We start from the raw sequence: 111,743 nt of genomic DNA on the forward strand, positions 1-111,743 counted from the left end.
ACAGATATGTCTCGCCATCGGCTCCTCGAGCCGATCGATCGTAATCGAAAAAGTCCGCGAAACGCCGTGAACGGCGTCGTAACACCACTCGAGGTCGGCGTCAGTTGTGGATTCGGTCTGGCCCGTGGTCATCTACTCGAGTTAGTTTGGTTAGCATCCGGGAAAAACGCCGCGGTCGCGGCGTGATCTTCCGATCGGTGTCGAACGGGGGCCGCAGACGGATCGCGTGACCCCCGTTCGTCCCGTCGATAGCCGACGAAATTCGTATGGGATCGGGGGTCGAAGCCGCGCCCGTGACTCGAACCGTACTCGTCGCCGGGGCAAACGGACAGGTCGGACGACACGTGACGGAATCGCTCGCCGAGCGTGGCGACACCGCCCGAGCGATGATCCGCGAGGCGTCGCAGGCCGACGAGATGGAACGACTGGGCGGGGAGCCGGTCGTGGCGGACCTGACCGAAACGGTCGATCACGCGGTCGAGGGCTGTGACGCGGTTGTCTTCGCGGCCGGTTCCGGCGGCGAGGACGTCTACGGCGTCGACCGCGACGGAGCCATCCGCCTGATCGACGCGGCGACCGAAGCGGGCGTCGACCGGTTCGTCATGCTCAGTTCGATGGGTGCCGATGACCCCGACGCCGGCCCCGAACCGCTTCGAGACTACCTGATCGCGAAAGCCGAGGCCGACGAATACCTCCGAAACAGCGACCCGGTCTCGACGATCGTTCGCCCGGGCGAGTTGACCACCGAACCCGGAACCGGCGAGATTCGGGCGGGGACCGGGCTCGAGCTCGGCTCCGGCGACATCCCACGCGAAGACGTCGCCGAGACGCTCGTGACCGCTATCGACGTCGAATCCCTCCACGGGGAGACGTTCGAAATTCTGTCCGGAGACGAGTCGATCGAGGCGGCCCTCGAGACGGTCGGCTCGCAGTGAATCGATTGCGAAGCGGTCGTGGCGTACGGCTCCGTGCCGTCCGGCGGAACGCCCGACTCGGCTCGCACGGAGCGGTCGGATAACCGACCGCTGTCGTGACTACCACGGTCGCTCTGAAAACGGCCGGGAGACACCTGTCAGGTATGCTGTCACTCTGGGTTTCACCCCCTCGAGAGTCTGGGATGACGATGTCTCTACGGAGCCAGCAGCATATGTATGGAAAGAATAATACAGTCTTTGTGCCACAGTATGAGACGAGATGCCAGCAGGTACAGACCAGACACTTCGGCCGTTTTTGTGGCGAGCGAGCAAGCTGTATTCCGACACGGAGATCGTCTCTCGGAATCACGACGGGATGCAGCGATACACCTACAGCGAGTACGAGGATCGAACGAGCCAGCTCGCGAACGCCCTCGACGAGTACGGGATCGAGGAGGGTGACCGGGTCGGAACGTTCTGTTGGAACCACTCCCGCCACTTCGAGACGTATTTCGCCGTGCCGTCGATCGGCGCGCAACTGCACACGATCAATCCGCTCCTCCCCGACGCGCACATTCAGTTCATCGTCGACAACGCCGACGACGAACTGATCTTCGTCGACCAGTCGCTCGCACCGAAGCTCGCGGGCGCCGTCGCCGACGCCGACGACGAGTTCGACGACGTCGACTTCGTCGTCATGGGCAGCCAGCCGGCCGACGACCTCGAGGCGACCCCCTACGAGTCCTTCATCGAGGGCCACGAGCCGGAGTACGACTGGCCCGACGTCGACGAGGAGCAGCCCGCGGGGATGTGTTACACCTCGGGGACGACCGGCAACCCGAAGGGCGTCGAGTACACCCAGCAGATGCTCTGGAGTCACACGATGGCGACCCAGACGCCACAGGGGATCCCGATGGCCGACGACGACGTGGTCATGCCCGTCGTGCCGATGTTCCACGTCAACGCCTGGGGGATGCCGTTTACGGCGACCGCAGGGGGCGCCAAGCAGGTCTTCCCCGGCCCCTCTCCCGAGCCCGAGGACCTCGCGAACCTCATCGAAAACGAGGGCGTGACGATCAGCGCGGGCGTCCCCACCGTCTGGCTGGGCCTGATGGAGTACTGCTCGGAGAACGAGGTCGACCTCTCGACGCTCGACACCGTGATCGTCGGCGGCTCGGCCGCGCCGAAGTCGATGATCGAGTGGTTCGACACGCAGGGCGTCGAGGTGCTCCACGCCTGGGGGATGACCGAGATGTCCCCGATCGGTTCGGTGTCCCACCTCAAATCCGACCTCGAGGACGCCGACTACGACACGCAAGTCGAAAAACGAGGCAAGCAGGGACTCGTCGTTCCCGGCCTCGAGTTCAAGGTCATCGACGAAGACGGCGAGGAGATCGCCTGGGACGGCACGGAGTTCGGCGAACTGTGGATCCGCGGCCCGTGGGTGACCAAGGAGTACTTCAAGCGGCCCGAAGCGAACGAGGAGGACTTCGAGGACGGCTGGCTCAAGACCGGCGACGTCGTCACCGTCGACGAGGACGGCTACCTCAAGATCGTCGACCGGGAGAAGGACGTGATCAAATCGGGCGGCGAGTGGATCTCGTCGGTCGAACTCGAGAACGCGATCATGGCCCACGACGACGTCGCAGAGGCGGCCGTCGTCGGCGTGCCCCACGAGCGCTGGCAGGAACGACCGGTCGCGTTCGTCGTTCCGGCCGAGGGTGCGGACCGCGAGACGCTCGTCACCGAGATCAACGAGATGCTCGCCGACGAGTATCCCAAGTGGTGGCTGCCGGACGAGATCGAGTTCATCAAGGAGGTGCCCAAGACGGCGACGGGCAAGTTCTCGAAGAAGGACATCCGCGAGGAGTACGCCGACCAGTCCCTCGTCGAGGGGCAGGTTCCGGAAGACGCCGCGCCGGACGGTAACTGAGGCCGTCGGCTGCGATTTTTTGTGACGCGGCGTTCGTACCGGGAGAGATAGCGGTTCGTCATCGGTACACCAGAGGAGTTCGCGACGCTCCCGTAGCGTGGTACTGAGGAGCACGATCGAGGAAAGAGAGAACAGTAAAGGGTCACGATTCCTAATTCCGTGATATGGACTTCGCACTCTCGGCCGAGCAACAGCAGATTCGCGACATGGTCTCGGAGTTCGTCGACGAGGAGGTCGTCCCCGTCGCCGACGAGATCGACCACGACGACGAGTTCCCCGCCGACCTCGTGAGCGAAATGGCCGACCTTGGGCTGATGGGGATGCCGTTCCCCGAGGAGTACGGCGGCGCAGGGCTGGACTATCACTCGTACGCGATCGGCCTCGAGGAGATCGCCCGCGGCTCGGGCGGGCTGGGAACGATCGTCGCCGCCCACACGTCGCTCGCGGGGAACATGCTCTACGAGTTCGGCGACGAGTCCCAGAAAGAGGAGTTCCTGACGCCGGTGGCCGCCGGCGAGGATATCGGGGCGTTCGCGCTCTCGGAGGCCGGCGCGGGCAGCGACGTGCCGGCGATGGAGACGACCGCCGAAAAGGAGGGCGACGAGTACGTCATCGACGGCGGCAAGCTCTGGATTTCGAACGGCTCGGTGGCCGACACGGTCACTCTCTTCGCGAAGACCGATCCCGACGCGGGCAACAAGGGGATCTCCTCCTTCATCGTCCGCCCGGAGGAAGACGACGGCTTCATCGTCGAGGGCACGGAGGACAAGCTCGGCGACAAGGGCTGTCCGACCGCCGAACTCCGGTTCGACGACCTCCGGATTCCCGAGGACCGGCTGCTCGGCGAGGAGGGCGACGGCTTCGTCCACGCGCTGAAGACCCTCAACGGCGGGCGCATCACCATCGCCGCTCGCGGCGTCGGCATCGCCCGCGCGGCCTTCGAAGAGGCACGGGACTACGCCAACGAGCGCGAGCAGTTCGGCCAGCCGATCGGGGAGTTCCAGTCGATCAAACACAAGCTCGCGGACATGGACACCAAAATCCAGGCCGCGACGATGCTCATGCACAAGGCGGCCGACAAGAAGATCCGCGGCGAGGACTACATCAAGGACGCCTCGCAGGCCAAGCTCTACGCCTCGGAAGTGAGCCGTGAGGTGGCGAACGAGGGCATTCAGATCCACGGCGGCTACGGCTACACCAAGGACTTCGCCGCCCAGCGGTTCTACCGAGACGCCAAGCTCAACGAGATCTACGAGGGCACCAGCGAAGTGCTCCGGAACACGATCGGCGACCAGTTGCTCGACCAATAAGCTGTCGGCCGTCGGACTCGTTCGTTCCGTCGCCCGGCTCGGTTTCGGGTACCCACATATTGATTCGGTTGCAGCGCTACCCTTCTCACCAGGGATGTCAGAGCAGGTTCGCCTCGAGGATCGCGTCTACGAACGGATCGAATCGAAACGACGGAGCGACGAGTCGGTCAGCGAGGCCGTCGAGCGGCTCATCAGCGGCCCGACGCTCGGCGAGCTTCGGGCCGTGCTGGACGACGAACAAGTCGAGGATATTCGCGACGCGATCGACGACGTCGACCGCGCCGATCTCGAGGAGGTCCGCGAGGTGAGCGAGTGGTTCGAATGATCGCTGGGCCGGGTTACGGCGACTCGGCGTCCGTCTCGAGACAGTCCCCGACCCACTCGTAGTGCTCTCGAACTCGTCGTTCACCGCCGTCGGTCAGCGCGTACACGTCGTGAAGACCCTCGGTCCGTTTCTCGACGAAACCGGCGTCGACCAGCGCCGACAGCGAACCGTAGAACGATTTGGGATCGAGCCGGTCGTCGTAGTGTGACTCGAGGCTGGACTTGAGCTGTTGGCCGCGCGCTTCGCCGTCCTCCGCGGCCGCGAGCAGGAAACAGATGTCCCGCCGCCGGCCGCTGCGGAGAAACTTGCTCATACGTCGCGGTCGACGTACACGCGCTCGAGCGTTACGGTTCCTCGCGACCGCGGCTGACTCGTCGGCGAACGGCCGTCACGAGCGTCCAGACGAGGCCGCCGAGGGTAGCCAGGCCGAGGAGGGCGCCGTCACCGATCTCGAGGAGCGCGCTGCCGCCGGGCTGGCGGTCGTGACGGAAGAGCAGCCAGCCTTGGTCGGGATCGCCGAGTACGACGTCGCCGGAGCCGAAAGCCAGCGAAAGGAATACAGCGAGGAGCGCGTACGCCGCCACCGCGGCGAGGGTTCCGACGCTCCCGGTCACGAATCGCGACAGGAGTCTCATGCCCGGGCGTCGGCTGACCGGGCGGTCGCTCGAGCCGTAGAGTCCGAATCCCCGGACGCCGCCGGGCGGGTCACCCACGCGCACGTCGGCGGGGTACTGACACAGGACGGCGGCCATCCAGAGGTCGCCGATCGAACCGGCCGCGTTCGCCGCGAGCGGGACGAGCAACAGGGGCGTCGGGACGACGACCATCGCGGCGAGTCCGACGGCAGTGATCACCACGAACGGGGCGAGCAGCGCGACGAGGAGCTGGTTTCGGGTGTAGCTCGCGCCGCTGGTCTCGGCGTAGGCGTACGGCAACACGAAGTAGGAGACGCCGATCCCGTAGCTCGGCGACTCGCCGTACCGGGCCATGAACACGCCGTGGAGCAGCTCGTGGGGGACGACGACGCAGACGAGCAGTCCCAGGGAGACGGCGACCCAGCCGAGCACCGTCGGCGGGGAGGACGGCGCGATGACGATCGGTTCGAGCGGAACGCCTCGAATCCACGCGAGGACGTGCCCGAAGCAGTAGACGAATCCGAAGAACCCCACGGCGGAGACGACGAGCCACTGCAGCGCGACTGATCGCGTCAGTCGAAACGTCGCAAGCGGGCGACTGGCCGTGACGGGTTCCGAACGGCTCACTGCACGAACCCTCGAAGGCGACCGAAAAATCGGTGTCGATGTTCGTCCCGGACGTCTCGACCGGAACCGACAGGTTCCCGGTGATCGATTCCCGAGTGCCGACTATGACCGACGATCGGACGGCCGAAGCCAACGGGATCAGGGCGACCTACGACGAAACCGAGACGGAACGAGTCCTCGCGTTCGAACGCGACCCCGGCGAGTACGGCGCGGGCGGGACGGCCGCGATCGCACAGAACATCGAGGGGTACGCGATGCTGAAAGTGCGACCGTCCGCCGACGGCGACGAACTCGAGCGCTACTACGGGTTCGACATGGCGCTGGATCACGCCGGAGAGTTGCTGGGCGTCTCCCCGCACGAGCTCCCGGTGCCGGACGCCGCCGAAGACATGGGTATGTGACCCTCAGACGACGAACGCGGCGGTGATCAGCAGTCCGAAGTAGAGCGCGACGAGGGTGCCGAGCGCGTACAGCCGAAACCGCCGCAGTTCCGCCCGTTCCGAGCGAGCGGCCCGCTCGAAGACGGCGCGTTCGCGGTCGGAGAGGCGGTCCGGATGCTCCCGGCCGCGGTGGAGGGACTCGTACCGATCGCGCCGAAACGGTCGATCGCAGTAGGGGCACCGAACGGGGGACTGGTCGTCGCGGGCGTCGAACTCGACACCACCGGTGGCGGGGATGGCTTCGGTCGGATCTCCGACTGCGGGCGATCGGGCGCGCGGTTCGCCGGGCACGGGAACGGCTACCACGGGAGACCGGATCGTTCTTTGGTCTGTGCTCGGACACTGTCCCCATGGCTGACACTACTCGCGATTGCGATGGTCAGAGCGGTGGGAAAAAGCGGGACCCCTAAATACGCGGAGTCGAAGACTGTAGACGAGAATAGCCGTGGTAACAGAGTCGTTTCCCCGTCCGATCGGTACGCGCCGTCGCTTCTCCGCACTGCTCGCAGCGACCGCGCTGGGCGTCTACCTGCTCTTGATCGTCGGCGCGACGACGTCGCTGACGAACGCGGCCGCGTCGTGTTCGACGTGGCCGACCTGTCACACGCCGGTCGACCCGCTGAACCAGACCGAACTCGCGATCGCGTGGGGACACCGGATCGCCGCCGTCGTCGTCGGCCTGCTCGTCGCGATGACGGCCGTCGCCGCGACCCTCGGTGACGTATCGCGTCGCGTCCGAGCGACGCTCGTCGTCGCCGCCGTGCTCTACGCCGTGCAGGTCGGGGTCGGTGCCATTACTGCGACGATGGGCCCCGACGCAATCCTTCCCGGTCTCCACCTCGCGCTCGGGCTCGTGATCTTCACGGGGGTCGTTGCCGCGCTCGCGTGGGACCTCGAGATCGCCACCGGAACCGAAGACGATGCCATCGACTCACCGGAACCGATCGAGGAACTCGAGGACGGCCCGGCCGCACCCGAACGGACGCTTCCGACGAGCCGCCTCGCTCGCGCCCGACTCACCGCCTTCGCGTACTTCCAGATGATGAAACCGCGGCTGATGTGGCTGCTCTGTCTCGTCGCCGCCGCGGGCATGGCGCTGGCCGCCGGCGACGGACTCGAGATCTACACCATCGTCGCGACCCTCGGCGGCGGCGTCCTCGCGATCGGTGCGAGCGGCACGTTCAACCACGTCCTCGAGCGCGACGTCGACCAGAAGATGTCGCGCACTGCGGATCGGCCGCTGGCGGTCGATCTGATTCCCGTTCGAAACGCCCTGCTGTTCGGCGCCGCACTGACCGCGGCGTCGCTGGCCGCCTTCCTGACGATCAACCGGCTCGCGGCGGCGCTCGGGCTGGCCGCGATCGTGTTCTACAGCGTCGTCTACACGCTCCTCCTCAAGCCGAACACCGTGCAGAACACGGTCATCGGCGGCGCTGCGGGTGCCTTACCGGCGCTCATCGGCTGGGCCGCCGTCACGAACGAGATCGGCTGGCCGGGCCTCGCGCTCGCGGGCGTCATCTTCCTCTGGACGCCGGCGCACTTCTACAACCTCGCGCTGGCCTACAAGGACGACTACGCCCGCGGCGGGTTCCCGATGATGCCGGTCGTCCGCGGCGAGACCGTCACCCGGAAGCACATCCTCTACTACATCGCGGCCACGCTCGTGAGCTCGATCGCGCTGGCCCTGCTCACCGACCTCGGCGTGTTGTACGCCGGCACCGTCGTGGTCTTCGGCGGCGTCTTCCTCTGGGCCGCGGTTCGGCTCCACTTCGAACAGACGGAGGCCGCCGCCTTCCGGTCGTTCCACGCCTCGAACGCGTTCCTCGGTGCCGTACTCGTTGCGATCCTGATCGACGCGCTCGCGTTCTGAGGGCGGTCGCCGTACTTCGGAACCATTGCGAGACCAGGAATCCAACGTGGGCCACTGTTCCCGATTTCCGCGAATCTCACCGCGGAGCGTTCGAGAATATCCGGTTTTGCTCGGCATATAAGAAAGCGGTTCGAGCGACGCAGTCACTGCACCCGATTCCGTCTCTCGATATCACGAACGCCACTCACTAAGAGACAGGAATTATATAAGTTGCCGGCTATTACACTTAATTATAATAATAAAAATAGCTAAATATATATCTGAGGGTCGTTTATGATATGGACTGGGGGGCGAAAGTAGCGATCATCGGAGTCGTACTGATACTGATTGCGGGAGCGGCGTTCGTCGGAGCGATGGGTCTCAATATGTCTCAAGGCGACGGATCCGAGGGACAGGCGACGACCACACAGTCACAACCGACGAACTCCGAGACGTCGGACGGAAACGGGTCCGACGATGCGACCAGCGGCGAGGGTGACGACCCGGAATCGGAGGGCCAGACCGACGATACTTCGACGGATAACGGGTCTACCGATACCACTGAGGAGGACGACGATACTCCCACCGATATCAGCGGTGGGAATGGTGGTACCACAACCGGTGGCAGCGGCGGGAGCAACGGCGACGATAGTTCAGACACCGGTAGTGGTAGCGGAAATGATAGCACGAGCGGCGACGAAGACGATATCACCCTCTCCTCGGCCGAGGTCGACTCCGGAGAGCGTACGACTCTCCCGCTCGTCCTCGAGTCGGCATCCGAGGGAATGGCCGGATTCCAGAGTACGGTTACGGCCGACACCGGCCTTGTCACCATCGAGAACGCCACGATCGCCGACGACTTCGAGAATCTCTCGAGCGTCAGTGTGGCCGACGACGGGTCGTCAGTGACGGTCAAGGCCCTGGACGTGAACGAAACCGCTGAGCCCGGGGCGACGGACGTTCAGCTCGCGACCCTGACGATCGAGGGCGTCGAGTCGGGGACGACCGCGCTCCGGCTGACGAGCGATCGGTTCGAGGACGACGACGGCGATCCGCGTCCCGTCTCGACGACGGACGGCGAGGTGACCGTGACCTCCTAGCGGTCATTCGGTCGTCGGTATCGAACACATCGGGAAGCGCCGAGACTGACCGCGTCCGTGGATCGGCGACCGGGTTCGATATCGAAAGGGCGACAGTCGCGATAGCGGACACTGCAAAACCGACCCGGACGGAACTTACAGCGTGTAGTCGTACTCGCCGTCTTCCGTCGCCAGGAACGCCTCGAGCAGGTCGATCGTCGCCGCGATATCGTCGACGTGGGCGGTCTCGGTGACGGTGTGGAGGTATCGCGTGGGGATCGAGATCGCACCGACCGGCTTCGCGCCGGCGGTGTGCTGGAAGCCGGCGGTGTCGGTGCCGCCCGCGGGGAGGATTTCGAGCTGGTAGTCGATTTCCTCGTCCTCGGCGATCGACTGGAGTCGCCCGTGGAGTTTCGGGTTGGTGATGACGCTCGAGTCCTTGAGCTTGATCGCGGTGCCGTTACCGAGTTCGGTGACGCGCTCGCCGTCGTCGAAGCCGGGGATGTCGTTGGCGACGGTGACGTCCAGCGCGAGCGCGAGGTCGGGGTCGATGTCGACGCCGAGGGCGCGGGCACCGCGGAGCCCGACTTCCTCCTGCACGGTCGCACAGAAGTGAATCGTCACGTCGGGGGTCGTCAGTCGCCGGGCGGCCTCGAGCATGGCGAACAGGCAGACCCGATCGTCCAGGGCCTTGCCGGTGATCGTCTCGCCGACGCGTTCGGTCGTCTGCGACATCGTCACGAGGTCGCCGGGCGAGACGCGTTCCGCGAGTTCCTCGTAAGGGAGGCCGGGATCGACGACGACGTCCTCGACGTCCGGGGTCTTCTCCCGTTCCGTTTCGTCCAGCGTATGCGGCGGCGGCGAGCCGATAACGGCGGGGATGTCCTCGTCTGCGGCGTGGATCGTCACGCGCTGAGCCTTGAGTACGCGCGCGTCCCAGCCGCCGAGGGCGTCCAGTTCGACGAAGCCGTAGCCGTCCTCGTCGCCCCGGACGTGACGCACCATGAAGCCGATCTCGTCCATGTGTGCCGCCACGGCCACCGAATACTCGCTCTCCCCCTCGAGCGTCCCGACGACGTTGCCCATCGCATCGGTGCGAACGCTATCGACGGCCTCCTCGAGTTCTCGAACGACGAGGTCGCGAACGCGGTCCTCGTACCCGGGGACGCCGCTCGTCTCCGTCAGTTCGGTCAGGAGAGCCGAATCGAATGGAACGGTTGGCATGCATTGCCGTGTAACGTGATATCATATAAGCGCGTGGAAACGATCCGAGCGCTGCCGCGAACCGTGTCGCCAGTAGTTGTCTCGCGGTCGGATAAGTTCAGTTAGCCGACGCTCCGCGTCGTAACCGCGGAGTATTAACCGGCCGACCTCCTACACGGACAGACATGAAAGACGTACGTGTCGCAGGCACGGGGCTGACCTCGTTCGGGAACACTCCCGAGCGAACCAGCCGTGATCTCTTTGCCGAAGCGAGCATCGCGGCCTTCGAGGACAGCGGCGTTCCGCGGGACGATGTCGAGGCCGTTCTGTATGGGAACTTCATGGGCGAACTCGCCGAACATCAGGGGCACCAGGGACCGCTGATGGCCGAAGCGGCGGGCGTACAGGCCCCCGCGACCCGCTACGAGTCCGCCTGCGCCTCGAGTGGCACCGCGGTCCGCGAAGCCGTCAAGCGACTCCGCAACGGTGAGAACGACGTCTTGCTCGTCGGCGGCGCAGAGCGGATGACCAACCTCGGGACCGCGGGCGCGACCGAGGCGCTCGCGATCGCCGCCGACGACCTCTGGGAGGTGCGAGCCGGCGTGACCTTCCCCGGCGCGTACGCGCTGATGGCACAGGCCTACTTCGACGAGTTCGGCGGCGAGCGCGAGGATCTGGCCCACATCGCGGTCAAGAACCACGCGAACGCCCTGACCAACGAGAAGGCCCAGTACCAGAGCGCGATCGAGGTCTCGGACGTCCTCGAGGCCCCGCCGGTCTCCGAACCGCTCGGCCTCTACGACGCCTGCCCGATCTCCGACGGCGCGTCCGCGCTGGTTCTGACGAGCGATTCCTACGCCGACGAGCACGACCTCGAGGCCCCGGTCGCGATCACCGGTACCGGACAGGGCGGCGACCGAATGGCGCTGCACGACCGCGAGCACCTCGCCCGTTCGCCCGCTGCACGCGAGGCCGGCGAGGAAGCCTACGCCGACGCCGGCGTCGACGCCGGCGACGTGGACGTCGCGGAGGTCCACGACTGCTTTACGATCGCGGAAGTGCTCGCGCTCGAGGCGCTCGATCTCGAGCCGATCGGTGAAGGGATCTCGGCGGCCCGCGACGGCCGGACGACGGCGGACGGCGAGACGCCGATCAACCTCTCGGGCGGACTGAAGGCGAAGGGCCACCCGGTCGGCGCGACCGGCGCGTCCCAGATCGCCGAAGTCACCGATCTGCTGGCCGGCGAACACCCCAACAGCGACCACGTCGAGGGCGCGACGACCGGCGTCGCCCACAACGCGGGTGGCACGGTCGCGAGTGCGACCGTTCACGTGCTGGAGGTGGACCGATGAGCGACTCCGAGCGCGTCCCCGACGCGGGCTTCGACGAGTGGCTCGACGCCGCCGAAGACGGCAAGGGCTACTACCTCGAGTGTGCGAACGGTCACGGCTCCCTGCCGCCCCGTCGGGTCTGCCCCGACTGCGGGTCGACCGATCTCGAGGAGGTCGACCTGCCCGAGACGGGCGAAATCCAGACGTACACCGTCACGCACGTCCCGACGCCGGCGTTCGAGGAGGACGCTCCCTACGCGACGGCCGTCGTCGACTTCGGTCCCGTTCGGCTCACCGGACAGGTCGTCGGAACGGATCCGGACGACGTCGAGACCGGGCTGACGGTCGCTCTCGAGATCACGGTCTCAGAGACGACGGACGAGCGCGTGATCGGGCTTCGGCCGGCCTGAATCGGCGGGATCGTCCCTCTTTTCGGCGCGGTCGGACGACCGTGTCGCTCCCTCGCCGGTGGATATTTTTATCCGTGCGGGCAGAACGGCGGTATGAACGTCTCGGCCGCCATCAAGAGCAGCTTCATCGCGGGATTGATCCTCGTCGCTCCGCTCGTAGTCACGCTGTACGTCCTGCGATTCCTCGTCAACTGGACCGTCCGATTCGTCGATCCGGTCGTCGACGCCGCGGGACTGACGCGGTATACGGCCAATGTCGAAATCGTCGCGCAGTTGCTGGCCGTCGCGGTCATCCTGGCGGCGATCGTCGCGCTCGGCTTCCTCGCCCAGCGGAGCGTCGGTCGGCACCTGTTCGGAAACGTCGGTCGACTCGTCAACGTCGTCCCCCTCGTCAGCACGATCTACTCGAGCGTGCGACAGGTCGCCGACGCTCTGGTCGAGCGGCGGACGGCCTACGAGAGCGTCGTGCTGGTGGAATACCCCCGCGAGGACGTATACATGATCGGACTGGTGACGGGAGAGAGCCCGGAAGCGGTCGCCGACTTCGCGGGAGGGGACGTCTACAACGTTTTTCTGCCGAACAGCCCGAACCCGACCGGCGGGAAACTGGTGTTGCTCTCCGAGGATCAGGTCCACGAGATCGACATGAGCGTCCGCCGCGGAATGCGCCTGATCGTCACGACCGGGATGGGCGAGGAACGGGAGTCAGCGACGCTACCGACGCTCGACTCCCCCGCGGCGGAATCTCCCGAGACGGCCGACTAGTCGCCGGTACCGAGATCGGCTCGCGGGAGTTCGGCGCGCAGGTACTCGACGAACTTGTCGGGGTGTTCGGCGTGGGGCAACTGGGTCGCGTAGTCGATGACGACCAGGTCGAGATCGGCGGCCTCGGCGAGGTCCCGGCCGTCCCGGAGCGGGACGAGTTCGGCGTCGCGGCCCCAGACGAGCGTGGTCGGCGTCTCGAGGGCGGCCAGCTCCGTTGCGAGGTCGAAGTCGGCGTTGAGGGAGCCGGCGGCGAAGGACGCGGGGGCGTAGCGCGCGCCGGGCTGGTGGGCGCTGTCCCAGGCGTAGGCGACTTCGTCCGGATCGATCCGGTCGGAGTCGTAGTAGCCGTCGCGATCGTAGAAGTACCGGATCGAGGGTTTGCTCGCGAGCAGGTTGTACAGCGTCGTGCCGACGATGGGCGTCCGCAGGAGCGTTCGGACCCACGGCCGTTCGTCGGTCGTCTCGCCGGTCGGACAGATCAACACGAGGCGTTCGAATGCGGTCTCGTCGGCGGCGTCGACCGCGAACGCGCCGGTGAGCGACGATGCGAGGACGATCGGCTCGTCGGTCACGTCGGCGGCGAAGTCGCGGAGGAATTCGGCGTACAGCGTCGCGGAGTAGACCAGCGGCGGCCGCTCCGAGCGGCCGAATCCCGGGAGATCGACCGCGTACACGTGGTAGTCCTCGGCCAATCGCTCGACGATCGGCTCGAACTCGTGACTGCTCGCCCCCGTGTAGATCCCGTGGAGGAGGAGCATGTCCGGATCGTTCGGATCGCCGGCGACGGTGTAGGTCGTCTCGATCCCGCGCCAGCGATACGTCCGTTCGATACCGGGAAGGGGGCTCTCGAGATCGCTTGCACGCTGCTTGAGCAGGCGATTGCCGAGGACCGCACCGCCGACGGTTCCGAGGGCCGCACCGAGGACTGTTCGGGCTTTCATACGGGGAGATAAGTCGTCGATGCTCTTAGGTTTCGGGTTCGGTTCGGATCTCGTGCGAATCGGTCGGCGTAGCGAGGGGAACCCAACGCCCAGCGATCGAGAACCGACCCCCGGCGGCCACTCCCCAATCCCGGAGATTCGACCTACTCAGTGCCCGAGTCCGCATCGGCGTCGGTCTCGAGGTTCTCGACGCAGGCCGCGACGGGCGCGAGCACGTCGCCGGCGATCGAGTAGGGGTCGGTCTCGCCCCGGCGGACGGCGTCGGCGAGGTCGTCGATCCCGCCGCTCGCGGCGAGTTCGTCCTCGAGCATGGCGTGGACGTCCTCGCGAAGCAGGGTGCGGATCTCTTCGGCGTAGCGCTGACGGGCCTTCTCGGCGCGGGTGCCGGAGTCCACGAGGTACGTGCGGTGATTCGCGAGTTCGTCGATGAAGGTCTCGACGCCGGTCCCCTTCGTGGCGACCGTTTCGACGATGGGTGGCGTCCAGCCGTCTTCCGAATCGTCTCCCTCGCCGACCTCGTCCCGGCCGTTCCCGCCGCCCATCGCGCCGGCACCGTGGTGGCCGCCACCGCCGAGTCCGCCCTCCTCGCCGAGGTGGACCATCTCCCGCAGTTCCTGCACCGTTCTGTCCGCCCCGTCGCGGTCGGCCTTGTTGACGACGAAGACGTCGGCGATCTCGAGGATGCCCGCTTTCAGCGTCTGGATGTCGTCGCCGGAGCCGGGCGGGACGAGGACGGCGACGGTGTCGGCGGTGCGGACGATGTCGATCTCGTTTTGCCCGGCACCGACGGTCTCGATGATGACCTTGTCCTTGCCGAAGGCGTCCATCGCCTTGACCGCGTCCGCGGTCGCCGTCGAGAGGCCGCCGAGCGTCCCGCGAGCGCTCATCGAGCGCACGAAGACGTCCATGTCGCCGACGGTCGAGGCCATCCGGATCCGGTCCCCGAGGACCGCACCGCCGGTGAACGGCGAGGAGGGGTCGATCGCGATAACGCCGACCGTCTCGCCGCGGTCGCGGTACTCCTCGGCGAGTTTGTCGACCAGCGTCGACTTGCCCGCGCCGGGGCTGCCCGTGATTCCGATCACGTCGGCGTTGCCCGTGTGCGCGTACAGTTCCGAGACGAGATCGCGGTAGCCCGGCGACCGGTTCTCGATCTTCGAGATGACCCGAGCGAGCGCGCGGTGTTCACCCGCCAGTAGCGCCTCGAGGAGCGCTTCGTCGTCGGGATCCATGCTCATCGCTGCGGCGCGTTCTCGCGAACGAACTCGATGGTCTCCTCGATCGAGGTCCCGGGGCCGAAGATGGCCGCGACGCCGGCGTCTTTGAGCCCCTCGCGGTCCTCCTCCGGGATGACGCCGCCGGCGAGGACCAGCGTGTCGTCTTTGGCGCCGTACTCCTCGAGGCCGTCCATGATCTTCGGGACGAGCGTGTCGTGAGCGCCCGAGAGAATAGAGATGCCGAGCACGTCGACGTCCTCCTGGACGGCGGCCTGAACGATTTCCTCCGGCGCTTTGTGCAGTCCGGAGTAGATGACCTCGAAGCCGGCGTCCCGGAACGCCCGCGCGATGACGTGGGCACCGCGATCGTGACCGTCGAGCCCGACTTTGGCGACGAGACACCGAATCGACTCCGCTTCCTGTTCGCTGCTCATACGGGCACGTACCCGAGCCGACTGTTTGACTTTAACGGAAAATGGTTGTGTTATTCGGTGTCGTGGACTTCCCTCGGGAGCGGTCGGAGTAACGTCGGTTCGGGTAGTGGCGACCCCCGCCTCGTCGGTCAGATACTGTGTATTGTTATCGAACCACAACTATTTTGCCCGGACGGCGTAACCACGTGCCATGGATCGGGATGCTAAACGAACAATTGGGGAACAGTTTACCCCTCGAGAACGGACGCGTCGCGGCGTTCTCGCTGCCGTTCTCGGAGGCGGTATGGTGGGTGCGACCGCCACGCCACTGCGGGGCTATCTCGATCGCTTCGCTCCGTTTAGTGGGTCGGTCTGGGATACCGTCGGAGACGACCTCCCGGAGCAGGTGGAGAGTCCCTACGGATCCGCGACACTCAGATACGACGGCGACGGCGTCCCACACGTCCAGGCCGACTCGGAAGAAGCGCTCTACTTCGCCGCCGGCTACGCTCAGGGGGCCGACCGCCTGTTCCAGATGGACCTCCAGCGGCGGCAGATGCGCGGCCGGCTCTCGGCCATCGTCGGTGACCGTGCGCTCCCCTCCGACCGATTCCACGTGAAGATGGATTTTGCCGGCGCGGCGGCTGCCAGCTGGGATCTCGTCCGGGACACCGAATCCGGCCGGCTCACAGCGGCGTTCGCTGCGGGCGTCAACCGACACCTCGATCGGCCGCTGCCACAGGAGTTCGACCTGCTGGAGTACCGGCCCGAACCCTGGCAACCGGTCGATACGTTACTCGCATCGATTCAGATCGCCTGGGGACTGACCGGCAGCTTTCGGACCCTGCGCAAGGAGACGATCGCGGCCGAAATGGGGACGGAGACCGCCGAGACGCTGTTGCCCGACCGACTCGACCACGACGCGACTATTCTGGACCACAGCGGTGACACGGCCGAGAACGCGGGGACGACCCCATCGACCGGCCGGCGACGGATCGATCCCGAGTTGACACGATGGGTGTCGACGTTCGAGTCCCCGCCCGACGTCGGCTCGAACTCGTGGGTCGTCTCGGGCGATCACACGCGTTCGGGCTCGCCGATCGTGGCGAACGACCCGCACCTGACGCTGATGGCGCCGCCGGTCTGGTACGAGATGCACCTCGAGGGGCCCGAAACGCACACCAGAGGGGTCACCTTCCCCGGCATCCCCTTCGTCGTCATCGGCGAGAACGAATCGGGCGCGTGGGGACTCACCAACGCCGGTGCCGATACCATCGACTTCTACGAGTACGAGACGGAGGACGGCCGCTACCGCTACGGGGACGAGTTCCGGGAGTTCGATGAGGAGGACCGGATGATCGAAGTCGCCGACGGGCGCGACCGTGAGATTACCGTACGGAAGACCGTCCACGGTCCCGTCCTCGGAACCGAAAGCGACGGCGACGAGCTCAGAAGTCAGGTCGCGGTCTCCTGGGTCGGGTTGACTGCCACCCGGACGAGCGAAGCGATCCTCGAGCTCGGGCGGAGCGACGGGATTGCCGACGTACGGGACGCGCTCCGACGATTCGACCTTCCGACCCAGAATTTCGTGTACGCCGACCGCGACGGCAATACGCTCTATCGCGTCACGGGGAAGGTACCGGTCCGGCAGACGGACGGCGATCCCGTCCCCGGAAACCGGGTGTTCGACGGCTCCAGTCGGGAGGGCGAGTGGCCGGGCTTCGTCCCGTACGGCGAGTCCACCTGGGACGGGTTCGTTCCCTACGAGGAGATGCCCCACGTCGTCGATCCCGACTACATCGGAACGGCGAATCAACGGATCATCGACGACGCCGACTACCCGTACTACTTCGCGGAAGCCTATTCCACGCCGTTCCGAGGAATCCGGCTCTGGAACCGACTCGACGGGCGCGTCGAAAGCGATCGACCGGTCACCCGGGAGTTCATGCGCGATCTCCAGCGCGATACCCACGACGAGCGGGCGGCGATGTTCGTCCCGACGATGATAGACGAAGGAGCGGATGCCGTCGACGGCGCGACAGCGGACCTACTCGAAGATCTCGAGGGATGGGAGTATCGGATGGATCGGCGCTCGCGGGCCGCACTCGTCTTCGCACGGTTTCTCCCTCACTATCGCGACGTCGTCTTCCGATCACGACTGGCGGAGGGACTGGACAGTCGACGCGACCCCGAGGAGTACTACGGCAACGACTGGGTCCTCATCACGCTCCCGCCGGACTCGCCGTGGTTCCCCGACGGTCGGAGCGCTGCGATCGCCGAAGCGCTCGACCGCACCGCCGCGGAACTCGAGGAGAACGGGTGGGAGACCTTCGGTGATTACAACACGACGGCGATCGACCATCCCTTCGACCGGGAGTGGCTGAACTATCCGCGCTATGCGACGGACGGCTCTGCGGCGTCGCTCAACAATTTCCGCACGGAGAGCGACGTCGGGAGTAGCTGGCGACAGCTCTGTCCGATGGACAAGTCACGCGGCCCATCGCGGGGCGCGTTCCCGGGTGGCAACGACGGCTCTCCGTTCTCCGACCACTATGCCGACCAGCTACAGCAGTGGGCCGACGGGGAGTACAAACCGATCCCGCTCGCGACACCGGATACCACTGCCGTCCGGTTCACGGAGGGCGACGAATGAGTTCGATCGGGGCGTGGCTCGACGAGACTCGAGCTGACGATCGCCGCCGGCGGCTACTGGTCGCCGGTGGGGTCGTCTTCGGACTCGCGTTCGCGTGGGTCCACTGGCTCGGGTTCGTCGCCGGTGGAGCGGTCGTGGCGCTGCCACAGCCGTCGATTCGCCGCGGCGTCCTCGCCGGACTCGGATTCGGCCTGTTGTCCGCACTCGCCTTCGGCGGGTGGATCGCAACGGCTGGCGTCCTCGATACGTATCTCACGATGGAGCAGGTACTCGTCGTTAGCGTCGTGATTCCGCCGGCGTGTGCACTGTTCGGATCGCTCGTTCGCGGACTCCGATGATACCACCAGAACGCGCGAACGAGCCGTTAGTCGTCGGAATGTCATACTATCAGTACGATTCCCTCTCAGCGAAACCGTACCGAACCAAAGGCTAAAGAACGAAACGACCGAACATTCCGTTAATGACTATCGTTCGTCTATTGCGGAGGGATCTATCGTGGGCGTTGAAATAAAAGAAACCCGAGTGAGCGACGCCGAGTTCGAGGAGATGAAAGGGTTCGTCTTCGAGTATCTCGCGGCCAGCGTCGAGAAGGAAGAGGAAGGCGGCCGCATGCGGTGGTATCCCTGGCACTCCGCGGAGTACCGGCACAACCACATCCTCAACGTCGTCGACATCGCGACCGATATCGCCGAGGAGGAAGGCGCGGACATTGACGTCACCCGCGTCGCCGCCCTCTTCCACGACGTCGCCAAACTCGAGACCGATCAGGAACTCCACGCCGAAGCCGGCGCTCGCGTCGCCCGCGAGTACCTCGAGTCCCGCGCCGACTACCCCGAGTCGTTCATTCAGCAGGTGTGTCGCGCCATCGAACACCACTCCTATCAGGGCGATCTGACCGACCTCGCGCTCGAGACACAGTGTCTCATCGAGGCCGATCTGCTCGACAAGGTCGGCGCGAACGGCACCGCGCTGATGCTGTTGCGGATGGGCTATGAGGCCCGTACGCACATGGACTGCGACGAGATGGTCGAGCGCGTCCTCGAACGCGGCTACGACGCCGCCTCGCGCGTGCAGAGCGACACCGCCGAGAGCATCGCCCACCAGCGCCTGAAACGCGTCAAGTGGTTCAGCGAGTGGCTCGAGGACGAGATCGCCGCGCTGGGCGAGTGAGCACCGACGGCCGGACGATCCGACTGCGGCCCCCCGGACGGAAGTAATTCCGAGCGGCCGCTCCGAGAGGGGCCGGCCGATTCGATCGAACTGCTGTCACCGATTCTGCCGGTCGCGCGCCATCCGTCCTCCCGATAGCCGTCATCGCGATCGGACCGGCCAGTGCGTTCATATCGATCTGGACTCGAGGAGGCGTATGGGTGCCTCCCGTCCGCCGATCGCCATCGCAGTCGCGATGCTGTGCTGTATCGCTCTCCTCGCCGTCGCGCCGGCCGCGACGATCGCCCAGCAGTCCGCACCCAGCGTTCAGACCGCTGGCGATTCGAACGGCCAGCCCGTATCGACGTGTCTCACGGGGACGGGAACGTCGTTCACCGTCGGATCGTCGAACAGCACCAACATCTGGATCCGACTGCACGCCTCGATACTGACCGGCTCCGGCGGCTCAGTCGGCGCTGAGCTCGTCGGGTCGACCAACGGGACCTCGATCGTCGAGGTCGCTGCCGGCGTACAGTACGGTGCTGACGGGATCTTCGACTTCCTCACGAACCCCATCGGATCGTTCGACACGGTCAGCGGATTCTCCCTCCGGCTCCCCATGCTCGAGGACGTGAGGACGGGACTCGGTGCCGAAGAACCGCCCCGGTCCGACGATCGGTCGGCCGAGGACGACGGCGATACCGCGGGCTCCGAGGACAGCCCCTTCGAGATGCTCAGGTGTTAGCCGATTTCGATTCGAGGGGCCGCGAGGAAACGACCGGCGGAACGGACGCCAGTCGACCGGGCCCAGTCAGGTGAGCCGAAGCGTGCCCAGGACGAGAAAGAGCGCGCCGAACCCGACGAGGACGACGGCGCTCAGCGCGGCGACCGCGGGGGCGAACGCGTCCACGCGCCGCCCCGCTGCGACCAGCGCCGCCGGATAGGCCACGATCCAGACGGCGATCCCTCCGAAGAAACCCAGCAACAACGCCGGAGAGCCGGTCTGGACGATCAGGGTTCCCGCGAGCGCCTCCCCGATCGCCGGCGCGTAGGCGAGCACGTCGAGGGTCCCCGGCTCGAGCAGGCCGACGCCGACGGTGAGCCAGAAGCCGATCTGGTAGGGGTTGGTCAGGGAGAGGACGAGCGTCTTCCGAAATCCCGTCGCAGCGGTACGGCCGGTCTCGGTAAACGACGTGGCGGCCCTGGCCTCTCGAACCGCACCGAGGGCGAAGTACAGCATCAGACACCCGCCGGCGAGATAGAGCACGGGACGGACGATCGGGGCGCGGTCGAGTACGGCGACGATACCGGCGAGCGTGAGGACGAAGAAGATCGCGTCCGCGAGCATCGCACCGAGTCCGGCCCGGAATCCGGCCGTCCACCCGCTGACGACGCTCTCCTCGGCGATAATCGCGTTCATCGGTCCCGGGGGAGCCGCGAGCGCGAGCCCGAAGATCACGCCGGCCAGTGCTGTAATCGGAAGGGAAGCCATGAATTCTGATCCGAAAGAGGCGCGCTGCCGTGAAAAAGACGGTGAGTTCGGCCGAATCGTACTCGTTCAGTACCGGTCTGCCCACCCGGCCTCCGGGTGTGGGACCGATCGGCCGACCGGATCCGACCGATCGACGCGTCTCACCGCCTAGTCACGGGTTCCTTCGACCGGATACGACTGCGTGCCACCGCTCGAGCGCCGCGCGACGAGCGTCGCGACTGCGACAGCGCCGTCCCCAGTCTCGTCGCCCCCACTGCCGCCGACCGGCCGCCGTCGCTCCTCGTAGGAGAGGATCGTCAGATCCAGACACGCCCGGAGCAGATCGTTCGACCGGTAGCGGTAGCGATCCGTCGAGGGACCGGCGACAGGATCGCTCGAGCGGAGGTGGTGTTCGGAGACGAGCACGCCGCCGGGGGCGAGCGCCTCCTTGAGGTCCGGCAGGTGCTCGAGGGCGGCGAAGAAGCTCACGGTGATCACGTCGTAGCGCTCACGGCCGGGGTCGAACTCGGCCAGATCGGCGCGGATCCAGTCGACGTCGACGCCCCGGTCGGCGGCCCGATCGCGGGCGCGTTCGAGTCCGGCCTCGGAGATATCCACTGCGTCCACGTCGTACCCCTGTTCGGCCAGAAACAGCGCGTTGCGGCCGGTTCCGGTCGCGACGTCGAGCGCGCGACCATCGGGAAGCGTCGCGATGCGGCGCTCGAGTTCGGGTATCGGATCGTCCGCGGGGTCGAACGCGTCCCGTCTGTATCGTTCGTTCCATCGGTCGCGGTCGTCGCTCACGGGGGTGACGACGAGCGGAAGCGGCTTAACTCGTGTCCCTCGCGGCGTCGCGAGCGGATCCCCATCAGGTGCAGGCCGACCGCACAACCGCGTTCGTCACCTACCCGCTACGACCCGTTCCCGAGCAGACGCGGAATTCTAACTGGGAGTGAGAGTATGAGACGACAGGCGATCGCTGCAAGTAGAGGTGACGAGAGGGACGGATGACCGGGCGATACCCCGAGACGACGCGTCGAAACGTGCTCGCCGCCCTCGGCACTGCAGGCGGTGTGGCGCTCGCGGGCTGTTCGTCGACGCTCGGGTCGGATTCCGGGGCGACGTTCCGCGTCGGAACGCTCCGCCCGCCGGTCACGCTCGACCCGATCGTCGCGGCATCGATCGGCTCCGAACAGGCGATCGGGCGGCTCTTCGACGGGCTCTACGCGTACGGCGACGGGACCGACACCGTGCCCAAGATCGCGACCGGTGAGCCCCGATACGGGGACGACCGCCGGACGGCCATCGTCGAACTCGAGGAGCGAGCGCGGTTCCACAACGGCAGGGACGTGGTCGCCGAGGACGTCGTCTACTCGTTTACCGCACCCCTCGAGGAGGACGCGCCGACGGCGTGGCGAGTCAGTCCGATCGAGTCGGTCGAAGCCGTCGACGAATACACCGTCCGATTCGCGCTCGAGGAACCGTATCCGGCCTTCGACCACGTCCTCACGCACCCGATCGTTCCCAGGCAGGAGCGGGAAGACGATCGGGAGGCGTTCGCTACGGAACCGATCGGGGCCGGTCCGTTCGAAGTGGCGTCGTTCAGCCCGGAAACGAAAGCCACGCTCCGTCGGTGGGACGACTACTGGGGTGAGCCGGCCCCCGCGATCGATCGGTTCACCATGGCCTACGTCGAGTTCCCGATGACGCAGCTGACGAGCCTCCGAACCGACCGCAACGACGCGATCGAGCCGGTTTCTCCGATGATCGTCGATCACGTCAGCGACGTCTCGAACGCGTCGGTGAAGCGACGGCAGGGGTACACGTCATTCTATTTCGGCTTCAACCTGAACCAGGGGCCGACAACGGATCCCCGCGTCCGGGAAGCGATCAGTTACTGCATCGATCTCGAGACGGCCGTCACCGAGTTCATCGAACCGATGGGACGACGCCAGTACAGCCCGCTACCGCCGCAGGTCGCTTCCGAGTGGGACATGCCGACCGACGAGTGGGCCGAGCTCGCGAACGAGAAGAACGCCGAGCGGGCCCGTCAGCTGTTCCGAGAGGCCGACGCGGGTCGCGGCCAGATCCGGATCCTCACCTCGACGGATCCGAAGCACAAGGAGCTCGGCGAGGCGCTGGGCGGCGGACTCAGAGACGCCGGCCACGGCGCGCTCGTCGTCTCGAAACCGGAATCGGCGTTCCTCGAGCGGTCCGTCACCGGCTCCGAGCGCGACTACTCGGTGTTCGTCGGCGAGATCACCGGGACCCCCGATCCGGACTCGCACCTCTATCCGACGTTCCACGAGAACATGGCGGGGGTAACGAACGGCACCTTCTACCGCGAGGACGCCGTCATGGAGCGGCTCGCGGCGGCTCGCGAGACCGAGGACCGCGAGCGGCGACGCCGGCTCTACGAGACCGCGATCGCGCGGCTGCTCGAGGACCGCGTGTGTCTGCCGATCTGCTCGTTCGAAAACAGCTTCGCCGTGGATGCGGACGTGCAGAACTTCCGCGTGCATCCGATCGCGGAGGTCAATCCGCGGCTCGCAGCGGGTGCCGACGTCGTCACGATGGGGTCGGAATCATGAGCGGAAGCGGAAAGGGTGCGGGAGCGAACGGAACCGGTGGACACGGGAACGGAAGCGGAGATAACGGGGGCGGAGACGACGGCGGGTTCGGTGTCGGAACCGCGGTCGCCCTCGGTGTCGGCGGGATCGTCGGCGGCGGCATCTACGCGGCGATCGGCATCGTCGTGGCCGCCGCGGGAATCCTGACGTGGTTCGCCTACAGTCTCGCGACCGTCGTCGTCCTCTGCTGTGCCTACTCGTACGTCAAGCTCAACGACGCGACCGACAGCGACGGCGGCTCGGTCACGTACATCGAGGAACTCACGGGGAGATCGACGGCCGCCGGCGTCGTCGGCTGGACCCTGATCGTCGGTTACATCGGGACGATGGCGATGTACGCCTACGCGTTCGGCATGTACGGCCAGATGCTGCTCGGCTTCGAGTACGTCTGGGGGCTGCCGATCCGGCAGTTCCTCTCGGTCGGCGTGCTCGCGATCTTCATCGGGTTGAACCTCCTCGGTGCGAGTTCGTCGGCCGCGGTCGAGCGGTATCTCGTGTTCGTCCAGGCCGGGATCATCGCCGTCTTCGGCCTGATCGGCCTGTGGTACGGCGCGGCGAACTACCAGCTACGGCTCGGCTTCGCGGAACTCGGGCTCAACCCGATAATCGCCGCGTCGGTCGGATTCGTCTCCTTCGAGGGGTGGCAGCTGCTGTTCTACGATCAGGAGCAGTTCGACGACCCCGACGAGACGCTCGCGAAGGGCGTGTTCATTTCGATCCCGATCGCGGCGGCCGTCTACGTCCTCGTCGGGTTCGTGATCACGACGCTGTTGCCCGAAGAGGTGGTCGCCGCCCAGCCCGAACCGGCGCTGCTCTACGGCGCGCTACTCATCTCGAAGTGGCTCGCGCTGGCCGTCGGGCTCGCCGGACTCATCTCGACGGCCAGCGCGATCAACTCGACGCTGTTCAGCGAGGCCATCTTCGCCAAGAACCTGATCAGCGACGATATCTTACCCCACGAGATGGGCGATCCCGACGCCGACGCCGCCCCGAAACGGACCGTGATCGTCATCGGCGTGCTGACGGCCGCCTTCACCGTCCTCGGGAGCCTCGAGGCCGTCGTGGAGTTCGCCTCGCTGGCCTTTATCGTCGTCTTCGGCGCGATGAGCGCGCTCGCGTTGGGAGTGCGCGATGCCGACGGAGTCGACGTCAACCCGGTCCCGCCGCTGCTCGGCGCGATCGGGTCGGCCGCCTTCTTCGTCATGCTGACGTGGTATCTCTACTCGCAGCTTCCGGCCGTCTTCTGGCTCGTCGTCGTCATCGCGGCCGCCGTCTTCGCGATCGAAGCGCTGTACTTCAAGCGCCAGACGCTCTCGGAGGGGATTCGGCAGGTCGAAAAACGAGTCTGAGCCTACGCCTTCGCCTGCCAGCTCCGGATCCGATCCGCGCTGACGCCCTCGACGTCCGACGCGATCGCGTCCGGATCGGCCTCGGTCAGGTCGTCGAGATCTTCGATCCCCGCGTCGGCGAGCTTCTCGACGGTCTTCGCACCGACGCCCTCGAGCGCCTCGAGATCGGAGCCCGTCTCGCTCTCGCGGGCCTGGAACTCCTGATAGTTACAGATCGGGCAGCCCAGTTCCCAGGGTTCGTCGCCGCTGTGGACGACGATCTCGGGGAGCTCGTGTTCCTCGCAGTGCTCGTCGGTGACCTCGATATCGCCCCGTCGGGGCAGGGGCAGCGAGTACTCGCAGTCCGGGTAGCGCGTACAGCCGACGAGTCGCGACCCGCTCTGGAGGGTCTTGACGGCCAGTTCGCCGCCGTGCTCGTCTCCACAGTCCGGACACTCGCCCAGCACCGGCCCCTCGCCGGCGTCTTCGGCCTTACAGAGCGGGCAGCCGTGGACGAACGTCTGCCGACCCGCGAGCATCTTGACCTCGTTGAGGCCGTGGTCCTCGCACTCCTCCTCGAGGATGAGCGGCTTGCCGGTCGAGGGCAGCGGCAGGGTGTTCTCGCAGTCGGGGTAGCCGTCACAGCCGATGAAGTACGAGCCGTGGCGGCTCCGGCGCACGAGCAGGTCCTCGCCGCACTCGGGACAGGGGCCGAGTCGCTTGTCGTCCTTGAGCGACTTGCGGAGGTGATCGCCGATCTCGTCCCGGGAGTCGCCGAGGTTCGCGAAGATATCCTCGAGCATCTCGCGGGAGTCGTCGGTCACGTCGTCCAGCGTCGCCTCGCCGCTCGCGATGGCGTCCATGTCGGCCTCGAGCTGGGCCGTCATCTCCTCGCTGACGATCCGATCGGCGTAGTCCTCGGCGGCCTCGACGACGGCCATGGCCAGCCGCGTCGGACGCGGGGGATCGCTCTCGACGTAGCCCCGATCGTAGAGCTTCTCGAGGATGTCGTGGCGGGTCGACTTCGTCCCGATCCCCAGGTCCTCCATGGTCTCGATGAGCCGCGACTGGCCGTACCGGCGGGGCGGCTGTGTCTCCTTGGCCTCGAGTTCGACGTCGGAGAGGGCGAGTTCCTCGCCCTCGTCGACGTCCGGCACGTAGTTCTCCGTCGTGGAGAAGTAGGGGTAGACGTCGTGGTAGCCGGCCTCGACGAGGCGCTTGCCGTTGGATTTGAGCCGGTAGTCGTCGACCTCGGCGACGACCTTGAGGTGTTCCCAGACCGCGGCGTCGGCGACCGTCGCGTAGAACCGGCGCACGACGAGTTCGTAGATCTCCCACTCGTCGTCGCTGATATCGCCGCGGGAGGGGATCTCGCCCGTCGGGTGAATCGGCGGGTGGTCGGTCGTCTCCTCGTCGCCCTCCGTCGGGACGATCTCGTCGGCCTCGAGCAGCGACTCGGCGGAGTCGCCCAGCGTCGGATGGTCGACGAACTCGCCGAGGAGTTCCTCGGGGTCGAGGTCGTCGGGGTAGACGGTGTTGTCCGTCCGCGGGTAGGTCATGTAGCCGGCGGTGTAGAGGTCCTCGGCGATCGACATCGCCCGCTTGGCCGAGTAGCCGATCGCGCTCGCCGCGCGGATGAACTGGGTCGTGTTGAACGGCGTCGGGGGCGAGTCGGTGCGGGTTCGCCGGTTGACGTCCACGACGGTCGCGGCGTCGCGATCCGCGAGGGTCTCGTAGACCTCGTCGGCGGTGGCTTCGTCCCAGACGCGTTCGGCCTCGTTGTCGTCCTCGTCGCGGTAGAAGTACTGGGCCTCGAAGCTCGTCTCGTCTTTTTGCAGATTCGCAAAGAGTTCCCAGTAGTCCTCCGGATCGAACGCCTCGATCTCGCGTTCTCGGTCGACGATCAGCTTCAGCGTCGGCGACTGCACCCGGCCGACGGAGATGAAATCGTTGCCCAGCTGGCCGGCCGACAGCGAGAGGAATCGCGTGAGCGCGGCCCCCCAGATGAGGTCGATGATCTGGCGCGCCTCGCCGGCGGCGGCCAGATCGAAGTCGAGCTCGTCTGGTTCGTCGAAGGCGCTCTGGACCTCGTTTTCCGTGATCGAGGAGAACCGAACGCGACGGATCGGCACGTCCTCGTCGACGTTCCGGACGATGTCGTACGCTTCCTTCCCGATCAGTTCCCCCTCGCGGTCGTAGTCCGTCGCGATCGTCACGCGCTGGGCGCGCCGGGACAGCAAACGCAGCGTCGCGACGATGTTCTCCTTCGTCGCCGTCTTCTCGACGCTCGCGTCGATCAACTCGACCGGTTCGACGTCCCGCCAGTCGGAGTACTCCGAGGGGAAGTCCACGCCCACGACGTGGCCCGACAGCCCCACGCAGCGCTTGCCGCCCCACTCGTAGACGTTGACTCCGTTTTCGCGACTCGAGTCGTAGGTCCCGCCGCTCAGGATGTCGGCGATCCGGCGGGCCGCGTTGTCCTTCTCCGTGATTATCAGCTCCACCGCGGCTCACCCCCTCGAGCGAGTGCTGCCGGTGGCAGCGGACGAGTGTCGGTCATCGTGGCTCGTTACGATTGAGCGTTTGATAACGCTTTCGCCAAAACCGACCGACAGCGCGGGTGTGCGTGCGGTCGCGGGCTCGCGCAGGCGACGCGCGTGTTCGTCCGTGAGTGCTACGACTGCCGCAGCGTCTCGAGCGCCCGCGGCCAGTACTCGGCGTCGGCCTCCGCGTACCCTGCCGGCGTTCCGCCCATCACGTACTGCTCTGATTCCGCCCGATTGGCGGTCGGGACGTAGGGGTAGTGAATCGCGTGGCCCGCATCTTCGAAGATCAGATGGTCGTACTCGTGTTCGAAATCGCGTGCCTCGAGGCGATCGATCGCTAGTGACGACAGTTCGGCGGCGTTCCACAGCCTGTCGTCTCCCCCGGAAACGAGCAACACGGGGGCGTCGGTTTTCTCGACGGGAATCGTCGCCTCGTCGATTCGATCCTCGGATGCGGCTTCGAGCGATGCCGCGAACCCGGGTTCGTGTTCGTAAGGGCGCTGTTGATCCCAGACGGACGGATCGTCGACTTGCGGGACGTACGAAACTGGCTCCCCGTCGAGCGTCCAGGTGGATCTGGGGGCGGAGTCCGTCTCCGAATACCCTTGCCAGGCGACGCCGCTCGCGCTGATGCCGACGACGGCGCCGATCGAATCGAACTGGCTCCCCGCCAGCAACGCGAGTTCCCCGCCTCTCGACGAGCCGATGAGACCGACACGCGAGCCGGTGACTCGATCGCGCTCGAGGAGCCACGTCGCCGCCTCGTCGACGATTTCGGCCGGGACCTCGACGAGTTCCTCCGGCACTCCCTCGGTGCCGAAATACTGGAGCGCGAGGGCGACGAACCCGTTCGCCGCGAGCAACTGTGCCATCCCGAGCCAGGGTTCGCCGCCGGATCCGTGCAACACGACGACGGCGGGTGTGGGGTCCGTCCCCGTCGGTTTGAAGACTCGTCCGGCGAGTCGGCCGTCGTCGACGACGCTCGAGCTAACGTAGGGGCTACTGAAGGGACGCGTGATCGTGGTCGAACCGACGACGTCCCCGTCGGCGATCACCTCCACCGAGAGCTGTTCTTCCGATGGAGAAACGTATATGCTGGAACCGCCGTTTGCTGGTTCCATGCGCTGGATCAACCGCATGGTATCGGCCACGTCGTAATCGCCCGCAGTCGGGGCGTCGGCGTCGAGGTCGATCGTCCCATCGGTTACCTCGTAGGTCACACTCGCAGACCAGGATACACTGCGGCGGTCCTCAGCTGTCGCAGCGATTTCGACGGTCCCCGTCGGGAGTCCCTCGATCTCGAGAGTGAACGACTCGTCGATCGGGACGCTATCGGGATGGTGGAACGTCAGCTCGGGATCGTCGGTCTGCACGGTCTCCATGCAGCCGCCGACCGATGCTGTAATGCCGGTCCCGAGCGCCTCGAGAGCGCGTCTCCGGGATATTTTCGCCCCCGCATAGTTTCTGTTTGACATTTTTCACAGAATCTATTATGAAGTATACAGGCCATAATATTTGTGCATTGATCTTCGTAACATGGCTGAAATACGTATTATTACACCTATTACGGGGTGAAGTCGACGGATAATCGCTTCAGGCATGCAGCTCGATATTTCCATCGAGACCCGTGATCACGAGCCGGCAACCCGCGCCCGTGAGCCGAGGCCTTTTACCACGCCCCGGCGAGGCTCCGATGAGAGCCTTTCGTGACAACGACGGATCAGGATCGCTCGCGCGTCGACATGACGACGGGGGCGATTTCCCCCAAGCTCCTCCACCTCGCGTGGCCGCTCGTTCTGGGGAACCTCCTCCAGACCGTCTACAACCTCGCCGATATGTTCTGGGTCGGCCGCGTGAGCAGCGACGCCGTCGCCGCCGTCTCGCTGATGTTCCCGCTCTCGTGGCTGTTCGTTTCGACCGCGATGGGAATCACCGCCGCCACCATCGCGCTGGTCTCCCAGTACGTCGGCGCGGGCGACGATCGAACCGCCGATCGCGTCGTCGCCCAGACGATCCTGCTGACGCTGTCCGTCTCGAGCGTCCTCGCCGTCCTCGGCTACGCCGCCCGGCGACCGCTGCTCACCCTGATCGGTGCTCGCGGACAAGTGTTCGTCGAGGCGCTCGCCTACATCGAGGTCATCTTCCTCGCCTTGCCCTTTACCTTCCTCTTCTTCGCCTTTCGGGCCTCGCTGCAGGGCGCGGGCGACACGAAGACGGCGATGTGGCTCGTGTTCGTTTCGGCGGGACTGAACGTCGTATTCGATCCGTTCCTCGTCCTCGGCTGGGGGCCGTTTCCCGCGATGGGGACGCGAGGAGCGGCCATCGCGACGTTTTTCTCCCGCGGGCTCGCGACCGCCGCGGGGATCGCCATCCTGTTAGACGGCGGGTTCGGCGTTCGGCTCCGACCCGGTGATCTCAAGCCGGACCTCGAGCTCCTGAAGCGACTGGTCGACGTCGGGTATCCGGCCACGTTCGACGGCTGGGCCCGGAGCTTCGCGGCAGTAGCGATGGCCGGATTCGTCGCCCGCTTCGGGGCCGCACCCACCGCGGCGTACGGGATCGGCATCCGGCTCATGTCGGTAACCTGGGCCGTCGCGGGGGCCGTCGGGCAGGCGACCGCGACCGGCGTCGGGCAGAACCTCGGCGCAAAGACGCCCGAGCGGGCCGCCGCGGTCGCGCGAACCGCCACCGCGGCAACGATGGTGTTCATCTTCGCCGTCGCGGCCGTCCTGTTCGCGTTCCCCGCAGGGGCCATGCGGATATTCGTCACTGATCCCGCCGTCGTTACCGAGGGCATCGTCTTCCTCCGGATTACTGCCCCCTTCTGGGCGCTGTTCGCCGGCGTGATGGTCATTCAGGGAGCGTTCCGCGGAGCCGGAAACACCCGCGAGGCGATGGTCCTCTCCATCCTCTCGCGGTGGGTCTTCCGGATCCCGCTCGTCGTCGTCCTCGCCTTCTCGTGGTCCGTGACGATTCCCGGTACCGGCGTGACGGTCGCCGCCCTCGAGTGGGGCATCGAGGGAATCTGGTGGGCCTTCGCGGTCGGCATGATCGCGGCCTTCGTCGTCGCCGTCAGCTGGTTCCGCCTCGGAACCTGGACGGAGGGCGTCATCGACGAGGGGAGAGGGGAGACTCCCGGCGACGGTGACGGTGCGCGAGCAGGGCCGGCGTCCGGCACCGAGAGCGAGACGGATTTCGTCGACGACTGAGGCCTCGAGTCGGGCGCCGGACGGCGACACCTCGAGTCACCGACGACGGCCCGTCGTTTCTCTTTTCAAACCTATTTCTCCGCGAGAACCCAATGAAAGTTGATTACATCTCCGATATCGGCGACGATAGACTTAACACTACTCAGTAATACCACCTAGTTGTATGAGCGAATTCGAGCAGTTCAGTCAGGTCGGCGAAGCGGACGTGACCCGTGCGATCGGACAGGAGTGGACCGAGGAGTTCATGGACTTCTCGGACTCGGACGTCATCATCGTAGGCGGTGGGCCCTCGGGACTGACGGCCGCGAAGGAACTCTCCGAGCGCGGTGTGAAAGTGATGGTCGTCGAGAAGAACAACTACCTCGGGGGCGGCTTCTGGCTCGGTGGCTTCCTGATGAACAAGGTCACGGTTCGCGACCCCGCCCAGCAGGTCCTCGACGAACTCGAGGTGGACTACAAACAGTCCCAGGACAGCGAGGGACTCTACGTCGCGAACGGGCCCGAGGCCTGTTCAGGCCTCATCAAGGCCGCCTGCGACGCGGGCGCGAAGATGCAGAACATGACCGAGTTCACGGACATCGTCATCCGCGAGGACCACCGCGTCGGCGGCATCGTCATGAACTGGACGCCGGTCCACGCGCTGCCCCGCGAGATCACCTGCGTCGACCCGATCGCCGTCGAGGCGGATCTGGTCATCGACGCGACCGGCCACGACGCGATGGCGGTCAAGAAGCTCGACGAGCGCGGCGTCCTCGACGCACCGGGTATTGCCGACGCCGAGGAGAACGCGACCGGTATGGACCAGACCGATGCCGATACGTACGGCGCACCCGGCCACGACTCGCCCGGCCACGACTCCATGTGGGTCGGCAAGAGCGAGGACGCCGTCGTCGAACACACCGGTCTCGTCCACGACGGCCTCATCGCGACCGGGATGGCGACCGCCACCACCTACGGCCTGCCGCGCATGGGCCCCACCTTCGGTGCCATGCTCGTCTCCGGCAAGCGCGCCGCTCAGGTCGCCCTCGACGAACTCGAGGTCGACGCCGAGCCCGTCGAGTTGACCTCGCGGGCCGCGCCGGCCGACGACTGATCGGCCATCGGTCCGTCGACTCGCCGAAACCCATAGCGTTTTCGCGCCCCGGTGGCACCGCTCGGGTATGAATCTCGTCGTCACCGGTGCGACCGGCGGTGCGGGGAGCTGGGTGGTCGATCACTTCGCCAGCGAGGGCCACGACGTGCTGGGCCTCGACCTCGAGCGCCCGGCGGGCGAGCGCGACAATGCCACCTTTCTCGCGACCGACCTGACCGAACAGGGGCGGGCCTGGGAAGCGATCACCGACCACGATCCGGACGCGGTGATCCACTTCGCCGGGATCCCGAAGCTGGGCATCGCGACCGGGACCGAAACGTTTCTGACGAACGTCACGACCGCCTACAACGTCTTCGAGGCCGCCGGGCGAGCGGGCGCGGACGTCGTCTGGGCCTCGAGCGAGAGCCTCTATGGAATGCCCTTCGCCGCGGAGCCGTTCCTTCCCGATTACCTGCCGATCGACGAGACCCACCCGATGCGGCCGGAAGACGGCTACGGCACCTCCAAGCTCGTCGGCGAAGAGATCGCCGCGAAGACGGTCCGGCAGCACGGTATCTCGGTCGCCTCGATTCGCCCTTCGTGGATCCAGTACCCGGGCGCGTACCCCGTCGCGGACGAACGAGCGTCGTTCGACCCTGAGACGGCAGCCCGGAGCGGTAACTTCTGGTCGTACGTCGACGTCCGCGATGTCGTATCGATCGTCGACGCCGCGCTCGAGGCCGACATCGACGGCCACGAGCCGTACCTAGCGGTGGCCGAGGAGAACTATCTCGACCGTCCGACTACCGAGGTCATCGAGGCCGTCTTCGGCGACCTGCCCGACGAGTGCGACCTCGAGGGGGACGAGTCGGCGTTCTCGACGGCGAAAGCCCGCGCGGAACTTGGGTGGGAGCCCGCACACTCCTGGCACGAGGCCGAGGACGAAGCGCTCGCGGGGCCCGCCTTTTTGTCGAAGTAACCGCCGGCCGCCCGGATTTCGTTAATTGAGGATCGGCTCGAGGGATCCGGTGGGGACCGAGAAACGTCACAACAGCCACCTCGGCTGGCAACTCGCCCGCCGTAAGGCGGGCGAGTAGCACAGCCTCGCTGCGGACAACGGCGAAAATTGGCAGCAGTTACGTGAGAAACTGCGGGAAGAGGACGTAAGACATCTGATCAAGCATCGTGAGTTCCGTCCTATCGATCACGCAGATAATGCGCGGATCGATGAGACATTCTACGGCCAGAGAGCGTTGTCTGAGACAGTTGTCTCGGGGTGCTAGTGGTCGGAACTCCTAGTCTTATCCTGGCCCCAAGCAATCACCATGTGCTATACTTTCTCGAATTACCACAACACAATATGTAGAGAATTAGAAATTATTTTGGATATTAATTTAAAACCAATCTATAATATACAAATAGGAATACTGGAAAATTTGCATGTAGAATATTGTTAATGAGATTGCAATACCTGCTTCTGCTAGTGAATAAATTAGATTCGGTTCATAAACTGAAATAAATATATCTACAATTGTCATGACTGCATAAGCAACAGCACCTCCTGTAATTCCCCCTGTTGCAATGAATAGAAAAGCCCCTATAGCACTCTCGCTCGATTCTTCCTTTCCGTTAGTGTCCTCTTCCCCCATATTAATACACTAGTATATAAGTGGAAATATATTTCGAGAACTATAAAAATATACTAGATGGTGCCAATGAGTGTAGTTATAAAATCAGAGGAGAATAGATTTGTAAGCATTATAGAATATAGACATATAAAACGTGATCATAAATATTACTATAACTGCCTCTATCACTGAGGAGTGGACGTTAAACAATTCTGTAATTGCATATGTAACAGCACTTCCAGTAAGCCCTGCCGTTCCCATAAATAAAAAAGCTATTATTGCACTTTCGTTCGATTCGTTCTTTTCATTAGTGCTCATCTCTCTCATAATAATTTACCATGGTCTATATATAAATATCTTCTGGATATAATTAAACATTATATTATATTTCTGTGACTTAAAATGGGTTCGGTATGTTTATGTCGAGGTCACCAGCATTGTCAACGAACCATTCGACGAGTTCTCGGGAGGTGTTGATCGGAGCTCCTGGTAACGCTGCCTCCCCAACTGCTGTCATAATCGTATCTTGGTCTCTCATGTGGCCAGGGTGGTAGCTGAATGACCCGATGTCCTCCGATTCATCAAGGTAGTGCCCATTGCCGAAGCTTCGCATAGCGGGCGCACAGGTTTCGAACCTCCAAGCACCTGCACAAACATCAGTGTCTTGGAGACCAAATGTGAGATACTTCGAATCTTTTGCATGGTCCCACATCACGCCTGCTACGGCTCCAATAACTGCACGGCCGCCAGACCTACCGCAGCTGCTACACCTGCGCCTGGTCCCGTAATTGATGCTGCTGCGGCACTCAAGCCTGCGCCGAGTAGACTACCTAGGGCTGCGGTGAACGCAGCATTTGAAATTAAGTCATCCATAAGATCTGTCCATTCGACACCGATCCCAAACTGCCAATGAGTCGGAGCTTCCCAGAAATCAGCCTCACAATCTTCCTCTAGGTCGTTCATATACCATTCGGCACGCACGATGTAATCTTCGGCCTCAGTAGGAAGGTTATGAATCACTCCTTCCCATCCGCCATGATCCAGAGTGTCAACACCATCTTCATTGAGTTTCCGAATCACCTCTTTCACCTTTTCTGGATCACTTCTCTTCAGGAGCGAAGCATCGTCTGCTTCTGCGGTTTGGGCCCCAACAGTTGGCTCTGCCGCCGGAGTCAACTCTCCTTTGAGTTTGCCTTGCGTCGATTGGACTCCTGCCTCTGAAGTTTCGATCTCGGAAACAAACGCTGCTTCCTCTCCAGTATCAGTGTCTTCACAAACAGAAAGGACAGCGGTCTTCCCATCGAGTTCAACAGTTTCGACTGTCAGATCAAGATTGCCTTCATCTTGATCGTAATAGTTTGCCTCTGTTTCGTCTCCATTAGCACCATCAGCAAGTGCTGTGCCTGGGATAGTCAGAGATGCAGTTCCAATGCCGATACCACGAATCCATTTCCGTCTGCTATGGTTATCAACCATTGCGATTGTTTATTTCACCTTAACAAAAAAGAATATTTTGATTTGATTGATAAACAATAATTAAATGTATAAGCCCAATAGAAACCCCGAAACCCATATAATAGTTAAGGGGACGCCCAATTTTTAAATTTACTTGGATTTTGAGACAGTATTTTTCAGTTTCATTCTCAAGACCGAACCATCGCGATCAAAAAACTCTGACTCGTCGTGCCGATCCTTACTGTCGACGACGCTGTCAACGCCTACCTCGGAGAAGTCAATCACGGGCCGAATCAGTAGTTGCCGACAGAAAGCGACTAAATCCAACCGATAGTGTAATTTCTGTCCAATATATATCCGGTTGTAATGACGACACACCGAACGGACCGGACGCGCCGTCGGCCGTCGGGACTGGGGGGAGACGAAAACGAATGATTCCGAATACCGTCGAGATCGACCGGATGGTACCGGCAGCGGGAGCGATCAAACACTCGCTCGAGTCCTACGCGACGGAGGCGGTCGGACCGGACGCGGAGCTCACGAGGCTCCACCGCGTTCTCTACCCTGTGTTCCGGGTCGAATACCGGTACGAAGAGGAGAGTCGGCTCCCGTGGGGAGACGAGACGGCCCGCGGCGTGACGCTGCTCGACGGGCTCTGGGCCGACAATCACGCCGCGCTACAGCAGTACCGATCGGGAACCGACTCGCTCGAGCCCGTATCGCTGGACGCGTACGATCTGGGGCGGGATCGGCCGGGACTGGGCCGGACCGTGCTGCTCGATTTTCAGGTTCCGACGCAGCGAGCGCGCCGGTTGCTCCCGGAGCGGCTCGCGGACGTGGTCGAATCCCACCGGTTCGACGACCCGGCGTCGATCACGTCGTCGTACGCCGAGGAACTGGTCGACACGTTCGGGCTGCCGTCGGATCTCGATCCCGCGGCGTTCGAGGGCATCGCGGACGTGATGCGGCTCTATCTGCCGTTCTGGGTCGGTGAAGTGTATCGGCCCGACGACCGAGATCTCATCGGTGTCGTGCGAGATCCGGAAGACACGCGCGACGACGGCGGCTCGTCCCACGAGTGGCTCTCCGCGTTTTTCCGCGCGGACAAGGGACGTCTCGCCCGGTACGCGCACACGTCGATTCGGCAGCCGACCGCTCCGTCGGTGACCGGCGATTCCGGGTCCGACTCTAGCGATAGCACCGTTTCGGACGGACACACCGGCGAGGCCGCGGACGGACACGACGGAGACACCGCGGGCGGACGCGCCGACGACGGGTCCGATGCAGCAGAGACGGCGGACGACCGGACGACCGCCACCGATGGAACCGATGATCACGGCGAACCGCACTCCGAACCAGTCCAGCCCGAGACCGCGGAGCTCGACGCCGAGACGCTGGTGGACCCGACACCGGACCGATGTTTCGCCGACATCGGCGGCATGGCCGACCTCAAGGAGACAGTACGACGGACCGTCATCGGTCCGGTCGAACGGCCCGACCAGTTCCGGGAGTACGGGCTCGACCCCGTCTCCGGCGTCTTGCTCCACGGACCGCCCGGCTGTGGCAAGACCTACGTGGCCGGTGCGCTGGCCGGCGAGCTCGACTATTCGTTCCTCGAGGTGACCCCTGCCGACCTCTCGAGCAAGTACATGGGGAAACCCGCCGAAAACGTCCAGGACGTCTTCGCCATCGCCGAGGCGAACCGGCCGTGCGTGCTCTTTCTGGACGAGATCGACGCCATCGCGAGCGCCCGGGAGGACCAGTCGAGCACGAGCGAACGGGGAATGGTCAACCAGCTCCTGACCGAGCTCGAGGCCGTTTCGGACGGCGTATTGGTGCTCGCGGCGACGAACCTGCTCGAGGACGTCGACGACGCGATTCTGCGGACGGGGCGGTTCGACGAGCGGATCGAGGTGCCGCCGCCGGACGCGGCCGCTCGCGAGGAGATCCTCGAGATTCATCTCGAGGAACGACCGGTCGTCGACGGTCTCGCGCTCGAGTCGGTCGTCGACCGCACCGCGGGATACGCGGCGAGCGACCTCGAGTACATCGCGACGGACGCGGCGCGCCGGGCCCTTCGGGACGACGAGCGCATCGATTCCGAACACCTGCTCGCCGCCGTCGAGGCCGTCGACTCGAGCGTGCCGGACTGGGCCGGCGGGGCGCTGGAGGAGGGGAAGACGATCACCCAGCCCGACGGCGTCGATCTGAGCGCCCGATCGCTGGTCACCCCGACGGTCGACCGCGGGTTCGACGACGTCGGCGGAATGGACGACCTGAAAGAGCGGTTGCACGAGACGGTGATCGATCCCCTCGAGAACGCGGATCGGTACGCCGAGTACGGACTGGGCGTGACGAGCGGGGTCCTGCTACACGGCCCGCCGGGCTGCGGGAAGACGCACGTCGCCGGTGCGTTCGCCGGCGAACTGGACTACTCCTTCCTCGAAGTGACCCCGGCGGACCTGACGAGCAAGTGGATGGGCAAACCCGCGCGGAACGTCGCCGATCTCTTCGAGATCGCGCGCCAGAACGCGCCCTGCGTGGTCTTTCTCGACGAGATCGACGGCATCGCCGGTGCGCGAACCGGCGGCGGGAACGCCAGTCAGCGCCAGCTGGTCAATCAGTTGCTCACCGAACTCGAGTCACTCGGGGACGAAGCGGTCGTGGTCGTCGCAGCCACGAACCGCATCAGCGATATCGACGACGCCGTCTCGCGGTCCGGCCGCTTCGACGAGCGGATCGAGGTGCCGCCGCCGGACGCGACCGCGCGCAGGGAAATCCTTCGGGTTCACCTCGCGGATCGGCCGGTCGCCACCGATATCACCTGGGAAACCGTCGTCGAATACACCGACGGATACGCGGCCAGCGATCTGGCCCTGCTGGCCGACAACGGGGCCCGGCGGGCGATGCGGGCGGGCGATCGCGTCCGCGAGCGACACCTCCTCGCGGCTGTCTCGGAGACGGACTCGAGCCTCGGCTCGGACAGCGCCGAGACGGCCGGCGACATCGACACAGATAGTCGGCGGGCCGACGACACTGGAGGTCGGCGGGACGACGATACCTGGTATCACCAGTGATCCCGTACCGCGGTCGGTTCTCCGGTGACGGCCCAGCCGACCATCGAGACGGTGAACGGGGAGCAAGTATCGAGACGGTGAACGGGGAGCAAGTATCGAGACGACGTAACGGTCGATTCGTCCTAGGTCGGATCCGCAGCCGTCGTTTCGGGGCTGACGCGTTCCGCGTACTCTGCGCCCGAAATCTCGAAGCGTGCACCGCCGTCGCGTCCCTCCGTCGCCGCGATCGACCAGCCGTGCGCCGTGGCGATCGATCTGACGATGGCGAGGCCGAAGCCGGTCCCCTCCTCCCTCGTCGTTCGACCGTATTCGAAGACCGTTTCGCGTTCGTCCACGGGGATCCCCGGGCCGTCGTCCTCGACGAAGAACCCGTCCTCGAGCGAGCCGACGCGAACCGTCTCGCCGCCGTGCTCGGCCGCGTTTCGAAAGAGGTTCTCGAGCAGCGTCCGGAGTCTGGACGCGTCTGCTCGGACGCGCGTTCCGTCGCCGATCTCGACTTTCAGCGCCGCGGTTTTCGTCTCACTGGTCGTCCACGCCTCTTCGACGACCGATCGAAGGGGGACGGGCTCCGGGTCGTCGATTGCTTCGCCCTCTCGGGAGAGCATCAGGAGGTCCTCGATGGTCTCGTCGATCCGCTCCAGTGCGCCGATCGCCTTCTGCAGGTGCTCGGACTCCCGGTTCTCCTGCTCGAGTTCGGCGTACCCGAGCGCGACCGAGACCGGGTTCCGGAGATCGTGCGAGAGGACGCCCGCGAACCGCTCGAGTTGTTCGGTCTTGCGCTCGAGGTCGGCCGCGTAGGCCTCGAGCTCCGTGACGTCGCGAACGATCAGTCCGTACCCGCGCGGTTCGCCCCCGCTAGCGACCTCGAAGACCGTAATCCGAAGGGTTCGATCGCCGTCCGACGATCGGACGGTCTCGGCGAATCCCGTTTCCGCGGACGCCTCGATCGTCTCGAAGTCGGCCTCGGACACGGCAGTCCCCCCGTCCGTTACGAGCGTCTCCTCTCGAGGAACGAAGGCGGGATAGGCGTGATCCAGCGATTCGCCGACGTTCTCGTCGATGGTGGGCAAATACTCGCGAGCCGTATCGTTGTAATCAGCGATGGCCAGTTCGGCGTCGACGACGAGGATTCCCTCGTCGAACGAGTCGAAGAGCGCGTCTCGTGCGAGCGGTGCGACCCCGAACAGTTTCGTGCGGAACAGTCCGATCGCGACGATGACGCCGAACACGCCCGACCCGTACAGCCCGAACGGAATGCCGGCCCCGTACACGCCGGTTGGACCGTACGGAGAGGGAATGAAGCCGTTCGCGCCGAGAATCGCGGGGACGAAGATCGACGCCATCCCGGCGAGGAGCGCGCCGATCTGCAGTCGCGCGGTCCGCCAGGAGAACAGGAACTGCCGAAAGAACAGCCCGAACGCGAGGACGATGGGGACGAGGGTCACGAGCAGGAGGACCTCGTTCGCGGCGGTAGTCGTCGCTGCAAGTCGTCGGAACGGCTCCGCTTCGAGTCTCCAGCTGAGGATCAGGACATCGGTAACGGGGCTCGTGAGAATCAAGCCGGCCGGAATCGCGGCGGCCGCGATCACCAGCCCCCAGGTCACCTTCGTCAGCCAGTACTCTCGTCCGGTGTAATAGATCGCGAGGAGGAGCCACACCGGATTGACGGCGTGCAGGAGGGCGTACCACAGGAGCGACCAGCCGGTCTTCCACGCGAGGCTCGAGCTCAGGATCTGTCCCGCGACGGCGGTGGCCATGACGGCGTGAACGAGCAGAATGACGATCATCACGGTCCCCGCACGGTCCCGCGTCTGTCGTCGAACCCAGCGCGCGACGAGCACGGAAACGACGGCGACGAAAAAGAGCCCGACGAGGAGGGCGAACCGAATCATACCGGTCGTTTCGTTCCAGCCCTCAAACGGGTTGTGGCCGATCGGAGTATGCTATCGAGATGTCCGCGATCGGTCGAACCGCAGAACCGCAACCCGTTTCAACTACCGGGTAGTACAACCGGGATATGGCCGCGGCTTCCACCGACGAACCGTCGATCCGCGCCGCTCGACGGACCGATCGACCGTTCGAATCGTCCACACTGGGTGCGAACCATGGTCGATAGCGTCGTCCTCTATCGAGCACCGACGACGGTCTGCGACGTCGATGCGATCGCTGACTGGCTCGCGGATCGGATCGACGCCGACGTGACCGTCCGCGATCGGTTCCTCGCGGTCCACCGCACCGAAAACCTCCCCGAACGCTTCGCCGAGGCGCGGGTCCCATCGCCGTACGAGCGCGACACCGGCAACACGATGCTCGGGACGATCCGCTACGAGGAGCGCGCGCTCGAGCACCCCGAGCGCGAGGACGGCGTCCTCTACGACGGGGTCGGGATCCAGCGTGCACTCAATTCCGCGCTTCCCGCCGAGGAACGGGGGCTCGAGACGCTTCACGTTCCGATCCTCGACCGGGCCGTCGGGACCTGGGGCGACCACGACGGCCGCTGGCACAAGCGCGTGACCGTCCTCGGACAGCCCGGACTCGCCTCGGTGCCGGGCCTCTACGAAGCGCCCGCTAAACCCGAGGCGTACTACAAGGAGAAACAGCGCCACGCACTGCTTTCCGGCGACGCGCCGCCGCGGGAGGTCCTCGAGAATCAGGTCGAGGGCGACTTCCTCGTCCAGGACGACCCGCGAACGACGGACGCGCTTCGGGGGTACGTCCTGCAGGCGTACCACTTCCTCGAGACCGGTGAGGCATTCTGCGATCGGGAGGCATGTCGGTTGTTCGACGCACACTACCACGAGGACCTGATCGACGCCCAGCTTCGCGAGCCCGCGTTCTGTAGCGAACACGCGCGGCTGTACGAGTGACGATCGAGCATCCCGGTGAAGTACGCGATAGTCTCCCTCGGGTTCCGCTCCCGAACCGATATGCCGTGGCGCGCGCTGTCGGCTGTCTGAGCGCTAGCGAAGGCAGCCGATGATATTGCGCGAGGGATGAGTGAGCGAAGCGAGGGTGAACGGAGTGAACCCCTCGCAAGGGAACGAATCGGCTGGGGAGGGCGTGGCCATTCTCTGCCGCCACGATAGCAGGGACACTCTTTTCGAACAGGACTGCCCCTCGCTCACCGATGCCGTTCACGGGTTCGCCCGATATCGTCCCCAGAAATCTTACGCGATACCCGTCTCTCCGGCCGCTTTCCTTCCCTGAAGCAGGAGCCGCGAATACCCAAATCGGTGCGTACTTTTGTCTCAATCCGCTCGAGAAACGTACAATGAGTGCTGAGTTCACAGTCGACATCTCGGTTCGCTATCGCGACCTCGATCCGCTCGACCACGTCAACCACGCCGTCTACGCCAGCTACCTCGAGATCGCCCGCACCAGCTACCTCCGGGAGATCGCGGCACTGCCCTCCGAGGAAATCTCCTTCGTCATGGCGAACCTCGAGATCTCCTACGACCGCCCGATCAGGATGGGCGACGACCCCACGATCGCGCTCTCGGTGTCACGGCTCGGCGACTCGAGTTGCACCATGACCTACGAGATCCGGGCCGACGATGCCGTCGCGGCGACCGCCGAAACGACGATCGTCCACGTCGATCCCGAGACGGAGCGGCCGAGCTCGATCCCCGACGGGATGGCGCGACGGATTCGGGAGTACGAGGGCCTCGAGGCGACGGCATAATCGGGTCGGAACGGCGCGGATATCTCTTCCCTCACTCGAGCCGCCCGCCCGTAAGCCGAACTACGCCGAAAACGTGCGTCTCGTCCGCGACGGCGATAGCGCGCTCGCGGAGGCGGGCGTGTGCGGCGTCGATCTTCTCGTCGAGCCGTCGGTGTGGATCGTCCTCGTACCGAAGCTTGGTCGTCGGCGGCGTCGAGAGGACGACGATCGCCCGGAAGACCGCGTTGACCGGCGGGGCGTACCATTCCTGACTTCGAGCGGCGTTTGCGAGAACGACGGTGCCGTCGGGACCGACGAGGTCGCACCAGTCGTCGACCGCGTCCGCCGGGTCCTCGAGCATTCCGGCGACGAACGTCGCGAGGACGGCGTCGATCTCACCGGCGTCTCCTTCCGAACCCTCGCTGCCGACCGGCGGCCGCGTCGCGTCCCCTCGCAGGACGTGGACGTTGTCGTACGCCGCGGTGGCCGCACGCGCCCGCTCGAGCACCGGTCCCGTGAAATCGAGTCCGATCACGGTTCCCTCGGGACCGACTCGCTCGCGGAGATACGGGAGGTTCGCGCCGGTGCCACACCCCATTTCGACGACGGTGTCGCCGGGATCGAGTCGACAGGCGGCGGCCGCCCGGTCCCGGAGCCGTGCGATACCCGGCGTTCGGCGTGCGATCAGATCGTAGAGGCGCGCCCAGCGGCCGTAGAACTCCTGTGCTGATTCGGTCATGGCCTGCGCTCGCTATCGTCCATCGGCGGCTCAGATGATCGACCGGATCGCGTCCGCGACGGACTCGGCGTCGGGACCGAGGACGTAGATCAGCGGCTCGATGCCCATGCCGCCGGTCTGGTACAGCACCGTCGCCGCCGGCTCGTCTTCGATCGCCGCGCCGACGCTCGAGGCGACGTCGCCCGATTCGTCGAACTCGGCGGCGACGTGGCCTCGTTCGGTCAGGTCGTCGATGAGTCCCGGCTCGTACGTGACGTTGATCCCCGCCGAAACGTCCGCGCCGTGACGGCGCGCGGCGAGTAACACGCGAGCGACGTGCTCGGAGACGCCGAACTCGGGATCCGCGGGGACGGTGGTTCGCCCTTTCACGTCGAAAATCCGCCCGGGGACGCCCGCGACGTCGTCGACGTCGTCGGCGTCCGGCGTACAGGCGACCAGGTTCGAGCCGACCGCGGGGATCAGGTTCGTGAACCCGCTGGCGGTCTCGAGCATGCCCAGCCCGCGCCGGAGCGACGAGAGGACGCGCTCGCTCGTCCGGAGATCGCTCTCGGGGTCGTGAACTCGGAACCCGGAGCCGTGATCGGCGAGTTCCGGCACGGCCTCCTCGTGGAGCTGCGCGAGGAGGTCGCCACCGGACTCGAGGTCGCGGATCAGGACCTCGATCTCGATCAGGGCCTGCACGGGCGAGATGTCGCCGGCCGCCAGCCCGGTGCCGAGTTCGTCGACGAGCGTCCGGACCCGCTGATCCTCGGCGATACGGTCGTTGATCGTGACGTCGCCGTGAGCGTACTTCGAGACGGCGCTCTGGCTGATGCCGAGCACTGCGGCGACGTCGCTCTGCGTGAACCCGCGGTCCCGGAGATCGCCGGCGAGCAGCGACCTGATAGTGGGGAGGAACTCGTCTACGACGATTTCTTCGACGAATTGCATTCGTTGCTCGGGCATAGGAACGGCCAGCGGGATAACTTGTCGGTACCGAGGGTGCGCCGGGCTCGGGGAAGACTCGGAAGGGACGAAACGGAATCGAACCGCTAGAAGACGATCGGGCCGATCATCGACGCGAACTCGTAGCTGAAAGCGTGGTTGAGCAGGACGTACGTGACGACGCCGAGGAAGAGACTCAGGATCCACGAGCCCGCGGCGATCCGACCGACTCGAGCGTGGGACGTGGTCCGGAGTTCGGCGGGCGTGTGGGTCACTCCGAGTACCAGCGCGTAGAGGACGACCGGAACCGAGACGATCGAGAGGATGATGTGGATCGCCAGCATCACGAGATAGGCGTAGTAGACCGGGTCGGGGCCGACGAACTCCTTCGTCCCGCCGCCGCCGACCTTGAGCAGGTAGACGACCAGGAATCCGAGGATCAACACGAACCCGCTACTCATCGCCGCCCGGTGTTTCTCGACCTCGCCGGCGCGGATCCAGTACCACCCGAGCACCAACACGATCGTCGCGGTGGTGTTGATGACCGCGATCACGTGGGAGAGCAGGTTGACCTGCGCGTTCGTCAAGTCCGGATAGAGCGGGATATCCAGGAGGAACGTCCCGAGCACCAGCGCGTACCCGACGATCGTCAGGACGATCGTTGCACCGATCGGCTGCTCGCGGAGCCGGCGTCTCGCGTCAGCGGTTGCCATTATCCGACGTTAGGAGCACCGCCGTATCACCCTTGCTGTTCCAGCACGCTCGCACGGGGAATTAATCGCGATCCGCATTCGGGATCCGAGTCGATCGGCGACCCGACTCACCGGGAGTCGAACCGATACGGGTCAGTCCCGATCGAACGGGAACCGGTCGAGTCGCTCGCGAACGAGCGGTTTCAGGTCGAAGATGTACCGTTCGGTGTCCGCGAAGCCGCCGTCGTCGGACTCCTCGTGCGGAACGTGTTGCGTGTAAATCACCTGTTCGACGTCGACGTCGCCCGGGATTTCCTGGGCGACGACGACCCCGTCCACTGCTCGCCCCGGTTCGAGTTCGACGTCCGTCCCGACCCATCGCTCGGGGAAGTCGGTGGCGTGGGCGGCGACGATACTCGAGCCCTCGTAGAGGAACCCGTCGTCGCCGATGAAACTCGTGTTCGTCTTCCCCTGCCAGGAGAGAGATCGGGCGCTCATATTGTGGATGCGGAAGAACGCGACCGTCCGCTCGGTCGCGGCAGTAACGGGGCCGTCGACCAGCGCCGCGAGGTCGACGTCGTGAACCAGTCCGGCGAGCGTCACCGTGAGGTATTCGCCGCTGACCGTCAGTTCGTGGGTTCGATCGCGGTCGTCGGTATCGTCGCGCTCGTCCGGATCGTAGGTTGGCCGCTGGCGGCGGTGTGACCCCGGGTGTCCCCGGGTAATCGCACCCCCGTCCGTCTCGCGTTCGCCCGGCACCCGCTCGCCGAGGATCGCTTCGTACGCCTCTTTGATTCGTATGAACTGTTCTCGAGAGCCACCCTGGTCCGGATGGTGTTCCTTCAGTAAGGACCTATAGGCCCGCCGAACTGCCCGTTCGTCGGCATCGACGGATAGTCCGAGGACCTCGTAGTGGCTCTCCATCGTGGCGGTAATCGATCCTTCGTCGAAAAGAGTCTTTCCGTGTTCGGTCTCAACTGGTCCGTCGGGTGCCCGAATTCACGGTCCGATACGCCGTCAATTGCCCCGTTCGTTCCGTCCCTCGAGCGACACCGATCCGTCCCGCTCGACGGTGACGTCGTAGCCACAGAAGGGGAAGGAGACGGTCCCCGCCGGGTCTGCTCGTCCCGTTAGACCGATCCGCGAAAACCGCATCGAGCGCCGTCGGGTCGACGACGGCGTGGAGCGACTCGTACTCCGGCGGCGAGACCGTCGTCGGTGGAACGCCTTCCGCTTCGGCGACCGCTTCGATCACCGCCCGGCTCGCCGGCGTTCCTGTCGGGCCGTCGGCGCTATCCCCACCCCTCTCCATGTACTCGGTCTTTTCAAAGTCGATCGAATAAAGCTGTTCTTCCGGTCTCGGTCGCACTCGCGGTCGATCACGGTCGCGGACGAAGACGGCCACCGCGGTCGGATCGAAGGACGCCCGGACGGACGGTCACCTGATGTGAATCGCGGGTTTGCCGGGCCGGGCTCGAGCCGCGTGCTCGTCGTCCGTGCTCGCCCGTCGGACGACGACGTCCGCTCCGAACTCGTCGGTGACGAGCCAGGACGCGCGGTCGAGGATCGCCGACTCGCGATCCCCGGTGAGCGTCTGTCCGCTTTCATCGCCGTCGTGGCCGGCCAGTTCACCGACGAAGGCCGCGACGGTCTCACGGTCGGCATCGATTACGTCGTCCTCGAGCACGCGGTCGACCACCGACCCGACGTCGTCGATCCCGTCGGCCTCTGCACTCGCACTCCGGTTCGTCAGATGGGCGGCACGGTACTTCCACTCCGGAGCGACGACCAGTTCGATCCGTTCCGGTTCGTCGATCGCGGCGACGTCGACGATGTCTCGCACGTCCCCGAGCGTTCGCTCGACCAGCTGCCGCTCGAGCCGGTAGGACGAGGCGTCGTGAGTCGGTTCGGGCCAGTCGGCCTCGACGGCGAGTCCCTCCCCGCGGAGTTTGTTCCAGAGTTCTTCGCCGAGGTGGGGCGCCATGGGCGCGATCAGCGCGGCGAGCGTACGCATTCCGCGTCGGTAGACGTCGCCGTGCGGGCCGTCGTACTCGCGGTATCGTCGGAGTAAGCGTGCCAGCTCTCGGATCTCGGTCGCGGCACGGTGGAACCGGAACCGGTCGTACTCCTCGGTGACCGCCGCGGTCGTTCGATCGATCTCCCGTGCCACGTAGTCGTCGTGTTCGCGCCGCTCGACGCGGGGCGTGCCCTCGTCGACGAACTCGGTCGCCATCCGATAGAGCGTTTGCTGCAGGTCGTACGCTCCGCGGACGTTGTTGGCGGTCCACTCGAAGTCCTGTTCGGGGTGAGCCGCCGAGAGCACGAACAGCCGGGTCGTCTCCGCACCGTACTCCTCGGGGGTGACGACGTTCCCCTTCGAACTGGACATCTTCTCGCCGTCGTACAGCACCGTCCCCTGGCTCATGAGCTCCCGAATCGGTTCTCGCCGCTCGAGAAGCCCGATATCGGCCAGCGCCTTCGTAAAGAAGCGGGTGTACAGCAGGTGGAGGATGGCGTGTTCGTCGCCGCCGACGTAGACGTCGATCGGCAGCCAGTCGTCGGCGAGCTCCGCGTCGAACGGCGCATCCGCGAGGTCCGGCGAGAGGAAGCGCAGGTAGTACCACGAGGAGTCGACGAACGTGTCCATCGTGTCCGTTTCGCGGCGGGCGGGCCCGCCGCAGTCGGGGCAGGTCGTCTCGCGGAACGACTCGTGGGCCTCGAGCGGGTTGCCCGTGGTCCGAACGAACTCGGGGAGTTCGACGGGCAGCTCCTCGTCCGGCACGAGGACGTGGCCGCAGTCGTCGCAGTGGACGACCGGGATCGGCGTCCCCCAGTAGCGCTGCCGGGAGATCAGCCAGTCCCGCAGCCGGTAGGTGACGTCTTCAGCGAGCGCGTCGTGGTCCGCCACGAGCCGTTCGCTGGCGATCTCGCTCGCGAGCCCGTCGTACTCGCCGCTGTTCTCGAGGATCCCCTCGCCGGTGTAGGCCGGCGTTTCGTCGGTTTCGTCGTCGCTACTGTCGACTGTCCGATCATCTCCGCCCTCGGGAACGATCACGCGCTCGACCGGGAGATCGTGTTCGCGTGCGAAGGAGCGATCGCGCTCGTTGTGGCCGGGAACGCCCATGACGGCCCCGGTGCCGACGTCCTCGAGAACGTAGCCGGCGACGTAGACGGGGAGTTCCTCGCCGGTGAGCGGGTGGATCGCCGTCGCGTCCGTTTCGACGCCCGAAAAGCCGACTTCGTCGGGGTCCTGTTCGCGGACGGTCTCGACGTACTCCGCGACGTCGTCGTTGTCGTCGGCCAGTGTCCGAGCCAGTTCGTGCCCCGGCGACACCGCGAGGTAGGTCGCGCCGTAGACCGTCTCCGGGCGCGTGGTGAACACGTCGACGGGACCGCTCTCTTCGGTATCGTCACCGTACCCGGTCACGTCGAACGTGATCCGCGCGCCTTCCTGCCGGCCGATCCAGTTGCGCTGGATCTCGCGAACGCCCTCCGGCCACCCCTCGAGTTCGTCGAGTCCCTCGTGGAGCTCCTCGGCGTAGTCGGTGATCGTGAAGAACCACTGGTCGAGTTCGCGCCGTCCGACGGGGGTCTCGCAGCGCCAGCAGACGCGGTCGCCGTCGCTGCTCGCAGCCTCATCGCTCCCCTGATCCGAAGGCCCGTTGCGCTCGTCCTCGCGCTCGGCGACCTGGGCGTCGGCCAGCACCGTCTCGCAGTCGGGACACCAGTTGACCGTCGCCGCCTCGTACTCGACGAGCCCAGCCTCGTAGAGCCGTTTGAACAGCCACTGGTTCCACCGGTAATACTCCGGTTCGCAGGTGGTAATCTCCCGAGACCAGTCGTAGCCGAAGCCCATGGTCTCGAGTTCCTCGCGCATCCGCCGGATACACGCCTCGGTCCAGGATCGCGGGTCCGTCTTCCGCTCGAAGGCGGCGTTTTCGGCGGGAAGACCGAACGCGTCCCACCCCATGGGGTGGAGGACGTCGTCGCCCCGCATGCGGCGATAGCGCGAGTACGCGTCCGTAATCGCGTAGTTTCGGACGTGCCCCATGTGGAGCGTGCCCGACGTGTAGGGGAACATGCCGAGCACGTAGGTCGGATCGTCGGCGTCGGCATCGAGCGCGTAGACGTCCTCGCGCTCCCAGACGTACTGCCAGAACTCCTGTACCTGCGCGTGATCGTAATGACTCGTCATTGTCGGCGAGGTCCGTTATCATCCACTGAGTGGGCCGGCTATATCATTGTTCGGCCGTTCGGTGATGCCATCCGGCGTCGCGACCGGAATCGTCCGGCTCGACTCGAGCATTGGGGGCCGCATACCGGTCCCGTCGCAGCCGCCGGGTGCCGCCCGCGCCCACTGTGGGCCGAGATTAACAAAGCGCGTCGATCGCCTCCGATCGACTGGTACCATGTCCCGCATTCGAGACGACCTCCCGTCGGCGTTCGCGATGCTGCTCACCATCGCGGCCGTTGCCCTCGCGTTCGGCGCCCTCACGGTCGTTTTCGCCCCGGATATGACGGCCGAGGAAACGGATTCGCCCACCACCGCCGTGGAGGGCGACGGCGTCTCGGCCGCTGAATCCACCGAGGCGAGCGACGAAGACGAGACGGCCGAGACGACTGCCACCGATACCGATAGCTCGCTCTCCGACGGTGACGAGAGCGACTCGAGCGGATCGGCGTCCGAATCCGATCCACCGAGCGACGGCGAGTCGTCTATCGACGACGATCCCGAGGAGTCGCCCGAACCGCCAGCCGAGTCACCCGACGACCCCGAAGAACCGTCCGAATCAACGGTTGACTCCGACGATGACGATGCCGAACCAGCTGAATCTTCCGACGATGACGACGATGACGACGACACGCCAGACGAATCCGAAGAACCAACATCTGACGATGGCGCTGACGACTCCGGTATCGACGAACTCGAGGAGGTACTCGAGGACGTCGGACTGACGGACGACGCAGACGAGGAGGAATCTGCGGAGGACGACCGAAGTTCACCGGGTGACGACGAGCGGGGACCACCGGAAGACGCTGGCCCGCCAGGGGACGATCGCGGCCCGCCCGACGACGTCGATCCGTTCGGAGACGACGGCTGACTGCGAGCGACCCTCGCTGAAACCCCTGTGTGGACACGTCCCGTCGAAATCGATCGACATCTACAGGACGGAACGGGAACGAAAACGGACCGCGATCGGGGGAGTCAGGTTCCCGCGGCCGTTCCCCGCGGGACTTCGCGGCCGGCGGTGTACGCGACGTACGCCGACACCGCCGCAGCGATGAGTCCCGACACGACGTTACTCCAGGCGAGGCCCTCGCCGGCGACCTCGAGGCCGCTCATCGCGATGTCGCCGCCGACCGCGAAATGGGAGACGGCCGTCCACAGCGCCAGCAGGGCGACCAGTGACATCACGCCGGTACTCGTCGAGTGACCGTCGCTGATCCGGTAGTAGTTGTAGCCTGCCAGCAGGAAGATCGCGGCTCCGATCAGCACGTTGTTCCACAGCATCGACGCGGCTTGGTCGTAGAAAACCGGGGAAACGGCGATCCAGAGCCCGATCAGCGAGACGATACCACTGAGCCATTTCTGGCCCTCCGGTTCACCCTGATCGTGGGTGTGCGATTCACCGGTCGTCGGGTCGTTGGTCGTGGACTCGCTCATAGTTCCCCCCAATCGGTGCTACCGCTAGAGCACCCAAAAAGAGGGACGACTGTTCCGCTCACTCGCCCGAAAACCCGCTTCGGAACGGGCTATCCGGCGATCCGTCAACGAGATGGGAGGAGATCCAAAACAGTAGTTACGCGATCGCAATGGGTGACTGGTACCGTCCCCGTGGACCGAGAAATACGGTATTACTACGGCGACGATCGCTTCGGAAGGCAAGTCAGTGCGAAAATTGAAGATAGATGCCGAATGTACGACGGCCCTGATCCAACCGAACTAGTTGCGCGAGAGCCACAGCCGTTCGCCGTCGGCTTCTTGCGTCGGTGACTCGATCGGAACGGACCGCCGTCTTATCGGCCGCGATCCGGGCCGCCTTCCCGGCCCGAATTCCCACCGGCGTCACGCCCCGGAGCGTCGTTCGAGTTCCCTTCGACGACCTCGAACATGCGCATCATGGCGTGTTCCTCGTGCTCGAGGATGTGGCAGTGGAAGGGGTACTTGCCGGCGAAGTCGCCGAACTTCGCGGCGATCCTGACGGTTTCGCCGGGGTTGACCCGCACGACGTCCTTGCCGCCCCGTTCGTTCGGAAGCGGGGGCTGTGGACCGTGATCAGTGTTGTGGCGCTCGCGTTCGAGGACCTCGAATTCGACCAGGTGAAGGTGGATGGGATGGGTGTGCATGTCGTCGTTGACGAGCTCCCAGATCTCGGTCGTCCCGAGCTGAGGTTTGTGCTGAATCTCGTCGCCCCAGGTTCGGCCGTTCAGCTTGTGGATCATGAGCCCGTGCTCGTCCGTCCCCATGCCCATCGTCATCTCCCGCGTCGTCTTGGCGGCGGCCGGGTTCGGTCCGTTACGGTTCGGGAGTCGCAGATCGGACGGATGCGTGCTGGTGTCCGGTTCGGTGGTCTCCTCGGTCACGCGAATCTGCATTACCTCGTCGATCTCGGGATGCTCCATGTCTCCGTGGCCCATCCCACCATCGCCACCCATGTCCATGCCATCCATGCCGTCGCCGTGATCCATCCCTCCGTCACCGTGATCCATGCCGCCTTCGTAGGGGAACTCGGCATCGTTCGTAACGGTAAACGTCTCGCCGGCGTGATCCGAGAAGTCAACGACGATCTCGGCCCGCTCGAACGGTGCCACTATCAGCGACTCCATGTCGCCGCCGTGGCCGATCGAGACGACCTCTTCCAGGAACCCGTGGTCGGGCGCGATCTGGAACATGGTCGGAACGGCGTCGTGGTCCTCGTCCTCGTTCTCGAGGCTGAGGTCGTACGTTCGGCCGTTGGAGACGTTCGCGATCCGGAATCGGTACTTGCGCGGCTCGACCTCGAGATACGGCCACGCTTTGCCGTTGACGGTGGCGGTGTCGCCGGCGAAGTTCGCGACGAACTTCTCGGGGTAGTGCAGCGACCCGTCGTCCTCGAACGAGCGGTCCGCCAGTACCAGCGGGATGTCGTACTCGTCCTCCGGCAGGTCGAGTTGCTCCTCCCTCTGACTCCGGATGATGTAGGGACCGACCAGGCCGGCGTAATTGTTTAGCCGACTGATCCCGCGGGCGTGATCGTGGTACACCGTCGACATTCGGGACTGCCGATTGGGCATCTCTTGGACGTCCCGCTGGAATCGGGGGCCAGTCACCCCGTCCGGGGACGTCCACATATCGGCCTGCCCGTCGCTTTCCGTGGCAGTGTTGAGTCCGTGGAAGTGCGTCACCGTCCGCACGTCCGGGACCGGACCGTCGTAATCGACGTAGTTCTCCGACGTGGTTCCCTCGATTCGGTCGTCGATCTCGAACAGGTGCTCGTCCGGCAGTTGGCTGTTGTCGAACTCGATCGCCAGTTCCTCGTTCCGGTCGCCCGCGAGGAGCGGACCCGGAAACTGCCCGCCGAATCCCCAGATCGTCGTGTCCTCGAGGTCCGGGTGGAAGCTGTGCGTGGTCTCTTTCACCTCGATCTCGTGGTAGTCGGCACCGTTTCGCGTGCCGTCCGGCGGTCGTTCCTCCGGGATCGGTAGTTCCCGTTTGTATTTCTCGAGATGCGGTGAGACACCCGCGTCGGACGAGTGACCCCCGTCCCCGTCCCCGTCCGAGTGATCACCGTCGTGCTCGTCCTCCGCCGCCAGGACACCGCTCGGGACGGATCCTGCGACACCAAGCGTCGCACTCGCCCGAAGCAACAGCCGCCGCGAAAGGTCCCGCATTAGCGACACCCCCGTTCCGATTCACTCCGACTCGATAGCGCTGACTCCCCTTCCACTGGTACCGCCCTCCCCTCTCTGAATACCATCGGTATTCTGTTCGGAAACTATTATATATAAAATCTTTGGCCTATAATATACCCTCATTTAGTGGCTGGTCCGCCGTGATGAAGCGAAAGTGATTCTTCACACTATATGAATATAGTTTTATAATAATGGGGCGGATGTGGGCTCGATTTGCAATAACTGCTCGATAAGAGGCCGTACATCAATACACTCGCCAGATGTAATGGCCAAATCAGTGAGTAATCATATCCGCGAGTCGCTGGAGGGATCAGTATCCGGGCGGGGTTGTTATGATGGTAACGTACTATCGGCCGTGTAGAGTCCTCATTCGTGGGGCCCTCTCCCCGAAAAGGTAAAATTTCTGTCATAGTCCCGGGCGGATTCGAACCGCCGTCATGGGCTGTCTTCCGTGACGGATCAAACCGGGCACGTCCAAAGGCCCATATGATTGGCCACTACACCACGGGACTTCTCACTTCGGTCGAAGTCCAGTGTCGTTCGCAAACCCGTCGGATTTGCTCACTACCACGGAACTTCCTACCGCTGGATAACGGACGCCGCCACAATAGTGTTACTTTTCGCGGTCAGGAGAAACAGCTATCTGTCCCTCCTCGGCACGTCGATGACAGCTCCGGCAGAGCGTAATTACGTTCTCCATTCGATGCGCATCCTCGGGTCTGTCGAACGACCGAACGGGTCGCAAGTGATGGACGTCCGGATTCCGACCGAGCTTCGGCTTCCCCGCGCCACAGTGCTGACACGTGTAATCGTTCCGCTCGAGTGCCTGTCGTCGAATCCGCCACCACGTTCGACCGTACTCGATTGGGCCGCCTTCCCACTGATGATGATCCGGTCCGACGACGTTCTCCGAGAGCCAGTCGCCGTAACAGTCGAGGGTGCAAAAGAAGCCCCGTTCTTGCTCTTCGAGCCGCGCTGGACGGATCTCGATATCGGAATCGCACGAGCGGCAGGACACCGTCACCCTGTCACCTTTCGTCGACGGATTGTCCGGAAGCAATCCGTCAGCGGCTTCGACACACTCCGAACAGTAGATACCCTTCTTCGAAGACGGATAGAACGTGATCGTCGATCCACAGCACTTGCAGACCGACGTTTCCGTCGCGTCCGTCCAGTTACCGTTGTGCTCGCCAGCGTTCGGATTGCAGTCGTCGCAGTATTCACGCCGTGCTTTCGGATCGTAGAAATTCGTTTCGCAGCCGCGACACGTACGATTCGGAAGCGGGTCTCCGTGGACCTTCGTATGGTGTTGTCGCATGCCCTGCTCCGTCCGCAGCGTTTTTCCACACGTCGGGCAGTCCATGCGGCCGTTGGCCGCGGCATCGTATATAAACTCGAGGCGTCTCGTTCCGGAAGCTCATCCCGAGTCCGAATACCGCTACTCGAGACGAACCCAGTGCTGACCGCGACGCGAAATCGACGGAAAACAGTCGCAGTCGGCGGAAAGACGATCGCGAGCCGCGAAAGCCGGCTTACAGGTAGCCTTCTTCGGCCAGTCGCTCGATCCCCTCCTCGAGGCGCTCCTCGCTCGCTGCGTACGAGATCCGCGCGTAGCCGGGCGTGCCGAACGCGCTCCCGGGGACGGTCGCGACGTGAGCGTCTTCGATCGCGCCCTCGCACCACGCCTGATCGTCGTCATCGACCGGAAGCATCATGTAGAACGCGCCTTCCGGTACGGCGACGTCGACGCCGTGGTCGTCGAGCAGGTCGACGACCAGATCGCGGCGCTCTTCGAAGGCGTCGACCATCTCGGTGACGGCGTCCTCGGTCTCGAGCGCCTCGAGTCCGGCGTGCTGGACGAAGTTCACCGCCGACGAAACGGAGTGGCTGTGGAGCTTGCCGGCCTGATCGATCAGTTCCTCGGGGCCGGCGAAGTAGCCGAGCCGCCAGCCGGTCATCGAGTAGGCCTTCGAGAAGCCGTTGACCGTAACGGTCCGGTCGGCCATCCCCTCGAGCGTGCCCAGACTGGTGGGTTCGACGCCGTAGGTGATCTCCTTGTAGATCTCGTCGCTGATGACGGTGACGTCGTGTTCGACGGCGAGATCGCGGACGCCCTCCAGTGCCGCGTCGGAGTAGACGGCACCGGTGGGGTTCGACGGCGAGTTGACGATCAGCAGTTCGGTCTCGTCGGAGACGGCGGCGTCGAGGTCGTCGAGCGCGGGCTCGAGCTGGAAGTCGGTCTCGGAAAGGTCGACGCGGGTGAGGTCGCCGCCGGCCATCTTCACCATGGCCTCGTAGGAGACCCACGCGGGGTCGAGCAGTGCGACCTCGTCGCCGTCCTGGACGAGCGCTTGGACGATCTCGTAGAGGGCCTGTTTCGCGCCGGGCGTGACGATGATCTCGTCCGACGTGTGATCGAGCCCGTCGTCGGCCAGCTTGTCGGCGATCGCCTCGCGCAGGTCGAGGATGCCGGCGGAGGTCGTGTAGCCGGTGTGGCCGGCGTCCATCGCGTCCTTGCCGGCCTCGACGATGTTCTCGGGCGTGGGAAAGTCGGGCTCGCCGACGCTCAGATCGACGACGTCTGCGCCCTCGGCCTCGAGTTCGGTGGCGAGTGCTGAGATGGCGAGCGTTGCGGACGGTTCGACTCGGGATACGCGGTCGGTGAATTCCATCGTCATTGGTGGGAACCTGCAGCTGAACTGGGGTCGGGTAGTTCGTCGACGAGACTGAGCGCCCCGTCGACGGCTTTCGCCGCGTTCTCGACGCGTTCGCGCGCTTCGGCGGCCGACATGCCGGGCCCGGTCACGCCGAGGGTCACGGGCGTGTCGCGGTCGAGACTCACGTCGGAGAGCCGCTGAGCGGTGGCGTCGGTGATCACCTGGTCGTGGTCCGTGTCACCGGTGATGACGGTTCCGATGACTGCGACGGCGTCGACGGCGTCGAGGCGCGCGAGTCGGTCCGCGGCCAGCGGGGCGTCGTACACTCCCGGGACGCGGACCGTCTCGTACACCTCGGCACCCGCGGCTGTGGCCGCCTCGAGTGCCTCCTGCTCCATCTGCTCGGTGATCGGTCGGTTGAATTCCGCGACCACCAGTCCGAGCGTGGTCATAGGCGTGGGGTGGGGAGGGCAGGTAAAAGAGGTACCGTTCTCGGGCGAACCGACCGGAACCAGACGAGTCCCACGCCGCCGATCGGGGAGTCACCGTCTCGGGAATCCCACGCCCCACCCGGTCGGTTCGCCGTCTTACGCCTCGTCTTCGTTTCGAAAGGTTACGCCGCCGTTAGTCGTCTCGACGCGGATACTGCGCGTCCCCTGGCCGAGCGTCATCTCGAGCGAGCCGTCGCCCGGGGCGGGTGCGCCGTCGAACCCCTCGACGGAGATCGCACCGTTCGCCGTCGAGACGCTGACGGTCGCGTCGAGCGAGGGCGGTGCGAGAACGGTAACGTCGCCGTTCGTGCTTTCGGCGATCAGATCTCCCTCCCCGGCGCCCGCGAGCGTGACGTCGATCCCGCCGTCGGTCGTCTCCGCGCGAACGGCACCGCCGACGTCGGCCACCCGAACCGATCCGTTGGTGTTCTCGGCGACCAGTCCCCCGTCGACGCCCCGGACGTCGATATTCCCGTTGGTCGTCTCCGCGTCCAACTCGCCGGTCACGTCGCGGGCGTCGATGTCCCCGTTTACCGTCGCTGCACGCGCGACTCGCGTTCCGTCGGGGACCGTCGCCTCGAAGTCCAGTTTCGGATCGGGGCCGAACAGGAACGGCGGCTCCTCGCCCCGTCGTGCGTCGACGGCGAGGCGGCCGTCGTCGCGACTGGTCGCCATCGTCATCGATTCCAGGGACTCCTCGGTCGGCGCGGCCTTGTGGCCGTGAACCTCGATCGCGTCACTTCCTGTTCCCGCGACGGCGACCGACCCGTGTTCGGTCGTGAGCGAAACCGCGTCGACGTCGTCGGCGTCGTACGTTTCCGTTACGGTCTCCGATTCCCCCCGGCCGGTCGCGAGGCAACCGGCGAGCGATCCGAGCAGGCACACACCGCTCCCGGCGAGCGCCCGACGCCGCGATATGCTCGATCTCATGTTCGTGTCTATACGTTGCCACCTATGCATATAATAGCGCCCAGTTTCCGGCGCGATTTCTCTGCACAACGAATTTATACGAGAACGCTCGCCGCCTGGGTTCGGCGGTTCGATCCAGAGACAGAGAACCGATCAATCGAGACGTGACGGCGCGTTCGCCTCGAGCGGGCCGTTTGGGAATTCTTAACCGCGGGCGACGCGAACCGCCGCGTAATGACGACGTTACGGACGCCGGGACCGACGATCGGCGTAGTCGGCGGGGGACAGCTCGGACGGATGCTGGCCGAGGCGGCCGCGCCGCTGGGCGTCGAGGTAGTCGTGCTCGATCCGACGCCTGACTGCCCCGCGGCGCTCGTGGCCCGCGACCAGATCGTCGCCGGATTCGACGACGAAGCGGGGATCCGCGAACTCGCAGCCCGCGCCGACGTCCTCACGTTCGAAATCGAACTGGCGGATCAGGAGGTGATGAAGCGCGTGAGCGAGGACACTGGAACACCCGTCCACCCGAAGCCGTCGACGCTCGAGACGATTCACGACAAACTCGTCCAGAAGCGAGAGCTCGAGGACGCCGGGGTTCCGGTGCCGCCGTTCCGTGCGGTCGAGGACGCGGACGACGTCCGCGACGCGATCGACGACTACGGCGCGCCGGTGATGCTCAAAGCCCGAACCGGCGGCTACGACGGCCGGGGCAACGTCCCCGTCGAGTCGAAAGCCGACGCGGAGGACGCCCTCGAGTCGGTCGCCGGCCCCGCGATGGTCGAGTCGTTCGTGGACTTCGAGCGCGAGGTGTCGGTCATCGCCGTCAAGGGGGATGACGAAGTCGCGACCTTCCCGATCGGGGAGAACATTCACGAGGAGGAGATCCTCCGGGAGACCGTCGTTCCCGCACGCTCGAGCGACGCCGTTACCGAGCGGGCTCACGCGGTAGCGCGCGACGTCCTCGAGGTGATGGACGGCCGCGGGGTGTACGGCATCGAGCTCTTCGAAACGAGCGGGGCGCGCAGCGCCCCGGATGACTCGAGCGGGCGAAGCCCGCGAGAGAGCGAGGGAGAAATCCTGCTCAACGAAATCGCGCCGCGCCCGCACAACTCCGGCCACTGGACGATCGAAGGGGCCCGGAGTTCCCAGTTCGAACAGCACGCCCGCGCCGTCCTCGGCTGGCCGCTGGGCTCGACGGAGTTGCGCTCGCCGACCGCGATGACGAACCTGCTCGGCGACGTCGACGAGGAACAGTCTGCACAGCTGGAGGATATCGACGAAATCCTCGAGACCCCCGGCGCGGCCCTCCACTGGTACGGCAAGCGGCAAGCGCGGCCGCTGCGGAAGATGGGCCACGTGACGCTCACGGCGGGCGAGGAGAACGAGTCGGTCGAGGAGCTGCTCGAGCGTGCGCGCGAACTCGAGGACGCCGTGACGTTCCGACCGTAACCGCCGTGACCTTCCCAACGTAGCGTCGGCCGCGCGGTCACCCGTCGTCCGTCTCGTTTGCTATCGTTTCAAGTCGATCGCCCGACCACCACCACACATGAGCGACAGCGTCACCGAACTGATCGACCGCCTACGGGACGAAGCGACGCAGGATCGTCCCGCCGAGGAAACGCCCGACGTCGGGATCGTCATGGGGAGCGACTCCGACCTCGAGACGATGATGACCGGCGGGAAGCGCCGCGGGGCTTACGACGCCTTCGTCGACGAACTCGGCTTCGCCGAGCAGACCGACTACGAGAACCCGCCGGACGAGCAGTTCACGTTCGAGACCTACGTGACCTCGGCCCATCGAACGCCGGATCTGATGACCGTGTACGCCGAGACCGCGGAGGAGCGGGGTCTCGAGGTGATCATCGCCGGTGCGGGAGGGAAGTCCGCGGACCTGCCGAACATGACCGCGTCGATCGCGTATCCACTGCCGGTCATCGGCGTCCCGGTTCAGGAGAAATCGGTCGATAGCGTCATCGGCATGCCGACCGGCGCGCCGCTGGTCGCGGTCGATGCCGGGAAATCGTTCAACGCGGCGCTGTCGGCCGCGCAGATTCTCGCCCGCCAGCACGACGAGGTCCGCGAGCGGCTGGTCGCCTACCACGAGGACCTCCGCGAGGGCGTCGGCGCGGTCTCGCGAGAGCTGCACGACGGCGGGACACCGGCGTTTCAGGACCGCGATCGCTAACCGGAACGCCAGCGAATGGGGCCACTCTCGACGAGAACCCGTTCGATCGATCGTCTCCGTTGGGTCGCAGAGGGTATCGTCTCCAGCCCCTCACCGTCTGATTTCGATCGCGAGTAATACCGTATTACCGATTCGGTCACCCCCTATACGGCTACGTATAGTTTAACGTGATTATTCACGAGAGATTCATCCCGCAGAACCCCGTCTCGGCCCGTGTTTCCCCGAATAAGGAAGAATCAACCCTTATGTGCGTGCGGTCTGAAGCCTCGAACGTTACCGAGATGAATGATTGGATCGCCATCGGGGCGCTGGCGCTCGTGGGAGTGCTGATACCGTTCGGGATGATGACGGTGTCGTACCTCCTGCGGCCCACCGTGCCCGAAACGAGCAAACGAGCCACCTACGAGAGTGGCGAGATTCCGACCGGCGGAACGCGCATCCGGTTCAATATCCAGTACTACATGGTTGCGCTGCTGTTCGTCGTCTTCGATATCGAGACCGTCCTGTTGTTCCCGTGGGCGGTCGCCTATCAGGATGCGCTCGCCGCGCCGGAGATCTCGCTGGTCCGCGCGCTCGGGCCGATGCTGCTGTTCGTCGCCATCCTGCTCGTCGGACTCGCGTGGGCGTGGCGCACGGGCGCAGTACAGTGGGCACAGACACCGCGCCAGCTGGAAACTGACAGACAATGAGTAGCGAACAACCGCGCACGCAGATCTACGACAGCACCGCACCGTCGACCGACACCCGGGATTCGCGAATCGGTGAGGGTGCCGACGACCGCTTCAACTCCAAGCTCCGGGAGGCGTTCGGGTCGACCCCGTTCATCCTCACGAAGTTCGACAAGTTCATGAACTGGGTGCGGGGCAACTCCATGTTCATGCTCCAGTTCGGGATCGCGTGTTGCAGCATCGAGATGATGCACACGTACGCGATCAAACACGACCTCGACCGCTTCGGGGCCGGCGTTCCGCGCGCCTCGCCCCGGCAGGCCGACGTGATGATCGTCCCCGGGACGATCGTCTCGAAGTTCGGCCCCCGCATGAAGCGGGTCTACGACCAGATGCCCGAACCCAAGTTCGTCGTCGGCATGGGCTCGTGTACGATCTCCGGCGGCCCCTTCCAGGAGGGCTACAACGTCGTCAAGGGTGCCGAGGAGATCATCCCGATCGACATCCACGTCCCCGGCTGCCCGCCGCGACCGGAAGCGCTCGTCTACGGCATCGCCAAACTGCAAGAGCGGATCCGCAACGGCGAGTCCACGCCCGTCGTGGTCAAACCGTACGAGCTCGAGGAGTTCGGCGACCTGCCACAGGACGAACTCGTCCAGAAGCTCGCGGACGACATCGACGAGGAGGACCTCGTCATGCGATACAACTGGGCTGATTCGCCATGAGCACGGGACTCGAGCGAGGACAGCAGCCACCGGTCGACGTGACCGAAGACGAACTCGCGGCGCTGATCGGTGATCGCGCGCTCGCACGCGACGATCACCTGAACGCGCCCGGGTTCGTCATCCGGCCGGACGACGTCCAGGACGTCCTCACGGACCTGCGCGACGAGGCGGGGTTCGATCACCTCGCAAATCTCACCGCACAGGAGTACGCCGACCGGTACGAGTCGATCTACCACCTCCGGAAGTACGCCGATCCGACGCAGGAGGTGTCGGTCGTCGTTCCGACGACCACCGACGAGCCGGTCAGTCAGACCGCCGAGCCGGTCTTCCGAACCGCGGACTGGCACGAGCGGGAGGCGTTCGACCTCGTGGGCATCGACTACGAGGGCCACCCCGATCCGCGACGGATCCTCCTGCCCGAGACCTGGCAGGGACACCCGCTCTCGCGGGGCTACGATCAGGAAAAGCCCCAGCTCGTGACCCTGACCGAACACGCCAACCCGGTCCAGCCGGACCACCACGACGACGAGTCGGACACGATGTTCCTCAACATCGGGCCCCACCACCCGGCGACCCACGGCGTGCTCCACATCGAGACGGTGCTGGACGGCGAGACGGTCGTCGACGTCGACCCCGACATCGGCTATCTGCACCGCTGCGAGGAGCAGATGTGCCAGCAGGGGACCTACCGCCACCAGATCATGCCCTACCCCGACCGCTGGGACTACGTCTCCGCCGGCCTGCTCAACGAGTGGGCGTACGCGCGCACGGCCGAGGACCTCGCCGACATCGAGGTTCCCGAATACGCGCAGGTCATCCGGACGATGGGGGCCGAACTCTGCCGGATCGCCGCGCACATGCTCGCGCTCGCCACGTTCGCGCTGGACGTCTACGGCGACTTCACCGCCATCTTCCAGTACGGCATGCGCGACCGCGAGGTCGTCCAGGACATCCTCGAGGACCTCACCGGCCAGCGCCTCATGTTCAACTACTTCCGGCTCGGCGGGGTCGCCTGGGATCTGCCCGAACCCCGCGAGGAGTTCTTCGAGAAGACCCGGGACTTCCTCGACGGACTCCCCGCGAAGGTCGACGAGTACAACGACCTGCTGACGGGCAACGAGATCTTCCAGATCCGGTGTCACGACACCGGGATCCTCGAGCCCGAGGTCGCCAAACAGTACGGCTGTACCGGCCCCGTCGCCCGCGGGTCGGGCATCGACTACGACCTCCGCCGCGACGACCCCTACGGCTACTACGACAACCTCGAGTGGGACGTCGTCACCGAGGACGGCTGTGACAACTACAGCCGCGTTCTCGTGCGGATGCAGGAGGTCGAGGAGTCCGCGAAGATCATCGAGCAGTGTGTCGACCTGCTCGAGGACTGGCCCGAAGACGAGCGGACGGTTCAGAGCAACGTGCCGCGGACGCTCAAGCCGGACGCGGACACGGAAATTTACCGCAGCGTCGAGGCCGCGAAGGGCGAACTCGGGATCTACATGCGCTCGGACGGGACGGACAAGCCCGGCCGGTTCAAGATCCGGAGTCCGTGTTTCCACAACCTCTCGGCGCTGCCCGAGATGTCCGAAGGGGAGTACGTGCCGGACCTGATCGCGTCGCTCGGCAGCCTCGATATCGTCCTCGGGGAGGTGGACCGATAGTATGAGCGGCGCAACGGTCGCCGGCGGAATCGACGCGATGCAAGCATTGCCGGCAGTGCCGCTGCAGGACACGGTCTTGCTTCCCGAGCGGATCGGCGAGCTGACCGGCCTCGACGGGTTCGGACTCGGCGGTGAACTGCTCGCGACCTTCCTCGCGGCCTTCATCGTCGGTAATTTGATGCTCGCGATGACCGGCGTCGCGGGACCGTGGGCCAAACGGAAGATCACCGCCGCCTTCACGGACCGGATCGCCGTCAACCGACTCGGTCCGGCCGGCCTGTTCATCATTATCGCCGACTCAGTGCGGCTCCTGTCGAAGGAGCTCGTCATCCCCGAAAACGCGGATCGACCGGCGTACGACCTCGCGCCGATCGTCGTCGCGTCGTCGGCGCTGCTCGGGTTCGCCGTCATTCCGATGGGGAGCGGGATCCACCTCGCCGACCCCGAAGTCGGACTCGCGTACGTCTTCGCGGTGTCGGGCATCGCGAGCCTCGGCCTGGTGATGGCCGGCTACGCGTCGGCGAACAAGTACTCGATGCTCGGCGGACTCCGCGCGGTGGCACAGAACATCGCCTACGAGATCCCGCTCGTCATCACCGGGATGTCGGTCGTGATCTTCGCCGGGACGCTGCAGATGGGCGAGATCGTTTCGGCTCAGGCGGAGCCGCTGGTAACGATCGCGGGGGTTTCGATCCCCTCGTGGTACGCGCTGGTCAACCCCTTCGCGTTCGTCCTGTTCCTCGTCGCGAACTTCGCGGAGGTCGGCCGCAACCCCTTCGACACGCCGGAGGCACCGACCGAGATCGTCGCCGGCTACCAGACCGAGTACTCCTCGGTCTACTTCGTGCTGATTTACCTCGGGGAGTTCCTCCACATCTTCCTCGGCGGTGCGATCATCGCGACGATCTTCCTCGGCGGTCCGGCCGGACCCGGACCGGCGGCGCTCGGCATCGTCTGGTTCATCATCAAGATCTGGGGCGTCTTCTTCGCGACGCAGTGGCTGCGCTCGGCGGTGCCCCGAGTTCGGATCGACCAACTCATCGAGATCGGCTGGAAGGGACTGCTCGTCCTCTCCTTCGCCAATCTCATTCTGACCGCGGTAATCGTGGGGGTAGTAACATGATCGGGATACTCAAATCGATGGCGACGACGATGAAGCACGCACTGGACGGCTCCACCTTCACGGTGGAGTATCCGGAGACCGCACCCGACGTCTCGCCGCGCTTTCGCGGCGTCCACAAGTTCAGTCAGGAGCGGTGTATCTGGTGTCGGCAGTGCGAGAACGTCTGTCCGAACGACACGATCCAGATCGTCACGAACGATCAACGACAGGGCGAACAGTACAACCTCCACATCGGGCAGTGTATCTACTGCCGGCTCTGCGAGGAGGTCTGCCCTGTCGACGCCATCCTGCTCACGGAGAACTTCGAGTTCACCGCGGACACGAAACACGACTTCGTCTACAACAAAGAGCAGCTGAAGGCCGTTCCGTGGTACAAGGACATCGACCCGCTCGCGTCCCGCGAACCCGACCGGGGCGCGTGGGTCGGTGAGGGAGAGGGAGAGGTCGACTACCAGTAACGGGTCCGCCCGTCCCGCAAACGGGCACTATCAACAAACATGAACTACGAGCTGATCGCGTTCGCGCTGTTCGCCGGCGTTACGCTGGCCAGCGCGGTGGGTGTCGTGCTCATGCAGGACCCGTGGCATTCGGCGCTCCTGCTGGGCGTGGCGCTGCTCAGCGTGGCGGTCCACTACGTGATGCTGGCGGCGGAGTTCGTCGCCATGATGCAGGTCCTCGTCTACGTGGGCGGGGTCCTCGTCCTCATCACGTTCGCCGTCATGCTGACCCAGCGCGACGACGCCGGCACGGAAGAGGTGGTACAGGCATGACGACCGGACCGAAACTCCGACTCGGCAAGACCCTCGTTCCGGGACTGCTCGCCGTCGGACTGTTCGCGGTGATGGCGCTCATCACCCTGAACACGGCGTTCGAGCCGATGTCACAGGGCGGCTTCCCGGACGTCTCGATCACGGCCGAACTCGGCTACGCGCTGTTCGGCTTCGACGAACTCCAGACGATCGGCGGCACGGAACCGTTCCTCGCCGCCGTCCTCCTCGTCGCCGTCGCGCTCGACGCCGCGCTCGACGCCTCGCTCGTCCTCGCGAAACGCGAGGAGGGCGGCGAACCCGTTTCCGCGCTCTCGAGCGCCGGCGAGGCCTCGACCAGCAGCGAGGGACCGGAGCCGGCCGTCGCCGACGGTGGGACGCGGTCGGACGGCGATTCGACCGAGACGGGAGGTGAGACTCGATGACCGTCGACGTGCAGTACTACGTGCTGCTGTCGATGGCGGTGTTCTGTATCGGTCTCTTCGGGGTGTTGACGCGTCGTAACGCACTGTTGTTCCTGATGTCCGTCGAACTCATGCTGAACGCGGCGAATATCAATTTGATCGCGTTCTCGTTCTATCACGGCAACCTCACGGGGCAGTTGTTCGCGCTGTTCACGATGGCGCTCGCCGCCGCGGAGGTAGCCGTCGGACTCGGGATCATCCTGGTGTTGTACCGCAACTTCCGTGACGTCGACGTCACGGTTCCGACGACGATGAGGTGGTAAGATGGCAGGACTAGCAACAGATCCGTTCGGATTCGCACCGGCGATCGCAGTGTTCCCGCTCGTGGCGTTCGTGGTTGCACTCCTCTTCGGCGAGCACCTGCCGAAGAAGGGGGCGCTCCCGGGCATCATCGCGACGGCGGGCTCGCTCGCGATCTCGCTCGTGATGTTCGTGGCTGTCGGAGGCGGTAAGACCCATCACGCGACGCTGTACGAGTGGACGAACGGTGCGGCCCAGAGCGCGACCGGCGTCGAGACGATCGCGTTCAGTTTCGGCATCCTGATCGATCCGCTCTCGGCGCTCATGCTGGTGATCGTCTCGCTCGTCGCACTGCTCGTTCACGTCTTCAGTCTCGGCTACATGAACGCCGAAGGCGAGACCGGGTTGCCGCGGTACTACGCCGAACTCGGGCTCTTTACCTTCAGCATGCTCGCGTTCGTCTTCGCGGACAACCTGCTGATGGCGTTCATGTTCTTCGAGCTCGTCGGGCTGTGCTCGTACCTGCTGATCGGGTTCTGGTTCCGCACGAAGTCGGCGCCGTCCGCGGCGAAGAAGGCGTTCCTCGTCACCCGCTTCGGGGACTACTTCTTCCTGATCGGCGTCGTCGCCATCGCGGCGACGTTCGGCACGGTCGGCTTCGCCGGCGAGGAATCGTTCGTCACCGCCGCCGAGACGGCGATCGACAACGAAGCGACCCTGTTCGGCTTCGATGCCCAGACCTGGGTGACGATCACCGGACTGCTCGTCCTCGGCGGCGTCCTCGGCAAGTCCGCGCAGTTCCCCTTCCACACCTGGCTCCCCGACGCCATGGAGGGCCCGACCACCGTCTCCGCGCTCATTCACGCGGCGACGATGGTCGCAGCTGGGGTCTACCTGGTCGCCCGAATGTTCGGGTATTACGCGCTGAGCCCGACCGCGCTGGCGATCATCGCCTTCGTCGGCGGGTTCACGGCGCTCTTCGCCGCGACAATGGGCGTCGTCAAGGACGACGTCAAGCAGGTGCTGGCGTACTCGACCATCAGCCAGTACGGCTACATGATGCTCGGACTGGGCGTCGGCGGCTACGTCGCCGGCGTCTTCCACCTCATGAACCACGCCTTCTTCAAGGCGCTCCTGTTCCTCGGTGCCGGCGCCGTCATCATCCTCATGCACCACGAACAGGACATGTGGGAGATGGGCGGCCTCAAAGACAAAGCGCCCGTCACCTACTACACGTTCCTCGCCGGCGCGCTCGCGCTCGCGGGGATCGTCCCCTTCTCGGGCTTCTGGTCGAAGGACGAGGTCCTCTTCGACGCGCTGATCGTCGGCCTCGAGCAGCCGGTCATCCTCGCGGCCTACGCGATGGGACTCATCGCCGTCTTCTTCACCGGCGTCTACACGTTCCGGATGGTCTTCCTGACCTTCCACGGCGAGCCCCGCTCCGAGACGGCCGAGGACCCGCACCCGGTCGGCTGGGCCGTCAAGGCCCCGCTGATCGTGCTCGGCGTCCTCGCGGCGCTCACCGGCCTCGTGAACATGGCTCCCGTCGCTCACGTGCTCGGGGTCGATATCACGTTCCTCGAGTTCTGGCTCGACGGCGAGTACGGTGCCGTCGAGGGACTGACCTACCACGAGTACAGTGAGACGGTCGCCTTCGGCGAGAGCTACGTCGGCTCGGAGACGGTCACCATGCTCCTGAGCGCGGGCCTGTCGCTCGGACTCGCGCTGGCCGGCGCGTTCACGGCGCACACGCTGTACAACGTGCCCGAACCCGACCGCCACATGACGAAACTCGGCGGGGCGTACGGTCTCCTGCGGCGGAACTACTACCAGGACGAGTACCAGGTCTGGCTCGCGGAAGGCCTGACGCTCCCGCTGGCTCGAGCGGCCGACCGGTTCGATCAGACCGTCATCGACGGGGTCGTCAACGGGACGTCGACGATCAGCCTGTTCGGCAGCGATCGACTGAAACGGATTCAGACGGGTATCGTGACTAACTACGCGGCGCTGTTGGTGGGCGGGTTCATCGGCTTACTGCTCGTCCTCGGCTACATCGGAGGGTGGTTCGCATGATGATAGAAGCGCTCATCGCGGTCGCACTGCTCGGCGCGCTGGTCACGTTCGTCGCGCCGAATCGCATCGCTGGCAAACTCGCGTTCGCCATCAGCCTCGTGCCGGCGGCGATCAGCCTGTGGCTGTTCACCGCCTTCGACGGCAGCGGGAACGCCTTGCTGGATGGCGAATTAGCCTTCGAATCGCAGACGGCGTGGCTCGAGATCGGCGACTACTCGGTCTCGTGGTTCGTCGGTCTGGACGGTATCAGCCTGCCACTGGTCGTCCTGACGACGATCCTCTGTACGCTGGCGATCGTGAGTTCGTGGACGCCCATCGACGAGCGCGAATCCCAGTTCTACGGGCTCGTCCTGTTCATCGAGGCGAACCTGATCGGCGTCTTCGCGGCGCTGGACTTCTTCGTGTGGTTCATCTTCTGGGAGGCGGTCCTGATCCCGATGTACCTGCTGATCGGGATCTGGGGCGGTCCGCGACGGAAGTACGCCGCGATCAAGTTCTTCGTCTACACGAACGTGGCGTCGCTGGTGATGTTCGGGTCGTTCATCGCGCTCGTCTTCGGGCTCGGCGACTCGGTGACGTCCTTCGCCCTGCCCGAAATCGCGACGGCGATGGTCAACGGCGGTCCCGAGGGACTCTTCGGTCTCGGCGGGACGGCGCTCGCGTCCGTCGTCTTCGTCGGGATGTTCCTCGGCTTCGCGGTGAAGGTCCCGGTCGTCCCCTTCCACACGTGGCTGCCCGACGCCCACGTCGAGGCCCCGACGCCGGCCTCGATCCTGCTTGCCGGCGTCTTGCTGAAGATGGGGACCTACGCCCTGCTCCGATTCAACTTCACGATGTTCCCGGACCAGGTCGAGCTCTACGCGGTGCCGATCGCGGCGATCGCCGTGATCAGCGTTATCTACGGTGCGATGCTGGCGCTCGCCCAGACGGACCTGAAGCGGATCGTCGCCTACTCGTCCGTGTCGTCGATGGGCTACGTCATCCTCGGACTGGTCGCCTCCACGCAGTTCGGGGTCGGCGGCGCGACGTTCCAGATGATCTCCCACGGCCTGATCTCGGGGCTGATGTTCATGGCCGTCGGCGTCATCTACAACGCGACCCACACCCGGATGGTCACCGACATGTCCGGGATGGCCGATCGGATGCCGATCGCGGTCGGGATCCTCATCGCCGGTGCCTTCGGGTACATGGGCCTCCCGCTGATGAGCGGGTTCGCCGCCGAGTACTTCATCTTCTTCGGCTCCTTCGGGTCCGAGTTGCTCGCGTACTCGGCCCTCTTCACGTCGGTCGCGATGTTCGGCATCGTCATCGTCGCCGGCTACCTGCTCTTCGCACTCCAGCGGACGGTGTTCGGACCGTATAGCCTCGAAACCGACTACGACGTGGGCCGTGCGCCCGTACACGACGTCGCGTCGATGGTCGTGTTGCTGGGGCTCATCATCGCCCTCGGCGTGGCCCCCGACCTGATCTTCGACATGATAACCGACGCAATCGATCCGATCATCGGAGGTGAGCGCTGATGGCGGTCCTCGAGCTTCCCGACTGGACGGCGCTCGCACCGGCGCTGATCCTGGCGGGGACGGCGCTCGTGTTGTTCCTGCTCGATAGCATCAATCCGCGTTCGACGAACCGCTCGCTGCTCGCCGGCACCGCCGTCGTCGGCTCGCTGGCGTCGCTCGCCGTCGCGGTCTGGTACACCGCCGCCGGCGTCGGCGCGACCGGGATCGAGAACCACGGCGTCATCGACATCATGGGCGGCCAGTTCATCGTCGACCAACTGGCCCTGTACTTCATGATCATCATCGCCGTCGTCACCGCCCTCGTGACGGTCGCGAGCTACGACTACCTGCGGGATCACACCTACCAGGCCGAGTACTACTCGCTGGTCGTCCTCGCGGCGACCGGGATGTCGACGATGGCCGCCTCGAACAGCCTCGTGACGATCTTCATCGCCCTCGAGCTGACGAGCCTCCCCTCGTACGCCCTGGTGGCGATCCTGAAGGACAACCGGGGCAGCGTCGAGGCCGGGCTGAAGTACTTCCTGATCGGCGCGCTGTCGTCGGCGATCTTCGTCTACGGCGTCTCGCTGGTCTACGGCGCGACCGGCTCGCTGCAGCTCGAGGCGATCGCCGACGGGCTCGGCGGAGCCGGCGAGATGGGCGGCCTCCTCGGACTCGGCATCCTCATGCTGATCGGCGGGATCGCGTTCAAGACCGCGAGCGTGCCCTTCCACTTCTGGGCCCCCGAGGCCTACGAGGGCGCGCCCGCGCCGATCTCGGCGTTCCTCTCTTCGGCCTCGAAAGCGGCCGGCTTCGTGCTCGCCTTCCGCGTGTTCGCGACCGCGTTCCCGCTCGAGGCGACGACCGCCATCATCGGCGTCGACTGGACGCTGGCGTTCGTCATCCTGGCGATCGTCACGATGACGGTCGGGAACTTCGCGGCCGCGACGCAGGAGAACGTCAAGCGAATGCTCGCCTACTCCTCGATCGGGCACGCCGGCTACGTGCTGATCGGGCTGGCGGCCCTCTCAGCGGACGGTGGCGAGCTCGTCATGGGCGCGGCCATGATGCACCTGCTGGTCTACGGCTTCATGAACACGGGCGCGTTCCTGTTCGTCGGACTGGCGGAGTACTGGGGCGTCGGCCGAACCTTCGAGGACTACAACGGCCTCTCCGAGCAGGCGCCCTTCGCCTGCGCCGCGATGGCCGTCTTCATGTTCAGCCTCGCGGGCATCCCACTGTTCGGCGGGTTCTGGAGCAAGTACCTGCTGTACACCGCCACCATCGACGCGGCCGCGGACAACGCGATCCTGCTCGTTCTCGCCGCCGCGCTCGTGGTCAACAGCGCGCTCTCGCTGTATTACTACTCGCGGCTGGTCAAGGCCCTCTGGATCGAGGATCCGGTCACCGACCGCGACCAACTCGCCAAGCCGACCGGGCTCTACGCGGCGATCATCGCTGCCGCAGTGATAACGGTCCTCATCCTCCCGGCGTTCGGTCCGATCGCCGACGCCGCGACCGAGGCGGCCGCCGCGATCATCGTCTGAGGATCCCGCGGGCGACCCGGTAGCTTTTACCCGCAGGGGTTGCAAGCCGCGACAAATGGTTTTCCGGCTCGTGCTCGGCTGCGGGACGATCTGCCGACAGGTGACGGAGCGGCTGCCCGAGCGCGACGGCGACCGGCGACTCGTCATCACCGACGACGAGAGCGTCGTGGAAACGTTGCGCGAGGAAAGCGTGCCGGCTCGCAGTGCCGATCCGTCCGATCCCGACGCGATCGAGAACGTCGATCACCCGGACGTTATCTTCGTCGCCAGCGACCGCACCGACGTCAACCGAGCCGCCCTCGAGGCGGCCCGGGAGCGGTTCCCCGCGGCGTCGATCGTGGCGTATCTGGGCGGCAACGCGACGGCGGCCGACCGACAGCGGTTCGACGAGCTGGCGGACCACGTCGTCGATCCGACGACCGCCATGGCCGATCGGGTGATCGGCGGAACGGCGATGCCGACGGCCGAATCCGCGATCGAGCTCCGGGAGCAACTCGTGGGAATCGACGGCCGGCTCGCGGTCGTCGCCCACGACAACCCGGATCCGGACGCGATCGCGAGCGCGGTCGCGCTGGTCGCTATCGCCGAGTCGGTCGGCGTCGACGCCGACGCCTGCTACTTCGGTAACATTTCCCACCAGGAGAACCGGGCGATGGTCAACCTCCTCGGCCTGAACCTGCGAAACCTGGACCGAAACGACTCGCTCGGGGAGTACTCGGCCTTCGCACTGGTCGATCACTCCCGGCCCGGCGTCAACGACCAGCTCCCGTCGGATCTCCACGTCGACATCGTCATCGATCACCATCCGCCTCGCGGACCGGTCCCCGGCGAGTTCGTCGATCTCCGCCAGCAGGCGGGCGCGACCAGCACCGTCCTGACCGAGTACCTCGATCACGTCGATCTCGACTTCGATCCGGCGACGGCGACGGCCCTGCTGTACGGAATCCGGGTCGACACGAACGACTTCGCGCGGGAAGTCTCGCCGGCCGACTTTCGGGCCGCGTCGCTGCTGTGGCCCCACGTCGATACCTCGCTCCTGGATCAGATCGAACAGCCCTCGCTCGAGGGCGAGACCTTAGAGACGATCGCACGGGCGATCAAGAACCGGGTGCAGCGGGATTCGGTCGCCGTCGCCAGCGTCGGTCGGATCGGCGACCGAGATGCGCTCCCCCAGGCGGCCGATCAGTTGCTCGCGATGGAGGGCGTCGACACGACGCTGGTCTTCGGGTTCGCCGACGAGATGGTCTTCCTGTCGGCCCGGTCCCGGGCCGCGGACGTCGATCTCGGGGAGACGCTTCGCGACGCGTTCGATCGGATCGGGAGCGCCGGCGGCCACGCCGATATGGCCGGCGCGCAACTCGAGATCGGTATTCTGGGCAGTGCGGACGACGAGGAGGAGATCGAGTCGATCGTCAGCGTCGTCGAAGAGGTCATCACGAACCGATTCTTCGAGGCAATCGACTCGCGGCCGGGGGTCCCGGTCGGTGCCTACACGCAGACCAGCGAGTGGCTGTTCACCCAGCGCGGCGAGCCGGAAGACGGCGAGTCGGCGTAGGACCGCTAGCGCACCGAGCGGGCGCTGGCTCCCACGTTCGTTGACGGGAACGGAATGTCGCGCGACCCGGACGACAGTCCGGTTCTCGAAGCGAGTTCCCGACCGCACGGAAGACAGTACTTTTGCGCGCCGGCCCCGTGTGTCCCACTATGGAGGTCGCGTCGGACCGAACGAAGCCCAAGGTCAAAGACTACATGACACGCGACGTCGCAACGGTATCGCCCGACGAGACCGTCCGCCAGGTCGCGACGCGGATCGCGGAAAGCGAGGAGCACAGCGGCTTCCCCGTCTGCGAGCGCCGCCGCGTCGATGGCTTCATCAGCGCCCGCGATCTGTTGCTCGCGGACGACGGCGATCCGATTTTCAAAGTGATGGCGACCGATCTCCTGGTCGCCCACCCCGACATGAAGGTGACCGACGCCGCCCGCGTCATCCTCCGATCGGGGATCCAGAAGCTGCCCGTCGTCGACGACGCGGGCAACCTCGTCGGGATCATCTCCAACGCCGACGTCATCCGCAGTCAGATCGAACGCGCGACGCCCGAGAAGGTCGGCAAGCTGATGCGAACCCTGGAGCAGATCCACGAGATCGACCTGACCGAAGAGCGTCGCACCATCGCGCTCGCAGATCTGACCCCCACGCAGGGTCGGGTCTACGCGGACGAGCTCGAGGGCCGGCGATACGAGCTCGAGCGCGGGCTCGCCGAACCGCTCGTCGTGATCGACAACGGCGGGACCCTCCTGCTGGCGGACGGCCACCATCGCGTGCTCGCGGCCGATCGGCTGGCCATCGACGAGATGGACGCCTACGTCATCGTCATCGATCACGAGATCGATCTGGGGATGGCGCGCACGGCCGAAAAGGAGGGGTTGGAGCGAATCGACGACATCGACGTCGTCGACTACGCGCGACATCCGCTGGTCCAGACGACGAAGCGACTGCAATCCGACGGCGGCGAAGGCGAATAACGGGCCCGAAGGAGGGTATCGGTAGAACCCGGCGTTTTCACAGTCGTTTCCGACGGACAGTCGGCGCTATTGATCGCTGATGAGCGTTTTCCGTGTCCGGGCAGTACCCCGTTCGATGACTGGTTCACACACGTCCGACCGCGTCCTCGTCGCCGGTGCCAGCGGAGCGACCGGCGAGGAGCTACTCTCCGTCCTGCGACCGACCGACCTCTCCGTTCGCGCGACGACGCGATCGTACGCGAGCGTCGATACGCTCGAGCGACACGGGGCCGACGAGGTGGCCGTCGTCGATTTCTTCGAGTCCGCCGACGCCGTCGGGGCGGTCGAGGACTGCGATATCGTCTACTGTGCGCTCGGGACGCCGCCGAGCCTGCGTCACGTGACCGGCGGGAAACTGGTCGATCGAACCGGCGTCATCAACCTGGTCACCGCCGCCGTCGCGGAGGGCGTTTCGTACGTCGTCTTCGAGAGCGCGATCGGCGTCGGGAGTTCGAAGGCGGGGATGCCCCTGCCGGCTCGGCTCGTGCTCCGGGGATCGCTCCGAGCCAAGGGGGACGCGGAGCGGGCACTGCGGCGCTCGGGACTGGCGTACACGATCGTCCGGCCCGGAAAACTGACGAACGAACCGCCGACCGGACAGGTAGTGGTCGGTGAAGGGGGCGACACGGTCTCGGGATCGATCCCGCGTGCGGACGTCGCGCGGGTGATGGCCGCGGCCCCGTTCACGCCCGACGCGCGCGATCGAACGCTCGAGATCGTCAGCCGCGAGGGGCTGTCGAGCAGGCCGGCTCACCGCGTCGACATCGACTGGGCCGAGGATCTGCACGCGGCCGAGCGAGAACGGGAGCGACTCTAAGTATCGTTCTCCGCCACAAAGCGCCCGCGTTCTCAGAGCCGATGACCGCTCCCGAACCTTCATTGCGCCGTCGGCAAATATTACGACCATGTACGACGACGAGGATCTCGAGGAGATCCGCGACGCAGGCGATCGGTGGGAGACGGAGACGCTCGAGCCGACCCTCGACCGGCACGGCGAGCGCCGGGATCGGTTCGCGACCGTGTCGAATCACGAGGTCGACCGGCTCTACACCCCCGACGACGTCGGCGATCTCGACTACCTCGAGGACCTGGGATTCCCGGGCGAGGAGCCCTACACCCGCGGTCCGTATCCGACGATGTACCGGGGACGGACGTGGACGATGCGTCAGTTCGCCGGCTTCGGCACCGCCGAGGAGACCAACGAACGGTTTCATTACCTGATCGACGAGGGCCAGACCGGGCTCTCGGTGGCCTTCGACATGCCCTCGCTGATGGGACTCGATTCCGACGACCCCATGAGCGAGGGCGAGATCGGGAAGGAGGGAGTCGCGGTCGACACGCTTCGCGACATGGAGATCCTCTTCGACGGGATCGACCTCGCGGAGATCTCGACCTCGTTTACGATCAACCCCTCCGCGCCGGTGATCTACGCGATGTACGTGGCGCTGGCCGACCAGCGGGACGTGCCCCGCGAACGGCTCCGCGGGACCCTCCAGAACGACATGTTCAAGGAGTTCATCGCCCAGAAGGAGTGGGTGATTCCGCCGGACCCGTCGCTCGATCTCGTGACCGACGTCCTCGAGTTCAGTACCGCCGAGACGCCGAAGTTCCACCCGATCTCGGTGTCGGGCTATCACATCCGCGAGGCGGGCTCGACGGCGGTCCAGGAACTCGCGTTCACCCTCGCGGACGGCTTCGGCTACGTCGAGGACGCGCTCGATCGGGGCCTCGAGGTCGACGAGTTCGCACCCCGACTGTCCTTCTTTTTCAACTGCCACAACTCCTTCTTCGAGGAGATCGCGAAGTTCCGTGCGGCCCGCCGGATCTACGCGCGGGTGATGGACGACTGGTACGGCGCCGAGGCCGACGAGTCCAAGCGGCTCAAGTTCCACACGCAGACGGCGGGCCAGTCGCTGACGGCCCAGCAGCCGCTGAACAACGTCGCGCGGGTGACGATGCAGGCCCTGGCCGGCGTCCTCGGCGGCACGCAGTCGCTGCACACGAACAGCTTCGACGAAGCGCTGGCGCTGCCCAGCGAGAAGGCGGTCCGGGTCGCGCTCCGTACGCAGCAGATCATCGCCGACGAGTCCGGCGCGGCGGACATCGTCGATCCGATGGGGGGTTCCTTCGCCGTCGAGACGCTCACGAACGAGATCGAGGAGCGGACGATGCGCTACATCGAGGAGATCAGAGAGATGGGCGACGGCTCGGTCCGCGACGGGATCCTCAACGGAATCGAGGACGGCTACTTCCTCCGGGAGATTCAGGACGCCTCCTACGAGTACCAGGAGCGCGTCGAGCGCGGCGAGGAAGTCGTCGTCGGCGTCAACAAGTACACCCTCGAAGAGGACACCAGCCCAGACACCCTCAAAATCGACGCGACCACGGCCGAACGCCAGCTCGGTCGCCTCGAGGACGTGAAAGCCGACCGGGACGACGCGGCGGTCGCGGACGCGCTCGAGGCGCTCCGCGAGGCCAGCGAGCGCGGCGAGAACGCGATGCCCTACATCGTCGACGCGGTGAAGGCCTACGCGACGATGGGCGAGATCATGGGCGTCTTCGAGGACCAGTACGGCGCGTACAGCGAGAGCCTCGGGCTGGCCTGAGCGGCGGCAGTTACGACACCGATTACACGCCGTTTTCGTCGAATCGGGAGAGAACGAGGACGACGGTCCCGAGCGTTGCGAGAACGCCACCGACGGCGGCGGCACCGTAGGCGGCGAGCGTGAGCGGAGTGACGGGGACAGTGACCGCGAGGACGGTGAGCTCCTCGAGTCCGGTTCGGTCGGGGAGGGTCGCCCCGAGCAGCGCACCGAAGGCGGCGGTCGCGGCGATCAGCGCGAGGCCGAGGCCGGCGACGGCCCGACGGCCCCCTACTCGTTCGTCGTCGAACACGGTCGACCGTACGCGCTCCCGGATGTAGGCTCTTGCTGTGGGTGCCGTTACAGCGACGGGACGCCGTTCGGAATCGAATCGCTCGCGAAAAAGGTGAGACGGTCAGCCGAACAGTTCGCCGAGGCCTTCGCCCGCCGTGTCATCTTCGTCTTCGTCCTCCTCCGGTTCGGGTTCGTCCTCCGCTTCTTCTTCGGGTTCTTCTTCTGCCTCTTCCGCCGGCGCTCCCGCAGCGCCGGCCGCCGGAGCGGGCGCGGCCCCACCGAACGCCGTGTCCGCGATGGCGTCCTCGATGTCGACGTCCTCGAGCGCGGCGACCAGCGCTCGCACACGGGATTCATCGACTTCGACGTTGGCGGCCTCCAGCACGTCGCGAACGTTGTCTTCGGAGATCTCGCGGTCGGCTTCGTGGAGTATGAGGGCTGCGTATACGTATTCCATCGGTACCACCCGTTCGGACGGTACGCCACTGACTCACAAAGAGACACCGTTGGTCAGCGAGAACGACTTATAAGCGGCGGTCTTTATCCCCGTAACGAACGCGTGCCACGAGGATAGTGGGGACCAGCGAACGAGCGGCAGCCACAGTCCGGGAAACGTTCTTCCGTGACTGCGGTGTAGCGCCGACAGTGGTCCCCCGTGAGTTCCGATAGATCCGAGTCCGACGGGCTGCTATTCCAGCGACGACTGACGGAAAAGGAACTGGTCTTGCTACTGCTGGTCGGGATCGCGATCATGATGGCGGTGACCGGGTTCGTCCTCATCGTCAACTGAGTCCGACGGCCGGCAGCTACCGATCGGACGACGTCTCGGACGTATCGTGCCGCGTTCGCTCGTCCGTTTCGATCACTCTGGCCGCGATCCATGTCACGACCCCGAGCGTTCCCATCGTCACCAGCAGGATCGCGAACTGGATCGTCGACTGGAGCGGGTCGAACCCCCACGGGTTGAAGACCGCGAAGACGGCGACGAAGAAGGCGATTATCGTAAACGGGATCAGGTTGACCGCGAGGTCGAGCGTGATTTCCGCTTCGAAGGCGCGTCGACTCATAGTTGTGTGGGTTGATCGATAGGTCGAGGCGGCATTCTGCAAGCGAGCCGCTCAGTCATCGTGTGAGTCGCTCCGTCGCCGCCGCGGCCTTCGTGCCGATACCAGACCGGCCCCGACGACCGCCACGAAGCCGGCGAGGACGAGCGCGATGCCCCGACTCGTCAGCCCGGAGAGGGGCTCGAGGGGTGTGATCGGGACCGCTCCGGTCCCGTGAGCGGCCAGTACGCCACCGACGACGACGAAGGCCGCGCCGAATTTGGCGAGGAGCGCCAGTGGCCGGTCGACGTACCCCGAATCGGCCAGGATGCCGGCGACGCTCGCGGCGAACACGACGAGCCCGGCGACGGCGACGGGGGCGAGGTCGACGACGATGCCGACCTCCGAGCCGGCGAGTCCGACGGCCACGAGAAGGGGCCACGGCCTCGCGGCGTCGGTCCCCGCAGTCGGTGCCCCGCTCGAGTGGTCGGCCATACTCGGCGTTCCACGTCGAGGGGATTGTATCTGGCCCTACCGGCCGTCTCTCGAGAGAGTCTCGAGTACCTGACTGTCGAACCCTCGCGGCCGGCCGAACGCCGTCAGGAGTCCGATCGGTTCCACGGGGTCGGCAGGAGGTTCCCGATCCTCTCGATCTGATAGGTCGGCCTCGGTCCGTCGGCATCGGTATCACCACCGGATACCCAGACGGTGTGCAACCCAGCGGCCGTGGCACCCCCGACATCCGATTCGAGCGAATCGCCGACGTAAACGGCGGTCTCTGGGGGTGCGTCGAGCGCGTCGAGCGCGCGTTCGAACGGTTCGGAGGCCGGTTTCGGTGGAACGTCCTGACCGGCAATGACGATCGTTTCAGCCCAGTGTTCGAGTCCGACGGCGTCTATTTTCCGCCGCTGTGCGTCTCGCGCCCCGTTCGTCACGATTCCGACCGCGTACCGGGTGCCGATCGTCTCGAGCACCTCCCCGGCGCGAGGGAACAGTTCCACGTTCGACTGGTCGCGTTCGGCGTCGAACGCCGTCGCCACCGCTCGTCCGAGGGCTGCATCGTGCCCGTTTTCGGCGGCGAGAGCGGCGAAGCAGTCAGAGCGAAGCTCGACCATCGAATCACACCGGCCGGCGAACTCGTCGAACCGGTCGTAGTAGTCTCCGACCGAAAAGAGGGGGTCGGTCCCGACTCGCTCGAAGCTGGCCCGGAGTACCTCTCCCGGAGATCGCTCGTATCGAAGGAGAGTGCCGTCGAGATCGAAGAGAACCGTTTCGATGCGTTTCACGGGGAGTCAGCTCTTGCATCCGATGATTTCGCGGCGCTACTCGTCGCGTTCGATGACGAACTCCGTGAACTCGTTCAGTTTCCGGGTCGTCTCCGCGTCGAAATCCAGCCCGTCGATCGCCGCGCGGGCCTGTGCAGCCAGCTCGAGTGCGCGTTCACGCGCGTACTCGATGCTCCCTGCGTCCTCGAGGATCGAGAAGGCCTCGAGGACCTCGTCGTCGGTGTTCTCGTCCTTTTCCAGGATATTCTGCAACCGTCGGGCGCGCTCGCGCTCGCTCTCCCGGATCGCGTGGATGACCATGAGCGTCTTCTTGCCCTCGCGGATGTCGTTGCCGAACGCCTTGCCGAACTCGCCGGCCCGGCCCAGCGAGTGCTCGACGTCCAGGATGTCGTCGCCGATCTGGAAGGCGACCGCGGTCAGTTCGGCGTACTTCGCGACGGCGTCCTCGACCGACGGGGGTTGGTCGGTGACGATCGCGGCGAGGCGGGCGACGATCCGACCGAGACAGCCGGTTTTGCACGCGCACATCTCGAGGTACTCCTCGATACCGACTCGGACTTCGCGCTCGTTGTGCCAGGCGATGTCCATCCCCTGCCCCAGATGCGTCCGGTTGAGTTCGTGCATCAGCATCTCGTAGGCGGCCAGCCGACGGTCGGCCGGGAGGTCGGCCGGATCCTGCGCGATGATCTTCAGCGGCAGGAAGTACATCGCGTTGCCGACGTTGAGCGCGACATCCCGGCCGTAGATGCGATGCAGTGCCGGTTCACCGCGTCGGATCGTGGCCTCGTCCTCGACGTCGTCGACGATGATCGTCCCGTTGTGCAGAATCTCCGGAATACAGGCGTAGGGCAGATACTCGGCCGGGTCAGCGCCGAACTCCTCGACGAAGACGAGAAACAGGACCGCACGCCACCGCTTCCCACCCCGATCGAGCAGCTCCCACAGCGGCGTCGACAGCGCTCGCTGCAGTCCGACGGGATCGTACTCGTACGTCGGCACGCCGAAGAACGACTCGAGGTAGGCGGCGTCGATTTCGCGTGGGACCAGGTCGGCGATCGCCTCGTCGATGGCCGGCCGCCAGTCGGCAAGCGTCTCCCGCATATCGAGTCCGAGAGGGACCGGCGTAAAAAAGATTCGCAGTTTGTCGTATCAATCAGTGATAGTTATTAACATGCCATGTATTTGTATACGAATATATAGTCCTCAACTCGAGCGATACAGTTACACGGCCGTCTGTCCACGTTTCAGTCATGACCGCCTGGATCGGTACCGTCTTCGAGAGCGACGTCGGGTGGAACCACCTCGAGGGACTCGTCGATATCGGAAATCGAATGGCCGGGAGCGAGGGCGAACGGGAGGCCGCCGAACTGACACGAGACGCGCTGGCCGACGCCGGCGCGCGAAACGCTCGGTTCGACCCCTTCGAGATACAGGGCTGGACGCGTGGCGACAGTGCGATCGTGACTGGCGACACGGCTCAGGACTGTATCGCCCTGCCGCGCAGTCCCGACGACCGCGTCGTCGCGCCCCTGATCGATCTCGGCTACGGGCTGCCCGCTGATTTCGAAGAGACCGACGTCGAGGACGCGATCGTCATGGTCCGAAGCGACGTTCCCGACTACTACGACCGGTACCTCCACCGCCGGGAGAAGTACCACCACGCCGTCGAGAACGGTGCGGTGGGATTCGTCTACCGCAACCACGTCGAGGGCTGTCTCCCGCCGACCGGCAGCGTCGGCTGGAGGGACGAGCCGATCGGCCCGATTCCGGCCGTCGGCGTCTCGAGCGAGGTCGGCGCGCGGCTCGGTCGCCGGTTCGACGGCGAATCGGTCACGCTCTCCGTCGAGGCGGAGATCGACCCCGCAGAGAGCCGGAACGTCCGCGCCGAACTCGGACCGGACACGGATCAGCGCGTCCTCGTGACGAGTCACGTCGATGCCCACGATATCGCGGAAGGAGCGATGGACAACGGCGCCGGAACCGCGATGGTGGTCGAACTCGCGAACGCGCTCGCGGAGCGGGAAGACGAACTCGAAACGCGCGTCGAGTTCGTCGCCTTCGGAGCGGAAGAGGTCGGTCTCGTCGGCTCGACGCGGTACGCCGAGGAGGCGGATCCGGAGGCGATCAAAGCGGTGGTCAACAGCGACGGCGTCGTCCGCGATCGGACGCTCTCGATCATTACGCACGGGTTCGACGCGCTTCAGGACGTCGCGAACGACGTCGCAGAACGGTACGAGCATCCGATTGGCACCGTCCCCAAGGTCGGTCCCCACAGCGATCACTGGCCGTTCGTCGAGCGCGGTATCCCGGGCTGTCACGTCAAGTCGATATCGGACGGGCCGGGTCGCGGCTGGGGCCACACGTACGCCGACACCATCGAGAAACTCGAGCCCCGGACGCTGTGCGAACAGGCGATCCTCCTGACCGAGTACGCCGTCGCGCTCGCTCGAGAGGACGTGACGGTCGACCACCGAGAGCGCGAGGAGATCGCTGCCGACCTCGAAGCGCAGGATCTCGCGGAAGGAATGCGGATCACCGGCGACTGGCCGTACGACGAGTGAGGCGCCGCCGGAGAGTTCCATCGCCGCCCCGCGTTCGACAACCGTACGCTTTTGAGCGGGCCGTGTGAACTGGCGGCCATGGATGCGGCGTGGAACGCGGGCGACTCCCCCATCGTCGGCGTCGTCGATCGCGAGGCGACCGCGAGCGACGCCGGCGAGATCGGCGACTCCCTCGAGTCGACGGTCGCCGACGTGACGGTCACGAGCGGCGACCTCGAGGACGTTCTCGCGGCGGAGCCGTCGCTACTGGTGACAGTCGGCGAGACGACGCTATCGGCGGCCGCTCGCGCCGGCGTCGACGTTCCCGCGCTCCCGGTCGGCTCGGTTCCCGGAATCGACGGGGTCGACCGCGACGACGCGCCCGCTGCGCTCGAAGCCGCGCTCGCGGGCCGCGCCGTCCGTCGCGAGCGATCGATACTGGGCGTGCGCCTCGAGCCGGACGGCGACGCCGACTCGACGGACGCTGCGACGCGAGCGCGTGCCCTCTTCGACGTGACGCTCATCACCGACGAACCGGCCCGGATCTCCGAGTACGGCGTCTGCGATCGCGGTCGATCCGTCGCGACCTTTCGCGCCGATGGCGTCGTGACGGCGACGCCGGCGGGGAGCCACGGCTACGCGAGCGCAGTCGACGCGCCGCACCTCTCGCGGGCCGTCGACGCGGTCGCGGTCTCGCCGATCGGTCCCTTCGTCACCCAGACTCGCCAGTGGGTCCTGCCGACCGACGACCTGACGTTCACGGTCGAACGCGACGAGGGCGACGTGACGCTCGTCGTCGACGGTCGATCGGTCGGCACGGTCACCGTCGACTCGCGGGTTTCGGTCTCCCTCGCCGGGACGCTCGCGACGCTGATCGTTCCGGACGAGCGACTCGAGGGCGAGTGAGAGCGCCCGGGAATATCGGTGTCGACGGAGGCGTGACGGGGCGGAGTCGACTGCTGTCCTCCGACGCTGCCGTTAACTGTTGTACGGCTCCTCGTCCCGATGCTGGTCCGGGTTCTCGTTCTCGAGGGCGTCGTCCTCCCGGTCGACGGACCCCTGTTCGATGTCCTGTCGACGCTGCTCTTCGTCCGCCCGTTCGCGGGCCGCTTTTTCCTCCTCGGTCAGCCCCTCCTCGTCTCGCGCTTCCTCGGGGTCGGTCTCCTCCTTCTCGAGCTGGACGTCTCGCCCGTGTTCGTCTTTACCGGTATCGTCGCGTTCGTCGGTATTGTCTGACATCGTGATCCCGGCCGGGGGTATCGCCGGTTTCTGAAAAGGCGTTGGGCTTGCGAGCGTCGGTGTGCCGGCTATATCGGTGCCGCTGCTCGTCTGAGCGCCAGTTACCAGGCATCGCCGGAGGCGAGGTCGATCTCGACGTCGCCCTTCTCGGAGGGACAGATGTCCGCCAGCACGCAGTCGGCACAGTCGGGGTTCTGTGCGGTACAGACCGCTCGCCCGTGATCGATACAGAGGTGCGTGAACTGCTGCCAGTCGTCTTCGGGGACGATCTCGATCAGGTCCTGCTCGATCCGCTCGGGATACTCCTCTTCGGTCAGCCCGAGGCGCCGCGAGAGCCGCTGGACGTGCGTATCGACGACGATTCCCTCGACGATATCGTGGCCGTGCTGGAGGACCACGTTCGCCGTTTTCCGACCGACACCCGACAGTTCGGTCAACTCGTCCATCGTATCCGGCACCTCGCCGTCGTGGTCCTCGAGGATCGTCTCGCAGGCGCTGCGGATGTATTTGGCCTTGTTGTTGTAGTACGTGATCGAGTTCAGATCCTCGGCGAGCTCGTCCTGATCCGCGTTCGCGTAGTCCTCGGCCCCGTCGTACGTCTCGAAGAGGTGCTTCGTCTCCTCGTTTACCCGTTGGTCGGTACACTGCGCCGAGAGGATCACCGCGATCAGCAACTCCAGTCGGTTCGCGTACCGCAGCGAAATCGTCGAGTCGGGGTATTCCGCCTCGAGCCGGTCGACGACCTCGACTGTCTGTTCCCGGCGGGTCTCCAGTGGGGTTCCCATGCGCATCCGCTAGGCGCGTCGTCGTTTGAGCGTTCGGGTTCTCCGTCACAGCGACCGCGTCGGACATCGGTCCGACATGTTTTCGACTGGTAGGTACTATTATTATCCGCGAGCACTCATAATTGAATTACGCATACCAGACGATTCTCGCCGGTCGTCCGGCAGCGTCCGAATTCGGCGGAATCGGTGCGGGGGTGATCGACCATGACCATTCAGAACGACACCGGGAACGTTGAGGGGGAATCGCCACAGGACAGCGCCGTCGTCGACGCACTGCTGGCCGAACTCAAGGACGATCAGGGGGCCACCAAGCGGGCAGCGCTCAGACGAGCGCTCGAGGTCGACGACGCGTCCGGACCGGAGCCTCGAGACGAATCGAGCGACCCCGACGACGCCCGCGTCAGCAACGACGTTCGCATCGAACGGTTACAGGCGACCGTCGAGTCCCTCGCCGCCTACACCGATTCCCTCGAGGCGTTTCTCGACGAGAACGGAACTGCCGAAACCGTCCTCGCCGACGTGCAGACTGGGCTCGACGACACCCGCGACGAACTCGAGACGCTGTCGGCGTCCGTCGCGGACCTCGAGGCCACCGACGCCGATCACGCGGATCGGCTCGCCGCAACGGAGACGCGCTGTGACTCGATCGAGGACGCAGTCAAGACGCTGGCCGGGCAACTCGCGGACCTCGAGAAAGCCACCGAAGCGGCGGTCAAGACCCTCGACGACCAGTGGATCGCCCTCGAGGGACGCGTCGACACGTTCGAGCAACGCCTCGATATCCTCTCCGAGCGGGTCGACGACGCCACGTCGACGGTCAATTCGCGCACCAGGCGGCTCGAATCGGCGCTCGCGGACCTCGAATCGGCGGTCGACGAGCAGTTCGCCGAACTCGATAGAGACCTCGAGCGGGAGCTCGACGCGCTCCGAGACGACCGCTCCGCGACCGACGACGACGTCGACGCGAAGATCGACCGCCTCGCGTCCCGGTTCGAGGACCGGATCGCCAATATCGAGGCCGATCTCTCCGACGATATCATGGACGTCGAAAAGACGCTCGTCTACACGTCCAACGACCTCGAGGAGGAGATCGAGTCGCTGGCGGCCGAGATCGACGATCTCGAGTCGCAGTCCGGCGATCGGGAATAGATCGGCCCGCTGGCGAGCGTGGACGACGATGCCGTGACATTTAAGCGGTCGTCATCCAGCTATGTGGGTATGAAAGCCACGGCCATGGCCCACCCCATCCAGGGGCTGGTCAAGTATCACGGGATGCGAGACGAGATCGAGCGGCTCCCCTATCACGACAGTATCAGCGTCTGTACGGCCCCCAGTCACACCCGAACGACCGTCGAGTTCTCGATGGACCACGAGGATGACACCTTCATCGTCGACGGCGAGGAACTCGAGGGACGCGCCCACGAACGCGTCGAGGCCGTCGTCGAGAAGGCCCGCTCGAAGTCCGACGCCGCCCACACCGTGTATCCCGTGCGCCTCGAGAGCGAGAACAGTTTCCCGACGAACGTCGGGCTGGGGTCGTCCTCGTCGGGCTTCGCGGCCGCGGCGATGGCGCTGGCCGAGGCGGCCGAACTCGACGCCTCCAAGCAGGAGATTTCGACGATCGCCCGCGTCGGCTCGGCCTCGGCGGCTCGAGCGGTCACCGGCGCCTTCTCGCATCTCCGCACCGGGATGAACGACGAGGACTGTCGCTCCGAGCGGATTCCCTCGAACCTCCACGAGGACCTCAAGATCATCGTCGGCCTCGTCCCCTATCACAAGGACACCGACGACGCCCACCGCGAGGCCGCCGACAGCCACATGTTCCAGGCCCGCAACGCCCACATCCACGAGCAGATCGCGAAGATGCGCGACTCCCTGCGCAACGACGACTTCGAGGGCGTGTTCGAACGCGCCGAACACGATTCGCTGTCGCTCGCGGCGACCACGATGACCGGGCCCTCGGGGTGGGTCTACTGGCAGCCGGCGACCCTCGCGGTCTTCAACACGGTCCGCGAACTCCGCGAGGAAGAGGACATCCCCGTCTACTTCTCGACGGACACCGGTGCCAGCGTCTACGTCAACACCACCGAGGAACACGCCGAGGAAGTCGAGGAGGCAGTCTCCGACTGTGGCGTCTCCACGACCACCTGGGACGTCGGCGGGCCTGCGAAACTGCTCGACGAGGACGAGCACCTGTTCTAGAGACGAACTTTTGCTCTGCAGGTGCGCCTTCGGCGCACCCTCGGCAAAACTTCGATGAAAAGCACTCCTCCCTCCGTTCCGAGCGCGAAGCGCTCTCCACATCGGTCGTCGGCCCGCTCGCTCACTTCGTTCGCTCGCGGTCGATAACTGGGCAAGTGCCTGCCCTCCCCCGGGTCACAGACTCCTCGCGATGCTCGGAGCCCGCTCCCGGCCACAGTTGCGATCGCTGTGCTTCGCTCGCTCCGTCGTTCTCGAGCACAACTATACCGCTCGAACCCCTACGCTCACCCATGCACGTCGTGGTCCTCGGTGCAGGCTACGCCGGACTGACGCTGACGCGCTTGCTCGAGCGGGACCTCCCCGAGGAGGTCGACATCACGCTGGTCGACCAGTCGCCGGATCACCTCGTCCAGCACGAACTCCACCGGGTGATCCGCCGGCCGGAGCTGGCGGCGGCGATCACGGTTCCGTTGCCGCAGGTTCTCGAACGGGCGAGTGTCCGCGTCGCTCGCGTGGAGGAAATCGACCGGGACGAGCGGGTCGTGTCCCTCTCCTCTGGCTCGCTGCCCTACGACGTCGCGGCGATCTGTCTCGGCGCGCGGACGGCCTACCACGGGCTCGAGGACGTTCGTGAGTACGCGACCCCGTTGAAGCGACTCTCGCACGCGAGTCGAATTCGGTCGGGTGCACTCGAGGCGCTCAGGGCCGACGACCCGCGGATCGTCGTCGGCGGGGCCGGCCTCTCGGGCGTGCAGGTCGCCGGCGAGTTGGCAGCGCTCGCCCGCGACGAACGCAGCGACGCGACGATCACGATCCTCGAGCAACTCGAGAGCGTCGCGCCGACATTTGACGAGAACTTCCAGCAAGCGGTTCGGACCGCGCTGGAAGCACAGGCCATCGAAGTCCGGACCGGCGCGGCCGTTTCGGGAGCCGACGAGACGCACGTCCACCTCGAGTCCGGCGAGCAGGTTCCCGCCGACCAGTTCGTCTGGACGGGCGGTATCCGCGGCTCGGATCCGCTCGCGGGCGAGCGCCCGACGGTCGAGAGCGACCTCCGACTGGACGACCGGACCTTCGCCCTCGGGGACGCAGTTCGGGCCGTCGACGCCGACGGGCGGCCGGTCCCGGCGAGTGCGCAGGCGGCCGTCCGAGAGGCGCGGACGGTCGCCGCGAACATCACCGCCCTCGTGACCGACGACCTCGAGCCCGCGGTCGATAGCGAGAGCGCAGCCGCCCCGCTCGAGCAGTTCAGCTTCGAATCGCCCGGCTGGGTCGTCAGCGTCGGCGACGACGCGGTCGCGACGGTCGGCTCGCGAGTTCTCACGGGACGACCGGCAAAGGCGTTGAAGACGAGTATCGGCCTCGGCTATCTCTCCGGAGTCAGCGACGTCGAAAACGTGGCCGAGCTCGCCTATCGAGAGCTCGTTCCGGGGCGACTGCAGCGCGATCGGTAGCGGAGTCACCGACAGTCACTGCAGACCGAATCTTCTGACTGCGTTGCGAGTGTGTCAATCGGTTCGGACTACGAGAACTACGTCCAGCGGTCCAGCCCCGTCTGCGTGACGCTCTCCTCGATGCGTTCGAAGCCGCGCTCGACTTCGCCGGCGTCGACGCCCCACTCGTCGGTGACGTACGTTCGCGCGGCCTCGAGGTCCGGATCGATCGCCGCGTCGAACTCGTACTCGTCGGTCACGTCGGGATCCCGGAACAGCTGTCTGACGCGGTCGCCGTACTCGATGTGATCCCCGCGGGCCTCGAGGACGCTCCAGAGGTCGCCGTGTTCGGTGATCGCCGAAATCGCCGTCTTCGGGCCGATTCCGGAGACGCCCTCGTTGAAGTCCGTCCCGATAAGGATCGCCGCGTCGATCAGCTGCTCGAGGGTGAGCCCGTGGTGGTCGAGGGTCGCCTCGAGATCCATCAGCTCGGGGTCGCCCTTGCTCGTCAGCTGGCGCAGCGTCAGCGGGGAGCCGAAGAGCAGGGCGTCGTAGTCCTCCGAGCCGACGTAATCGGCGTCGCCCCGCTTGACCATGTGCGCGGCCTGCGCCTCGCCCTCCGCGGGCGCTTCGACGACCGGCACGTCGAGCAGCTCCAGGAGTTCGCGGCTGGTCTCCTGAATCGTCGGCGTCAACCGCTGCGTTCGGGACTCGAGCTGGGCGATCGCGACCGCGTCGCCCTCCTCCCGAGCGGTCTCGAGCTGGTCCTCGTAGCTCCGGCGCTGCTCGCGGCGGGATTCGATCTCGTCGTCCTTGAGGTCGGAGGGGCCGCCGTCGAAGACCATCACCGGCGTGATGTCGTGCTCGAAGAACTTGGGCAGCCCCTGGACGATGCCGAGCAGGTTGGCGACCTCGGTCCCGTCTGCGGTCGTGTATTTGCCGCTGTCGGTCCACTTGACGGTCGTCGTCAGGTACCGGTAGAGCCAGTTGTGCGCGTCGACGGCGACGACGCCCTCGATCTCCTCGAAGGGGATGTCCTCGATGACGGCGATGTCCCGGAGTGCAGCGTTTCCCATTGGCGAGTCCTTGGGACGGCCGGGATTTGAATCGTTGGCTTCCCGATCTGCCCGCTGGCGCTCCGGCTCGAGCGCGTCGGCGACGCGCTCACTGGCATCGGCGGCGTCGCGCCGTCGTCGATCGCGGGCGTCGTCCCGGGCACCATCGGAAGTGGTTCGAATCCCAGCAGGTGTCGATCCCGACTCCACGGTCAACGTGACGATTTTCCAGAGCCCGGCGGCTCGCTGTCGCGTCGCGCGTCGAGGAAGGTCTCCTCCTCGTCGGAGAGGTCACGGTCGCGAAACTCCTCGAGACCGGCCTGATACCGCTCCCGTTCGTTCCATTTCGTGTCCGCGTCGGTACTCGGTGCCGGATACTCGAGGACCAGTTCCGCGATCCCGGTCGTCTCGCCGGTGTAGGCGAATCCCGTCCGGTAGAGCGCCTCGTACGCGAAGGGGTTGTTGACCGCGATCCGGAGCCGCTCGTACCCCCGGTCGATGGCGCGATCGCGGACCAGCCGACAGAGCCGGGGGCCGATCCCCTCGCCGCGGCGCTCGCGATCGACCGTCACGTAGCGCAGCCACAGCGTGTCCGCGTCGGTGCGATCCTCGTTGAATGCGACCGCGCCGACGACCCGGCCGTCGTCCGCTCGCGCAACCGCTTTCCCCGTGTTCGTCATGACGAATTTGCCGGCGTAGCTGAACCGTTCGTGGTCGAGTCGGAGTTTCGGTCCGTCCGGCGGCCACTCGAGCAGTTCGTACTCCACGGGATGTCTTCGCGATCGACCCACAACAGTCCACGGTATCGGGACGTTCCGGCCGTCCTGAGATGCCGGATCGCGGACGTAACCAACGCTTTTGGGATCGTTCGTAGTATCCCCCGCCACGATGAGCGGGGAAACCGACACCGCGGCCGCATACGGGATCGGCGGTCACGCCGGATGGATCGTCGGCGGTGCGCTCGGCGGCGCGATCGGCGCGGTCGCGTTCGGCATCGTCATGTGGGTGCTCGAGCCGGGCGTCCTCGCTGCCGCTATTCCCGCCCTCTACGGGATCGAACCCGTCGGCCTCGTCGGGTGGGCGATTCACATCGCACACGGGGCACTGCTGGGAATCGTCTTCGGCCTGCTGGTTACGCGGCCCCGGGTCCTCGGCGTCCTCCGGACCGACGTCGAAACGAGTGCCCTCTCTCGAATCGGTATCGTCGTCCGGACGACAGCCGCGGGATTCGTCTACGGCCTCACGGTCTGGACGGTACTGCCGCTGCTCGTCCTCCCGGCCTGGATCGCCGCGGTCGGTGCCAGCGGTGCCGAGGCCCTCACGTCGATCGCCGCGGGCAGTTTGCTCGGCCACCTGGTGTTCGGAACGGTTCTCGGCGCGGTCTTCGCGGCGACCGTCGATCTCCACGATCGGACCGTCGAGACGCCGTTTTAGTTCGAATCGGCCGATGAGACGCGCCGACCGAGAACGGCACCCGCGACCGCGACCGCGAGACCGGCGAGCAGGGCGAGGGCTCGCCGGTGCATCGACGCCTGAAGCTGGTAGCTTCGATCGCGTGCCCGATCGTCGAACGGTCCGTGAGCGCCGAAATCGCCAGACACCGGTTCGTACAGGTTGTGTTCCCGGTCGGGATCGACCGGCTCGTCGGTCTGTTGGGAATCGTACCCGCCCCGAGCGAGATAGTCGTCGAGTCGCCGCGGGATCAGACGGTTCCCGAGGATCGCTTTCACGGTCGATCGCCCGACCCACAGCTCGTCCTCGCCGTTGTCCACGGCCCAGACGATCGCTCGAGCGGCGACTTCGGGCTGGTAGATCGGCGGGACCGGCTGCGGGTTTCTCGGGAGCCGGGTTTTCGTCCACTCGAATTGCGGGGTGTTCATCGCGGGCATCTGTACCATCGACAGCTGCACGTCACAGTCGTCGTGGAGCAACTCCGTTCGCACGGATTCGGTATACCCCTGGATCGCGTGTTTCGCGCCGCAGTAGGCCGACTGAAGCGGAATGCCACGGTATGCCAACGCCGAGCCGACCTGGACGATCGTCCCCTCGTCGCGGGGCCGCATTCGCTCGAGCGCGGTCTGCGTGCCGTAGACGTACCCCAGATACGTGACCTCGGTGACGCGGCGGTAGTCGTCGGTTGTCATCTCCGCAGCGGGCGAGAACACCGAGACCATCGCGTTGTTCACCCAGACGTCGATCGAGCCGAACGCGTCCTCGACGGTTTCGGCCGCGGCCTCGACCGCATCGGGATCGGCGACGTCCGTCGGGACGGCGATCGCCTCGCCGCCGGCCCGCTCGACCTCCTCGCGTGCGCCCTCGAGGCCGTCCTCGCCCCGCGCGAGCAGGCCGATCTTCGCGCCGCGTTCGGCGAACGCGCGAGCGGTGGCTCGCCCGACGCCGGCCGATGCACCCGTCACGACGACGACTTCGGAGTCGGTAGTTCCGGACATGGTTAGCTACTGAGGGGGTTCAATCGGTCGACTGTCTCGGAGGTAGCGTACCGTTCCCAGCCGCCGTACCGGTCCGTAATCGGCCCTCGCGGGACGCTGCAGATCAGGATGAGCGCCCCGGCTATGACGGCGTTGATCGCGGCGACCGTCGGGACGCCAGCGAACAGCCACGGAGCGACGACGATCCAGACGGCGAGCGGGATATTGAGGAACCGGACGGCGCGAGCGGGTTCGCCGGTCGCGATCACGGTGAAGGAGACGACCAGCGAACCGACCAGGTGGCTGCTGTCGGCCATGAGCCCCGTCGTTCCGAAGAGGGTCGGGGAGAGCATGAGCCAGACGCCGAGCGCCATCGCACCGAGCAGCGTCCACGGGATCGAGACGCCCCAGAACGGTTCGCCGATCGGAGAGTCACCGATCGGCCGCGTCTCGGATTCGTCGACACCGGCCTCGTCCTCGGAAATCGTGCCGCCCATCCAGAAGGCGGTCCAGAGGCTGTCGCCCTGGCGCATCAGCCGGACGACGTACTGCCCCATCGCGACCACCTCGTCGACCGTCAGCGAGATCATCCACAGCATGCCGAAGGCCGAGAGGAGACAGAGGGTACACCACGTCCCGACCGTGATCGGCTGCATGATGACCAGCAGTACCTGGACGAAACCCAGCGGGATCACGACGACGCCGAAGAAGGCGACCATCCACGGCATCGTCCGCCAGCGCCGCCGATCGCCCATGAATCCCATCAGGGCCTCGACCGAGTATGCGACCGCGCCGAGACCGGCGTCCGAGACCGGAAACGCCTCCGAGATCCGCGACGTCAGTATCGCCTCGGTTCCCGGGTCGTACAGCGGATCCCAGACGCTCTCGATGTAGCCCAACTGGAAGGCGGCCATGTACCACGACGCGAAGAAGCCGAATATTCCGAGCGCGATCAGCGGGGCTCGCTGTGCGCCCGTTGAGGGATTGTACGACCAGCCCGGCGGGACGGTCGGCCCATCCATCTCCGAGCGCATCACGATCAGGACCGTGAACGTGATCACCATGACGCCGACGAGCGTGTTGTTGGCGAACGCCGCGGCCGTCGGTGCCGCGAACGCGATCGGCGAGAACACCAGCCAGAGGCCGACGAAGCCGTTGGCGTAGTTGGCGTACCCGCTCTCACGGTAAATCGTTAGTCCCGCGAGCGCGATGAGAACGAGTCCGCTGGCGACGGTACTCCACATCAGCAGCGCGCTCCCGTAGCTCAGCGCCGGGACGCTCGCGATGAGCCAGACGCCCAGCGAGACGACGGCGTACTGGACCCACACCTCCTTCGTCGGGTGGGCGAGCATCATGTCGCCCGGCCGCATCGAGCCGCCGTCGTCACCGTCGTCATCTTCACTGCCGGTCCCACCACGTGTCTCACCGCTCGTGGTATCCCGGTCGCGATCACCGCCGTTTCCGCCGCCGTCGTCGACCCTCGAGCGCCGCTCTCGAGCGTCGGTCGTCGTGGCGTCCGATTCTCCGTTCGAATCGTCGTGTCTGTCGTCGGTCATTGGTCTCGGTCGTTTCTCACTCGCGGTCGTTCGGTCGGCGGACGATCGCTTCGCTCGAACCGCCGTTCCGAAGCGACTCGTCGTGTTCGAGCGCTCCCGACTCGCCACCCGAATCGTCGGCGGCGGCCAGCGAGAGCGCGCTGTTGAGCAGCCCGATGTGACTGTACGCCTGCGGGATATTTCCCCGCTGTTCGCCGGACTCCGGATCGATCCCCTCCGCCAGCAACCCGAGCGGACTGGCGTAGTCGAGAATCGCCTCGAAGCGCGCTCTCGCCTCGTCGGTCCGTCCCGACAGCGCGAGCGCGCTCACGAGCCAGAACGAGCAGACGACGAACGGGCTCGCCTCGCCGGGGAGCCCGTCGTCGCCCTCGTAGCGGCGGACGAGACCGTCGTCGGTGGTCAGGCGATCGATCGTCGCGTCGATCGTCCCCTGTACGCGACCGTCGTCGGCCGGGAGGAAGCCGACGATCGGAACGAGGAGGTTCGACGCGTCGAGTGCCTCCTCGTCGCCGAACGCTCGCACGAAACTGTTCGCCTCCTCGCTGTACCCCCGCTCGAGGACCGCCCGGCGAACGTCATCGCGGCACGTTCGCCAGCGCTCGACCGGCCCCGACAGGTCGTCGGCCGCTTCGACCAGTTCGATCCCCCGGTCGAGCGCCGTCCAGCACATCACCTTCGAGTAGACGTACTGTTCGGGGTCCGATCGAACCTCCCAGATGCCGGCGTCGGGCTCGTCCCACCCCTCGCAGACGTAGTCGATGAGGTCGCACATCACCGACCAGTCGTCGTACGTGATCGGCTCCCCGTAGCGGACGCTCTCGTAGATCGCGAGGATCAGTTCACCGTAGACGTCGAGTTGCCGCTGGTTCTTGGCCGCGTTGCCGATACGAACGGGGGCCGACCCCTCGTACCCGCTCAAGTGATCGAGGACCGTTTCGTCGGGGACCTCCTCGCCATGAAGGCCGTACACCGGCGGCACTGCCTCGGGGTCGTGGCGGCGACAGTGATCGAGACAGAGTTCGAAGTACGAACGGGCCTCCTCGAGGTGACCGAGTTCGGACAGCGCCCGAACAGTGAACGCCGCGTCGCGGATCCAGTTGAATCGGTAGTCCCAGTTGCGAACGCCGCCGAGGTCCTCGGGCAGCGACGTCGTCGGGGCCGCACACACGGCACCGGTCTCCCGATGGAGGAGGAGCTTGAGCACGAGCGACGACCGGACCGCGAAGTCGTGCCAGGGGCCGGCGACGGGGCAGTCGGTACCGTCACAGTCGTGTGCCCACTCTCGCCAGTAATCGACGGTATCAGCGAGCGTCTCCCGGTGAGACGACGGCTCGTGCGGGATCGGCTCACCGTGGCTCAGTACCAGCCAGCGCGTCTCGCCCGCTCCGAGCGTCACCGTGGTACTCGCCCCACGGCCGTCAGTGGACGGCTCGAGCGGCAGATCGCTCGAGAGGACGACTCGCTCGTCGTCGCCGACCGCAACGACGCCATCGGACGCGACTTCGATCTCGGGCACGTCCCGCCCGTAGTCGAACCGCGGGTCGAACGTGATATCGACCTCGAGAGAGCCGTTCTCGCAGTCCAGCCTCCGGTAGACGGCGGGGGGCGGATCGTCCGTTCCGGTCGCGTCAGCGACGGGCATGAAATCCGTCACCGTTGCGTCTCCGCTGGCGGTCCGGAACGTCGTCTCGAGGACGTTGGTGCGGTCGCGATACCGCTGGACGGACTCGAACGACTGCGTCGGCCGCACGGCGAAGCGGCCGCCGCGGTCGGCATCGAGTATCGCGGCGAAGACGCTCGGCGACTCGACGTGCGGGAGCGGACACCAGTCGATCGAACCGTCGCGACCGACTACCGCGACCGTGTTCCCGTCGCCGATCACGCCGTACTCCTCGAGAGGTTTGTACTGCATGATCACACTGTGAGCCGGACCGGGTGCCGACTTCCGATCACCAGTCCATCGGTAACCGTCGGAGCGCCTTTCCTATTGGGCAGTCGCTTGAAGGGGCAGCGCACTGCCGGCGACGTACGCGTTGTAGCGCTCGAGACGTGCCACGAGCGCGCCCGAGACGGCGTCGTTCGCAGCGCCACGCTCTCGAGACCCGGTACGAGCCCCTCGAGTGCGGCTCCACGCGGTTTCGGCGGGCGATACTGACGTCCAAAGATAGTACTGCAATACGGCCAGTCGACAAGTCACGCCGTCTCAGTCCCGCATTTTCCCTCGTTAGCGTTCCCGGTTCTCTCGGTTCGTAATATATGCGATATTATAATTACCCGTGTCGCGAGCTTAGCGGCTTACATCTATACTCCGTCCCATCCGGTCGACCCCTGTTTTCAGCCGCTCACAGTTACGGGGCTGAGATCAGGCATTAGTTGTTGCTGTAGCCGACTGGAACCGCTGACCGATCTCTCCGTAGTACTCCAGACGCGCGATGAGGACGATTGTGCGACAGCCCCGAAGACAACCGCGACCTCGAGGCCGGATAGGTACGAACCGTTTCGTCGAGCGGCTGACCGTCGGGGAACCAGAAAGAGACCGATAGCCGGACAGGTCCCACGACAACCGCCCGACGAATCCGTCAGACCGTCTCAGGTTCCGGTCGGATCCGCACCGCGGCGCGCGCGTCCGGCCCGCTCGTCGATCGGGTCTTCGAGGTCGCCCATGACCTCCTCGAAGGCGTCCGTCGAGGTCAGGAGACCGACGACCTCGCCGCCCTCGGTGACGAGGGCGAGTTCCTGATTTTCCGTCTGGAAGCGGTCGATGGCGTCGTTGATTTCCTCCGTGGCCGGGAGCGTCATCGGCGACGCGGCGATATCTTCGATGCCGACGTCGCCGCTCATGAGCTCCTCGAACTGGTTCGTGATCGTCGGGAGATAGACGATGCCGCGGAAGTCGTCCATGTCCTCGCCGACCACGGGGTAGCGAGAATGGGAGTGTTCCTCGACGAGCGCGAGGTTCTCCTCGGGGGTGTTCTCGGTGGAGAGCGCGACGATTTCCTCGCGCGGCACCATGATCACCTCGACCGGAATGTCTCCGACGGCCAGCGCGTTCATGACCTCCTGCCGGCGTTCCTCGGAGAGTTCTCCTTCGTCAAGGGTCGAGCCGAAGCGCTTGTAGAGGCCCGCACGCCCCTGCATGACGTCGGCTTCGGTTTCGAGCCACGCGCCGGTCATCTCGACGCCGAACAGCGACAGCGTCCATTTCGCCGCCCCGTCTCCGAACTGGATGATCGGCCAGATGGCTCGGGTCCACCAGTACAGCGGCGTCGCACAGTACCGACAGACCAGTTTCGAGCGCTCGACGCCGAGGTAGGTGGGGGTCTGCTCGCCGTGAGTGAGATGGACGAGGTTGACGATGAGAAACGCGAGGATGGCCCCTGCGCCGACCGATGCGAGAACGGTCCCGCCGAACAGCGGTTCGAAGATGGCCGTGAGCGCGGGTTCGGCGACGATACCGACCGCGATGCTCGAGAACGTAATCCCGATCTGGCAACTGGTCAAGTAAATCTCCAAGTTCTGCGTCATCTCCCACGCGCGTTCGAGAGCGGTGCTTCCGGGTTCGACGAACTCCGCTTCGGAATACTGTCGGGCGCGGGTCAGCGCGAACTCGATGGCGACGAAAAACGCGTTGGCGAGAATGAGTAATAGACCGGCAAAAAGCCTGATGGCGGCTTCGAGCGCAGGCATCGGCATAGCGAGTTATATGAATAGCAACACGGATAAACGGCTTGTCTGCAAACCGATTCTTCGCGCTCCGACGGGTCCCGTCCTCACGAGATGTCTCAAGCCGGGTCGCTCTGGGAGTCCAGTCCCGATGCGTCGTCCCCGCGTTGTTCGCGCTGGTAGGCGTCGATGGGGTCCTCGAGTTCGCCCATCACTTCCTCGAAGGCGTCCGTCGAGGTTAGCAGGCCGACGACCCGTCTCTCCTCGGTGACGAGCGCGAGCTCCTGATTTTCCGTCTGGAAGCGGTCGATAGCGGCGCTTATTTCCTCGTCGGCCGGCAGCGTCATCGGCGGCTCGGCGAGGTCTTCGATGTCGGTCTCGCCGTTTCTGAACGCCTCGAACTGATTCGTGACCGCCGCGAGGTAAACGACCCCCCGGAAATCGTCGATGTCCTCGCCGACCAGCGGAAAGCGGAGATGGGGATGCTCCTCGATGACCGCGAGGTTCTCCTCGGGGGTGTTCTCGGTCGAGAGCGCGGCGATCTCCTCGCGCGGCACCATGGTGTCGCGGACGGGGATTTCCTCGACCACCAACGCGTTCATCACCTCCTGGCGACGTTCTTCGGAAAGATCACCGTCGTCGAGTATCGACCCGAGCTGTCGGTGGAGGTCCGCACGCCCCTCGACGTCCTCGCCGTCGGATTCGAGCCACGCCCCCGTCATCTCGACGCCGAACAGCGACAGCGTCCATTTCGCCACCCAGTCACCGACGCGGAGAATCGGTCGAATGACCCACGTGAACCAGTACAGCGGCGTCGCGCCGTAGCGGCAGACCTGTTTCGAGCGCTCGACGCCGAGGTAGGTGGGAGCCTGTTCGCCGTAGACCTTGTGTACCAGGCTCACGATGATGTACGCCAAGATCACGCCCGCGCCGATCGACGCGAGAACCGTCCCGCCGAACAACGGCTCGAACAGCGCTGCGAGCGCGGGTTCGGCGACGATACCCAGTGCGATGCTAGCGGCGGTGATACCGACCTGACACCCGGTGAGATAGATTTCGAGGTCCTCGGTCATCTCCCACGCGCGTTCGAGACCGGGTTCCATGAACTCGGCTTCGGAATACTGGCGGGCGCGGGTCAGTGCGAACTCGATAGTGACGAAAAACCCGTTGGCGAGAATCAATGCGGCACCCGCGACGAGACGAAGGAGTATTTCGGGTGCTTGCATTCAGTACTGGTCCCTCGATACGGCGTCGAGGCAAAAAAGCATCGGGGAGGGCACCCGACTCGGGGGCATATTTTTTGTCGTTCGGCAAATAGTATCGCGACGTGTACCGCGACGTCCGTATCCCGACGGATAGCCCTGATGCGAGCGTCACAGCGCTTGCTGACGCGGCGGAAATCTCCTCGAGTCGGTGACCACCTCGGTGCTGGGCGCTCCGGAATGAGTCCCGCTCGTAGAACCTACCGGTATCGCATGAGTCCGTCAGAGAAAGAGAACCGTCCACGGGATGCTGGCCCTCCGGACGACGATTCACGGCGAACCCGGTCGATCTGGGCTCCGCTCGAGAGATGATCGTCGAACCGCACTCCCCTGGCGAGCGGTTACACGCCTGAACGAGAATGGATAACGGACGATCAATCAGAGACTGGGTCCTGTTCAGCGCGAGCCGCTTGACCGTTACGGGAATACTGACGCTCATTTGCTTCGTTCTCCTTACGGGTCTCAGTTTCCTTCCCATCCCCTTCCAGTCGATATTGACCGAGGGAGATACGGTCGAGACGCTGTTTCAGACCCTCGTCGGTGTTCTCATAACCGGAATGACGCTGGTCGTCTCGATCAACCAACTCGTCCTGTCCGAGGAATTCGGATCGCTGGGTCGACAACGCGAGCGGATGGATAAATCGATGACGTTCAGGAAGGACTCCGAACGAGAGTTTCAATGGACTGGTCCCCCGAAGCCGGAGCGGTTCCTCAGTACGCTCATCAACACGAGCGTCGATCGTGCCAAGACGGTACGGGAGGCCGTGAACGGAAATTCCGACCGACTCCTTCGGAACCGGGTCGATCAGCTAGTCGATCGGATCACTACGAGCGCCGACGAAATCACCGACGAGCTGGAAGACGCGCCGTTCGGAGAGTTCACGATAATGCAGGCCGCCCTTTCGTATAATTACTCGTGGAAGATCTACCTCGTTCGTCGGCTGTACTGGGAGCATCGAGAGAGTTTGAGTGACGACGAACGAGAGGCGATCGACGATCTGGTCGACATCCTGGAGCTGTTCGGCCCTGCGGAAGAGTTTTTCAAGGCCCACTATCTCCAGTGGGAACTGGTCACCCTCTCCCGACGGATCCTCTATACGGGAATTCCGGCGCTCCTCGTCACGATCTATGCCGCGCTCTATCTGAAGCCCGGGACCGTGTCAGGGACGGTACTCAACGTCCCCGTACTCGTCTGGCTGATCAACGGCGGCGTCACGTTCGCGTTGATTCCGTTCTTTATCTTCACTGCGTACGTCCTTCGGACGGCCTCGATCGCGAAGGAGTCGGGTGCTATCGGTCCGTTCGTCCTCCACGAATCAGAGCGAGCACCGCTCATCGACTGGGACGATTGAGCTACCCCGACCGGGGCGGCGCATTATGGATCGCTGTGGGTAACGGGGTCGGACAGCAGCCGTTGTCGGGTTCGGAGTCCGGTCTGGAATCGCTGGACGGTCTCCGACTGGTGTCCCAGCCAGCTATTGGGACGCGACGATTGTTCCCTCCTGAACTTGTTCCATGTGACACATTGGATGGCGCAAGGCGACAGTTCGAATACAACTGATCGCTGGCCGGTCAGTGGTACAAGATATCGACCGCGCCGTCAACGAAGTCTCTGCCGGTATCGACGATGCCTCGGAAGAGCGTGGTTCGGGTGTCCCGGTTATAGACGGAGACAGCAACGTAACAGATCAGCCGATACGAGTGACACCGACTAATACAGGTGCAGGGGAAATGACTGTACTCGATCCGAACGACTACCCGGGAGAGGCATAGAAACGACGACTATTCCAAACTTCTCGGGCGGCACTGGACCTGAGTCAGCGGTACGTACATTTCTAAAGCTCAGTGAAACATATCGAGGAGAAAGATGAGAAGAAATCCGACGAAGAACAGCGTCGTGGATGTCGGTGTTTCCGGTACCTTCTGGGCTTTGACGAGGAGTTCCTCGGTCACCAGATACAGAAGGGCAGCAGATCCGAACGCGAGTACGAGCGCGATCGGAGCGCCCGTAACGCCGTCGAACACGAGTACGCCAGCGGTCACTCCGCTCAGCAGTAGAATCCCGAACCCGGCGGGGACGGCGAGTTTCTTCGGCGTACTCGTCTCTTCCGGGAGTGCTATGACGCCGGTTACGCCGAGAAAGAGGACCTCGATCGCGAGTGCCACTGCAATGAGAACGCCCGTGGCCGCCTCCGCCAGGAACGTCACGCCGATCAGGACGCCATCGATCAGCATGTCGATACTCACGGTGATCAGCAGGCCAGCGGCACCCGCCATCTTCCCGCCGATACCGCGCTTTTCGACGTACTTACTGAGTCGATGGATGCCGAGCATCGCGGCGACACCGATCGCGAATCCGACGACGACCACGACCGGAGCCCGTGTATGAACATCCGGGAGCAGTTCGGCGGCGACGGCGGCGAACACGACGCCGGCCGCGAAGTGTTGGACGTTACTCTCCATTTGCGATCCCGGCGTACGGTAGACAGCCAGAATCCCTCCGACGAGCGCGGCGACGACTGCCAACATCGTATACGAAAGCGCTTGAGCCAGGGTCCCAACCATTCGACCAGTAATTGTACCTCGAACCGGGTGAATGTACCCACCGTCAAATTCGGGGTGAGGAAATACCCCCGTCTACGGACACGATATTCACTCGTGAGCGTGCGTCTGCTCTCGTTCAGATACCTCTCGCGCGTTTTCTCCTCACGTTCGTTCGTCGAAAAGTGCGCGGACCGGGATTTGAACCCGGGCCATGAGCTTGGAAGGCTCAGGTCCTACCACTAGACCATCCGCGCGCATCTCCGGGTTTTCGTCCCACGTTTAAGGCTCTTCCTTTTCGGTCCGATCCCCGGTCCGCGATTGGCCACGGTCGGCCACACACGCGCCCGAGACCGTCGCGTAACAGTTCCCGCTCGAGAGCTCCCACTCGCGGAGCGCGAGGTCGCTGGCGACGAGATCGGCCTCGAACTCGTCTGGCGAATAAATGTGGTAGAAGCGGTCGACCGGCTCGCCGCCGGGAAGGGTCCACTCGACCGTCGTGTCGAACCCCTCGCTTTCGTCGAACCGAGCGTGAGCGGTCGACCACGCGCTGACCAGCGCACGTCCGTCCGGGGACAGCACCCGTGCGAGTTCGTCGAGACTCTCTTGTCGAGCACCCCGCGTCGGCAGGTGGTGGAGCGTCGCGACGTACACCGCGACGTCGACGCTGTCGGCAGCCAACGGGAGCACCGCGGCGTCGCCCTGAACCAGCTCGACGTCGAACCCGCGCTCGAGCGCTCGCTCCCGGCCCGTCTCGAGCAACCCGCGACTGACGTCGAGGCCGACGACGGACTCGAGGTCCGCGGCGAGGAGCTCGGCGTGGCGGCAGTTGCCACAGCCGAGATCGAGGCCGACGCTGCCGGTGCTCGAGCCGGTCGCGTGGGCATCGACGAAGGACTCGACTTCGGGCCAGGCGTACTCCCGCGTGGACGCGAAGTGGTGGGCGATCCGGTCGTACGTGTCGCGTACGTCGGCTCGGCGGGCCTGCTCGTCGTCTCGACTGCGGGTTCGGTCCTGATCCCCGGCCATCATCGGATTTCGTCGCGGGACGCGCAAAAAGCGTTCGCAAACCCACCGTGCAGTGGGTCCGCTGCTGTGTCGGCCGGAGACGCCGCTCTCAGAGTTGCGTCGCTTCGCGCGAGTGAGCTGACAGCCACACGCCCCGCCACGTGATCCCGCGGCCCGCGGGGCGTGACGGTGATGATCCGCTCGCCACACCGCGGACACGGCGGGAAGACCAGGCGATCTCCGGACTCGGCGGCCTCGGAAACGACGGGATCAGACGAGCGAGTATCACCGTCCGTCATCGGTGACCGCCGTCGAAATCGTCGGCGAGCAGACTCGAAGTGTGACTGCGCTGGCGATACTGCCGTCGTGCGAGACGTTTATCTCGCGGTAGAACGATCTGAATCATGGCTTGCAAACGGACCGAGTCTGGAACCCACGTTCCGGATGGTGGTGCACCCGGGGCATTTCGGGCATGCCCCCCGCGACGGATTCGGAAACGCCGCTTCCGTTCGAATAGTGTCAATACTATAACCCATAGCTGCTGGACTTATCGATGGTCCTGGTTTTGGTTGGAGTGCTCGAGGTCCGGCTCGGAAGACGAATGTGGGGGCGTGACGGGGACTCGAGGAATTCGAGGGGTTTATCTATTCCCGTCGGGAACTGTGAGATGCGTACGAGGGCTCGTAGATCAGGGGTAGATCACTCCCTTGGCATGGGAGAGGCCCCGGGTTCAAATCCCGGCGAGTCCACTTGTAATTAAAAGCCATGGAGAGGGTTCTCTACCGCAAGGTAGGACCTTCCAAACGGCTGGATTCGCCACTTTTTGACTGAGAACTACTCCCTCAGAGAATAGACTTCATCAGAAAATCAGACGCGGGCTAGCGCCTGCTGGCGGTTATTTGAGGGAATCGAGGTGGTTTGCGTGATTCGACGCTGGAACGGCGTCGACCGCGCCACAGATCTGTGACTTCTGCGGCTGCGAGATCGACCGTCCAGAGAAGCATTGCGCGGCGCTCGAGGATGGGATGTGTCAGCCGTGACTCGAGAAGTAACCGCGAGGACCGTCCACTGTCCCGAGGCTTCGGCCCTCTGCGGCGGGCAGTGTTCAGAGTAGTTGGTTCCAGCAGTATGCGCAGCTCTGCAACCGTGTTTCAGCGGTTGCTGGATCGGTGTTTCTGAAGCAGTTTCCGAACTGCGTAGTACGTCGTTTTATCTCTTTGAATAGACGTTCGACGGCATTCCGAGTTCCATATTTTTCGTATCGAAATCGGAGACCGAAATGATGGAGTGCAGCTTTAAGCCACGGAGCTGAATCGACGAGAAACACGGCGTCTTGGACACCGTGTTTCTCACTCAGTTCACGCAGAAACATCTCAGTAAGTGCAATTGTATGCGTGTGATAACGCTTGAGATGGAGAAATTCGTTCGTTTCGGGATCGATAGCAGCATACAGCCAGTAGCACTGATCGTCGAGTTGATCACAGTTTCGTCGAGCGCAACGTGATCCGGCTGGCTTCCCCTCGTCGGCTGTGGATTGGCTTTCTGTACCCAATTATGGATCGTCGATCTCGCCCGTTCGACACCGAACCTTTCTAAGACAGAATCAGTATCCGAAAGTGATAGTCCCGACAAATGGAGCTGAATACGCAATCGCATCAGTTCGCGCGGTATCGCCGCCCGCTCCACAAAATCTAATTGAACGCCGCTACTAGCGCCGGTGAGGCGGCTGAGTTCTGGCATGGACACCTAGAATTCTGACCGCCTCGCTTTTCAGACCGTATCTGAACAGCATCGGAGAAGGGAGGGAGAAGAATTCTTTATTGACGATCTTCTCGAGAGCGCGCAGGCTCGGCTTTGAGCGCGTGGACTCGGTGTCGGTCATCTCAGACGAGGAGCTGGATGTCGGATTCAGCCATGTGCTGTAACGCGGTGGCCGCGCCGACGCCGGTGGTGACGCCGTCGTGGAAGTCGTCCTCGTCGTAGTCCATCAGCTCGATCGTCATCTGACAGGCCTGCAGATCGACGCCGCTCTCGAGCGAGAGGTCGATCAGTTCCTCGATGGTGGCCGTCCCATTGTCGTCGATCTTCTTCTGCATCATCTTCGTGGCCATCGTATCCATGCCGGGGAGCGCGGCGACGGCGTTCGGGACGGGCATGTTGGGATTGCCGACGGCACTCAATTTGAGATCTTTCGACTTCTCCTCGTGGAGAATGTCGAGCCCCCAGAACGTGTGGAAGACGACGACCTCCCAGCCGAACGCGGCCGCGGTGCTCGCGAGGATCAGCGGCGGATACGCCATGTCAAAACTGCCCTGCGTCGCCACGATCGTCATCTTCTTTTGGTCGTCGCCCAGATCCGCCTCTGCGAGCGACTCCTCTACCTCCTCGACGCGCTCGCGTAGGGCCTGCAACTCGGCGGTATCGATCTCGGGGTTAGATTCGGCGTCCGCCTCGCCGTCTTCGATCGGTGTCGTTTGATTGTCCGTGCTCATTATTCCGTCTTCTTCACGTAGTGGGTGTAGATGTCGTCCCCTTCGACCTGCTCGAGGAGTTCGACGCCGTCGGTGCCGTCGGCCCACCCCCGAATGTCGCTCATGCTGCCCGAGTCAGTCGCGACGACCTCGAGGACGTCGCCGGCCTCGAGCTCGTCGATCGCTTGCTTGGTCTTCACGATAGGCATCGGGCAGGACTGTCCTTTCACGTCCAGCGTCTCCGTGCTCTGGTATTCCGAACTCATGGTTTCGTTTTGTGCTCCGTATTGGAGCTATCACACAATATTGTGGGCACCCATATAAGACCTCCGGTTATTGTACAATACACGAACACCCCTGTCTCAGAGCAAGGTGTGAAATGGCTATTATCGCTCGTATACGGGCATGTGGTCTCAAATATAGTCTCAATAAGGGAGTAGTTGGCTAGCCTGTATTGTGGATAATAGGAAATACTATACAAACCCTTAAGTGCCAGTAGCCGATACTGGAAACCGTACAACATGGACGATATGGATCTTCCAATGCCGGACGTCGAGATCGAATCGGTCAGTCCAGACGAATTGAAGGACCGAATCGACGCGGGCGAGGACGTCACGCTCCTCGATACCCGTATGGAATCGGAGTACAACGAGTGGAAGATCGACGGAGAGACCGTCGAATCGATCAACATTCCGTACTTCGAGTTCCTGGACGACGAAATTGACGGCGACGTCCTTGCACGGATTCCCGACGACCGCGAAATTACGGTCCTCTGTGCGAAGGGGGGCTCGAGCGAGTACGTCGCCGGGACGCTGAAAGAGCGCGGCTACGACGTCGACCACCTCGAGGACGGGATGAACGGCTGGGCGCGCATCTACGAGCGCGTGGAAGTCGAACGCTACGGCGGTGCGGGAACGCTCTACCAGTACCAGCGTCCCTCGAGCGGCTGTCTCGGCTATCTCGTCGTCGACGGCGACGAGGCAGCCGTGATCGATCCGCTGCGCGCGTTCGCGGATCGGTACCTCGAGGACGTCGACGATCTCGGCGCCGACCTCCAGTACGCGATCGACACGCACATCCACGCGGATCACATCTCGGGCGTCCGTAGCCTCGACGCGGAAGGCGTCGAGGGAGTCATCCCCGAGGCGGCGGTCAACCGCGGCGTCACCTACGCCGACGAGATGACTCTCGCAGCGGACGGCGACGAGTTCGAAGCCGGCGACGCGACGATCGAGACCGTCTACACGCCCGGACACACCTCCGGGATGACCTCGTACCTGATCGAGGATTCGCTGCTCGCGACCGGCGACGGGCTGTTCGTCGAGAGCGTCGCCCGCCCTGACTTAGAGGAGGGCGACGAGGGCGCGGAAGACGCCGCGCGACAGCTCTACGAGACGCTGCAAGAGCGCGTGCTGACCCTGCCTGACGACACGCTGATCGGCGGGGCGCACTTCAGCGACTCCGCCGAGCCCGCCGACGACGGCACCTACACGGCACCGATCGGCCAGCTCGAGGCGGAGATGGACGCGCTGACGATGGACGAAGACGAGTTCGTCGAACTGATCCTCTCGGACATGCCGCCCCGTCCGGCCAACTACGAGGACATCATCTCCACCAATCTCGGACAGCAGGAGGCCGACGACGAGGAGGCGTTCGAACTCGAGCTCGGTCCGAACAACTGCGCCGCGAGTCAGGAGTCCCTGGCCGGTGACTAACGCCCAATGGTAACTGACCCAGTCCCGCTCCAACTGGCCGCCGAGCTGTTCCCCAGCGGGATTAGCCGCTACGCAGTCGGCGGGTTGCTCGTCGGTCTCGGTGCGGTCGTGATCTACGTCGGGACCGGCATCCCGGCCGGGGCGAGCACGTTCCTCGAGTCGACGCTGTCGTACGTCTCCGGGCAGTCGCGGTTCCAGCAGTACGTTTCGTCCCGGGATTGGCGCGTCGTGTTCACGCTCGGCATCATCCTGGGCGGGCTGGCGTTCGCGGCGACGGTCCAGTCCGGGGTGATAACGACGTCACTCTACGAGGCCGGAACGACCGGCGAACTGTACGAGGTCGGCGGCGTGACGTTCTGGTCGACCGCCGTCCAGCCGTGGCGGCTGTTCCTGGGCGGCATCCTGGTCGGGATCGGCACCCGGATCGGCAAGGGATGTACGTCCGGCCACGGGGTCTGCGGCGTCGGTTCGGCGTCGAAGACGTCGCTCGTCGGCGTAGTGACGTTCCTGACCGTCGCCACCGGGACCGCTCAAATCGTCGCCGCGATGGGGGTGTCACCATGAGCGAGGACCGTCACCCGCTGTTCATGCCGCTGATACTCGTCGGCGGCATGATCTTCGGGTTCGGGCTCGGGTTCAGCCAGATGGCGCGTCCGGAGGTCGTGCTGAACTTCCTGCAATTCGAGGACTTCGGACTGCTGTTCGTCATGTTCGGCGCGGCGATCGTCTCCGGGATCGCCTTCGCCGTGATGCCCCGGATCCGAGACAGCGCGCCGTTGACGGGCGATCGGTACGAACGCCGGCTGAAGCCGTTCGACCGGAACGTCCTGATCGGCGGCGCGATCTTCGGCGTCGGCTGGGGGCTCTCGGGAATCTGTCCCGGCGCCGCCTACGCCAGCCTCGGCGTCGGCAATGTCACCATCCTGTGGGCAATCGCCGGGATGTTCGCCGGCGCCTACCTGCAGGGAGTCTGGCGAAGCAAGCGCGCCGCGGCCGCCACGGCCCCGGTAGGTGCCGACTAGCGACGTTCACATTTCGTGTCTCACAAGCTGAAACGGAGGCGGTTCGTCTAATGGATCCGGGAACGATACTACTGTTCGCAGCCGCCGTTCTCGCAAGCCTGTTCATGGCCTGGGTGATCGGCGCCGGCTCGAGCGGCGCGACCCCGTTCGCACCGGCCGTCGGCGCGAACGCGATCTCGACGATGAAGGCCGCGTTTCTCGTCGGTCTCCTCGGGTTCGCCGGCGCGGTGACGCAGGGCGCGAGCGTCTCGAAAGCCGTCGGGAGTGGCCTCGTCGAGGGAGTCACGCTCCCGATCACCGGCGTCATCGTCGTGTTGTTGCTCGGCGCCGGCCTGATGGCGCTCGGGATCTCCACCGGATACCCTATCGCGACCGCGTTCACCGTGACCGGATCGGTCATCGGGGTCGGCCTCGCGCTCGGCGGCGATCCTGCCTGGGGGAAGTACGCCGAAATCGGCGCGGTCTGGGTACTCACGCCGTTCGTGGGCGGCGGCATCGCCTACGGGCTCGCCAGTATCCTCCCGCGACCCGACGTCCCCGAGGACGTCAGCGTCCCGATCCTCGCCGGAATCGTCGGTATCGTAGTCGCGAACCTCGAGTTCTCGTTCTGTTCGTCGCTCGGGGGCACGCTCGCCACCGCCGGGGCCGCGCCGGTTCCCGTCGACGGCGTCGCCGCCACGATCGGGGTCTCGCTCGGCTTCGGAGCCATCGCCGCGTCAGTCGTTCGATGGGACGTCGGTCGCGATCAGGTCGGCGGTCTGCGCCGGTTCCTGCTCTCGCTGGGTGCGCTCGTGGCGTTCTCGGCGGGCGCGAGTCAGGTCGGACTGGCCGTCGGCCCGCTGTTCCCACTGCTCGAGGACTTATCGATGGTGTCGCCGCTCGTGGTGTTGCTCGGTGGCGGCGTCGGGATCCTCATCGGTTCGTGGACGAGTGCGCCCCGAATGATCAAGTCGATCTCACAGGAGTACGCGTCGCTGGGGCCGCGCCGATCGATTTCGACGCTCGTCCCCTCGTTTCTCATCGCACAGACCGCGGTCCTGCTGGGAGTCCCGGTCTCGTTCAACGAGATCATCGTGAGCGCCATCGTCGGCAGCGGGCTCGCGGTCGCCGGCGGGGACGGTGTCAGCCCCCGAAAGCTGGGATTCACTGTCGGCGCCTGGATCGGATCGTTCCTCCTCGCGTTCGGGCTCGGCTACGGGTCGATGCTTCTGCTGGATCTCTGAGACCGAAGGCAGATACGTTCGGCCCCGCGAACGAATCGACGGTCAGTTCGACGTGACGATTCGTCCCGGCACTCGTGGCGAGTTTTCAGAAGTCCCGCGTTTTGAACGAGGGGGACGTCAAGAACGTCCGGCTCCGGGCGCTCGAGTCCACGGTCCATACGACACTCGACGCAGACACGCACAGCCCACGACGGGCTCGGTCGGGGTGCTTCGGGACCGCGATCAGCCGCTATCACACGGAGGAATCCCCGCACTTCAGGACGAGGGTGTCGAGCCGTTCGAGCGCTATATTCGCGTGCTGTCATGTTCCGACGACAACTGCGCTCGGCCGCGAATCGGTCACCCGTTGGATCGCGAAAAACGCGCTGATTGCCCTCGTACGCGGCCGGTGATCCTCACCGATCGTATCGGGCCGGTGTCAGGCCGTTCGGTCCGGCGGGATCAGCATGACGTTCCCGTCCGCCCGTGCGACGACGTCTTCGGAGACGCTCCCGAGCAACAGTCGACGGAGTCGGCTGTGCCCGCGCGAGCCGACGAGGATCGCCGTCGGCTCGTACTCGCCCTCGGCGGCGAGGATCTCGTCCGCCGGATCGCCCTGCCGAACTGCCGTTCGCGTCTCGATCTCCCAGTTCTCGAGCCTGGTCGCCAGTTCTGCCAATCGCACTTCGGGGTCAGCGCCCTCCGGAAGCGCCGGATCCTTCGGCGTTTCGACGTGAACGAGCGTCGCCTCCCGCGTCGCGTGACGGAGGTACGAGAACGCCTCGAAGGCTCGTTCGGCGTTCTCCGAGAAGTCCGTCGCGAACAGCAGCCGCCGGAACAGGTGTTCGCGGACGACGGTCGGCTCGTCCGCCCCGCGTTCGATCCGATTGACCAGCAGCGGGACGACCGTTGTCCGCGCGAGATTTCGTGCAGTCGACCCGATAACGCGGTTCTCGAGCGGGCTCTTCCCGCGTGAGCCGACGACCGTGAGGCTGGCACCGATCGCCTCTGCGATCCCGTTGATGCGACGATGGGGCGTCCCGCGAACGACGTGTGCCTCGACGTCGAACCCGGCGTCTTCGATGACGCTTCGATAGCGCTCGAGCGCTCGTTCGCGCCGCGCTGCGAAGTCGATACCGGGCATCCCCGCGTGGACGTTCGACGGAATCACCGTCACGAGGTGGATCTCCTCGACGCCGATTCGGCCGAGGCACTCGAGACAGGTCTCGTTCTCGATCGTCGCCTCGCTGGCAGCGGAGAGATCGGTCGCACAGATCGCTCTCATACCAAGTGTAGGGTTCGGGCCCATAATATTGTTTGTGGAAACCAATACTAAATCCGAAATATCCGTGGCCTCTCCGTTCGGTGATTCGGACGTCGACTCCAATTTCTCCGACAGTGTCGTGTCTTCTCACGGACCCGTCATCGCTGCGTTCCGACTGCGCGCCAGCGGAGTGAGTTAACGTCGGTTCGTTCCTCGTCTCCGCATAACTTATTGGAATATTCTCGTTGGATAGCCGTGAGATAGACTGCAGTAATATTGTGCGCAATTCCCAAAAGCGTTATACCCATCCTCCGGATAGACGATACCGAGTAGAAACCTATGCTCCGCACACAACCGGGCGACGGAGGTCGATATCGATGATCGACCTCGCAGCGTCTTCGTCACCAGTACAGTCAGGCGCCCTCGTTGGCGCCGTCCTCCTCGAGGCGTTCGTCCTCTACGTCGGGTACGGCGCGCTCGAGCGAGTCGCAGCGCCGATCGTCGAAAAAATCACACGCGCATAGATGGAGCTATTCGGAATCGCCCTGATGACGCTCGCGCTGTTCGTGAGCTTCGGCTTCATGGTCGGCGTCCTGTTCGGCTTCTTCGGCATGGGCGGCTCGTTCCTCGTCACGCCGGCATTACTCGTGATGGGGTATCCCGCCAGAGTCGCCGTCGGGAGCGGCATGGCCTTCGTGTTCGGGACGGCAACGATCGCGACGTTGAAACACCGCGACCTCGGCCAGGTCGACTACAAACTCGGCGGGTTGATGATCGTCGGGACGACGAGCGGCATCGAGGTGGGGAGTCGAGTGGTGTACTACCTCGAGGAGCTGGGGCTCGCCAGCAGTGCCATCGGTGTCACGTACGTCGTCCTGTTGGGTTCGGTCGGGCTGTTCGTCACCCGAAACGCGCTCGTGAACGACGGCGGAGACGATTCGGGTGGCAGCCACCACGAGTCCGACGAGGAGTTCGACCCGGACGCGATTCCACCCCTGGCGAAGCGGATTCAGTCCTACCGCATCCCGCCGATGATGACGGTCGGCGGCGGAATCCGGGTCTCGCTCTGGTTGATTTTGGCCGTCGCGTTCGCCACGGGCCTGTTGTCGGGCTTCCTGGGTGTCGGTGGCGGTTTCGTCAAGATGCCCGCGATGGTCTACCTCATCGGCGTCCCGGTTCCCGTCGCGGTCGGGACCGACCTCTTCGAGATCGTCTTCTCGGGCGGGTTCGGCGCGTTCACCTACGGACTCAACGGCGGCGTCGACCTCTCGATCGTCGCGCCGCTACTTGCGGGGAGCGCGCTCGGCGCCCGGATCGGCTCGGCCGCGACCGGCATCGTCGACGAAGACGACATCAAGATCTACTTCGGACTGATGCTGGTCGGTGGTTCGATCGCCGTCGCGTTCCGGCAGGCCGGCGACTACCTCGGGATGGACGTGCTGAATACGCTCAGCTTTGCCTTGATCCTGCTCTCGGCGTTCATGGTCAGCGGGGCCGTGATCTATAGCACGATCACGACGATGCGAAAGCGGTCGAATGCGGCCGCGACGTCTGCAGAGTGACGTCATTCCCCCTACTCGTCCGAGTCGATCGCGGCTCATCGAGATTGTACAATATCCACACAACCCTTATACCGATGCGGTTCCTATCGTGAGACAGTAAAATGGCTAACTCAATGGCAGAGCAACTACAGCAGGATATGGAGTGCGAAGGGTTGCTAGAGTGCATCCACGGTCTCAAACAGCTCGATAAGGACTGTTTCCGGGTAATGGTCGAAAGCGAAGAAGCGCTGACGATCGACGAGGTCGCCGAGCGAGTCGACCGAGAGCGGTCGACCGCGTACCGATCGATCCAGCGGTTGCTCAAGAGCGGCTTCATCCAGAAAGAGCAGATCAACTACGAGCAGGGCGGCTACTACCACGTCTACTACCCGACGGACCCGACCCAGATCGCGGACGATATGCAGCGAAAGCTGAACGACTGGTACGCGAAGATGGGGCAACTCATTCAGGAGTTCGAGGACAAGTACGAACACGCCGAGGCCGACACCGAAGTGCCCGCTCGGAGCTGATCGTCCACCGACCGCGACTTCGGCGTACTCTCACTTCTCTCGGACCGCTCTCGCGGCCGTCTCGCTCGGCTTCCGTTCCGAGCAAGAAGAGTTGTCGGCCGTAGCCACGGTGCCCTCGGGATCACCACGCCGCTCGAGGACGGCACACTGATCCGGGTGGCGTAGTCAAATCAGCATCCGTTGTTCGAGGCCGAGAGTCGCTCGATCTACGTACCGTATTTTCAAATCCGTTGCAAAATTCGATCGATGAGGATGACGATACCACCGATAATGACCCAGAGAGTCGGGACGATGACAAGTAGCACTACCCAGTGTGGGACCGGTGTCGGTGGCGCTTGCGGAGGACCATGTAACGGATTCGTTTGGAGGAGGAGGCCGGCCTTCGATAGGAGTTGGAGAGGTACCGTTATCATAGGTGAGCAGCCGTCGATGGATCGATTACGGCCGATCGTCTGGGTTGCCGCTACGGTTCTGTATCCCCGTTCTATAGACGTAATATCCCGCGGCGACGAAGAGGAGGCTGACCGCTATCCAGTGGGGATTGTACTGCCCGCCCGGGGACAGGGGTCGACCGCCAGGGCCCACGGGTCGATGAAGGCCCAAGAGGGCGTGATCAATGAGGGCGTCATATACGTCGAACACACCGAGACCGATCAGAGCAGCACCGGCCAGCGGTCGCACGGCTAACGGGACGGTAGTTCGTCGCTCCGACCGCCAGACGAGGCCCGCCCCGATTCCCATAATGATCAGCATTCCGAGCGAGAACAACCCGTCTGCGAGGATATTCATCTCGAGACCGTCCAACGTGTACATCGGATAAAGGCCGGAGACGAGGTGATGCCACTGAAGGATCTGATGCAAGACGATAACGTCGATTAACCCGCTGAAGCCGAATCCGAACACTCCTGCCGAGACGAGAGCGCGTCGAGTCACCGTCTTCTGCGTCCGATCGGATGCGGTATCCGGTTGGCTGCTCATGAAGCGGTGTTCGCGTCCGTTACGGAAGGTTTCTGTTCAGCGATCGATGGAATATCACTACTGCTGAAACGCGTTCTATCGAATAATCGGATCTCGTTCCCTCGGACCGCGTTACTGCACTGCGTGTGTCTCGAGCGTATCGACGAGCGGTTCGGCCTGCTGGAAGCCGTCGTCGAGGCGGGCGACCTCCTCACCGTCGCGCAGGACGACGAGCGTCGGGACGCTCTGGATGCCGAACTCGGCGGCGAGATCGGGAACGAGGCCGGCGTTGACCGTCGCTACGATTCCCGGTGCGCTGCGTGCGACCGCGCCGAGTACCGGCTCCATCGACGCGCAGATGCCACAGCCGGACGTGACGAACTCGAGCAGGACGAGGTCGTGTGTCGCGAGCAGTTCGTCGTAGTCGGCTACGTCGTTCAACTGGACGGGTTTTTCAGCCGGGCGGCCGTCGTCGGTCGGCTCCGAGGGCGTTGTGTCAGTCATCACTGGTAGTAGGGCGCGGACGTATTTCAGTGTTTTGTGGAAAGGGAACAATACTGCCCCCGGCCGGTAGCGCGAGCCACAGGTGAGAGCCGTTCACCGGTTACTACCGCCGATCTGCGGAAATAGCAGTGAATATCACCGCCATCTATGACGCGGTGCTGTCCGAGAAACCCTCGTAAACGTCTCCGAACAGGCCCGGTTCGCTACATTCTGCGACTGGCGGTGACCCGAGCCGCGATAAATCTCGCCGTATCGCACAGTCGAATACGTCGAGAGTGCTGATACCCTGAAAACGACGGCCTCGTGCCGTCTCTATCCACCGTCAAACCAGCATGAGTGCCCCCGAATCCAGAGTCGACGTCGGACAGTTCCTCACCAATCTCCTCGAGTTCCGATACCGAGAAGTGACGATGGTCGGCGCGACGGTGGCCGTCCTCGTCGCCTCGATCGTCCTCTTTCCCGGATTCGAGAATGTCGGGGACGGCGTCCAGTCCGATCTCTCCGGCGGGCTGCTCGCCGGACTGGTCCTAGTCGCTGTCGTCGCCGGCGCCGTCAAGGGAATGACCGGCTTCGGGTATTCGCTCATCATGACGCCGATCGTCGCGTCGGTGATCGATCCGACCGTCGCCGTCGTCGTTCTGGCGATTCCGCCGTGGATGCTCAACATGTTCCAGATCGCCGAAACCGGAACGGGACGGGCGTTCGTTCGCGAGGAGTGGGCGCTCCTCGTGCTCGCGATCGCGGGGACCGTCATCGGCGTGGCGGCGCTGGCGGCGTTCAGCGCCGGCCCGATCGTCGCGTTCGTGATCGGTCTCGTCCTCCTCGGCTACGTGGCCTTCCAGCTCGTCCAGAACTTCGTCACGGTCGAGGAGGCACACCACCCGTTCGCCCTCGGCGCAGCCGGATTCTCCCAGGGCTTTCTGCTCGCGTTCGCGAATCTCGGGCCGCTGCTCCCGGCGTACTTCCACACCTTCGAACGCGACACCGAGCGATACATCGGCGGGCTATCGATGGTGCTCGGAACGATTTTCACGGTCCGTATCGTTCAGATGGCGCTGTTTACCGACCTACTGACCACATACCGGCTCTGGCTCGGTTCGGTGATCGCGGTTGTTACCATCGTCGGATTGTTGCTGGGCACGTACCTCCGGCGCCTCGAGTTCGACGAGCGAACGTTCAACTGGTTCGTCGTCGGACTCCTGTTCGTCATCTCGCTCAACATCTTCCGGAACACCGTCCCGGCGCTGTTCTTCTAGGATCACTTCGTCAGCGAGAGCAGAACGAGTACCATCCCGCTCGAGCACACCGGGTCCGCTCTCACTCGAGCGTCGCGATCAGCAGAAACGTCTCCGGGCGGACGGCCTCGTGTTCGATCTCGAACCCGGTCTCGCGGAGGGCCGCTGTCGCCTCGGCGGCGCTATACCGCTCGTCGACCGGCGGACCGTCCTCGCCGGATCCGGTCGCCGCCCAGTCGACGATCACGAGGCGGCCGTCGGCAGCGAGAACTCGCCGAACCTCGGCCAACGATTCGTCGCTCGCGAACTCGTGATAGGTCATCGTCGAAAACGCGGCGTCGACGTCGCCGTCGTCGAACGGCAGCTCGCTCACGTCGCTGGTCACGAGGTCGACGTTCGCCGGGACGCCCTTCTCCCGGTAGTACTCGTGCATCGCCTCCTGGACGTCGACCGCGTAGACCTCGCCGGCGTGCGGCGCGACGTCGTCGGTGAAGAAACCGGTCCCGCTCCCGAGATCAGCGACGGTCTCGTCCGACGAGAGCGAGAGCGCCCACAGCAGTTCCTCGGCCGAGACGAACCGATAGCGCCGTCCGGCCACCTCTAACTTGTCCGCTCGCTCGGCGCCGAACGTATGGTATCCCATGGTTACAGGTTCTCGAACGCGGTATCGACCAGTTCGCCCGTCTCCGCCACGATGTCAGCCATCTCGTCGTCGTCCGGAGCCATGCCGACGAGCCGCGCGATTCGCATGATCGAGACGTGGTAGACGCGCTGTCGACCGGGTTCTTCCTCCCGGACGACGACGTTACACGGGAAGAGTCCGCCCATCTTCCCGTCGGTCGCCTCGAGCGCGCGGTCGGCAACCGCCGGATTACACGCCCCGAGGACGTAGTAGGGATCGCGGTCGGCGTCGTCGGACTGCGTCCGACTGCTTGAAGCGCTTCGCGCCTCTCTGTCGACCTTCTCGTTGAGCAAGTCCGACGGGGAAAATTCGACCGGAACCCCGAAGCCGGCGTCGGTGAACACCTCGCGGACGTGTTCGATCGCCGCCTCGTGGTCCATCTCGAGGGTGGTCTGTTTCGCACCGATGTCGTCCGGATCGATCTGACTCGGGTCAATGGGTAGCACCATTGTGTAGAGTATTGGGTGTTCAATACAAATGACTTTCGACCCCCGTAATCTCCCGACGTCGCCGGGTGAGCGACGAGTCACCGGAAACGCGATCGACGCTTCGTGAAGAGCTACCGGGACCGGCAGAATCACGATTCGTCCGTCCTGAAAGGCTGGGCCGTCCGCT

At 64.9% G+C, this 111,743-nt stretch carries 106 protein-coding genes, 3 tRNA genes and 4 pseudogenes (1 of these 113 cut by a window edge); 58 read left to right on the forward strand and 55 right to left on the reverse strand.

Features of this window, described 5'->3' with window-relative positions:
* On the reverse strand, positions 1 to 132 hold the 5' portion of the coding sequence (locus NDI89_RS06560; RefSeq protein WP_277520716.1) for a phytoene/squalene synthase family protein. 915 nt of this gene lie to the left of the window's left edge; only the first 132 of its 1,047 coding nucleotides appear in the window; the start codon lies at positions 130 to 132; the stop codon falls past the left edge of the window.
* A 134-nt stretch (positions 133 to 266) separates the two neighbouring features.
* Here NDI89_RS06560 and NDI89_RS06565 point away from each other — a divergent pair, with 134 nt between their 5' ends.
* From NDI89_RS06565 to NDI89_RS06580, 4 genes are all read left to right on the forward strand, one after another.
* Entirely contained in the window at positions 267 to 935 is a 669-nt protein-coding gene (locus tag NDI89_RS06565) for an SDR family oxidoreductase (protein WP_277520717.1), read from the forward strand.
* Positions 936 to 1,194: 259 nt separating this feature from the next.
* Positions 1,195 to 2,847: a long-chain fatty acid--CoA ligase gene (locus NDI89_RS06570; RefSeq protein WP_277520718.1), complete on the forward strand. Its 1,653-nt coding sequence runs from the start codon at positions 1,195 to 1,197 to the stop codon at positions 2,845 to 2,847.
* A 164-nt stretch (positions 2,848 to 3,011) separates the two neighbouring features.
* A complete protein-coding gene (locus NDI89_RS06575) occupies positions 3,012 to 4,157 on the forward strand; it encodes an acyl-CoA dehydrogenase (RefSeq protein WP_277520719.1) in 1,146 nt (381 codons plus the stop codon).
* A 94-nt stretch (positions 4,158 to 4,251) separates the two neighbouring features.
* A complete protein-coding gene (locus NDI89_RS06580; RefSeq protein WP_277520720.1) occupies positions 4,252 to 4,482 on the forward strand; it encodes an antitoxin VapB family protein in 231 nt (76 codons plus the stop codon).
* A 13-nt stretch (positions 4,483 to 4,495) separates the two neighbouring features.
* Here the strand turns inward: NDI89_RS06580 and NDI89_RS06585 are convergent, their stop codons facing one another.
* Complete coding sequence (locus NDI89_RS06585) at positions 4,496 to 4,795, reverse strand: PadR family transcriptional regulator (protein WP_277520721.1); 300 nt, start codon at positions 4,793 to 4,795, stop codon at positions 4,496 to 4,498.
* A 31-nt stretch (positions 4,796 to 4,826) separates the two neighbouring features.
* Entirely contained in the window at positions 4,827 to 5,744 is a 918-nt protein-coding gene (locus NDI89_RS06590) for a DUF3267 domain-containing protein (protein WP_277520722.1), read from the reverse strand.
* A 104-nt stretch (positions 5,745 to 5,848) separates the two neighbouring features.
* Here NDI89_RS06590 and NDI89_RS06595 point away from each other — a divergent pair, with 104 nt between their 5' ends.
* Complete coding sequence (locus tag NDI89_RS06595; protein WP_277520723.1) at positions 5,849 to 6,145, forward strand: DUF7111 family protein; 297 nt, start codon at positions 5,849 to 5,851, stop codon at positions 6,143 to 6,145.
* 3 nt (positions 6,146 to 6,148) lie between these two features.
* Here the strand turns inward: NDI89_RS06595 and NDI89_RS06600 are convergent, their stop codons facing one another.
* Positions 6,149 to 6,475 (reverse strand): DUF7410 domain-containing protein, encoded by a 327-nt coding sequence (locus NDI89_RS06600; RefSeq protein ID WP_425607753.1) that lies wholly within the window; start codon positions 6,473 to 6,475, stop codon positions 6,149 to 6,151.
* Between the two features lie 154 nt (positions 6,476 to 6,629).
* Here NDI89_RS06600 and NDI89_RS06605 point away from each other — a divergent pair, with 154 nt between their 5' ends.
* Together NDI89_RS06605 and NDI89_RS06610 are read left to right on the forward strand one after the other, a co-directional pair.
* Entirely contained in the window at positions 6,630 to 8,054 is a 1,425-nt protein-coding gene (locus NDI89_RS06605) for a heme o synthase (protein WP_277520725.1), read from the forward strand.
* Positions 8,055 to 8,419: 365 nt separating this feature from the next.
* Positions 8,420 to 9,133, forward strand: a complete 714-nt coding sequence (locus NDI89_RS06610) for a hypothetical protein (protein ID WP_277520726.1) — start codon at positions 8,420 to 8,422, stop codon at positions 9,131 to 9,133.
* Positions 9,134 to 9,268: 135 nt separating this feature from the next.
* Here the strand turns inward: NDI89_RS06610 and NDI89_RS06615 are convergent, their stop codons facing one another.
* The gene (locus NDI89_RS06615; protein WP_277520727.1) at positions 9,269 to 10,336 is read right to left on the reverse strand and encodes a M42 family metallopeptidase; all 1,068 of its coding nucleotides are present in this window, start codon (positions 10,334 to 10,336) and stop codon (positions 9,269 to 9,271) included.
* A gap of 164 nt (positions 10,337 to 10,500) precedes the next feature.
* Here NDI89_RS06615 and NDI89_RS06620 point away from each other — a divergent pair, with 164 nt between their 5' ends.
* The 3 genes from NDI89_RS06620 (at position 10,501) to NDI89_RS06630 (ending at position 12,821) form a co-directional block, all read left to right on the forward strand.
* The gene (locus NDI89_RS06620; protein WP_277520728.1) at positions 10,501 to 11,667 is read left to right on the forward strand and encodes a thiolase C-terminal domain-containing protein; all 1,167 of its coding nucleotides are present in this window, start codon (positions 10,501 to 10,503) and stop codon (positions 11,665 to 11,667) included.
* Positions 11,664 to 12,056, forward strand: a complete 393-nt coding sequence (locus NDI89_RS06625) for a Zn-ribbon domain-containing OB-fold protein (RefSeq protein WP_277520729.1) — start codon at positions 11,664 to 11,666, stop codon at positions 12,054 to 12,056. Before NDI89_RS06620 ends, NDI89_RS06625 begins: the two co-directional genes overlap by 4 nt.
* 93 nt (positions 12,057 to 12,149) lie before the next feature.
* Positions 12,150 to 12,821 carry a DUF502 domain-containing protein gene (locus NDI89_RS06630; RefSeq protein WP_277520730.1) on the forward strand — a complete coding sequence of 224 codons (672 nt, stop codon included), beginning with the start codon at positions 12,150 to 12,152 and terminating at the stop codon, positions 12,819 to 12,821.
* Here the strand turns inward: NDI89_RS06630 and NDI89_RS06635 are convergent.
* The 3 genes from NDI89_RS06635 to NDI89_RS06645 form a co-directional block, all read right to left on the reverse strand.
* Entirely contained in the window at positions 12,818 to 13,762 is a 945-nt protein-coding gene (locus NDI89_RS06635) for an alpha/beta fold hydrolase (RefSeq protein WP_277520732.1), read from the reverse strand. The genes NDI89_RS06630 and NDI89_RS06635 overlap by 4 nt on opposite strands.
* A 143-nt stretch (positions 13,763 to 13,905) precedes the next feature.
* Positions 13,906 to 14,994 carry a methylmalonyl Co-A mutase-associated GTPase MeaB gene (gene meaB / locus NDI89_RS06640; RefSeq protein WP_277521302.1) on the reverse strand — a complete coding sequence of 363 codons (1,089 nt, stop codon included), beginning with the start codon at positions 14,992 to 14,994 and terminating at the stop codon, positions 13,906 to 13,908.
* Positions 14,995 to 14,996: 2 nt separating this feature from the next.
* The gene (locus tag NDI89_RS06645; protein ID WP_277520734.1) at positions 14,997 to 15,413 is read right to left on the reverse strand and encodes a cobalamin B12-binding domain-containing protein; all 417 of its coding nucleotides are present in this window, start codon (positions 15,411 to 15,413) and stop codon (positions 14,997 to 14,999) included.
* Between the two features lie 283 nt (positions 15,414 to 15,696).
* Here NDI89_RS06645 and NDI89_RS06650 point away from each other — a divergent pair, with 283 nt between their 5' ends.
* The 4 genes from NDI89_RS06650 to NDI89_RS06665 all read left to right on the forward strand — a co-directional run bounded on the left by NDI89_RS06650 (position 15,697) and on the right by NDI89_RS06665 (position 19,939).
* Positions 15,697 to 18,045, forward strand: coding sequence for a penicillin acylase family protein (locus tag NDI89_RS06650; protein WP_277520736.1), 2,349 nt, complete (start codon positions 15,697 to 15,699; stop codon positions 18,043 to 18,045).
* A complete protein-coding gene (locus NDI89_RS06655) occupies positions 18,042 to 18,383 on the forward strand; it encodes a hypothetical protein (RefSeq protein WP_277520738.1) in 342 nt (113 codons plus the stop codon). Before NDI89_RS06650 ends, NDI89_RS06655 begins: the two co-directional genes overlap by 4 nt.
* A 157-nt stretch (positions 18,384 to 18,540) precedes the next feature.
* Positions 18,541 to 19,215, forward strand: coding sequence for an HD domain-containing protein (locus NDI89_RS06660; RefSeq protein WP_277520739.1), 675 nt, complete (start codon positions 18,541 to 18,543; stop codon positions 19,213 to 19,215).
* Positions 19,216 to 19,411: 196 nt separating this feature from the next.
* Positions 19,412 to 19,939 (forward strand): FHA domain-containing protein, encoded by a 528-nt coding sequence (locus tag NDI89_RS06665; RefSeq protein ID WP_277520740.1) that lies wholly within the window; start codon positions 19,412 to 19,414, stop codon positions 19,937 to 19,939.
* Between the two features lie 66 nt (positions 19,940 to 20,005).
* Here the strand turns inward: NDI89_RS06665 and NDI89_RS06670 are convergent, their stop codons facing one another.
* Entirely contained in the window at positions 20,006 to 20,686 is a 681-nt protein-coding gene (locus NDI89_RS06670; protein WP_277520741.1) for a LysE family translocator, read from the reverse strand.
* Between the two features lie 147 nt (positions 20,687 to 20,833).
* Positions 20,834 to 21,469 (reverse strand): class I SAM-dependent methyltransferase, encoded by a 636-nt coding sequence (locus tag NDI89_RS06675; RefSeq protein ID WP_277520742.1) that lies wholly within the window; start codon positions 21,467 to 21,469, stop codon positions 20,834 to 20,836.
* A gap of 203 nt (positions 21,470 to 21,672) precedes the next feature.
* Here NDI89_RS06675 and NDI89_RS06680 point away from each other — a divergent pair, with 203 nt between their 5' ends.
* Together NDI89_RS06680 and NDI89_RS06685 are read left to right on the forward strand one after the other, a co-directional pair.
* On the forward strand, positions 21,673 to 23,256 hold the full coding sequence (locus tag NDI89_RS06680) for an ABC transporter substrate-binding protein (protein WP_277520743.1): 1,584 nt from the start codon (positions 21,673 to 21,675) through the stop codon (positions 23,254 to 23,256).
* Positions 23,253 to 24,644 carry an APC family permease gene (locus NDI89_RS06685; protein ID WP_277520744.1) on the forward strand — a complete coding sequence of 464 codons (1,392 nt, stop codon included), beginning with the start codon at positions 23,253 to 23,255 and terminating at the stop codon, positions 24,642 to 24,644. Before NDI89_RS06680 ends, NDI89_RS06685 begins: the two co-directional genes overlap by 4 nt.
* A gap of 2 nt (positions 24,645 to 24,646) precedes the next feature.
* Here NDI89_RS06685 and NDI89_RS06690 read toward each other — a convergent pair whose 3' ends face one another.
* Complete coding sequence (locus tag NDI89_RS06690) at positions 24,647 to 27,127, reverse strand: DNA topoisomerase I (protein WP_277520745.1); 2,481 nt, start codon at positions 27,125 to 27,127, stop codon at positions 24,647 to 24,649.
* A 170-nt stretch (positions 27,128 to 27,297) separates the two neighbouring features.
* Positions 27,298 to 28,644, reverse strand: a complete 1,347-nt coding sequence (locus tag NDI89_RS06695; RefSeq protein WP_277520746.1) for an acyl-CoA thioester hydrolase/BAAT C-terminal domain-containing protein — start codon at positions 28,642 to 28,644, stop codon at positions 27,298 to 27,300.
* Positions 28,645 to 28,911: 267 nt separating this feature from the next.
* On the opposite strand from NDI89_RS06695, the gene NDI89_RS06700 reads away from it, so the two are divergent.
* From NDI89_RS06700 to NDI89_RS06715, 4 genes and pseudogenes are all read left to right on the forward strand, one after another.
* A complete protein-coding gene (locus tag NDI89_RS06700; protein ID WP_277521303.1) occupies positions 28,912 to 30,378 on the forward strand; it encodes an MATE family efflux transporter in 1,467 nt (488 codons plus the stop codon).
* Between the two features lie 163 nt (positions 30,379 to 30,541).
* Positions 30,542 to 31,471 carry a sulfide-dependent adenosine diphosphate thiazole synthase gene (locus NDI89_RS06705; RefSeq protein WP_277520747.1) on the forward strand — a complete coding sequence of 310 codons (930 nt, stop codon included), beginning with the start codon at positions 30,542 to 30,544 and terminating at the stop codon, positions 31,469 to 31,471.
* Positions 31,472 to 31,538: 67 nt separating this feature from the next.
* Positions 31,539 to 32,429: an NAD-dependent epimerase/dehydratase family protein gene (locus NDI89_RS06710; RefSeq protein ID WP_277520748.1), complete on the forward strand. Its 891-nt coding sequence runs from the start codon at positions 31,539 to 31,541 to the stop codon at positions 32,427 to 32,429.
* 55 nt (positions 32,430 to 32,484) lie between these two features.
* A pseudogene (locus tag NDI89_RS06715) lies at positions 32,485 to 32,724 on the forward strand (IS5/IS1182 family transposase); the annotation flags it as partial.
* Between the two features lie 120 nt (positions 32,725 to 32,844).
* Here NDI89_RS06715 and NDI89_RS06720 read toward each other — a convergent pair.
* From NDI89_RS06720 to NDI89_RS06730, 3 genes are all read right to left on the reverse strand, one after another.
* Complete coding sequence (locus NDI89_RS06720; RefSeq protein ID WP_277520749.1) at positions 32,845 to 33,099, reverse strand: hypothetical protein; 255 nt, start codon at positions 33,097 to 33,099, stop codon at positions 32,845 to 32,847.
* An 84-nt stretch (positions 33,100 to 33,183) separates the two neighbouring features.
* Positions 33,184 to 33,405: a hypothetical protein gene (locus tag NDI89_RS06725; RefSeq protein ID WP_277520750.1), complete on the reverse strand. Its 222-nt coding sequence runs from the start codon at positions 33,403 to 33,405 to the stop codon at positions 33,184 to 33,186.
* A gap of 393 nt (positions 33,406 to 33,798) precedes the next feature.
* Positions 33,799 to 34,554, reverse strand: coding sequence for a hypothetical protein (locus tag NDI89_RS06730; RefSeq protein ID WP_277520751.1), 756 nt, complete (start codon positions 34,552 to 34,554; stop codon positions 33,799 to 33,801).
* Positions 34,555 to 34,964: 410 nt separating this feature from the next.
* Between NDI89_RS06730 and NDI89_RS06735 the strand changes: the two genes are divergently transcribed.
* Positions 34,965 to 37,610 (forward strand): AAA family ATPase, encoded by a 2,646-nt coding sequence (locus NDI89_RS06735; protein ID WP_277520752.1) that lies wholly within the window; start codon positions 34,965 to 34,967, stop codon positions 37,608 to 37,610.
* 122 nt (positions 37,611 to 37,732) lie between these two features.
* Here NDI89_RS06735 and NDI89_RS06740 read toward each other — a convergent pair whose 3' ends face one another.
* Entirely contained in the window at positions 37,733 to 39,502 is a 1,770-nt protein-coding gene (locus NDI89_RS06740; protein ID WP_277520753.1) for an ATP-binding protein, read from the reverse strand.
* 213 nt (positions 39,503 to 39,715) lie between these two features.
* On the opposite strand from NDI89_RS06740, the gene NDI89_RS06745 reads away from it, so the two are divergent.
* Positions 39,716 to 40,477 (forward strand): DUF7001 family protein, encoded by a 762-nt coding sequence (locus tag NDI89_RS06745; RefSeq protein ID WP_277520754.1) that lies wholly within the window; start codon positions 39,716 to 39,718, stop codon positions 40,475 to 40,477.
* Positions 40,478 to 40,881: 404 nt separating this feature from the next.
* Complete coding sequence (locus NDI89_RS06750; RefSeq protein ID WP_277520755.1) at positions 40,882 to 41,292, forward strand: acyl-CoA thioesterase; 411 nt, start codon at positions 40,882 to 40,884, stop codon at positions 41,290 to 41,292.
* 31 nt (positions 41,293 to 41,323) lie between these two features.
* On the opposite strand, the gene NDI89_RS06755 is transcribed toward NDI89_RS06750, so the two are convergent.
* The 6 genes and pseudogenes from NDI89_RS06755 to leuS all read right to left on the reverse strand — a co-directional run bounded on the left by NDI89_RS06755 (position 41,324) and on the right by leuS (position 47,821).
* Positions 41,324 to 42,010, reverse strand: a complete 687-nt coding sequence (locus NDI89_RS06755; protein WP_277520756.1) for a class I SAM-dependent methyltransferase — start codon at positions 42,008 to 42,010, stop codon at positions 41,324 to 41,326.
* A 30-nt stretch (positions 42,011 to 42,040) separates the two neighbouring features.
* Positions 42,041 to 42,940 carry a thiamine-phosphate synthase family protein gene (locus tag NDI89_RS06760; RefSeq protein WP_277520757.1) on the reverse strand — a complete coding sequence of 300 codons (900 nt, stop codon included), beginning with the start codon at positions 42,938 to 42,940 and terminating at the stop codon, positions 42,041 to 42,043.
* A 101-nt stretch (positions 42,941 to 43,041) separates the two neighbouring features.
* Positions 43,042 to 43,647, reverse strand: a complete 606-nt coding sequence (locus NDI89_RS06765; RefSeq protein ID WP_277520758.1) for a DUF420 domain-containing protein — start codon at positions 43,645 to 43,647, stop codon at positions 43,042 to 43,044.
* 132 nt (positions 43,648 to 43,779) lie between these two features.
* Positions 43,780 to 44,550, reverse strand: a complete 771-nt coding sequence (locus NDI89_RS06770; RefSeq protein ID WP_277520759.1) for a J domain-containing protein — start codon at positions 44,548 to 44,550, stop codon at positions 43,780 to 43,782.
* 93 nt (positions 44,551 to 44,643) lie between these two features.
* Positions 44,644 to 44,938: pseudogene (locus NDI89_RS06775) on the reverse strand (HalOD1 output domain-containing protein).
* Positions 44,939 to 45,064: 126 nt separating this feature from the next.
* On the reverse strand, positions 45,065 to 47,821 hold the full coding sequence (gene leuS, locus NDI89_RS06780) for a leucine--tRNA ligase (protein WP_277520760.1): 2,757 nt from the start codon (positions 47,819 to 47,821) through the stop codon (positions 45,065 to 45,067).
* A 214-nt stretch (positions 47,822 to 48,035) separates the two neighbouring features.
* On the opposite strand from leuS, the gene NDI89_RS06785 reads away from it, so the two are divergent.
* Positions 48,036 to 48,728, forward strand: coding sequence for a cell surface protein (locus NDI89_RS06785; RefSeq protein WP_277520761.1), 693 nt, complete (start codon positions 48,036 to 48,038; stop codon positions 48,726 to 48,728).
* Between the two features lie 104 nt (positions 48,729 to 48,832).
* On the opposite strand, the gene NDI89_RS06790 is transcribed toward NDI89_RS06785, so the two are convergent.
* The 7 genes from NDI89_RS06790 to NDI89_RS06820 form a co-directional block, all read right to left on the reverse strand.
* On the reverse strand, positions 48,833 to 49,291 hold the full coding sequence (locus tag NDI89_RS06790; protein WP_277520762.1) for an SPW repeat protein: 459 nt from the start codon (positions 49,289 to 49,291) through the stop codon (positions 48,833 to 48,835).
* Between the two features lie 353 nt (positions 49,292 to 49,644).
* Positions 49,645 to 51,498 carry a multicopper oxidase family protein gene (locus NDI89_RS06795; RefSeq protein WP_277520763.1) on the reverse strand — a complete coding sequence of 618 codons (1,854 nt, stop codon included), beginning with the start codon at positions 51,496 to 51,498 and terminating at the stop codon, positions 49,645 to 49,647.
* Between the two features lie 430 nt (positions 51,499 to 51,928).
* Positions 51,929 to 52,031, reverse strand: a tRNA-Gln gene (locus NDI89_RS06800).
* Positions 52,032 to 52,132: 101 nt separating this feature from the next.
* Complete coding sequence (locus NDI89_RS06805) at positions 52,133 to 52,882, reverse strand: HNH endonuclease (protein WP_277520764.1); 750 nt, start codon at positions 52,880 to 52,882, stop codon at positions 52,133 to 52,135.
* Positions 52,883 to 53,051: 169 nt separating this feature from the next.
* Positions 53,052 to 54,197 (reverse strand): pyridoxal phosphate-dependent aminotransferase, encoded by a 1,146-nt coding sequence (locus NDI89_RS06810; RefSeq protein ID WP_277520765.1) that lies wholly within the window; start codon positions 54,195 to 54,197, stop codon positions 53,052 to 53,054.
* Positions 54,194 to 54,628, reverse strand: a complete 435-nt coding sequence (ribH, locus tag NDI89_RS06815) for a 6,7-dimethyl-8-ribityllumazine synthase (protein ID WP_277520766.1) — start codon at positions 54,626 to 54,628, stop codon at positions 54,194 to 54,196. Before ribH ends, NDI89_RS06810 begins: the two co-directional genes overlap by 4 nt.
* 135 nt (positions 54,629 to 54,763) lie before the next feature.
* Positions 54,764 to 55,597, reverse strand: a complete 834-nt coding sequence (locus tag NDI89_RS06820) for a DUF4097 family beta strand repeat-containing protein (RefSeq protein ID WP_277520767.1) — start codon at positions 55,595 to 55,597, stop codon at positions 54,764 to 54,766.
* Positions 55,598 to 55,747: 150 nt separating this feature from the next.
* Here NDI89_RS06820 and NDI89_RS06825 point away from each other — a divergent pair.
* The 17 genes and pseudogenes from NDI89_RS06825 to NDI89_RS06905 form a co-directional block, all read left to right on the forward strand.
* A pseudogene (locus tag NDI89_RS06825) lies at positions 55,748 to 57,025 on the forward strand (5-(carboxyamino)imidazole ribonucleotide synthase); the annotation flags it as partial.
* A gap of 97 nt (positions 57,026 to 57,122) precedes the next feature.
* Positions 57,123 to 57,761: an AIR carboxylase family protein gene (locus NDI89_RS06830; RefSeq protein WP_277520769.1), complete on the forward strand. Its 639-nt coding sequence runs from the start codon at positions 57,123 to 57,125 to the stop codon at positions 57,759 to 57,761.
* 281 nt (positions 57,762 to 58,042) lie between these two features.
* Positions 58,043 to 58,450 carry an NADH-quinone oxidoreductase subunit A gene (locus tag NDI89_RS06835; protein ID WP_226005712.1) on the forward strand — a complete coding sequence of 136 codons (408 nt, stop codon included), beginning with the start codon at positions 58,043 to 58,045 and terminating at the stop codon, positions 58,448 to 58,450.
* Entirely contained in the window at positions 58,447 to 59,154 is a 708-nt protein-coding gene (locus NDI89_RS06840; RefSeq protein WP_277520770.1) for an NADH-quinone oxidoreductase subunit B, read from the forward strand. Before NDI89_RS06835 ends, NDI89_RS06840 begins: the two co-directional genes overlap by 4 nt.
* Positions 59,151 to 60,812 carry an NADH-quinone oxidoreductase subunit D gene (locus NDI89_RS06845; protein WP_277520771.1) on the forward strand — a complete coding sequence of 554 codons (1,662 nt, stop codon included), beginning with the start codon at positions 59,151 to 59,153 and terminating at the stop codon, positions 60,810 to 60,812. Before NDI89_RS06840 ends, NDI89_RS06845 begins: the two co-directional genes overlap by 4 nt.
* A 1-nt stretch (position 60,813) precedes the next feature.
* The gene (locus NDI89_RS06850; RefSeq protein ID WP_277520772.1) at positions 60,814 to 61,935 is read left to right on the forward strand and encodes a complex I subunit 1/NuoH family protein; all 1,122 of its coding nucleotides are present in this window, start codon (positions 60,814 to 60,816) and stop codon (positions 61,933 to 61,935) included.
* Positions 61,932 to 62,393, forward strand: coding sequence for a NuoI/complex I 23 kDa subunit family protein (locus NDI89_RS06855; RefSeq protein WP_006181257.1), 462 nt, complete (start codon positions 61,932 to 61,934; stop codon positions 62,391 to 62,393). Before NDI89_RS06850 ends, NDI89_RS06855 begins: the two co-directional genes overlap by 4 nt.
* Positions 62,394 to 62,432: 39 nt before the next feature.
* Positions 62,433 to 62,705: an NADH-quinone oxidoreductase subunit J gene (locus NDI89_RS06860; RefSeq protein WP_277520773.1), complete on the forward strand. Its 273-nt coding sequence runs from the start codon at positions 62,433 to 62,435 to the stop codon at positions 62,703 to 62,705.
* Positions 62,702 to 63,127, forward strand: a complete 426-nt coding sequence (locus tag NDI89_RS06865; RefSeq protein ID WP_277520774.1) for a hypothetical protein — start codon at positions 62,702 to 62,704, stop codon at positions 63,125 to 63,127. The genes NDI89_RS06860 and NDI89_RS06865 overlap by 4 nt, the downstream gene beginning before the upstream one ends.
* Entirely contained in the window at positions 63,124 to 63,429 is a 306-nt protein-coding gene (nuoK, locus tag NDI89_RS06870; RefSeq protein ID WP_226005706.1) for an NADH-quinone oxidoreductase subunit NuoK, read from the forward strand. The genes NDI89_RS06865 and nuoK overlap by 4 nt, the downstream gene beginning before the upstream one ends.
* Before the next feature lies 1 nt (position 63,430).
* Positions 63,431 to 65,479 carry an NADH-quinone oxidoreductase subunit L gene (gene nuoL / locus NDI89_RS06875; protein ID WP_277520776.1) on the forward strand — a complete coding sequence of 683 codons (2,049 nt, stop codon included), beginning with the start codon at positions 63,431 to 63,433 and terminating at the stop codon, positions 65,477 to 65,479.
* Positions 65,476 to 66,999, forward strand: a complete 1,524-nt coding sequence (locus NDI89_RS06880) for a complex I subunit 4 family protein (protein WP_277520777.1) — start codon at positions 65,476 to 65,478, stop codon at positions 66,997 to 66,999. Before nuoL ends, NDI89_RS06880 begins: the two co-directional genes overlap by 4 nt.
* The gene (locus NDI89_RS06885; RefSeq protein ID WP_277520778.1) at positions 66,999 to 68,525 is read left to right on the forward strand and encodes an NADH-quinone oxidoreductase subunit N; all 1,527 of its coding nucleotides are present in this window, start codon (positions 66,999 to 67,001) and stop codon (positions 68,523 to 68,525) included. The genes NDI89_RS06880 and NDI89_RS06885 overlap by 1 nt, the downstream gene beginning before the upstream one ends.
* A gap of 55 nt (positions 68,526 to 68,580) precedes the next feature.
* Positions 68,581 to 70,080: a DHH family phosphoesterase gene (locus NDI89_RS06890; RefSeq protein WP_277520779.1), complete on the forward strand. Its 1,500-nt coding sequence runs from the start codon at positions 68,581 to 68,583 to the stop codon at positions 70,078 to 70,080.
* 149 nt (positions 70,081 to 70,229) lie between these two features.
* A complete protein-coding gene (locus NDI89_RS06895) occupies positions 70,230 to 71,048 on the forward strand; it encodes a CBS domain-containing protein (protein WP_277520780.1) in 819 nt (272 codons plus the stop codon).
* Between the two features lie 115 nt (positions 71,049 to 71,163).
* On the forward strand, positions 71,164 to 71,904 hold the full coding sequence (locus NDI89_RS06900) for an SDR family oxidoreductase (protein WP_277520781.1): 741 nt from the start codon (positions 71,164 to 71,166) through the stop codon (positions 71,902 to 71,904).
* 88 nt (positions 71,905 to 71,992) lie between these two features.
* Positions 71,993 to 73,693 carry a methylmalonyl-CoA mutase family protein gene (locus NDI89_RS06905; protein WP_277520782.1) on the forward strand — a complete coding sequence of 567 codons (1,701 nt, stop codon included), beginning with the start codon at positions 71,993 to 71,995 and terminating at the stop codon, positions 73,691 to 73,693.
* Between the two features lie 22 nt (positions 73,694 to 73,715).
* On the opposite strand, the gene NDI89_RS06910 is transcribed toward NDI89_RS06905, so the two are convergent.
* On the reverse strand, positions 73,716 to 73,982 hold the full coding sequence (locus NDI89_RS06910) for a DUF7520 family protein (protein ID WP_277520783.1): 267 nt from the start codon (positions 73,980 to 73,982) through the stop codon (positions 73,716 to 73,718).
* A gap of 102 nt (positions 73,983 to 74,084) precedes the next feature.
* A complete protein-coding gene (rpl12p, locus tag NDI89_RS06915) occupies positions 74,085 to 74,420 on the reverse strand; it encodes a 50S ribosomal protein P1 (protein WP_277520784.1) in 336 nt (111 codons plus the stop codon).
* Between the two features lie 198 nt (positions 74,421 to 74,618).
* Here rpl12p and NDI89_RS06920 point away from each other — a divergent pair, with 198 nt between their 5' ends.
* Positions 74,619 to 74,753 (forward strand): hypothetical protein, encoded by a 135-nt coding sequence (locus NDI89_RS06920; RefSeq protein WP_277521319.1) that lies wholly within the window; start codon positions 74,619 to 74,621, stop codon positions 74,751 to 74,753.
* A gap of 16 nt (positions 74,754 to 74,769) precedes the next feature.
* On the opposite strand, the gene NDI89_RS06925 is transcribed toward NDI89_RS06920, so the two are convergent.
* The 4 genes from NDI89_RS06925 to NDI89_RS06940 all read right to left on the reverse strand — a co-directional run bounded on the left by NDI89_RS06925 (position 74,770) and on the right by NDI89_RS06940 (position 77,393).
* A complete protein-coding gene (locus NDI89_RS06925; protein ID WP_277520785.1) occupies positions 74,770 to 75,030 on the reverse strand; it encodes a DUF6684 family protein in 261 nt (86 codons plus the stop codon).
* 51 nt (positions 75,031 to 75,081) lie between these two features.
* The gene (locus NDI89_RS06930; protein ID WP_277520786.1) at positions 75,082 to 75,501 is read right to left on the reverse strand and encodes a DUF7541 family protein; all 420 of its coding nucleotides are present in this window, start codon (positions 75,499 to 75,501) and stop codon (positions 75,082 to 75,084) included.
* A 104-nt stretch (positions 75,502 to 75,605) separates the two neighbouring features.
* Positions 75,606 to 76,292 carry an HAD family hydrolase gene (locus NDI89_RS06935; RefSeq protein ID WP_277520787.1) on the reverse strand — a complete coding sequence of 229 codons (687 nt, stop codon included), beginning with the start codon at positions 76,290 to 76,292 and terminating at the stop codon, positions 75,606 to 75,608.
* Positions 76,293 to 76,328: 36 nt separating this feature from the next.
* Positions 76,329 to 77,393, reverse strand: a complete 1,065-nt coding sequence (locus NDI89_RS06940; protein ID WP_277520788.1) for a polyprenyl synthetase family protein — start codon at positions 77,391 to 77,393, stop codon at positions 76,329 to 76,331.
* A 149-nt stretch (positions 77,394 to 77,542) separates the two neighbouring features.
* Between NDI89_RS06940 and NDI89_RS06945 the strand changes: the two genes are divergently transcribed.
* The gene (locus NDI89_RS06945; RefSeq protein WP_277520789.1) at positions 77,543 to 78,853 is read left to right on the forward strand and encodes a M28 family metallopeptidase; all 1,311 of its coding nucleotides are present in this window, start codon (positions 77,543 to 77,545) and stop codon (positions 78,851 to 78,853) included.
* A gap of 78 nt (positions 78,854 to 78,931) precedes the next feature.
* Positions 78,932 to 79,738, forward strand: a complete 807-nt coding sequence (locus NDI89_RS06950) for an NAD(+)/NADH kinase (protein WP_277520790.1) — start codon at positions 78,932 to 78,934, stop codon at positions 79,736 to 79,738.
* 72 nt (positions 79,739 to 79,810) lie between these two features.
* On the opposite strand, the gene NDI89_RS06955 is transcribed toward NDI89_RS06950, so the two are convergent.
* Positions 79,811 to 80,071, reverse strand: a complete 261-nt coding sequence (locus tag NDI89_RS06955; protein WP_277520791.1) for a hypothetical protein — start codon at positions 80,069 to 80,071, stop codon at positions 79,811 to 79,813.
* 101 nt (positions 80,072 to 80,172) lie between these two features.
* Positions 80,173 to 80,856 carry an endonuclease III gene (gene nth, locus NDI89_RS06960; protein WP_277520792.1) on the reverse strand — a complete coding sequence of 228 codons (684 nt, stop codon included), beginning with the start codon at positions 80,854 to 80,856 and terminating at the stop codon, positions 80,173 to 80,175.
* Positions 80,857 to 81,060: 204 nt separating this feature from the next.
* On the opposite strand from nth, the gene NDI89_RS06965 reads away from it, so the two are divergent.
* From NDI89_RS06965 to NDI89_RS06975, 3 genes are all read left to right on the forward strand, one after another.
* Positions 81,061 to 82,005: a coiled-coil domain-containing protein gene (locus NDI89_RS06965; RefSeq protein WP_277520793.1), complete on the forward strand. Its 945-nt coding sequence runs from the start codon at positions 81,061 to 81,063 to the stop codon at positions 82,003 to 82,005.
* 69 nt (positions 82,006 to 82,074) lie between these two features.
* Positions 82,075 to 83,058, forward strand: a complete 984-nt coding sequence (gene mvaD / locus NDI89_RS06970) for a phosphomevalonate decarboxylase MvaD (RefSeq protein ID WP_277520794.1) — start codon at positions 82,075 to 82,077, stop codon at positions 83,056 to 83,058.
* Positions 83,059 to 83,348: 290 nt separating this feature from the next.
* On the forward strand, positions 83,349 to 84,512 hold the full coding sequence (locus tag NDI89_RS06975) for an NAD(P)/FAD-dependent oxidoreductase (protein WP_277520795.1): 1,164 nt from the start codon (positions 83,349 to 83,351) through the stop codon (positions 84,510 to 84,512).
* A gap of 77 nt (positions 84,513 to 84,589) precedes the next feature.
* Here the strand turns inward: NDI89_RS06975 and fen are convergent, their stop codons facing one another.
* Positions 84,590 to 85,567 (reverse strand): flap endonuclease-1, encoded by a 978-nt coding sequence (gene fen / locus NDI89_RS06980; protein WP_277521304.1) that lies wholly within the window; start codon positions 85,565 to 85,567, stop codon positions 84,590 to 84,592.
* Positions 85,568 to 85,758: 191 nt separating this feature from the next.
* Complete coding sequence (locus tag NDI89_RS06985; protein WP_277520796.1) at positions 85,759 to 86,313, reverse strand: GNAT family N-acetyltransferase; 555 nt, start codon at positions 86,311 to 86,313, stop codon at positions 85,759 to 85,761.
* Positions 86,314 to 86,434: 121 nt separating this feature from the next.
* Between NDI89_RS06985 and NDI89_RS06990 the strand changes: the two genes are divergently transcribed.
* Entirely contained in the window at positions 86,435 to 86,980 is a 546-nt protein-coding gene (locus tag NDI89_RS06990; protein WP_277520797.1) for a hypothetical protein, read from the forward strand.
* On the opposite strand, the gene NDI89_RS06995 is transcribed toward NDI89_RS06990, so the two are convergent.
* The 5 genes from NDI89_RS06995 to NDI89_RS07015 form a co-directional block, all read right to left on the reverse strand.
* Entirely contained in the window at positions 86,977 to 87,996 is a 1,020-nt protein-coding gene (locus NDI89_RS06995; protein ID WP_277520798.1) for an SDR family oxidoreductase, read from the reverse strand. The two genes, NDI89_RS06990 and NDI89_RS06995, sit on opposite strands and share 4 nt — an antisense overlap.
* A 2-nt stretch (positions 87,997 to 87,998) precedes the next feature.
* The gene (locus tag NDI89_RS07000) at positions 87,999 to 89,531 is read right to left on the reverse strand and encodes a vitamin K epoxide reductase family protein (RefSeq protein WP_277520800.1); all 1,533 of its coding nucleotides are present in this window, start codon (positions 89,529 to 89,531) and stop codon (positions 87,999 to 88,001) included.
* Positions 89,532 to 89,547: 16 nt separating this feature from the next.
* Positions 89,548 to 91,443, reverse strand: a complete 1,896-nt coding sequence (locus tag NDI89_RS07005) for a glycoside hydrolase family 15 protein (RefSeq protein WP_277520801.1) — start codon at positions 91,441 to 91,443, stop codon at positions 89,548 to 89,550.
* Positions 91,444 to 92,120: 677 nt separating this feature from the next.
* Positions 92,121 to 93,218: a CNNM domain-containing protein gene (locus NDI89_RS07010; protein WP_425607754.1), complete on the reverse strand. Its 1,098-nt coding sequence runs from the start codon at positions 93,216 to 93,218 to the stop codon at positions 92,121 to 92,123.
* 95 nt (positions 93,219 to 93,313) lie between these two features.
* On the reverse strand, positions 93,314 to 94,420 hold the full coding sequence (locus tag NDI89_RS07015) for a CNNM domain-containing protein (protein WP_277520803.1): 1,107 nt from the start codon (positions 94,418 to 94,420) through the stop codon (positions 93,314 to 93,316).
* A 395-nt stretch (positions 94,421 to 94,815) separates the two neighbouring features.
* Between NDI89_RS07015 and NDI89_RS07020 the strand changes: the two genes are divergently transcribed.
* Positions 94,816 to 95,808 (forward strand): DUF7972 family membrane protein, encoded by a 993-nt coding sequence (locus NDI89_RS07020; RefSeq protein WP_486641378.1) that lies wholly within the window; start codon positions 94,816 to 94,818, stop codon positions 95,806 to 95,808.
* Positions 95,809 to 96,298: 490 nt separating this feature from the next.
* Here the strand turns inward: NDI89_RS07020 and NDI89_RS07025 are convergent, their stop codons facing one another.
* From NDI89_RS07025 to NDI89_RS07035, 3 genes are all read right to left on the reverse strand, one after another.
* Positions 96,299 to 97,021, reverse strand: a complete 723-nt coding sequence (locus NDI89_RS07025) for a ZIP family metal transporter (protein ID WP_345781967.1) — start codon at positions 97,019 to 97,021, stop codon at positions 96,299 to 96,301.
* Positions 97,022 to 97,183: 162 nt separating this feature from the next.
* Positions 97,184 to 97,254, reverse strand: a tRNA-Gly gene (locus NDI89_RS07030).
* 25 nt (positions 97,255 to 97,279) lie between these two features.
* Positions 97,280 to 98,026: a class I SAM-dependent methyltransferase gene (locus NDI89_RS07035; protein ID WP_277520807.1), complete on the reverse strand. Its 747-nt coding sequence runs from the start codon at positions 98,024 to 98,026 to the stop codon at positions 97,280 to 97,282.
* Between the two features lie 656 nt (positions 98,027 to 98,682).
* Here NDI89_RS07035 and NDI89_RS07040 point away from each other — a divergent pair.
* Positions 98,683 to 98,754: transfer RNA gene (locus NDI89_RS07040), tRNA-Ala, on the forward strand.
* A gap of 356 nt (positions 98,755 to 99,110) precedes the next feature.
* Here the strand turns inward: NDI89_RS07040 and NDI89_RS07045 are convergent.
* From NDI89_RS07045 to NDI89_RS07055, 3 genes and pseudogenes are all read right to left on the reverse strand, one after another.
* Positions 99,111 to 99,745 (reverse strand): annotated as a pseudogene (locus NDI89_RS07045) (IS6 family transposase).
* 143 nt (positions 99,746 to 99,888) lie between these two features.
* A complete protein-coding gene (locus tag NDI89_RS07050) occupies positions 99,889 to 100,497 on the reverse strand; it encodes a DsrE/DsrF/DrsH-like family protein (RefSeq protein ID WP_277520808.1) in 609 nt (202 codons plus the stop codon).
* Positions 100,497 to 100,742: a sulfurtransferase TusA family protein gene (locus NDI89_RS07055; RefSeq protein ID WP_277520809.1), complete on the reverse strand. Its 246-nt coding sequence runs from the start codon at positions 100,740 to 100,742 to the stop codon at positions 100,497 to 100,499. The genes NDI89_RS07050 and NDI89_RS07055 overlap by 1 nt, the downstream gene beginning before the upstream one ends.
* A gap of 255 nt (positions 100,743 to 100,997) precedes the next feature.
* On the opposite strand from NDI89_RS07055, the gene NDI89_RS07060 reads away from it, so the two are divergent.
* From NDI89_RS07060 to NDI89_RS07075, 4 genes are read left to right on the forward strand one after another with little or no spacing between them, the layout of a single operon-like run.
* Positions 100,998 to 102,191, forward strand: a complete 1,194-nt coding sequence (locus tag NDI89_RS07060; RefSeq protein WP_277520810.1) for an MBL fold metallo-hydrolase — start codon at positions 100,998 to 101,000, stop codon at positions 102,189 to 102,191.
* 6 nt (positions 102,192 to 102,197) lie between these two features.
* Positions 102,198 to 102,755: a YeeE/YedE family protein gene (locus NDI89_RS07065; protein WP_277520811.1), complete on the forward strand. Its 558-nt coding sequence runs from the start codon at positions 102,198 to 102,200 to the stop codon at positions 102,753 to 102,755.
* A complete protein-coding gene (locus tag NDI89_RS07070) occupies positions 102,752 to 103,213 on the forward strand; it encodes a YeeE/YedE family protein (protein WP_277520812.1) in 462 nt (153 codons plus the stop codon). The genes NDI89_RS07065 and NDI89_RS07070 overlap by 4 nt, the downstream gene beginning before the upstream one ends.
* 50 nt (positions 103,214 to 103,263) lie before the next feature.
* A complete protein-coding gene (locus tag NDI89_RS07075) occupies positions 103,264 to 104,436 on the forward strand; it encodes an inorganic phosphate transporter (RefSeq protein ID WP_277520813.1) in 1,173 nt (390 codons plus the stop codon).
* Between the two features lie 418 nt (positions 104,437 to 104,854).
* Here the strand turns inward: NDI89_RS07075 and NDI89_RS07080 are convergent, their stop codons facing one another.
* On the reverse strand, positions 104,855 to 105,700 hold the full coding sequence (locus tag NDI89_RS07080; RefSeq protein ID WP_277520814.1) for a universal stress protein: 846 nt from the start codon (positions 105,698 to 105,700) through the stop codon (positions 104,855 to 104,857).
* A 356-nt stretch (positions 105,701 to 106,056) separates the two neighbouring features.
* On the opposite strand from NDI89_RS07080, the gene NDI89_RS07085 reads away from it, so the two are divergent.
* The 3 genes from NDI89_RS07085 to NDI89_RS07095 all read left to right on the forward strand — a co-directional run bounded on the left by NDI89_RS07085 (position 106,057) and on the right by NDI89_RS07095 (position 107,750).
* A complete protein-coding gene (locus NDI89_RS07085; RefSeq protein WP_277520815.1) occupies positions 106,057 to 106,203 on the forward strand; it encodes a DUF7512 family protein in 147 nt (48 codons plus the stop codon).
* Complete coding sequence (locus NDI89_RS07090) at positions 106,204 to 107,241, forward strand: sulfite exporter TauE/SafE family protein (protein ID WP_277520816.1); 1,038 nt, start codon at positions 106,204 to 106,206, stop codon at positions 107,239 to 107,241.
* Between the two features lie 101 nt (positions 107,242 to 107,342).
* Positions 107,343 to 107,750, forward strand: a complete 408-nt coding sequence (locus NDI89_RS07095; RefSeq protein ID WP_277520817.1) for a helix-turn-helix domain-containing protein — start codon at positions 107,343 to 107,345, stop codon at positions 107,748 to 107,750.
* 438 nt (positions 107,751 to 108,188) lie between these two features.
* On the opposite strand, the gene NDI89_RS07100 is transcribed toward NDI89_RS07095, so the two are convergent.
* Together NDI89_RS07100 and NDI89_RS07105 are read right to left on the reverse strand one after the other, a co-directional pair.
* Positions 108,189 to 108,728 (reverse strand): DUF2243 domain-containing protein, encoded by a 540-nt coding sequence (locus NDI89_RS07100; protein WP_277520818.1) that lies wholly within the window; start codon positions 108,726 to 108,728, stop codon positions 108,189 to 108,191.
* Positions 108,729 to 108,839: 111 nt separating this feature from the next.
* Positions 108,840 to 109,211 carry a thioredoxin family protein gene (locus NDI89_RS07105; RefSeq protein ID WP_277520819.1) on the reverse strand — a complete coding sequence of 124 codons (372 nt, stop codon included), beginning with the start codon at positions 109,209 to 109,211 and terminating at the stop codon, positions 108,840 to 108,842.
* Positions 109,212 to 109,543: 332 nt separating this feature from the next.
* Here NDI89_RS07105 and NDI89_RS07110 point away from each other — a divergent pair, with 332 nt between their 5' ends.
* Positions 109,544 to 110,467, forward strand: coding sequence for a sulfite exporter TauE/SafE family protein (locus NDI89_RS07110; RefSeq protein ID WP_277520820.1), 924 nt, complete (start codon positions 109,544 to 109,546; stop codon positions 110,465 to 110,467).
* 61 nt (positions 110,468 to 110,528) lie between these two features.
* On the opposite strand, the gene NDI89_RS07115 is transcribed toward NDI89_RS07110, so the two are convergent.
* Both NDI89_RS07115 and NDI89_RS07120 read right to left on the reverse strand, forming a co-directional pair.
* Positions 110,529 to 111,089, reverse strand: coding sequence for a class I SAM-dependent methyltransferase (locus tag NDI89_RS07115; protein ID WP_277520821.1), 561 nt, complete (start codon positions 111,087 to 111,089; stop codon positions 110,529 to 110,531).
* A gap of 2 nt (positions 111,090 to 111,091) precedes the next feature.
* Positions 111,092 to 111,577, reverse strand: a complete 486-nt coding sequence (locus tag NDI89_RS07120; protein ID WP_277520822.1) for a DUF302 domain-containing protein — start codon at positions 111,575 to 111,577, stop codon at positions 111,092 to 111,094.
* Positions 111,578 to 111,743: the final 166 nt, after the last annotated feature.

Origin of the sequence: Natrinema salsiterrestre (assembly GCF_029502005.1) — an archaeon.
Classification (GTDB): Archaea; Halobacteriota; Halobacteria; order Halobacteriales; family Natrialbaceae; genus Natrinema; species Natrinema salsiterrestre.

Excerpts from the sequence above, each read along its gene's own strand:
- NDI89_RS06565 (WP_277520717.1), top strand. The coding sequence starts at position 267 with ATGGGATCGGGGGTCGAAGCCGCGCCCGTGACTCGAACCGTACTCGTC.
- NDI89_RS06570 (WP_277520718.1), top strand. The coding sequence starts at position 1,195 with ATGCCAGCAGGTACAGACCAGACACTTCGGCCGTTTTTGTGGCGAGCG.
- NDI89_RS06575 (WP_277520719.1), top strand. The coding sequence starts at position 3,012 with ATGGACTTCGCACTCTCGGCCGAGCAACAGCAGATTCGCGACATGGTC.
- NDI89_RS06580 (WP_277520720.1), top strand. The coding sequence starts at position 4,252 with ATGTCAGAGCAGGTTCGCCTCGAGGATCGCGTCTACGAACGGATCGAA.
- NDI89_RS06585 (WP_277520721.1), bottom strand. The coding sequence starts at position 4,795 with ATGAGCAAGTTTCTCCGCAGCGGCCGGCGGCGGGACATCTGTTTCCTG.
- NDI89_RS06595 (WP_277520723.1), top strand. The coding sequence starts at position 5,849 with ATGACCGACGATCGGACGGCCGAAGCCAACGGGATCAGGGCGACCTAC.
- NDI89_RS06610 (WP_277520726.1), top strand. The coding sequence starts at position 8,420 with ATGTCTCAAGGCGACGGATCCGAGGGACAGGCGACGACCACACAGTCA.
- NDI89_RS06615 (WP_277520727.1), bottom strand. The coding sequence starts at position 10,336 with ATGCCAACCGTTCCATTCGATTCGGCTCTCCTGACCGAACTGACGGAG.
- NDI89_RS06620 (WP_277520728.1), top strand. The coding sequence starts at position 10,501 with ATGAAAGACGTACGTGTCGCAGGCACGGGGCTGACCTCGTTCGGGAAC.
- NDI89_RS06625 (WP_277520729.1), top strand. The coding sequence starts at position 11,664 with ATGAGCGACTCCGAGCGCGTCCCCGACGCGGGCTTCGACGAGTGGCTC.
- NDI89_RS06630 (WP_277520730.1), top strand. The coding sequence starts at position 12,150 with ATGAACGTCTCGGCCGCCATCAAGAGCAGCTTCATCGCGGGATTGATC.
- NDI89_RS06635 (WP_277520732.1), bottom strand. The coding sequence starts at position 13,762 with ATGAAAGCCCGAACAGTCCTCGGTGCGGCCCTCGGAACCGTCGGCGGT.
- meaB (WP_277521302.1), bottom strand. The coding sequence starts at position 14,994 with ATGGATCCCGACGACGAAGCGCTCCTCGAGGCGCTACTGGCGGGTGAA.
- NDI89_RS06645 (WP_277520734.1), bottom strand. The coding sequence starts at position 15,413 with ATGAGCAGCGAACAGGAAGCGGAGTCGATTCGGTGTCTCGTCGCCAAA.
- NDI89_RS06650 (WP_277520736.1), top strand. The coding sequence starts at position 15,697 with ATGGTGGGTGCGACCGCCACGCCACTGCGGGGCTATCTCGATCGCTTC.
- NDI89_RS06655 (WP_277520738.1), top strand. The coding sequence starts at position 18,042 with ATGAGTTCGATCGGGGCGTGGCTCGACGAGACTCGAGCTGACGATCGC.
- NDI89_RS06665 (WP_277520740.1), top strand. The coding sequence starts at position 19,412 with ATGGGTGCCTCCCGTCCGCCGATCGCCATCGCAGTCGCGATGCTGTGC.
- NDI89_RS06670 (WP_277520741.1), bottom strand. The coding sequence starts at position 20,686 with ATGGCTTCCCTTCCGATTACAGCACTGGCCGGCGTGATCTTCGGGCTC.
- NDI89_RS06680 (WP_277520743.1), top strand. The coding sequence starts at position 21,673 with ATGACCGGGCGATACCCCGAGACGACGCGTCGAAACGTGCTCGCCGCC.
- NDI89_RS06685 (WP_277520744.1), top strand. The coding sequence starts at position 23,253 with ATGAGCGGAAGCGGAAAGGGTGCGGGAGCGAACGGAACCGGTGGACAC.
- NDI89_RS06695 (WP_277520746.1), bottom strand. The coding sequence starts at position 28,644 with ATGTCAAACAGAAACTATGCGGGGGCGAAAATATCCCGGAGACGCGCT.
- NDI89_RS06700 (WP_277521303.1), top strand. The coding sequence starts at position 28,912 with ATGACGACGGGGGCGATTTCCCCCAAGCTCCTCCACCTCGCGTGGCCG.
- NDI89_RS06705 (WP_277520747.1), top strand. The coding sequence starts at position 30,542 with ATGAGCGAATTCGAGCAGTTCAGTCAGGTCGGCGAAGCGGACGTGACC.
- NDI89_RS06710 (WP_277520748.1), top strand. The coding sequence starts at position 31,539 with ATGAATCTCGTCGTCACCGGTGCGACCGGCGGTGCGGGGAGCTGGGTG.
- NDI89_RS06720 (WP_277520749.1), bottom strand. The coding sequence starts at position 33,099 with ATGGGGGAAGAGGACACTAACGGAAAGGAAGAATCGAGCGAGAGTGCT.
- NDI89_RS06725 (WP_277520750.1), bottom strand. The coding sequence starts at position 33,405 with ATGAGAGAGATGAGCACTAATGAAAAGAACGAATCGAACGAAAGTGCA.
- NDI89_RS06730 (WP_277520751.1), bottom strand. The coding sequence starts at position 34,554 with ATGGTTGATAACCATAGCAGACGGAAATGGATTCGTGGTATCGGCATT.
- NDI89_RS06735 (WP_277520752.1), top strand. The coding sequence starts at position 34,965 with ATGATTCCGAATACCGTCGAGATCGACCGGATGGTACCGGCAGCGGGA.
- NDI89_RS06740 (WP_277520753.1), bottom strand. The coding sequence starts at position 39,502 with ATGATTCGGTTCGCCCTCCTCGTCGGGCTCTTTTTCGTCGCCGTCGTT.
- NDI89_RS06745 (WP_277520754.1), top strand. The coding sequence starts at position 39,716 with ATGGTCGATAGCGTCGTCCTCTATCGAGCACCGACGACGGTCTGCGAC.
- NDI89_RS06750 (WP_277520755.1), top strand. The coding sequence starts at position 40,882 with ATGAGTGCTGAGTTCACAGTCGACATCTCGGTTCGCTATCGCGACCTC.
- NDI89_RS06755 (WP_277520756.1), bottom strand. The coding sequence starts at position 42,010 with ATGACCGAATCAGCACAGGAGTTCTACGGCCGCTGGGCGCGCCTCTAC.
- NDI89_RS06760 (WP_277520757.1), bottom strand. The coding sequence starts at position 42,940 with ATGCAATTCGTCGAAGAAATCGTCGTAGACGAGTTCCTCCCCACTATC.
- NDI89_RS06765 (WP_277520758.1), bottom strand. The coding sequence starts at position 43,647 with ATGGCAACCGCTGACGCGAGACGCCGGCTCCGCGAGCAGCCGATCGGT.
- NDI89_RS06770 (WP_277520759.1), bottom strand. The coding sequence starts at position 44,550 with ATGGAGAGCCACTACGAGGTCCTCGGACTATCCGTCGATGCCGACGAA.
- leuS (WP_277520760.1), bottom strand. The coding sequence starts at position 47,821 with ATGACGAGTCATTACGATCACGCGCAGGTACAGGAGTTCTGGCAGTAC.
- NDI89_RS06785 (WP_277520761.1), top strand. The coding sequence starts at position 48,036 with ATGTCCCGCATTCGAGACGACCTCCCGTCGGCGTTCGCGATGCTGCTC.
- NDI89_RS06790 (WP_277520762.1), bottom strand. The coding sequence starts at position 49,291 with ATGAGCGAGTCCACGACCAACGACCCGACGACCGGTGAATCGCACACC.
- NDI89_RS06795 (WP_277520763.1), bottom strand. The coding sequence starts at position 51,498 with ATGCGGGACCTTTCGCGGCGGCTGTTGCTTCGGGCGAGTGCGACGCTT.
- NDI89_RS06805 (WP_277520764.1), bottom strand. The coding sequence starts at position 52,882 with ATGGACTGCCCGACGTGTGGAAAAACGCTGCGGACGGAGCAGGGCATG.
- NDI89_RS06810 (WP_277520765.1), bottom strand. The coding sequence starts at position 54,197 with ATGACGATGGAATTCACCGACCGCGTATCCCGAGTCGAACCGTCCGCA.
- ribH (WP_277520766.1), bottom strand. The coding sequence starts at position 54,628 with ATGACCACGCTCGGACTGGTGGTCGCGGAATTCAACCGACCGATCACC.
- NDI89_RS06820 (WP_277520767.1), bottom strand. The coding sequence starts at position 55,597 with ATGAGATCGAGCATATCGCGGCGTCGGGCGCTCGCCGGGAGCGGTGTG.
- NDI89_RS06830 (WP_277520769.1), top strand. The coding sequence starts at position 57,123 with ATGAGCGACAGCGTCACCGAACTGATCGACCGCCTACGGGACGAAGCG.
- NDI89_RS06835 (WP_226005712.1), top strand. The coding sequence starts at position 58,043 with ATGAATGATTGGATCGCCATCGGGGCGCTGGCGCTCGTGGGAGTGCTG.
- NDI89_RS06840 (WP_277520770.1), top strand. The coding sequence starts at position 58,447 with ATGAGTAGCGAACAACCGCGCACGCAGATCTACGACAGCACCGCACCG.
- NDI89_RS06845 (WP_277520771.1), top strand. The coding sequence starts at position 59,151 with ATGAGCACGGGACTCGAGCGAGGACAGCAGCCACCGGTCGACGTGACC.
- NDI89_RS06850 (WP_277520772.1), top strand. The coding sequence starts at position 60,814 with ATGAGCGGCGCAACGGTCGCCGGCGGAATCGACGCGATGCAAGCATTG.
- NDI89_RS06855 (WP_006181257.1), top strand. The coding sequence starts at position 61,932 with ATGATCGGGATACTCAAATCGATGGCGACGACGATGAAGCACGCACTG.
- NDI89_RS06860 (WP_277520773.1), top strand. The coding sequence starts at position 62,433 with ATGAACTACGAGCTGATCGCGTTCGCGCTGTTCGCCGGCGTTACGCTG.
- NDI89_RS06865 (WP_277520774.1), top strand. The coding sequence starts at position 62,702 with ATGACGACCGGACCGAAACTCCGACTCGGCAAGACCCTCGTTCCGGGA.
- nuoK (WP_226005706.1), top strand. The coding sequence starts at position 63,124 with ATGACCGTCGACGTGCAGTACTACGTGCTGCTGTCGATGGCGGTGTTC.
- nuoL (WP_277520776.1), top strand. The coding sequence starts at position 63,431 with ATGGCAGGACTAGCAACAGATCCGTTCGGATTCGCACCGGCGATCGCA.
- NDI89_RS06880 (WP_277520777.1), top strand. The coding sequence starts at position 65,476 with ATGATGATAGAAGCGCTCATCGCGGTCGCACTGCTCGGCGCGCTGGTC.
- NDI89_RS06885 (WP_277520778.1), top strand. The coding sequence starts at position 66,999 with ATGGCGGTCCTCGAGCTTCCCGACTGGACGGCGCTCGCACCGGCGCTG.
- NDI89_RS06890 (WP_277520779.1), top strand. The coding sequence starts at position 68,581 with ATGGTTTTCCGGCTCGTGCTCGGCTGCGGGACGATCTGCCGACAGGTG.
- NDI89_RS06895 (WP_277520780.1), top strand. The coding sequence starts at position 70,230 with ATGGAGGTCGCGTCGGACCGAACGAAGCCCAAGGTCAAAGACTACATG.
- NDI89_RS06900 (WP_277520781.1), top strand. The coding sequence starts at position 71,164 with ATGACTGGTTCACACACGTCCGACCGCGTCCTCGTCGCCGGTGCCAGC.
- NDI89_RS06905 (WP_277520782.1), top strand. The coding sequence starts at position 71,993 with ATGTACGACGACGAGGATCTCGAGGAGATCCGCGACGCAGGCGATCGG.
- rpl12p (WP_277520784.1), bottom strand. The coding sequence starts at position 74,420 with ATGGAATACGTATACGCAGCCCTCATACTCCACGAAGCCGACCGCGAG.
- NDI89_RS06925 (WP_277520785.1), bottom strand. The coding sequence starts at position 75,030 with ATGAGTCGACGCGCCTTCGAAGCGGAAATCACGCTCGACCTCGCGGTC.
- NDI89_RS06930 (WP_277520786.1), bottom strand. The coding sequence starts at position 75,501 with ATGGCCGACCACTCGAGCGGGGCACCGACTGCGGGGACCGACGCCGCG.
- NDI89_RS06940 (WP_277520788.1), bottom strand. The coding sequence starts at position 77,393 with ATGCGGGAGACGCTTGCCGACTGGCGGCCGGCCATCGACGAGGCGATC.
- NDI89_RS06945 (WP_277520789.1), top strand. The coding sequence starts at position 77,543 with ATGACCGCCTGGATCGGTACCGTCTTCGAGAGCGACGTCGGGTGGAAC.
- NDI89_RS06950 (WP_277520790.1), top strand. The coding sequence starts at position 78,932 with ATGGATGCGGCGTGGAACGCGGGCGACTCCCCCATCGTCGGCGTCGTC.
- NDI89_RS06955 (WP_277520791.1), bottom strand. The coding sequence starts at position 80,071 with ATGTCAGACAATACCGACGAACGCGACGATACCGGTAAAGACGAACAC.
- nth (WP_277520792.1), bottom strand. The coding sequence starts at position 80,856 with ATGGGAACCCCACTGGAGACCCGCCGGGAACAGACAGTCGAGGTCGTC.
- NDI89_RS06965 (WP_277520793.1), top strand. The coding sequence starts at position 81,061 with ATGACCATTCAGAACGACACCGGGAACGTTGAGGGGGAATCGCCACAG.
- mvaD (WP_277520794.1), top strand. The coding sequence starts at position 82,075 with ATGAAAGCCACGGCCATGGCCCACCCCATCCAGGGGCTGGTCAAGTAT.
- NDI89_RS06975 (WP_277520795.1), top strand. The coding sequence starts at position 83,349 with ATGCACGTCGTGGTCCTCGGTGCAGGCTACGCCGGACTGACGCTGACG.
- fen (WP_277521304.1), bottom strand. The coding sequence starts at position 85,567 with ATGGGAAACGCTGCACTCCGGGACATCGCCGTCATCGAGGACATCCCC.
- NDI89_RS06990 (WP_277520797.1), top strand. The coding sequence starts at position 86,435 with ATGAGCGGGGAAACCGACACCGCGGCCGCATACGGGATCGGCGGTCAC.
- NDI89_RS06995 (WP_277520798.1), bottom strand. The coding sequence starts at position 87,996 with ATGTCCGGAACTACCGACTCCGAAGTCGTCGTCGTGACGGGTGCATCG.
- NDI89_RS07000 (WP_277520800.1), bottom strand. The coding sequence starts at position 89,531 with ATGACCGACGACAGACACGACGATTCGAACGGAGAATCGGACGCCACG.
- NDI89_RS07005 (WP_277520801.1), bottom strand. The coding sequence starts at position 91,443 with ATGCAGTACAAACCTCTCGAGGAGTACGGCGTGATCGGCGACGGGAAC.
- NDI89_RS07010 (WP_425607754.1), bottom strand. The coding sequence starts at position 93,218 with ATGCCTGCGCTCGAAGCCGCCATCAGGCTTTTTGCCGGTCTATTACTC.
- NDI89_RS07015 (WP_277520803.1), bottom strand. The coding sequence starts at position 94,420 with ATGCAAGCACCCGAAATACTCCTTCGTCTCGTCGCGGGTGCCGCATTG.
- NDI89_RS07020 (WP_486641378.1), top strand. The coding sequence starts at position 94,816 with ATGGATAACGGACGATCAATCAGAGACTGGGTCCTGTTCAGCGCGAGC.
- NDI89_RS07025 (WP_345781967.1), bottom strand. The coding sequence starts at position 97,021 with ATGGTTGGGACCCTGGCTCAAGCGCTTTCGTATACGATGTTGGCAGTC.
- NDI89_RS07035 (WP_277520807.1), bottom strand. The coding sequence starts at position 98,026 with ATGGCCGGGGATCAGGACCGAACCCGCAGTCGAGACGACGAGCAGGCC.
- NDI89_RS07050 (WP_277520808.1), bottom strand. The coding sequence starts at position 100,497 with ATGAGCACGGACAATCAAACGACACCGATCGAAGACGGCGAGGCGGAC.
- NDI89_RS07055 (WP_277520809.1), bottom strand. The coding sequence starts at position 100,742 with ATGAGTTCGGAATACCAGAGCACGGAGACGCTGGACGTGAAAGGACAG.
- NDI89_RS07060 (WP_277520810.1), top strand. The coding sequence starts at position 100,998 with ATGGACGATATGGATCTTCCAATGCCGGACGTCGAGATCGAATCGGTC.
- NDI89_RS07065 (WP_277520811.1), top strand. The coding sequence starts at position 102,198 with ATGGTAACTGACCCAGTCCCGCTCCAACTGGCCGCCGAGCTGTTCCCC.
- NDI89_RS07070 (WP_277520812.1), top strand. The coding sequence starts at position 102,752 with ATGAGCGAGGACCGTCACCCGCTGTTCATGCCGCTGATACTCGTCGGC.
- NDI89_RS07075 (WP_277520813.1), top strand. The coding sequence starts at position 103,264 with ATGGATCCGGGAACGATACTACTGTTCGCAGCCGCCGTTCTCGCAAGC.
- NDI89_RS07080 (WP_277520814.1), bottom strand. The coding sequence starts at position 105,700 with ATGAGAGCGATCTGTGCGACCGATCTCTCCGCTGCCAGCGAGGCGACG.
- NDI89_RS07085 (WP_277520815.1), top strand. The coding sequence starts at position 106,057 with ATGATCGACCTCGCAGCGTCTTCGTCACCAGTACAGTCAGGCGCCCTC.
- NDI89_RS07090 (WP_277520816.1), top strand. The coding sequence starts at position 106,204 with ATGGAGCTATTCGGAATCGCCCTGATGACGCTCGCGCTGTTCGTGAGC.
- NDI89_RS07095 (WP_277520817.1), top strand. The coding sequence starts at position 107,343 with ATGGCTAACTCAATGGCAGAGCAACTACAGCAGGATATGGAGTGCGAA.
- NDI89_RS07100 (WP_277520818.1), bottom strand. The coding sequence starts at position 108,728 with ATGAGCAGCCAACCGGATACCGCATCCGATCGGACGCAGAAGACGGTG.
- NDI89_RS07105 (WP_277520819.1), bottom strand. The coding sequence starts at position 109,211 with ATGACTGACACAACGCCCTCGGAGCCGACCGACGACGGCCGCCCGGCT.
- NDI89_RS07110 (WP_277520820.1), top strand. The coding sequence starts at position 109,544 with ATGAGTGCCCCCGAATCCAGAGTCGACGTCGGACAGTTCCTCACCAAT.
- NDI89_RS07115 (WP_277520821.1), bottom strand. The coding sequence starts at position 111,089 with ATGGGATACCATACGTTCGGCGCCGAGCGAGCGGACAAGTTAGAGGTG.
- NDI89_RS07120 (WP_277520822.1), bottom strand. The coding sequence starts at position 111,577 with ATGGTGCTACCCATTGACCCGAGTCAGATCGATCCGGACGACATCGGT.